At 31.4% G+C, this 115343-nt stretch carries 113 protein-coding genes and 2 pseudogenes (1 of these 115 only partly in view); 57 read left to right on the plus strand and 58 right to left on the minus strand.

The genetic code is table 11. The features are described 5' to 3' along the window. Positions 1-11: 11 nt before the first annotated feature. From QM746_RS02085 to QM746_RS02115, 7 genes are all read right to left on the minus strand, one after another. A complete protein-coding gene (locus QM746_RS02085) occupies positions 12-536 on the minus strand; it encodes a hypothetical protein (RefSeq protein WP_414982695.1) in 525 nt (174 codons plus the stop codon). Between the two features lie 5 nt (positions 537-541). Next, positions 542-1066 carry a hypothetical protein gene (locus tag QM746_RS02090; RefSeq protein WP_414982696.1) on the minus strand — a complete coding sequence of 175 codons (525 nt, stop codon included), beginning with the start codon at positions 1064-1066 and terminating at the stop codon, positions 542-544. Between the two features lie 18 nt (positions 1067-1084). Further along, the gene (locus QM746_RS02095) at positions 1085-1636 is read right to left on the minus strand and encodes an RNA polymerase sigma factor (RefSeq protein WP_374364061.1); all 552 of its coding nucleotides are present in this window, start codon (positions 1634-1636) and stop codon (positions 1085-1087) included. A 125-nt stretch (positions 1637-1761) separates the two neighbouring features. Beyond that, positions 1762-2397 (minus strand): 50S ribosomal protein L25/general stress protein Ctc, encoded by a 636-nt coding sequence (locus tag QM746_RS02100; RefSeq protein WP_374364062.1) that lies wholly within the window; start codon positions 2395-2397, stop codon positions 1762-1764. Positions 2398-2452: 55 nt separating this feature from the next. Further along, positions 2453-3391, minus strand: coding sequence for a ribose-phosphate pyrophosphokinase (locus tag QM746_RS02105; protein WP_414982697.1), 939 nt, complete (start codon positions 3389-3391; stop codon positions 2453-2455). Positions 3392-3478: 87 nt separating this feature from the next. Then, the gene (locus tag QM746_RS02110) at positions 3479-5044 is read right to left on the minus strand and encodes an SGNH/GDSL hydrolase family protein (RefSeq protein ID WP_414982698.1); all 1566 of its coding nucleotides are present in this window, start codon (positions 5042-5044) and stop codon (positions 3479-3481) included. 12 nt (positions 5045-5056) lie between these two features. Next, a complete protein-coding gene (locus QM746_RS02115) occupies positions 5057-6289 on the minus strand; it encodes an OmpP1/FadL family transporter (RefSeq protein ID WP_414982699.1) in 1233 nt (410 codons plus the stop codon). A gap of 410 nt (positions 6290-6699) precedes the next feature. On the opposite strand from QM746_RS02115, the gene QM746_RS02120 reads away from it, so the two are divergent. The 5 genes from QM746_RS02120 (at position 6700) to QM746_RS02140 (ending at position 13866) form a co-directional block, all read left to right on the plus strand. Then, positions 6700-8001 (plus strand): PSP1 domain-containing protein, encoded by a 1302-nt coding sequence (locus QM746_RS02120; protein WP_414982700.1) that lies wholly within the window; start codon positions 6700-6702, stop codon positions 7999-8001. Further along, positions 8001-8468 (plus strand): gliding motility lipoprotein GldH, encoded by a 468-nt coding sequence (locus tag QM746_RS02125; RefSeq protein WP_414982701.1) that lies wholly within the window; start codon positions 8001-8003, stop codon positions 8466-8468. The genes QM746_RS02120 and QM746_RS02125 overlap by 1 nt, the downstream gene beginning before the upstream one ends. A 6-nt stretch (positions 8469-8474) precedes the next feature. Beyond that, positions 8475-10844: a penicillin-binding protein 1A gene (locus QM746_RS02130; RefSeq protein WP_414982702.1), complete on the plus strand. Its 2370-nt coding sequence runs from the start codon at positions 8475-8477 to the stop codon at positions 10842-10844. A 64-nt stretch (positions 10845-10908) separates the two neighbouring features. Further along, positions 10909-12453 (plus strand): protein adenylyltransferase SelO, encoded by a 1545-nt coding sequence (locus QM746_RS02135; RefSeq protein WP_414982703.1) that lies wholly within the window; start codon positions 10909-10911, stop codon positions 12451-12453. A 147-nt stretch (positions 12454-12600) separates the two neighbouring features. Then, a complete protein-coding gene (locus QM746_RS02140) occupies positions 12601-13866 on the plus strand; it encodes a DUF6080 domain-containing protein (RefSeq protein ID WP_414982704.1) in 1266 nt (421 codons plus the stop codon). 28 nt (positions 13867-13894) lie between these two features. Here QM746_RS02140 and QM746_RS02145 read toward each other — a convergent pair whose 3' ends face one another. From QM746_RS02145 to QM746_RS02155, 3 genes are all read right to left on the minus strand, one after another. After that, the gene (locus QM746_RS02145; protein ID WP_414982705.1) at positions 13895-15265 is read right to left on the minus strand and encodes a tetratricopeptide repeat protein; all 1371 of its coding nucleotides are present in this window, start codon (positions 15263-15265) and stop codon (positions 13895-13897) included. A 77-nt stretch (positions 15266-15342) separates the two neighbouring features. Beyond that, positions 15343-16725: a phosphoglucosamine mutase gene (glmM, locus tag QM746_RS02150; RefSeq protein WP_414982706.1), complete on the minus strand. Its 1383-nt coding sequence runs from the start codon at positions 16723-16725 to the stop codon at positions 15343-15345. Positions 16726-16878: 153 nt separating this feature from the next. Beyond that, positions 16879-17028 carry a hypothetical protein gene (locus QM746_RS02155; RefSeq protein ID WP_374364621.1) on the minus strand — a complete coding sequence of 50 codons (150 nt, stop codon included), beginning with the start codon at positions 17026-17028 and terminating at the stop codon, positions 16879-16881. A 68-nt stretch (positions 17029-17096) separates the two neighbouring features. Between QM746_RS02155 and QM746_RS02160 the strand changes: the two genes are divergently transcribed. Together QM746_RS02160 and QM746_RS02165 are read left to right on the plus strand one after the other, a co-directional pair. Further along, on the plus strand, positions 17097-17252 hold the full coding sequence (locus QM746_RS02160; protein WP_374364619.1) for a hypothetical protein: 156 nt from the start codon (positions 17097-17099) through the stop codon (positions 17250-17252). 44 nt (positions 17253-17296) lie between these two features. After that, positions 17297-17797: a ferritin gene (locus QM746_RS02165; RefSeq protein ID WP_374364617.1), complete on the plus strand. Its 501-nt coding sequence runs from the start codon at positions 17297-17299 to the stop codon at positions 17795-17797. Positions 17798-17857: 60 nt separating this feature from the next. On the opposite strand, the gene feoB is transcribed toward QM746_RS02165, so the two are convergent. Together feoB and QM746_RS02175 are read right to left on the minus strand one after the other, a co-directional pair. Next, complete coding sequence (gene feoB / locus QM746_RS02170; protein WP_414982707.1) at positions 17858-19900, minus strand: ferrous iron transport protein B; 2043 nt, start codon at positions 19898-19900, stop codon at positions 17858-17860. A gap of 32 nt (positions 19901-19932) precedes the next feature. Then, a complete protein-coding gene (locus QM746_RS02175) occupies positions 19933-20142 on the minus strand; it encodes a FeoA family protein (protein WP_374364615.1) in 210 nt (69 codons plus the stop codon). Between the two features lie 223 nt (positions 20143-20365). Between QM746_RS02175 and QM746_RS02180 the strand changes: the two genes are divergently transcribed. Next, on the plus strand, positions 20366-20881 hold the full coding sequence (locus tag QM746_RS02180; RefSeq protein WP_414982708.1) for a methylated-DNA--[protein]-cysteine S-methyltransferase: 516 nt from the start codon (positions 20366-20368) through the stop codon (positions 20879-20881). 139 nt (positions 20882-21020) lie between these two features. Then, on the plus strand, positions 21021-21956 hold the full coding sequence (locus QM746_RS02185) for a DUF5995 family protein (RefSeq protein WP_414982709.1): 936 nt from the start codon (positions 21021-21023) through the stop codon (positions 21954-21956). Here QM746_RS02185 and QM746_RS02190 read toward each other — a convergent pair. The 3 genes from QM746_RS02190 to QM746_RS02200 all read right to left on the minus strand — a co-directional run bounded on the left by QM746_RS02190 (position 21928) and on the right by QM746_RS02200 (position 27432). Further along, positions 21928-22812 (minus strand): mechanosensitive ion channel family protein, encoded by an 885-nt coding sequence (locus QM746_RS02190; RefSeq protein ID WP_414982710.1) that lies wholly within the window; start codon positions 22810-22812, stop codon positions 21928-21930. The genes QM746_RS02185 and QM746_RS02190 overlap by 29 nt on opposite strands. Before the next feature lie 73 nt (positions 22813-22885). Then, positions 22886-25000 carry a carboxy terminal-processing peptidase gene (locus QM746_RS02195; protein WP_414982711.1) on the minus strand — a complete coding sequence of 705 codons (2115 nt, stop codon included), beginning with the start codon at positions 24998-25000 and terminating at the stop codon, positions 22886-22888. Between the two features lie 152 nt (positions 25001-25152). Beyond that, entirely contained in the window at positions 25153-27432 is a 2280-nt protein-coding gene (locus QM746_RS02200) for a DUF5686 family protein (protein ID WP_414982712.1), read from the minus strand. Positions 27433-27600: 168 nt separating this feature from the next. Here QM746_RS02200 and surE point away from each other — a divergent pair, with 168 nt between their 5' ends. Then, on the plus strand, positions 27601-28383 hold the full coding sequence (gene surE / locus QM746_RS02205) for a 5'/3'-nucleotidase SurE (protein ID WP_414982713.1): 783 nt from the start codon (positions 27601-27603) through the stop codon (positions 28381-28383). 464 nt (positions 28384-28847) lie between these two features. On the opposite strand, the gene QM746_RS02210 is transcribed toward surE, so the two are convergent. Both QM746_RS02210 and QM746_RS02215 read right to left on the minus strand, forming a co-directional pair. Beyond that, entirely contained in the window at positions 28848-29855 is a 1008-nt protein-coding gene (locus tag QM746_RS02210; protein WP_414982714.1) for a TIR domain-containing protein, read from the minus strand. Between the two features lie 434 nt (positions 29856-30289). Then, complete coding sequence (locus tag QM746_RS02215; protein ID WP_414982715.1) at positions 30290-30769, minus strand: hypothetical protein; 480 nt, start codon at positions 30767-30769, stop codon at positions 30290-30292. Positions 30770-30979: 210 nt separating this feature from the next. Here QM746_RS02215 and QM746_RS02220 point away from each other — a divergent pair, with 210 nt between their 5' ends. Continuing rightward, the gene (locus QM746_RS02220; RefSeq protein ID WP_414982716.1) at positions 30980-31495 is read left to right on the plus strand and encodes a transposase; all 516 of its coding nucleotides are present in this window, start codon (positions 30980-30982) and stop codon (positions 31493-31495) included. After that, a complete protein-coding gene (locus QM746_RS02225; protein ID WP_414982717.1) occupies positions 31434-32507 on the plus strand; it encodes a transposase in 1074 nt (357 codons plus the stop codon). Before QM746_RS02220 ends, QM746_RS02225 begins: the two co-directional genes overlap by 62 nt. A gap of 146 nt (positions 32508-32653) precedes the next feature. Here the strand turns inward: QM746_RS02225 and QM746_RS02230 are convergent, their stop codons facing one another. Continuing rightward, entirely contained in the window at positions 32654-33610 is a 957-nt protein-coding gene (locus QM746_RS02230; protein WP_414982718.1) for a hypothetical protein, read from the minus strand. A gap of 745 nt (positions 33611-34355) precedes the next feature. On the opposite strand from QM746_RS02230, the gene QM746_RS02235 reads away from it, so the two are divergent. Beyond that, on the plus strand, positions 34356-35399 hold the full coding sequence (locus QM746_RS02235) for a GMP reductase (RefSeq protein WP_414982719.1): 1044 nt from the start codon (positions 34356-34358) through the stop codon (positions 35397-35399). A 356-nt stretch (positions 35400-35755) separates the two neighbouring features. Here QM746_RS02235 and QM746_RS02240 read toward each other — a convergent pair whose 3' ends face one another. From QM746_RS02240 to QM746_RS02270, 7 genes are all read right to left on the minus strand, one after another. Next, positions 35756-36337: a nucleosidase gene (locus QM746_RS02240; RefSeq protein WP_414982720.1), complete on the minus strand. Its 582-nt coding sequence runs from the start codon at positions 36335-36337 to the stop codon at positions 35756-35758. Between the two features lie 60 nt (positions 36338-36397). Further along, entirely contained in the window at positions 36398-37141 is a 744-nt protein-coding gene (gene fabG / locus QM746_RS02245; protein WP_414982721.1) for a 3-oxoacyl-[acyl-carrier-protein] reductase, read from the minus strand. A 96-nt stretch (positions 37142-37237) separates the two neighbouring features. Further along, on the minus strand, positions 37238-37912 hold the full coding sequence (gene rsmI, locus QM746_RS02250) for a 16S rRNA (cytidine(1402)-2'-O)-methyltransferase (protein WP_414982722.1): 675 nt from the start codon (positions 37910-37912) through the stop codon (positions 37238-37240). After that, positions 37913-38473 (minus strand): hypothetical protein, encoded by a 561-nt coding sequence (locus QM746_RS02255; RefSeq protein ID WP_414982723.1) that lies wholly within the window; start codon positions 38471-38473, stop codon positions 37913-37915. It lies immediately after the preceding gene. Positions 38474-38524: 51 nt separating this feature from the next. Beyond that, on the minus strand, positions 38525-39115 hold the full coding sequence (locus QM746_RS02260) for a DapH/DapD/GlmU-related protein (RefSeq protein WP_414982724.1): 591 nt from the start codon (positions 39113-39115) through the stop codon (positions 38525-38527). Between the two features lies 1 nt (position 39116). Next, entirely contained in the window at positions 39117-40493 is a 1377-nt protein-coding gene (locus QM746_RS02265; RefSeq protein WP_414982725.1) for a UDP-N-acetylmuramate--L-alanine ligase, read from the minus strand. Between the two features lie 74 nt (positions 40494-40567). Next, a complete protein-coding gene (locus QM746_RS02270; RefSeq protein WP_414982726.1) occupies positions 40568-41551 on the minus strand; it encodes a hypothetical protein in 984 nt (327 codons plus the stop codon). Between the two features lie 56 nt (positions 41552-41607). Here QM746_RS02270 and QM746_RS02275 point away from each other — a divergent pair, with 56 nt between their 5' ends. The 8 genes from QM746_RS02275 to QM746_RS02310 all read left to right on the plus strand — a co-directional run bounded on the left by QM746_RS02275 (position 41608) and on the right by QM746_RS02310 (position 50855). Continuing rightward, positions 41608-42192: a thymidine kinase gene (locus QM746_RS02275; protein ID WP_414982727.1), complete on the plus strand. Its 585-nt coding sequence runs from the start codon at positions 41608-41610 to the stop codon at positions 42190-42192. A gap of 57 nt (positions 42193-42249) precedes the next feature. Further along, positions 42250-42561 carry a hypothetical protein gene (locus tag QM746_RS02280; protein WP_414982728.1) on the plus strand — a complete coding sequence of 104 codons (312 nt, stop codon included), beginning with the start codon at positions 42250-42252 and terminating at the stop codon, positions 42559-42561. Next, positions 42551-42856 carry a type II toxin-antitoxin system RelE/ParE family toxin gene (locus QM746_RS02285; RefSeq protein WP_414982729.1) on the plus strand — a complete coding sequence of 102 codons (306 nt, stop codon included), beginning with the start codon at positions 42551-42553 and terminating at the stop codon, positions 42854-42856. The genes QM746_RS02280 and QM746_RS02285 overlap by 11 nt, the downstream gene beginning before the upstream one ends. Then, positions 42857-45307, plus strand: coding sequence for a bifunctional UDP-N-acetylmuramoyl-tripeptide:D-alanyl-D-alanine ligase/alanine racemase (locus QM746_RS02290; RefSeq protein WP_414982730.1), 2451 nt, complete (start codon positions 42857-42859; stop codon positions 45305-45307). It begins immediately after the preceding gene. A gap of 18 nt (positions 45308-45325) precedes the next feature. Next, positions 45326-47479 (plus strand): patatin-like phospholipase family protein, encoded by a 2154-nt coding sequence (locus QM746_RS02295; RefSeq protein ID WP_414982731.1) that lies wholly within the window; start codon positions 45326-45328, stop codon positions 47477-47479. A gap of 12 nt (positions 47480-47491) precedes the next feature. After that, a complete protein-coding gene (gene ybeY / locus QM746_RS02300) occupies positions 47492-47896 on the plus strand; it encodes an rRNA maturation RNase YbeY (RefSeq protein ID WP_414982732.1) in 405 nt (134 codons plus the stop codon). A gap of 193 nt (positions 47897-48089) precedes the next feature. Further along, positions 48090-49952 (plus strand): tRNA uridine-5-carboxymethylaminomethyl(34) synthesis enzyme MnmG, encoded by a 1863-nt coding sequence (gene mnmG / locus QM746_RS02305; protein ID WP_414982733.1) that lies wholly within the window; start codon positions 48090-48092, stop codon positions 49950-49952. A gap of 84 nt (positions 49953-50036) precedes the next feature. Further along, complete coding sequence (locus tag QM746_RS02310; RefSeq protein WP_414982734.1) at positions 50037-50855, plus strand: class I SAM-dependent methyltransferase; 819 nt, start codon at positions 50037-50039, stop codon at positions 50853-50855. Between the two features lie 175 nt (positions 50856-51030). Here the strand turns inward: QM746_RS02310 and QM746_RS02315 are convergent, their stop codons facing one another. Next, positions 51031-52221, minus strand: a complete 1191-nt coding sequence (locus tag QM746_RS02315) for a phosphoglycerate kinase (protein WP_414982735.1) — start codon at positions 52219-52221, stop codon at positions 51031-51033. Positions 52222-52892: 671 nt separating this feature from the next. On the opposite strand from QM746_RS02315, the gene rpiB reads away from it, so the two are divergent. From rpiB to tsaB, 14 genes and pseudogenes are all read left to right on the plus strand, one after another. Next, positions 52893-53324 carry a ribose 5-phosphate isomerase B gene (gene rpiB, locus QM746_RS02320; protein ID WP_414982736.1) on the plus strand — a complete coding sequence of 144 codons (432 nt, stop codon included), beginning with the start codon at positions 52893-52895 and terminating at the stop codon, positions 53322-53324. Positions 53325-53387: 63 nt separating this feature from the next. Further along, the gene (gene rnr / locus QM746_RS02325) at positions 53388-55535 is read left to right on the plus strand and encodes a ribonuclease R (RefSeq protein WP_414982737.1); all 2148 of its coding nucleotides are present in this window, start codon (positions 53388-53390) and stop codon (positions 55533-55535) included. A gap of 79 nt (positions 55536-55614) precedes the next feature. Beyond that, on the plus strand, positions 55615-56304 hold the full coding sequence (locus QM746_RS02330) for a LysE family translocator (RefSeq protein ID WP_374360962.1): 690 nt from the start codon (positions 55615-55617) through the stop codon (positions 56302-56304). A gap of 31 nt (positions 56305-56335) precedes the next feature. Beyond that, the gene (locus QM746_RS02335; protein WP_414982738.1) at positions 56336-57265 is read left to right on the plus strand and encodes a S66 peptidase family protein; all 930 of its coding nucleotides are present in this window, start codon (positions 56336-56338) and stop codon (positions 57263-57265) included. 2 nt (positions 57266-57267) lie between these two features. After that, a complete protein-coding gene (locus QM746_RS02340; protein WP_414982739.1) occupies positions 57268-57630 on the plus strand; it encodes a hypothetical protein in 363 nt (120 codons plus the stop codon). Next, on the plus strand, positions 57631-58002 hold the full coding sequence (locus QM746_RS02345; protein WP_414982740.1) for a YraN family protein: 372 nt from the start codon (positions 57631-57633) through the stop codon (positions 58000-58002). It begins immediately after the preceding gene. Next, positions 58002-58742, plus strand: a complete 741-nt coding sequence (locus tag QM746_RS02350) for a prolipoprotein diacylglyceryl transferase family protein (protein ID WP_414982741.1) — start codon at positions 58002-58004, stop codon at positions 58740-58742. The genes QM746_RS02345 and QM746_RS02350 overlap by 1 nt, the downstream gene beginning before the upstream one ends. Beyond that, positions 58739-59575, plus strand: coding sequence for a DUF3800 domain-containing protein (locus QM746_RS02355; protein ID WP_414982742.1), 837 nt, complete (start codon positions 58739-58741; stop codon positions 59573-59575). The genes QM746_RS02350 and QM746_RS02355 overlap by 4 nt, the downstream gene beginning before the upstream one ends. A gap of 152 nt (positions 59576-59727) precedes the next feature. Continuing rightward, positions 59728-61138, plus strand: a pseudogene (locus QM746_RS02360) (radical SAM protein). Beyond that, a complete protein-coding gene (locus QM746_RS02365) occupies positions 61126-61326 on the plus strand; it encodes a hypothetical protein (RefSeq protein ID WP_414982743.1) in 201 nt (66 codons plus the stop codon). Before QM746_RS02360 ends, QM746_RS02365 begins: the two are co-directional and overlap by 13 nt. Before the next feature lie 58 nt (positions 61327-61384). Next, the gene (locus tag QM746_RS02370; RefSeq protein ID WP_414982744.1) at positions 61385-61585 is read left to right on the plus strand and encodes a hypothetical protein; all 201 of its coding nucleotides are present in this window, start codon (positions 61385-61387) and stop codon (positions 61583-61585) included. A 66-nt stretch (positions 61586-61651) separates the two neighbouring features. Further along, positions 61652-62404, plus strand: coding sequence for an SDR family NAD(P)-dependent oxidoreductase (locus tag QM746_RS02375; RefSeq protein WP_414982745.1), 753 nt, complete (start codon positions 61652-61654; stop codon positions 62402-62404). Positions 62405-62423: 19 nt separating this feature from the next. Next, positions 62424-62984 (plus strand): hypothetical protein, encoded by a 561-nt coding sequence (locus QM746_RS02380; RefSeq protein WP_414982746.1) that lies wholly within the window; start codon positions 62424-62426, stop codon positions 62982-62984. Next, positions 62981-63664 (plus strand): tRNA (adenosine(37)-N6)-threonylcarbamoyltransferase complex dimerization subunit type 1 TsaB, encoded by a 684-nt coding sequence (gene tsaB, locus QM746_RS02385; protein ID WP_414982747.1) that lies wholly within the window; start codon positions 62981-62983, stop codon positions 63662-63664. Before QM746_RS02380 ends, tsaB begins: the two co-directional genes overlap by 4 nt. Positions 63665-63704: 40 nt before the next feature. On the opposite strand, the gene QM746_RS02390 is transcribed toward tsaB, so the two are convergent. From QM746_RS02390 to QM746_RS02430, 9 genes are all read right to left on the minus strand, one after another. Further along, entirely contained in the window at positions 63705-66176 is a 2472-nt protein-coding gene (locus QM746_RS02390; protein ID WP_414982748.1) for a tetratricopeptide repeat protein, read from the minus strand. A 90-nt stretch (positions 66177-66266) separates the two neighbouring features. Then, positions 66267-66827: a Maf family nucleotide pyrophosphatase gene (locus tag QM746_RS02395; protein WP_414982749.1), complete on the minus strand. Its 561-nt coding sequence runs from the start codon at positions 66825-66827 to the stop codon at positions 66267-66269. Positions 66828-66924: 97 nt separating this feature from the next. Further along, positions 66925-67443, minus strand: coding sequence for a KdsC family phosphatase (locus QM746_RS02400; protein WP_414982750.1), 519 nt, complete (start codon positions 67441-67443; stop codon positions 66925-66927). Positions 67444-67523: 80 nt separating this feature from the next. Next, on the minus strand, positions 67524-68279 hold the full coding sequence (locus QM746_RS02405; RefSeq protein ID WP_414982751.1) for a Rossmann-like and DUF2520 domain-containing protein: 756 nt from the start codon (positions 68277-68279) through the stop codon (positions 67524-67526). Between the two features lie 24 nt (positions 68280-68303). After that, the gene (locus QM746_RS02410) at positions 68304-69200 is read right to left on the minus strand and encodes a glycosyltransferase family 2 protein (protein WP_414982752.1); all 897 of its coding nucleotides are present in this window, start codon (positions 69198-69200) and stop codon (positions 68304-68306) included. Between the two features lie 5 nt (positions 69201-69205). Beyond that, positions 69206-70123 (minus strand): glycosyltransferase family 9 protein, encoded by a 918-nt coding sequence (locus QM746_RS02415; protein WP_414985112.1) that lies wholly within the window; start codon positions 70121-70123, stop codon positions 69206-69208. 44 nt (positions 70124-70167) lie between these two features. Beyond that, entirely contained in the window at positions 70168-70587 is a 420-nt protein-coding gene (locus QM746_RS02420; RefSeq protein ID WP_414982753.1) for a SufE family protein, read from the minus strand. Positions 70588-70634: 47 nt separating this feature from the next. Beyond that, on the minus strand, positions 70635-71762 hold the full coding sequence (locus tag QM746_RS02425) for a glycosyltransferase (protein WP_414982754.1): 1128 nt from the start codon (positions 71760-71762) through the stop codon (positions 70635-70637). Between the two features lie 3 nt (positions 71763-71765). Then, positions 71766-71984 carry a uroporphyrinogen decarboxylase gene (locus QM746_RS02430; protein WP_374361418.1) on the minus strand — a complete coding sequence of 73 codons (219 nt, stop codon included), beginning with the start codon at positions 71982-71984 and terminating at the stop codon, positions 71766-71768. A 148-nt stretch (positions 71985-72132) separates the two neighbouring features. On the opposite strand from QM746_RS02430, the gene QM746_RS02435 reads away from it, so the two are divergent. Then, on the plus strand, positions 72133-74649 hold the full coding sequence (locus QM746_RS02435) for an ATP-dependent Clp protease ATP-binding subunit (protein ID WP_414982755.1): 2517 nt from the start codon (positions 72133-72135) through the stop codon (positions 74647-74649). A gap of 33 nt (positions 74650-74682) precedes the next feature. Here the strand turns inward: QM746_RS02435 and QM746_RS02440 are convergent, their stop codons facing one another. Both QM746_RS02440 and QM746_RS02445 read right to left on the minus strand, forming a co-directional pair. Next, positions 74683-75255, minus strand: coding sequence for a hypothetical protein (locus QM746_RS02440; RefSeq protein ID WP_414982756.1), 573 nt, complete (start codon positions 75253-75255; stop codon positions 74683-74685). Positions 75256-75266: 11 nt separating this feature from the next. Then, positions 75267-75797 carry a hypothetical protein gene (locus QM746_RS02445; RefSeq protein WP_414982757.1) on the minus strand — a complete coding sequence of 177 codons (531 nt, stop codon included), beginning with the start codon at positions 75795-75797 and terminating at the stop codon, positions 75267-75269. 300 nt (positions 75798-76097) lie between these two features. On the opposite strand from QM746_RS02445, the gene mnmA reads away from it, so the two are divergent. The 3 genes from mnmA to QM746_RS02460 all read left to right on the plus strand — a co-directional run bounded on the left by mnmA (position 76098) and on the right by QM746_RS02460 (position 79057). Further along, a complete protein-coding gene (mnmA, locus tag QM746_RS02450) occupies positions 76098-77294 on the plus strand; it encodes a tRNA 2-thiouridine(34) synthase MnmA (protein WP_414982758.1) in 1197 nt (398 codons plus the stop codon). A gap of 26 nt (positions 77295-77320) precedes the next feature. After that, positions 77321-77683, plus strand: coding sequence for a hypothetical protein (locus tag QM746_RS02455; protein ID WP_414982759.1), 363 nt, complete (start codon positions 77321-77323; stop codon positions 77681-77683). A 144-nt stretch (positions 77684-77827) separates the two neighbouring features. After that, a complete protein-coding gene (locus QM746_RS02460) occupies positions 77828-79057 on the plus strand; it encodes a DUF6051 family protein (protein WP_414982760.1) in 1230 nt (409 codons plus the stop codon). Between the two features lie 10 nt (positions 79058-79067). Here QM746_RS02460 and QM746_RS02465 read toward each other — a convergent pair whose 3' ends face one another. The 10 genes from QM746_RS02465 to QM746_RS02510 all read right to left on the minus strand — a co-directional run bounded on the left by QM746_RS02465 (position 79068) and on the right by QM746_RS02510 (position 87815). After that, positions 79068-79811, minus strand: a complete 744-nt coding sequence (locus tag QM746_RS02465) for a LytR/AlgR family response regulator transcription factor (protein WP_414982761.1) — start codon at positions 79809-79811, stop codon at positions 79068-79070. 113 nt (positions 79812-79924) lie between these two features. Next, positions 79925-80224 (minus strand): 2TM domain-containing protein, encoded by a 300-nt coding sequence (locus tag QM746_RS02470; protein ID WP_414982762.1) that lies wholly within the window; start codon positions 80222-80224, stop codon positions 79925-79927. After that, complete coding sequence (locus QM746_RS02475; protein WP_414982763.1) at positions 80211-80507, minus strand: 2TM domain-containing protein; 297 nt, start codon at positions 80505-80507, stop codon at positions 80211-80213. Before QM746_RS02475 ends, QM746_RS02470 begins: the two co-directional genes overlap by 14 nt. 2 nt (positions 80508-80509) lie before the next feature. After that, on the minus strand, positions 80510-80818 hold the full coding sequence (locus tag QM746_RS02480; RefSeq protein WP_414982764.1) for a 2TM domain-containing protein: 309 nt from the start codon (positions 80816-80818) through the stop codon (positions 80510-80512). Then, entirely contained in the window at positions 80809-82152 is a 1344-nt protein-coding gene (locus QM746_RS02485) for a 2TM domain-containing protein (RefSeq protein ID WP_414982765.1), read from the minus strand. The genes QM746_RS02480 and QM746_RS02485 overlap by 10 nt, the downstream gene beginning before the upstream one ends. 28 nt (positions 82153-82180) lie before the next feature. Further along, on the minus strand, positions 82181-82471 hold the full coding sequence (locus tag QM746_RS02490; protein ID WP_414982766.1) for a 2TM domain-containing protein: 291 nt from the start codon (positions 82469-82471) through the stop codon (positions 82181-82183). 189 nt (positions 82472-82660) lie between these two features. Further along, positions 82661-83446, minus strand: a complete 786-nt coding sequence (locus tag QM746_RS02495) for an alpha/beta hydrolase (RefSeq protein WP_414982767.1) — start codon at positions 83444-83446, stop codon at positions 82661-82663. 265 nt (positions 83447-83711) lie between these two features. Then, positions 83712-84368 (minus strand): hypothetical protein, encoded by a 657-nt coding sequence (locus tag QM746_RS02500; RefSeq protein WP_414982768.1) that lies wholly within the window; start codon positions 84366-84368, stop codon positions 83712-83714. Positions 84369-84597: 229 nt separating this feature from the next. Continuing rightward, positions 84598-86811, minus strand: coding sequence for a TonB-dependent receptor domain-containing protein (locus QM746_RS02505; protein WP_414982769.1), 2214 nt, complete (start codon positions 86809-86811; stop codon positions 84598-84600). A 98-nt stretch (positions 86812-86909) separates the two neighbouring features. Then, positions 86910-87815, minus strand: coding sequence for an AraC family transcriptional regulator (locus QM746_RS02510; protein WP_414982770.1), 906 nt, complete (start codon positions 87813-87815; stop codon positions 86910-86912). A gap of 156 nt (positions 87816-87971) precedes the next feature. On the opposite strand from QM746_RS02510, the gene QM746_RS02515 reads away from it, so the two are divergent. After that, entirely contained in the window at positions 87972-88292 is a 321-nt protein-coding gene (locus QM746_RS02515) for an SdpI family protein (protein ID WP_414982771.1), read from the plus strand. Positions 88293-88430: 138 nt separating this feature from the next. On the opposite strand, the gene QM746_RS02520 is transcribed toward QM746_RS02515, so the two are convergent. Continuing rightward, positions 88431-89309 (minus strand): GLPGLI family protein, encoded by an 879-nt coding sequence (locus QM746_RS02520; RefSeq protein ID WP_414982772.1) that lies wholly within the window; start codon positions 89307-89309, stop codon positions 88431-88433. 124 nt (positions 89310-89433) lie between these two features. Between QM746_RS02520 and QM746_RS02525 the strand changes: the two genes are divergently transcribed. Continuing rightward, on the plus strand, positions 89434-91224 hold the full coding sequence (locus QM746_RS02525) for a DUF885 domain-containing protein (RefSeq protein WP_414982773.1): 1791 nt from the start codon (positions 89434-89436) through the stop codon (positions 91222-91224). A gap of 11 nt (positions 91225-91235) precedes the next feature. Here QM746_RS02525 and nth read toward each other — a convergent pair. Then, positions 91236-91857 (minus strand): annotated as a pseudogene (gene nth / locus QM746_RS02530) (endonuclease III). 80 nt (positions 91858-91937) lie between these two features. Here nth and bcp point away from each other — a divergent pair. Beyond that, positions 91938-92384, plus strand: a complete 447-nt coding sequence (gene bcp / locus QM746_RS02535; protein ID WP_414982774.1) for a thioredoxin-dependent thiol peroxidase — start codon at positions 91938-91940, stop codon at positions 92382-92384. A gap of 21 nt (positions 92385-92405) precedes the next feature. Here bcp and QM746_RS02540 read toward each other — a convergent pair whose 3' ends face one another. After that, positions 92406-92915, minus strand: a complete 510-nt coding sequence (locus QM746_RS02540; RefSeq protein WP_414982775.1) for a GNAT family N-acetyltransferase — start codon at positions 92913-92915, stop codon at positions 92406-92408. 62 nt (positions 92916-92977) lie between these two features. Then, positions 92978-95110 carry a S46 family peptidase gene (locus QM746_RS02545; RefSeq protein ID WP_414982776.1) on the minus strand — a complete coding sequence of 711 codons (2133 nt, stop codon included), beginning with the start codon at positions 95108-95110 and terminating at the stop codon, positions 92978-92980. Positions 95111-95234: 124 nt separating this feature from the next. Between QM746_RS02545 and QM746_RS02550 the strand changes: the two genes are divergently transcribed. The 6 genes from QM746_RS02550 (at position 95235) to QM746_RS02575 (ending at position 99188) form a co-directional block, all read left to right on the plus strand. Further along, complete coding sequence (locus QM746_RS02550) at positions 95235-95501, plus strand: SemiSWEET family sugar transporter (protein ID WP_414982777.1); 267 nt, start codon at positions 95235-95237, stop codon at positions 95499-95501. 79 nt (positions 95502-95580) lie between these two features. Next, positions 95581-96789 carry a GTPase HflX gene (gene hflX, locus QM746_RS02555; RefSeq protein WP_414982778.1) on the plus strand — a complete coding sequence of 403 codons (1209 nt, stop codon included), beginning with the start codon at positions 95581-95583 and terminating at the stop codon, positions 96787-96789. Between the two features lie 84 nt (positions 96790-96873). Next, on the plus strand, positions 96874-97338 hold the full coding sequence (locus QM746_RS02560; RefSeq protein WP_414982779.1) for a nucleoside deaminase: 465 nt from the start codon (positions 96874-96876) through the stop codon (positions 97336-97338). 137 nt (positions 97339-97475) lie between these two features. Beyond that, positions 97476-98123 carry a DUF4919 domain-containing protein gene (locus QM746_RS02565; RefSeq protein WP_414982780.1) on the plus strand — a complete coding sequence of 216 codons (648 nt, stop codon included), beginning with the start codon at positions 97476-97478 and terminating at the stop codon, positions 98121-98123. Positions 98124-98125: 2 nt separating this feature from the next. Further along, a complete protein-coding gene (locus QM746_RS02570; RefSeq protein WP_414982781.1) occupies positions 98126-98845 on the plus strand; it encodes a DNA alkylation repair protein in 720 nt (239 codons plus the stop codon). A 13-nt stretch (positions 98846-98858) separates the two neighbouring features. Next, positions 98859-99188: a DUF6122 family protein gene (locus QM746_RS02575; protein WP_414982782.1), complete on the plus strand. Its 330-nt coding sequence runs from the start codon at positions 98859-98861 to the stop codon at positions 99186-99188. A gap of 3 nt (positions 99189-99191) precedes the next feature. Here the strand turns inward: QM746_RS02575 and QM746_RS02580 are convergent, their stop codons facing one another. Next, a complete protein-coding gene (locus QM746_RS02580; RefSeq protein ID WP_414982783.1) occupies positions 99192-99578 on the minus strand; it encodes a group III truncated hemoglobin in 387 nt (128 codons plus the stop codon). Between the two features lie 89 nt (positions 99579-99667). On the opposite strand from QM746_RS02580, the gene QM746_RS02585 reads away from it, so the two are divergent. Then, positions 99668-100612: an ion channel gene (locus QM746_RS02585; RefSeq protein ID WP_414982784.1), complete on the plus strand. Its 945-nt coding sequence runs from the start codon at positions 99668-99670 to the stop codon at positions 100610-100612. Positions 100613-100629: 17 nt separating this feature from the next. Beyond that, the gene (locus tag QM746_RS02590; RefSeq protein WP_414982785.1) at positions 100630-101118 is read left to right on the plus strand and encodes a YkgJ family cysteine cluster protein; all 489 of its coding nucleotides are present in this window, start codon (positions 100630-100632) and stop codon (positions 101116-101118) included. Between the two features lie 90 nt (positions 101119-101208). Here the strand turns inward: QM746_RS02590 and gdhA are convergent, their stop codons facing one another. The 3 genes from gdhA to QM746_RS02605 all read right to left on the minus strand — a co-directional run bounded on the left by gdhA (position 101209) and on the right by QM746_RS02605 (position 104644). Then, positions 101209-102567, minus strand: a complete 1359-nt coding sequence (gene gdhA, locus QM746_RS02595; RefSeq protein ID WP_414982786.1) for an NADP-specific glutamate dehydrogenase — start codon at positions 102565-102567, stop codon at positions 101209-101211. A gap of 188 nt (positions 102568-102755) precedes the next feature. Further along, the gene (dprA, locus tag QM746_RS02600) at positions 102756-103856 is read right to left on the minus strand and encodes a DNA-processing protein DprA (protein ID WP_414982787.1); all 1101 of its coding nucleotides are present in this window, start codon (positions 103854-103856) and stop codon (positions 102756-102758) included. Between the two features lie 17 nt (positions 103857-103873). Then, on the minus strand, positions 103874-104644 hold the full coding sequence (locus QM746_RS02605) for a rhomboid family intramembrane serine protease (protein ID WP_374361826.1): 771 nt from the start codon (positions 104642-104644) through the stop codon (positions 103874-103876). 189 nt (positions 104645-104833) lie between these two features. On the opposite strand from QM746_RS02605, the gene QM746_RS02610 reads away from it, so the two are divergent. The 7 genes from QM746_RS02610 (at position 104834) to QM746_RS02640 (ending at position 113672) form a co-directional block, all read left to right on the plus strand. Further along, positions 104834-105940, plus strand: a complete 1107-nt coding sequence (locus QM746_RS02610; RefSeq protein WP_414982788.1) for a DUF3078 domain-containing protein — start codon at positions 104834-104836, stop codon at positions 105938-105940. A gap of 196 nt (positions 105941-106136) precedes the next feature. After that, the gene (locus QM746_RS02615) at positions 106137-107678 is read left to right on the plus strand and encodes a glycine--tRNA ligase (protein WP_414982789.1); all 1542 of its coding nucleotides are present in this window, start codon (positions 106137-106139) and stop codon (positions 107676-107678) included. A 214-nt stretch (positions 107679-107892) separates the two neighbouring features. Next, positions 107893-109041, plus strand: coding sequence for a serine hydrolase domain-containing protein (locus tag QM746_RS02620; RefSeq protein WP_414982790.1), 1149 nt, complete (start codon positions 107893-107895; stop codon positions 109039-109041). 44 nt (positions 109042-109085) lie between these two features. Beyond that, positions 109086-110207: a DNA cytosine methyltransferase gene (locus QM746_RS02625; RefSeq protein WP_414982791.1), complete on the plus strand. Its 1122-nt coding sequence runs from the start codon at positions 109086-109088 to the stop codon at positions 110205-110207. Positions 110208-110209: 2 nt separating this feature from the next. After that, the gene (gene dcm, locus QM746_RS02630) at positions 110210-111289 is read left to right on the plus strand and encodes a DNA (cytosine-5-)-methyltransferase (protein ID WP_414982792.1); all 1080 of its coding nucleotides are present in this window, start codon (positions 110210-110212) and stop codon (positions 111287-111289) included. Next, positions 111279-112364 carry a protein NO VEIN domain-containing protein gene (locus QM746_RS02635; protein WP_414982793.1) on the plus strand — a complete coding sequence of 362 codons (1086 nt, stop codon included), beginning with the start codon at positions 111279-111281 and terminating at the stop codon, positions 112362-112364. The genes dcm and QM746_RS02635 overlap by 11 nt, the downstream gene beginning before the upstream one ends. 81 nt (positions 112365-112445) lie before the next feature. Beyond that, positions 112446-113672, plus strand: a complete 1227-nt coding sequence (locus QM746_RS02640) for an aminotransferase class V-fold PLP-dependent enzyme (RefSeq protein WP_414982794.1) — start codon at positions 112446-112448, stop codon at positions 113670-113672. A 35-nt stretch (positions 113673-113707) separates the two neighbouring features. On the opposite strand, the gene QM746_RS02645 is transcribed toward QM746_RS02640, so the two are convergent. The 3 genes in view from QM746_RS02645 to QM746_RS02655 are tightly spaced (at most 13 nt apart) and all read right to left on the minus strand, a layout consistent with a single transcriptional unit that may run on beyond the window. After that, the gene (locus QM746_RS02645; RefSeq protein WP_414982795.1) at positions 113708-114076 is read right to left on the minus strand and encodes a hypothetical protein; all 369 of its coding nucleotides are present in this window, start codon (positions 114074-114076) and stop codon (positions 113708-113710) included. A 13-nt stretch (positions 114077-114089) separates the two neighbouring features. Continuing rightward, on the minus strand, positions 114090-115082 hold the full coding sequence (locus QM746_RS02650; RefSeq protein WP_414982796.1) for an endonuclease/exonuclease/phosphatase family protein: 993 nt from the start codon (positions 115080-115082) through the stop codon (positions 114090-114092). A gap of 2 nt (positions 115083-115084) precedes the next feature. Continuing rightward, positions 115085-115343 carry the end of a rhomboid family intramembrane serine protease gene (locus tag QM746_RS02655; RefSeq protein ID WP_414982797.1) on the minus strand. 476 nt of this gene lie beyond the right edge of the window, so only the last 259 of its 735 coding nucleotides appear in the window; its start codon lies beyond the right edge, outside the window; the stop codon is at positions 115085-115087.

Below are 115343 nucleotides of genomic sequence, written 5' to 3' on the forward strand. Positions count from 1 at the left end.
ATTCTTATTTATCATTCTCTTTTTTCTGCTTGTCCGTTTCCTTGTCCGTTTCCCATTTTTTCTCTCCTTTCCATCAGTTTTTCTCTCATCTGTCCTTCGTGGTTGAAGAGTTTCAGGACTTGTTGCGGAGTAAGAATTTTCAAAAATTTTTCGGTGTAAAGTTTTCTATTGTTTAGAAGCTGAAGTCCTAAATCAAAACTTTGGTCTAGCATTTTTTTTGCTTCAGCGTCAGAAAGTTCTTGTTCTGTTGCTTTTGCTGGTTTGAATTTATCTTTAATCGCTTTCTGACTTTGAGCATATTCGCTTAATAATTTCTTGAAAGTTTCTTGTTTTTCTTCAGGAATTTGAAGTTTTCTAATTGCCATAATTGCGGCTGCATCTTCCATTAATTTTCGCCTTTGCTCTGGAGACAAGCTTCTTATATATTCTCTTCTTTGTTCTTGCGACATGGTTTTAAGGTCTGGTCTTGGAGATTCTTGTGCACTGATAGATACTATCGAAAAATAGAACAAGAATAGGTATATCAACTTTTTCATTATTTTTAATTATAGAGTTCTAAATAAATGTCTTTGTCTGTATTTTTAGTAAGTTCTTTTAGCTCGTCGTCTGATAATGAATTGATGAGTTGGTCATAATTCATATCACTGCTTTTAGGTTCTACTTTTTTTGTGGAAATTGCGTTAGAAGCACTTGTTTGCTTTACAGATTCTGTATTATTTTGAATTTCTTTGGCAATTTTATGCACTTCTGTTATTGTAACAATATCTTGATTTTCTAAAACACTTGTAGTAGTTTGTTGCTTTTTGATATTTTCGGCGCTGTCTTTTGTTTCAACTGTGGTAATTTCTGCTTGGTCTGTTTTCCAAAGAAAAGTAAAACCAAATACCAAAGCCAAAGCAGCTGCCATAGAAGTAACCGCAGAAAAATTTAGTTTAAAAATTTTAGTTTTTTTTACTTCTTTTTTAGTGGTTTGCTTCAAAACATTTTCTTGCATTTCCTCGAAAAAATTTTCAGGAACTTTATATGGATTTTTTCTTTCTAATTTATCTAAATCAAATTCTTTCATTGCTTTAAATTTGTTTATTTATAATTCGTGGTTTTCTTTTATATAATTTTCAATCTTTTCTTTGGCGTAATGGTAATTGGTTTTGCAAGTACTTACGCTCATATCCAAAATTTTACTTATTTCTTCGAAAGGCAATTCGTCATAATATCTTATATTAAAGACCAATTTTTGCTTCTCTGGCAATGTTTGTATGGCTTTTTGTAATAAAATTTGAATTTCCTCTGCATCATGTTCCACATTATCTGCCACTAATTTTTGCAACTGCTGTTCTGCATCTTCGTCTGCTTTTTGCATTTTTTTCATTTTCGCAAGCTGTTGCAAAGCTTCATTTGTAGCAATTCTGTAAAGCCAAGTATATAATTTGCTATCATTTTTAAATTGTGCAAAATTTTGATAAGCCTTAATAAAAGTATCTTGCAATACATCTTGAGCCACATCGTGTTGCACAATAAGCCTTCGGATATGCCAATAAAGTCTGCTTTGGTAAATATCCATCATGGCACGCAAACCTTTTTCGGAAGTTTGCGATTGAGACATCAGCACAATTATTTCGTTATCTGTGAGCTTCATTTATCGGCATTCGTTAGTTTGATAATTATTTTACTGAAAAGTTAAATTTAAAATTAAAAAAAATTACAATAACAAAAAAACCACCGAAAATTCGGTGGTTTCTATTTTAGAAAAATTTCTACAAATTATTCTGCTGATGTTGCTTCTGCTTCTGGAGCTTCTCCTTCTGCTTCTTCATCGTCGTCATCTTCTACAACAGCACCTGCATTTTTCATTGCATTTCTAGACATCTTAACAGCTGCTACAACTGCATTGTCTGGATGTAAGAATGTATATGCTTCGTTTTTAATGCTACCAACATAAAGTTTGTTACCAATTCTTAATGGTGTAACATCTACAACGATTTCGTCTGGTAAGTTAGCAGGAAGAGCTTTAATTTTCAATTTTCTGAAAGATTGTCTTAAAACACCACCAGCAACAACACCTTTAGCACGACCAGTAATTCTTACAGGAACTTCCATAACAACAGGCTTATCAGCGCTTAATTGATAGAAGTCAACATGTAAAATTTTGTCTGTAATTGGGTGAAATTGGATGTCTTGTAATACAGCATCAATTTTTTTACCCTCTAGCTCAATTACTACCGTGTGTGCATCAGGAGTGTAAACCAAATTTTTGAAAGATTTCTCTGGTGTAGAGAAATTGATTGGTTGCTCACCTCCATAAACAACACAAGGAACTAATTCAGCATCACGTAGAGCTTGAGTAGACTTTTTGCCCACGCTTTCTCTTTTCTGTCCTTGAATTGTAATAGATTTCATTTTATAAATATTTAAAGTATCTTAAATTTTCAGGGTGCAAATATACAACTTTTTTTTAAATGATAAATTTGTTACTGATTGATTTGTGCTCATGTACCATTTTCATAACATCTGCAAAAAGAGACGCACAACTTAGAACTTTAATTTTTGAAGATAGTTCTGTTTTAACGGGGATGGTATCTGTAACAATAACTTCGCTTATCAAAGATTTTTCTATATTTTCGTAAGCTTTGCCAGATAATACTGCGTGAGTTGCCATTGCTCTTACAGATTTTGCTCCGCTTTTCATTAAGATTTCTGCGGCTTTGCAAAGGGTTCCTGCGGTGTCTATCATGTCATCTATTAAGATTACATTTCTGTCTTTTACATCACCAATCAAGAACATTTCTTCTACAACATTTGCTTTTTTTCTTTCTTTGTAAGCAATTACTACTTCTGCTCCCAGATAACCTGCATAATTTTTTGCTCTTTTAGCTCCTCCCATATCCGGCGAAGCAATAGTAAGGTTATCTAAATTTAAAGATTTAATGTAATCTACAAAAATACTCGATGCATAAAGATGATCTACAGGGATTTCAAAGAAACCTTGAATTTGGTCTGCATGCAAATCCATTGTCATTACTCTAGTTGCACCAGCTGCCGTTAAAAGGTTTGCTACTAATTTAGCACCAATAGGAGCTCTAGGCTTGTCTTTTCTATCTTGTCTTGCAAGCCCGTAATACGGCACCACTACCGTTATGTTTTTTGCAGAAGCTCTTTTAGCAGCGTCTGTCATTAACAAAAGCTCTAATAAATTATCTGCTGGCGGAAAGGTAGAGCCTATTAAAAAAACTCTTCCTCCTCTTACCGATTGGTCTAAAACCGGTTCGAATTCTCCATCACTGAATTGTTGAAAATTAATTTTCCCTAATTCTTGACCATAATGCGCTGCTATTTTTTCTGCCAAAGTAGCGCTGGTTCTGGTACTGAATAAATAGGTAGCTTGATCTGCCATTTTTACTTTTTTTTACTTCTGCAAATTTAAAAAAATAAAACCACCTGAAAAATATCAAGTGGTTTTTATGTTCATTTTAAAAAATTATTATGGAAATTTCACTCCAGAATAGCTATTAGGATTTACATTAGGCAATGTAGAACCGTACTTGCCATTAATTGCTTTTATAAATTCATTCGCAATAATAGCATAACCTCTTCCTGTAAGGTGAACTCCGTCTAAAGAAAACGCTCCACCTGTTACAAATTTAGCAGTGTATTTCACCCCATCAAATTGAATTCCAGAATTTTGAGATAATTCTTTCATTTTTGTATTAGCATCTACAAATGCTAATCCTTTAGAATCTGCTATAGATTTTATTGTTGCATTATAAGAATCTATTGCAGAATTTATTTCCGTAGCTTCAGACTGAAGCAGTATATATCTGTCTGCAAAAGGGTAACTAATGCCATTTGCCGCAAGGGTTGAAGGCACTCCTGCAGGTAAAGTAACCGAAACACCTATTGCACTCTGTGTGGAGAGCAATACATAGTCTGTAGATTTTGCCTGTCTTGCCTTGCCGTAAGTCGCACCCAAATACGCAGCCAGCGGAGCCAAAGAAGGTATGGTACCAGCCACAGCTTTAATCTGAGCAGATAGATCTGGCAATGTTTCATCTGTTATCAACAGAGGGTTTCCTGAGTTTTTAGATAGCGGTTTAATTCTATCTCCAGCGCCAAGTGCAGTAAGTATTTGGTTTAATGGACTATAAAGTCCTGCATTAAGGTCGTCAATTGTTTTTTCTCCTAAAGCAACATTTCCTTTTCCTAAAACCGAGCTTGTAAGTGGGTTATAAGGAACTGTGGTAAAGAAAGGGATACTGGTAACATAAGGTAAGTTTGCTACTACTCCTTTTGCTCCTTTAGAAACCATTGTATTGACGATAGTAGAATAATATGCCGAAAAATTTGTTGCGGGTGTTATTTGATCTAATGTTGCATCTCCTCCACTTGTAGCATAGCCTAGAGTGTCGTTATTACCAATCCATAACGAGAAAAATGTAGGATTTTGAGCCAACGCATCTCCAACTACTGTAGCGGTAGGCGAACTTGCAAATCTTACAAAGTAAGGATTAGCTGTTTTTGTGGCTAAATTTGCAATATTCCCGTAACCATTATACAATAAATGAAAAGATTTTGCACCAGGCACACCAAGATTTTGATAAGGACCGCCAGAAGTAATATTACCAAGAGGTGTAGCTGGGATGCTTTGTACTGGTTTCAGTTCTTTCCCTATTACGTTACCATTGGCATCTTTTACATCTACCAATTTCAGTTCATATTTACCTCCAAAATCACCAGTTGTTGCATTGAATAAATTTGAAAACCCACCTAAATTATCCGACATTAAAGGCTGGTTAAAAACAGAAGCTCCACCTGCTAGTTTCATCTGTGCAGCAATCATAGAAGGATAAGATTCGTTTTGTCCATCTAAATATAGCGCACCATCTCTATAACCAGAGGTAAGAGAGTTTCCTAAAGATACATATCTCGTGAAATCTGCTGTTCCGCTTGTAACTTTTACATCTTTTACATCAGTATCGAAATCTGTATTACAACTTACTGTAAAAAGAAGCCCGGTTAATGCTAAAGAAGATATTAATATTTTTTTCATAGTTTTTTTAAATTAAAATGCATTATAAGATAAGCCTAGACCAAAGTATAAAGACTTAGCTTTTGCTTGTCCATAAAAATTATAATATGCGTTTCTCACGTCTCTTGATTCTGGAAAAGAAAGAGCAGCAGCTAAATCAACTCCAAATTTTCCAAATTTGTAACCAATCCCTCCTGTAAATACGCTCGCATTGAAAGAAGGAGTTTCTGGGATGAAATTTTCATCTTTATAAGGAGATTCGTCATAATAATATCCTAATCTACCCGCAAATTTCTCAGTAAACATATATTGTGTTCCGAATCTGAAAGTTTTAGAATTTTTGAAATTTTTAGGAGTTGTTTGTACAGTAAGATCTGTTTGGTTACCAACTGGCGCATTAGCGAAATCTAAAGTCAGTTTATTATATCTTTCCCATCCATGATAATTGAAATCTGCTGAAACCAACCATTTTGGAGTAACCTTATAAGTAAAGCCTAAAGTGTATTCTTCAACTAAAGGTAAATTTGCAGTAAACGCATCTTGACCTTGTGCATTAAGTCCTAAATTTGGATATAAAGCAGACGAAATATTAAACGTAGCTGTTCCATTTTTTGCTTTCATAATTACAGGAGAACGATAAGCGATACTTACATCCAATTTATCTGATGGTCTAAAATAAAATCCTAAACCAAAACCAGTTCCTGAAGCTTTTTCATCATTAATATTTAAGGTTCCGCCTAATTGATTAACTGCCTTGTCCCAATCTACACTTCCTTTAGCGTATATAAAACTACCTCCTATAGAAGCCCAATCGTTAAATTTGAATGATACCATTGGTTGAAAATAGAAACTCTTAAGTTCCATTTTTTGTACCATTTCATTTCCTGCCCAATTATCGTCCCATTTTACTGTACTTCCAAAAGGAGTAGTAACACTAACACCTACAGAAATAGTATTGTTAACTTTATAAGCAATAGCAGCATACAAAGGTGTTCCCAAAGGATTATCAGTTTTATAAGACTGTAGAGTAGATAAATTTTGGTATTCTACTTCAGACTTAGCACCAAATGCTCCTACTGCCACACTCAGTTTATTGGGTATAAACGATATCCCTGCAGGGTTGAAAAAAGCAACACTTGCGTCTTCCGCATGGGCACTTGTGTGCGCCATCGCAAGTTGCTTCACTCCTTGCAAAGAAACTCTAAAACCTCCAGCATAAGTCATAACGCCGGCTAATAGAGCTGTAGTTATTAAAATTCTTTTCATGTTGATAAATTATTAATGCGCCAAATATAAAATTATTTTATATATAAATGTTAATATTAAATTAAAAATATTAAACATTTTAACACATACACTTCATGTTTATATAAATATTTCGTAAATAAAAACACCTAAAACATTGATTTTCAAATTATTAAATTAATAAAATACTAGATAATTTAAACAAGCGTTTAATGTAAATTTTATTAAACAATCGTTATGTAATACATTTTAAAGAGCATAAATATATTATGATATTCATAATAAAATAATGTTTTATTTATCAAATAATATAAATTATAGCAAATAAATTAAAAATAATAAAATTTAAATTTCTCCAAAATTCTAAAAGAATATAATTATCTTTCCAAATTAAAAAATATGCTAAATTTGCAAGAATTAAAAAATAAAATATGAGTTGTGGATGTAATTCATCCGGAGATTCTACACATTCTTGTGCTACAAAAAGCACCACAGGCTGTTCTAACGTAGACTCTTGTGGGAATAGTTATAAATTAAGTGTTTTTGATTGGCTTTCTACTATCAAAGCTCCTCAGCAGAATAAATGCAGCTTTGTGGAAGTAAGATTCAAAAATGATAGAAAAAGTTATTATAACAATGCTAATAATCTTCCTTTGCACATAGGAAGCGTAGTAACAGTAGAATCTAACCCGGGACACGATATAGGCGTGGTAAGCCTAACAGGAGAATTGGTAAAAATTCAAATGAAGAAAAAAAACTTCAACGAAGAGCTTTCTCCAAAAATTTATAGAGTTTCTACACAAAAAGATGTAGAAATATGGCAAGATGTAAGAAAAAAAGAAGAATCTGTAAAAATTACAGCAAGAAAAATTGCTAAAAGTCTTGGTCTTGAAATGAAAATTACAGATGTAGAATATCAAGGAGACGGCGCCAAAGCTACTTTCTACTACACAGCAGAAGGAAGAGTAGATTTTCGTCAATTAATTAAAGAATATGCTTCCAATTTTAAAACAAAGATTGACATGAAGCAAATTGGCTACAGACAAGAATCTGCTAAAGTTGGCGGAATTGGTTCTTGTGGTAGAGAATTGTGCTGTTCTACTTGGCTCACAGATTTCCGTTCTGTAAATACTAATGCGGCAAGATATCAGCAGTTAAGCATTAATCCTCTAAAACTTGCAGGACAGTGTGGCAAATTGAAATGTTGTCTTAATTTCGAATTAGATAGTTATGTAGATGCATTGAACGATTTCCCTTCGTCTAGTACCGTTTTAGATACCGAAAAAGGAAAAGCTTTTTGCATCAAAATTGATGTATTTAAAAGAAAAATGTGGTTTGCGTATGTAGAAAACTCTATGGCTTGGTATGACATTGACGTAGCTGATGTTAAAAAAATGATTTCTACCAACAGAAAAGGCAATAAAGCTGCACCTCTAGAAGATTTAAAAAGCTATTCTGCGGATGATAAAGTAGAAACAGTAGATTTAATTCAAGAGAATAATTTAGACCGTTTCGAGAAAAAAAATAAAAGTAGAAACAGAAATAGAGGAAACAACAACCAGCAACAACCTAACAACAGACCTCAAAATAACAATTCTGAAAAAAGAGTTGAAAACAAGGTTGATAACAGAGTTGAAAGAACCAATAAAGAAGAAAAAAACAATTCTGAACAAAAACATCAGAAAAAATTCTTCAAAAACAAAAAGAAATTTCCTCCAAAAAAGAAAGAATAATGAATAAATATTTTTCAGTATTTTTCGTTTTAATGGCATTGGTTGGTTGCACCAAAGAAGGAGAATCTATTCAAATGAATGAGATTAATAACCTTTGGAACAAAAGTCAAGAGCAAAAGTTCGTTTTGAATATTAAAGATATTCAGAATCCTAAAAACATCATTTTTGTAGTTAGAAATAACAACAATTATCCTTATAGTAACTTATTTTTAATTACTTATTTAAAAAACGAAACGGATAAGAATGCGAAAATAGATACTCTTAATTATATCTTGGCAAAACCTACCGGAGAATGGATTGGTACAGGATTTGGTGAAACCAAGGAAATTATGTTTCAATATCGTAACAACTACAAATTTCCTAAAAAAGGAAAATATATTATTGGCATAAAACAAGGCATGAGAACCAATAATTTAGTTGGGATTGAAGATATTGGAGTAAAAATTGAAAATTCAAAACAACCATAATAATATATGGAAAAAACAATAAAACAAGGAAGTACACATACGTTTCCGCTTCCTCCTAAAAAAAATAACAATATGCAAGGTTTCAAAAAGTGGATAAAATACATTTGGATGAGCCTAGCAGCTGTAGTTCTAGGAGTTGCATTTTTATTTTTTGCAGTTTCTCAAGGATTTTTAGGCGATATGCCAGATGTACAAGAACTAGAAAATCCAGATATTTATGTTGCCTCTCAGATTATCTCTTCAGATGGTGTAGAATTAGGTAAATTCGAGAAAGAAAAAACAATTCCTATCACTTACAAAGATTTACCTCCTCATCTTGTTTATGCATTAATGGCAAAAGAAGACGAAAGATTTAGAGAACATTCTGGTATTGATTTACAAGCTTTTTTAAGAGCTGTAGCATTTCGTGGAAAAAGAGGTGGTGGTTCTACCATTTCTCAGCAATTGGCAAAATTATTATTTACAAAAGAACCCGCTACAAACCCTGTAATGAGAGCCATTCAAAAATTAAAAGAATGGTCTGTTGCAATAAGCCTTGAGAAAAGATATACCAAAGAAGAAATTATTACTTTGTATTTCAATAAGATGGATTTCAATTACAATGCAAAAGGAATTGAATTGGCATCCCGAATTTATTTTAACAAAAACACAAAAGATTTAACACTATCTGAAGCAGCAACTTTTGTAGCAATGTTAGAAGCTCCCATCAGAAACAATCCTATTAGAAATCCAGACAGAGCTAAACAAAGAAGAAACGTGGTTCTAGAGCAAATGCTTAAAACCAATTATATAGACCAAGCAACCTTTGATAGAGCTTCTTCCGAAGGAATTGTTACAGATTATCATCCAATAAAAGAAGTAAACGAAGGATATTCAGCATATTATAAATTTTTCTTAAGAAAAGAAATTCAAAAATATCTTGAAGAATACGAAAAAGAAACAGGTAAAGATGTAAACCTTTTCCGAGATGGTTTAAAAATTTATGTTACCCTAGATTCTAAAATGCAAAAATATGCCGAAGAAGCCATTAAAGAACATTTAACAAACCTTCAAAAAGGCTTTGACGCAGAACAAAGAAGAAATCCTACCAGACCGTTCTATTTCCTTAAGAAAAATGAGATAGACAAAATTATGCTTCAAGCAATGAAACGTACAGGACGATATAAGCAATTAGTTGCCGAAGGCGTTTCTGAAGATTCTATAATGATAGATTTCAAAAAGCCAACCAAAACATCAATATTTACTTGGGAAGGCGAAAAAGAAACAGAAATGTCTCCTTACGATTCTATCAGATATCATAAACAAATTGCACAAGCTGGCTTAATGTCTATGAATCCTGGCACCGGAGAAATTAAAGCTTGGGTGGGAGGTATCAACTGGCAACACTTCCAGTACGACCACGTAAAACAAGGAAAAAGACAAGTAGGTTCTACTTTCAAACCATTTGTTTACGCTACCGCAATTATGAATCTTAGCATGACGCCTTGTTCTACTGTTTCTAACGCAACATTCAGCGAAAGAGGTTACACCGTTCCAGGTAGAGGAGGAAATCCAACTCTTAAACAAGCTCTGGCACAATCTCTTAACCCTGTTGCAGTAAGATTAATGGATATGGCGGGTTCTGATAATGTAATTAAATTAGCCAGAGATCTCGGCGTAACAGAAGATATTCCTCGTGGGCAATTAGCAGTTGCCTTAGGTTCATCAGACATTACCATCTACGAAATGCTTGGTGCTTACAGTACTTTCGGAAATTATGGAAATTACGTAAAACCAGAAATGATTTGGCGTATCGAAGATGCAAATAGTAGAGTGATAAAAGAAGTGAAAAACGAAACCAGAGAAGTAATGAACGAAAAATATGCCTATACCATGGTAGATCTTATGATGGGCGTTACTAAATTTGGTACAGCTTCTGGACAATTGAGAAGTCTTGGCATCCCTGCTGAAGTTGAAATTGCAGGTAAAACGGGTACTACTCAAAATAATTCAGATGGTTGGTTTATGGGAATTACTCCAAACTTAGCAACGGGCGTTTGGGTCGGTTGGGAAGATAGAGCAACCCACTTCTACAGTACTGGTGAAGGACAAGGAGCGAGAATGGCGTTACCAATTTGGGGAATCTTCATGAAGAAAGTTTGGGCAGATAGATCTCTCGGAATTTTGCCTCAAGATAAATTTATAAAACCTTCTGACTGGAGTGGCGGTTGCGACGATTTAAGAGGGCTTGGCTCTGGTTATGGTGACGAAGGTGGTTTACAAACTTTAGAACAAATTAAAAACCCTAAACCTAAAGAAGAGAAACCAAAAACTCAACAAAAAGAAGAAAACATCAATGATAAACTCAACAAAGATGAAATAAACTTCAATCAATAAAATAAATAAACCGTTTCAATATTTTTGAAGCGGTTTTTTGTTTTAAATCATTTAGTTTTGCAAAATGAATTTAGATAAAATTACTCAACGATATTTTAATTTGTTTCCTGGAGATTTTTCTGGAAATCCTATGCAAAGACAAACTCCTAATTTCCTTTTTGCACAAACAGAAATCTATGGTTACAAAAAAGCACAATTGCTCCATTTCAACCAAAATTTATCAGAAGAAATTGGTTTAGGAAAAATCGAAAATCAAGAAGATACTGATTTTGTAAATGCTACAAATCTTCCTGAAAACATCAAAACCTACTCTACTGCTTACGCCGGTCATCAATTTGGACAATGGGCTTGTCAATTAGGAGATGGAAGAGCAATTTACGCTGGAGAAATTAAAAATTCTGAAGGAAAATTTACTGAAATTCAATGGAAAGGAGCCGGTGCAACGCCCTACTCTCGTCATGCAGACGGAAGAGCAGTTCTTCGTTCTTCAATTAGAGAATATCTGATGAGCGAAGCCCTATTTCATTTGGGCGTTCCTTCTACCAGAGCACTTTCTTTATCGCTTTCTGGCGAAAAAGTAGCAAGAGACATGATGTACAACGGAAATGTAGATTTCGAACAAGGCGCAGTAGTAATCAGAACTTCTGAAACCTTTCTTAGATTCGGGCATTTTGAACTGTTGGCTGCGAGAAACGAAATTGACACTTTACAAAAATTAACCGATTTTACCATTGAGAATTATTATCCTGAAATTGATAAAAATTCAGAAAATAAATACATAGAATTCTACAAAAAAGTAAGCGAAAAAACTGCCGAAATGATTGTAGAATGGCTAAGAGTAGGTTTTACACACGGTGTAATGAATACCGACAACATGAGCATTATCGGCAATACGATAGATTATGGTCCGTTTTCAATGTTAGATGAATACGATTTGAATTTCACTTCCAACACCACAGATTTGCCCAACAAAAGATACGCTTTCGGGAAACAAGCACACATTGCACATTGGAATATGATTCAGCTAGCGAATGCACTTTTTCCTTTAATTAAAGACGAAGCTGCACTAGAAAATGTCTTGGTAGATTATAGCGAAATGTTCTGGAAAAAGCACGATGAAATGATGGCGAAAAAATTCGGTTTTGAAAAATTAGAAAGATATGATGCCGATTTTTTTACTTCATGGCAAAAATTAATGGAAGAAATTTCTACAGACTACACGCTGTTTTTCAATCAGTTAGAAACACTAAAAGAAGACACAAACATTCCTGAACATTTCAAAAAATGTTTTTATCAAAATATCAATTCAAATCAAGAAACTTTATTGATAGAATTTGTTGAAAATTATAAACAAAGACTTTCTTACAATCAAATTTCCAAAGATGAAAGCAGAAAAATAATGCAAAAAGCAAATCCTAAATTTGTACTAAGAAACTACCTTTTGTTTGAATGCATCGCCGAAATGGAAGAAGGAAAAACAGACCTTTTTGACAAACTTTGGTTGGCTTTACAAAATCCTTACGAAGAAATTTATCCGGAATTTTCGGTAAAAAGGCCAGAGAAATATGAAGGCGTTGTAGGTTGTAGCTCGCTTTCTTGTTCTTCTTAGTTTTTTCCGGGAACGCAGATTTTATAGATAATTGATTTTGACAAAATAGAGGAGGCAAAATGTAAAAAATCTGCTTTAATCAGTAAAATCCGCATTATCGGTGTTCGATACTTATAGATAAATCCTATTTTTGCAAAAAATTTAGCATTGAAAAAGCTTTTAGACACTTTAAAACTAGTTTTCCCTAGCAACTTGGTAGAATGGATTTTGTTGGCGATTTTCTTAATTTCTTATGGTATTTTAGGAACTTATATCGCACTGAATTACAGAATTATTTTTGATGACAGAATTCCTTGGGATGCCTATTTTAGTTTTGACAATCGTTCTATTGTAATGACGGGTGGCGGTTTTGAAAGACATCCGCTTTCTAATTATTTTTTTGATTACATCAGGCAATTTGCTCTTTGCATTTCGGATGGTAAAAAAGATGAAACCTTCAGATTGGTATTGGCTTGGTGCAGTAATTTTGCCGTGAGTTTAGCTTTAGTTCAGCTTTTCAAATATTTAAGAAATATTGTAAAAATTCCATTGAAAATCAATTTGTTAATTACATTTTTCTTTGCGTTTTTCACGACTCCAATTTTGCTTTCGTTTACGCCTGAAACTTATACTTATACCTTGCTTTTTTTAGTAGCATTTAATTATTACGCTGCTGCAAAACTCAAAAAAGAAAAGAAAATTTCTATTTTCCCATTAACATTTGCTTCGGTTTTGGTTGGCGGTTTAACGATTACTAACGTTGTAAAAGTTTACATTCCAATACTTTTTGAAAAAGATTTATTTAAAAGTTTCAAAAATTTATTGAATGCGGCAATTAGAGTAATTATTTCTGCTGCGGTTTTCGTGCTTTTGTTTTTGTACCGTTTAGATTGGGATTACATGAGGATTTTCAACAAAACTGGCGAACAATACGAGAAATTTTCTAAGCCAAAATTTACACCCATTTGGGACATGATTTCGTCTTGGTTTTTTGGCGGAAATATGATTTTTTCCAACTTTGTCGTGAGAGATTATCACAACAAAAAAGGTTTTCATTACAACGCCATTTTTATGGATGTTTTCACATCTGTAGTTCCTTATATTTTTGTTGCAGCGGTTCTTATTCTCGTTTTCTGGAGTTATTTTAAAAATTTCAAGAATAAATTTGTACAAATTTTGATGCTTTCCTTTTTCGTAGATATCATTATTCACTGTGTGTTGAAATTCGGTTTGCACACCTCTTATATCTACGGTGGACATTTCATTTTTGTAGTTCCGATGATGCTCGGTTGGTTGTTTTTCGGATATAAAAATTCTCCAAAAATGCTTTCTTTTCTGACGGTTTTCGTAGGTATTTTATTCGTTTATTTAGTGGCGAATAATATTTACAGAATGGAAGAATTCTTTTGGTTTTTAGATAAAAATTATAGATAAAAAAATCCCGAGAAATTCTCGGGATTCACTATTTTTTTTTACTCTTCACCTTCTTTACTTGGTCTTTTATGTAAGGATATTTTTGTTGCATATCATCAGACAGAGAAGAATCTAATTCTAAAGCCATTTTCAAGGCATTTTGTCCGTGTTCTTCTTCTCCAACGTTTAAGAACGAATTGCTTAATTGATAATACAATTCTGCCCTTTTATGAAACTTTACCGCTTTTTCTAAAACAGTTATAGCGTCTTCAAATTCTCCTATCAACATTAAAACTTCGGTGTAGGCATACCAATTATAAAATCTTTTGGGCTCTGCTTCTACCAGTTTTTTGAGACAAGTAAGAGATTCTTCAAACTTACCAGAATCGATGTATAAAAACGCCAATTTCTTTTGAAAATCGAGGTTATTTTCATTCAAAGCAACTGCTTCTTTAGCAAAATGAAGCGCTTCTTTGGCACTTCCTAGTTCAAGGTAAATGTCGCTCTGTTCCATCATTGCTAAGTAAAACTGAGGGTCTTCTTTCAATGATTTTTGAAAAGCTCTCAATGCTTCCAGATTTTTTTTATCCGCTTTGTAGCACAATCCTATTTTATAAAAAGTAAATGCTTTGGTATATTCTAATTCCAATTGTTCTTCATATACTTCAATCGCCTTTTGCCATTGTTCTAAAGCTTCATAACAAGCAGCTTTGTTGGCGTAAACACCAGTAGATTCCGAATTAATCGCTAAAAGATAATCAAAGGATAAAATGGCTTTTTCGTAATTTTTTCTATTGAAATAAAACTGTCCCATTTCGAACCAAGCTGTTTCAGAAAAAGGAAACTGATTGATATAATTCTGAGCAAATTCTTCCGCTTCTTCAAAACGATTGAGCTGCTGATAGCACATCATGGCACATTCTAGAGAATAATCGTCCTGAGGGTCAAAAGTAAGCGCAAGTTTATAATGTTTTAGCGCATTGAAAGGGTCGTCTAAATTATGATATTCGTCTGCAATAAAATTGTGAAGAAAATTTTCTTCTTCTTCTAATTCTAAAGCTTTAAGACAATATTCTATAGATTTTCTAGGATTTCCGTTGTTAGAGAAATATTTGGCACAACACACCAAATAATCTGTACTTTCGGAGCAAGAAGGTTCTAACTCGTCTATTAACTGACGAGCTTGCACATATCTTTCTAAGTCTAAAAGAACTTCTAATTGTTTTACTTTTAGCTCGATAGAATTAGGGTGAAGTTTCAAACCATAATTAATGGCCATTTCGGCGAAATGAACATCTCCCATTTCCAAATAGAAAATAACCAATTCTTCAATTTCTTCTGAATCAAAGTAGAAATTGTCGTTATTTTCAATCATTTCTTCGAACTTTTTAGAAAGTTCATTTTCAAAAAATTCTTCCAAATTATTTTTAGATTTTTAAACTCGAGATTCAAGAACCAAGATATTTTACAATTTGTCTTGATTCTTGGCTCTTGATTCTAAATTAAACTTTTAATTTTTTCTATCATTTTGTCTGCCAATTCATCTGCTTCTTGCTGAGAAAAGGCTTCTGTATAAATTCTAATAATTGGTTCGGTGTTCGATTTTCTGAGGTGAACCCAATTTTCTGGGAAATCTATTTTCACACCGTCAATTGTAGAAATTTCTTCGTCTTTATACTCTTCTTGCATTTTCACAAGAAGCGCATCTACATCAATTTCCGGAGTAAGTTCTATCTTCTTTTTACCCATGTAATATGCTGGATATGTTGCTCTAAGCTCCGAAACGGTTTTATTTTCTTTTGCCAAATGCGTCAAAAATAATGCAACACCAACTAAAGAATCTCTTCCGTAATGCAAATCTGGATAGATAATTCCTCCGTTTCCTTCTCCGCCAATTACTGCATTTTTTTCTTTCATTAAAGTTACTACATTCACTTCTCCTACTGCGCTTGCAAAATATTCTGAATCTAAATTTCTGGCAACATCTCTCAAAGCTCGGCTTGATGAAAGATTAGAAACTGCAACTCCTTTCTTATGTCTCAGCAAATAATCTGCCACTGCCACCAAAGTGTATTCTTCGCCGAACATTTCGCCATTTTCGTCAATTAATGCCAATCTGTCAACATCTGGGTCCACTACAATTCCTAAATCTGCATTTTCTTTTTTAACGAGTTCGCAAATATCTGTAAGATGCTCTTTCAAAGGTTCTGGATTGTGCGGAAATTGTCCGTTTGGTTCGCAATATAATTTCACTACTTCGCAACCTAATTTTTCTAAAAGTGGCGGGATTGAAATTCCTCCTGTAGAATTTACAGCATCTAAAACCACTTTAATTTTTTTAGATTTTACCGCTTCTGCATCTACCATTGGTAAATTTAAAATCTTCTCAATATGAATATCAAAAGCATCTGTTTTGGTTTCATATTTTCCTAAATCATCTACCTCAGCAAAATTAAAATCTTCTTTTTCTGCAATTTCTAGAACTTCTGCACCGTCTTTTCCCGTGATAAACTCTCCTTTTTCGTTCAAAAGTTTCAAAGCGTTCCATTGTTTTGGATTGTGAGAAGCCGTTAAAATTATTCCTCCATCAGCATTAAGTTCTGTAACCATCACTTCTACGGTTGGCGTGGTAGAAAGTTCTAAATCTATTACATTAATTCCTAAACCTTGTAAAGTAGCGGTAACCAAAGAGTTAACCATTGCGCCAGAAATTCTAGCATCTCTACCAATAACCAGAGTTAAATCTTTTTTATTTTTATTTTTTTGAAGCCAAGTTCCGAAAGCTGCCGTAAATTTTACTACATCTACTGGCGTAAGATTATCATCTACTTTACCCCCAATTGTTCCTCGGATTCCTGAAATACTTTTGATTAAAGACATTTTATTGAATTTTTAAGCCTTAGAAAACCTTTTGCATTTATTAAAAAAGGCATCTAAACCTATATTAATATAATTTGAGTTTTAAATTTCTGCAAAATTACGGAAATAAGCAAGAGAAAACCGTTTACTGTGGAAAAATAATAGCTGAGAAAACTAACTGCAACCGCAATCTTTGTCGCAATGTGTTCTTTTACTGTCGAATTTTTTGGGAGTAAAGTTTTTCCTAAACACTTTGTACAAAGAATATCCTGCAGCCAAAAGCATTGCAAAAATGATAATATATTGAATAACAACTGAATTCATGATGCAAAAATAAGAACAAAATTACAATTTTATTTTGAATTATTCTAAATAAATATTATTTTTGTTGCATGAATGAATTTAGAATCAATCCTTATTTCAATTTGATTGTACCAACACTCGAAAGCAACAACCACGAACAATACTGTGGCAAAAAGAAATGTTGTAAAAAATTCAAAAAAGGAAAAAGATGCAAAAAATGTCCTGGAAGAGAGAAAATTTCTTAATTCTTAAACATCTTTTTTCTTAAATTTGAATAAAACATTTCAATATGAATAGAGATATTATATACAATTTGCTAAATCTACAGATAGCAAAAGAACAATATGCCGCTCAATTGTACCTTTCTATGAGCGCTTGGTTTTATGAAAAAGATTTGGACGGAATTGCCAATTATTTCAGAATTCAATCGAAAGAAGAATTAATGCACGCCGAAAAGTTTTTTGATTTTCTAAATGACATTGGTGGTAAAATTGTTCTTCAAAATATAGAGCAACCTCCTTATGAATTTTCTGATGCGCAAGAAATTTTCGAAAAAGCTTTAGAACACGAAAAAATAGTTACACAAAGTATTTTTGCCATCGTGAAAGCAGCCAACGAAATTGGCGATTATTCTACAGCCGCATTTTTACAATGGTTTGTTAACGAACAAGTAGAAGAAGAAGCATCTGCTTCTCAACTCATTACAAAAATTAAATTGGTAAAAGACAATCCATCAGCTTTGTATCTTTTCGACCAAGAACTTGGGCAAAGAGTTTTAACTGCTGAGTAATAAATTAAAAAGAGCTGCTTTCAGATTTGAAAGCAGCTCTTTTTTTAATATCTTTTTTTCTTATTTCAAAAACTGATAGACAATCATAGAAGCAAAATATGCTAATCCAGACATGAAAACCAATTGAATTCCTGTCCATTTCCAAGATTTTGTTTCTCTATAAACTACTGCAATGGTAGAGATACATTGCATAGCAAAAGCATAGAAAATTAGGATTGAAATTCCCGTTGCAAAATTGAAAACTTTTTCTCCATCTGGTCTTACATCTGTCCTCATTTTTTCGATTACCGTTTTCTCTGGTGCATCGTCTTCTAAACTATATAAAGTTGACATAGTTCCTACGAAAACCTCTCTTGCCGCAAAACTAGATAAAATACCTACTCCCATTTTCCAATCATAACCCAGTGGAGAAATAGCGGGTTCCATCTTTTTACCAATTTTTGCCAAATAAGAATTTTCTAACTTTACATTGCTTTCATGTTGAAATAAATGAAAATCGTCTTTCGGTCCAAAATAACTTAAAAACCAAAGAATTACACTTACAGCAAGGATAATTTTACCAGCTCCTGTAATAAACTCCCAAACTTTTCTCAATACTAATTTGAAATCGTAAGCCCAAAGTGGCATTTTATAAGTAGGTAAATCCATTACTAAGAATGTTTTCCCTTTATTTTTGATAAAATATTTCAATATAAATGCTGCAACCAAAGCCATTACAAATCCCAAGAAATACATTGCTAAAAGTGCAATTGCTTTATATTTAAATCCTAAAAAAGTTCCGTTTGTAAAAATAAGTGCAATAATAATACTATAAACTGGAAGCCTTGCAGAACAAGTCATAAAAGGCGTTATCAAAATAGTAATGAGTCTTTCTTTTACGTTTTCAATATTTCTGGTACTCATAATTGCGGGAATTGCACAAGCTGTACCCGAAACCAGAGGAACTATACTTTTACCATTTAAGCCAAAAGGCCGTAAAAACCTATCCATCAAGAAGATAACTCTTGCCATATAACCAGAATCTTCTAGCAAATACAAAAAATATAAAAGAATACCAATCTGAGGTGCAAAAATTACAATACCGCCAACTCCAGGAATAATTCCGTCTGAAATAAGTGAATTGAGCGGGCCATCTGGAAGATGCGTTTTTGAAAAATCTGAAAGCCAAGAAAAACTAGAATCTATCCAATTCATAGGATATTCTGCAATAAAAAACACACTTTGAAAAATAGTTAACAAAATAATTGCAAAAACCAAATACCCTAAAACTGGGTGAACCAAAACCTTGTCTAATTTTTCTGTTAAAAGTTCTTTAAACTGAGGCTTTTTAGAGATAACCTGAGAAATAATTTTATCAATATTTTGGTATCTTCTAATGGTTTCTTGCACTTGCAACCTTTTGGGAACCATGCATTTTTTATCCTCTTGATTCAAAAGCACTTTTACACTTTTCAATTTTCCAAGATAAGTATCTGCTGCAATAAGCGTCCAAACTTTATAGAAATTTTTCTCGTTAATTTGTCTTGAAATTTTGAAAACTAAACCTAAATTTTCTGAAGGAATATCAAAAAAAGGAGTCTCGGAAACCGAAAATTCATTGTTTCTAATAGAACTTTTAATTTCATCAATTCCAATATTTGCTTTGGCGTTCGTTTCTAGAATTTTATTTCCAGTTAATTCTGCAAGTTTCTCACAATCAATATTTAAACCTCTTTTTCGAGCCAAATCTATTTGATTTACCACCATAAGAACAGGAATTCCTAAATCCCGAATTTGCTGAAAAAGCAACAAACTTCTTTTAAGATTAAGTGCATCAGCAACGTAAATTACACCACTGTATTTTTCTTGTTCTTCAATTAAATATTTGGTAAAAATAGCTTCGTCTTCAGAAGTAGGATAAATGCTGTAAGAGCCTGGTAAATCTACAATTTCTACTTCTTCGTCTTCGAAATTATAAGTTCCTTGATGAGATGCTACAGTAACACCAGCGTAATTACCAGTTTTTTGATTTTTGTTACAAAGCAAATTGAAAATGGTAGATTTTCCTACATTAGGATTACCTACCAATAATATATGTTTTACTTTCTGTGGTACAGTTTGCATTTTGTATTCCAAAATTATATGAGAAATTTTGGTTATTTTTCGGGTTCTACGAAAATGAATCTTGCTTCTTCTTCTCGAAGTGCTACTCTGGTTTTTTCTTCACCATATTCTATGTAAAGCGGTCCTTTGAAAGGCGCCTGATGAAGGATAACGAAAGAAGTATCTGGCAACAATCCCATTTCAATAATTTTGTTGGGCATGTGTAGATTTTCGTTATCATAACCGCTAATTTTCCCTTTCATTTTTCTAGGGAAACAGCACATTTTGTTTGAATTTATATTTTTCAAGATTCTTCAAAAAAATTATGAGTTGCAAATATACTTTATTTATTTTAATTCTAAATAAGTTCTAAGCTTTTTTTCTCAAATATTACGAAAAGTGAGCTAATAAAAACTTTTATGCATTTCATGGTATATATTAAAAAGAAATGAATTTTTGATGTAAATTTGTCTCAAACAATAACTTATGAAATTCTTATACACCAAATTCTACGAAACACCCCTTGGTAAAATGGTGGCATTTGCTAATCATGATGCATTGTTGATGTTAGACTTCGAAGACAGCAAATACGCTGACAAGCATTTAGAAGAAATTTCTGCTCAATATGGTGTCATCAAAAAAACAGGAAATAAAGTTCTTACATTGCTAGAAAAAGAATTAGAACTTTATTTTGAAGGTAAATTAACTCAATTTACTGTTCCTGTAGAATTTTCTGGCACTGAATTTCAAAGAAAAAAAGTTTGGCAAGAATTACTCAATATTAACTTCGGCGAATTCAGAAGTTATCAAGCTCAAGCCGATGCCTTAAAAAGTCCAAAATCTGTTCGTGCAGTAGCCAACGCAAATTCTAGAAACAAAATTTGTTTGGTAGTTCCTTGCCATAGAGTTATTGGGAAAAATCTCTCTCTAACTGGTTACGCTGGTGGAATTGAAAGAAAAGCTGCTCTTCTGAAATTAGAAGGAATAGAATTAAAATTTTAATAAAAAACACAAAGGATATGAATATAACAAACCTATTTATAAAGAAAATTTATTTTTTCAATTGGAAAACTAGAACTCGGTTTAAAGATATATGACAAACAAGAATTCTCTTTGCAGAGATTGGTAAAAAACGAATAAAATGTACAATAAAAAAACTAATACTCATTCTATAGAAGAATATACTTCCACAGATAAAAACAGCCATTGGAAATCTCTTCTATTATACTATGATTTCATAGAAACTTACTCTAAAAATAACGACAAAGATATTCTGGAAGAGCACTTTCATATCTTGTTGGGAATAACATTAGAATTAGAAAAAAAGAGAAACTATTTCTTAGAAACTGGAAACTTGAAAGAACTTTTCCCAACTGCATATTTCCACACTACAGTTTGTAAAATGGAACAAATTCTAAACGGAGTTTATCTTTATCCTATTGAGAAAATTAAACAAATTTCTTATTTCTACCAAGCCTATCTTTGGAATCGAAATCAATGGGAAGAAAATCAAAAAAATCTTGTAGAAGAACACTGGACTTGTCATTTTGAAAAGACCGAAAAAACATTCCCTATTTTTAATCTTAAGAAATACTTAGGTCATATTTTGGCAACAGGAATAGAAGCTCATATTGATTATGACTTGCCAAGAGCTCTAAACTTTGCTGTGAAAAACAGACACCTTCAAAATGTAGAAGAAAATACCTACATTGAAGCTATAAAAGAAGAATTTATAAAAACAGAAGAAATCTTCCGTACCGTTACCGACAAAACCAATGCTGACATAGAAAAAGCCGGACTTTGCAATAAAATTTGGTTAGATATTTTTTCTAAATCTTACGGAAAATTCCTTACAAAAACAATAATTAATCCTTTTACCAAAGAAAGAGTTTATACAGACAGTGATGTAATTTCTAAAAGAATTACCGCTTGGAAAAAAGCAATTTCAAACCAACATTTTATCGGTAAAAACGGAAAAAAATTACAAGACCAACCACAAATAGACGTTCTTCATTTAAAGCAAAAAGGCAAATTATTTTTAGAAAAATCTATGAGACGTCCTTGTTTTGCTTCATAAAAAATTCTTTTGGAATATCTAAAGTTCTTACAGGATAAGGAATTACAATGCCAGCATTTCTGAATTTTTCTAAAATGCTCTTTCTAATATCTGCCAAAATCTGTGTAGAACGCATAAGATTATCTGAAGAAAAAATAAGTTTTAAATCTAAAGAAGACTCTCCAAAGTTCTCTAACCTAGCAATAATTGGATGATTATTGAGTACAAATTCGTTTTCTAAAGCAGCTTCTTTCAGCAATTGAAATGCCTTATCCAAATCGGTATCATAATGAACGCCAACAGTTACAGAAAACCCAACCACAGAGTTATAGTGAGAGTAATTTACCAGTTTTTCTTTGGTTAAAAACGAATTTGGGAAAATTAAACTTTTATCGTCTCTTGTAAGTACGGTAGTAGTTCTCATTCTTATTTCCATTACTTTTCCTACATTCCCGTCAAATTCTACAATATCTCCTACTTTTATACTTCTGTCTAAAAGAATAATAATCCCAGAAATAAAGTCTAAAAATAAATTCTGAAGCCCAAGACCAATTCCCACCAAAATAGCTCCAGAACCTAACAATAATGGCGAAACATTAACGCCTAGAGATTTTAATGCAAACGAAATGGTTATAAAAACAATAATATAATGGAAAATCTGGCTGATAGCATATTTCTTTCCTTCGTCTATTTTTTTTGATTTATAAATTAATCTTTTCAAGATGAGAGAAACTATAAACCCAATTACCAAAGCTAAAATTGCTCCAATAATTTCGTAAACGCTAATGTGATGTTTCCCGAAAGAAATAATATCATACTCTAAAAATTCTTTCAAGGTATATTGAGCATCTTCTTTTATATTAGATATATCTTTCATAATAATATTGTATTGTACAAAAATAAAAAAACCGAGAGATTCTCGGTTTATATAAATAGTAAGAATTGTTCTATTATTTCATATCAGAAATGATGTTTACCGTTTCTTGAAGATAAATATCTCTTTTTAAGTTTTTCAACCAATTTTCAGATTTTTTGGCAAAAACCTCATCGGTTTTTCCTCTTTTTACCTCGTCTGCATGAAGCGAAAAATTTAATCCATTGCTAAATTTAGCCAAAGATTTAAATTTCTCAATTTGAGCTTTTCTCACTTTCATCAATTCTTCAAATTCTTTCAAGTTAAGCGTTACTTTTTCTTCTTTGTCTAATTTTTCTTTCCATTGTGCAGATTCTAAAAGAAGTTGATAGTTTTTGTTCTGAGCCAATCTTTTTGCACTATTGCTTACTAAATTTGCTTTATTCAAATTATTAAGCGGAGAAAAACTAGAAGTTGAAACTTGGTCCCAAGGCAAAGCATAATTATCGTAACGTTCGCCTATTTCTTCATAAGTGAATAAATCTTTCATTGGAATGTCAGACTCTACACCTTTCAATTGAGTAGATTTTCCATTAACTCTATAAAACTTCTGAATGGTAAGTTTCAAAGCTCCAAAATCGTCATTGGTATTCAAAAATCTATTCAATTCTACAAAAGTTTGAACGGTACCTTTACCAAAAGATTGAGGAGAACCTACAATTACCGCTCTACCGTAATCTTGCATTGCACCAGCCAAAATCTCTGAAGCCGAAGCCGAAAGTTCGTTTTGCATAATCACAAGCGGACCTGTCCAAATTGGGTCGTTTTGTTTGTTGCTAAGAACTTGAATTTTTCCATTTCCGTCTTTTACTTGAACTACAGGGCCATTTTTCATAAATAATCCCATAATATCTACCACTTCGGTAAGAGAACCTCCACCGTTGTTTCTAAGGTCTAAGATAATTCCTTCTACATTCTGAGCTTTCAGTTTTATCAATTCTGCTTTTATATCGTCTGAAGCATTTCTTCCTTTTGCGTTTTCAAAATCTGCATTGAAACTTGGCAAATTAATAAATCCGTATTTTTTTCCGTTTGGTGTATTTACAATAATGCTTCTTGCAAAAGTATCTTCTATAGCTACTTCCTCACGAATCATTTTTACTTCTTTTATGCTTCCGTCTTTTTTTCTAAGCGTAAGAACTACTTCTGTGCCTTTTTCTCCTCTAATAAAACGCACCGCTTCATCTACCAACATTCCAGATACGTTTACAGGTTCTTCGTCTTTTTTAGATTTTACTTTTAAGATTTCGTCTCCTTCGGAGATTTGTTTAGATTTCCAAGCAGGCGCTCCTACTACCAAAGTTCCTACTAAAATTTTACCTTTTTTCTCTTGAATGGTTGCTCCAATTCCTATTACAGAACCTTTGAAACTTACATCAAAATCTTCTTTGTCTTGAGGTGAAAAATAATTGGTATGAGGATCAAAAACTTCTGTATAAGCATTCATATAAACAGAAAACCAATCCATTTTTTTTCTTTTATCGTATCTCTTAAACATAGAAGTTAGCAAATCTTTTACTTCTTCTGTCGCTCTAATTTGCTTCTCTTGAGGAGAAAGAATTTGTAATTTGATAGTATCTTTCAGTTTGAAACGGGTTACGCTGTCTTTTTTCTCTTTTTGAGTTTCTTCTTTAGCGTTAAGTGTTTCTATTTCTTGCAAAATATTATACTTGATGAATTTTTTCCATTCAGCTCTTAATTCTTCCTGATTTTTCGGGTAAGATTTCAATTTTGGCTCTAAGATTAACTCTTCTTTTTCGTCAAAATTAATAGGTTTGCTCAGAATATCCTGAGAAAGTTTTTCTACTTCTTTGGTTCTGGCACTTAATCTGTCAACGGTAAGATTAAAGAAAGAAAGGTCTCCTTTATTTAGGCAATCGTCTAATTTTGTTTTGTATTTAGAAAATTCATCTACATCAGATTGAAGTAAGAATTTTTTAGCCGGATCCATCATTTCCAGATATTTATCAAAAACATCAGCAGAATAGGCATCATTAATAGGCTTAGGAGAATAGTGAAGATATGATAAGGTGTTTTTTACACTAATCATAATTGTTTGCATCTTTTCCTCGTCATTTTGAGGAGAGTTGAAACAAAACATCAGCGTCATTAAAGGCGCAAAAAACAACAGTTTTTTAAGGTTAAATTTCATATTGATTTATAAATATTTTTTATAATTAGTTTTAAATAAGATAAGATTTGTTACAAGTTTAAGAAAACTTCGTCAAAGTTAAGGTCTTATTCTCTTTCAAAGTGGAAATTTTTAAATTTTTAAGATAAAAACTATAATTTTAGGATATAGAATTAGAAATTATATTGAAAACCTACTTTTACCCCAAATTTTCTGGCATCTGTATTTTCTAGATAATTTCCTCTCCAGTTGAAATCTATCCTGAGAAGTCTAAGGTTACCAAAACCAATATTTTCGATACCAAAACCATATTCGTAATAAGGTTTATTAGGCGCAGAAAGGGTAAGATTGGTAGCATTTATATTTTTAGAAGCATCGCTAAGGCTACCAACAGCAGTTCTATAAAAAACAAGTTCTCTTAATTTCAGCTTTTTAATTAAAGGGATGTAAGACAACAGTTTACCATTAAAATGATGCTCGGCATGAAAAGTTGCATATTCGTCTGCTACAAATTCGTAGTAATTTAACAACGCAAAAGTATTCGGGATTAAACTGTAAGATTGGTTTCCTGGCAATACATTTTGTAATGCTAGAGGAACTGTACTAAAGTTTTTGCCTGCTTCTACATTCAATAATAATCTACCAAAACTTTTCAATAAAATAGGTTGAAAGTAATAAAACTGAAGTTTGCTGTAATTAAAATCTGAGTTGAAAACGCCTTTTAGACCTTGTGTATATTTCAAAACCAAAGTAGGTGCTAAAGTACTGTGTTCGTATCGATCAACTCCGTATTGAGAAAACTTAGCTCCCGGTCTTGCAGTAACACTAAACGCCAATTTAGAATCTGTAATTTCAGAGAAAAGTTCTCCATTTTTATAATAATCTAAAGAAAATTTATCAGGATTTGCAGATTTTATGGTTTGATAAGTTGCATCTAATCTCAGTGTGAAATTTTTAAAAGGGTCTATTGCTGTAAAAGCACTGGTTTGATTAACTGAACTCAAATTAAAATTATTCCCACTGTTCAAAACTCCCGAAGAAGCAAAAGAACGCGTCATAATGCCTTCGTCTGTTGTAAGTTGCGCTCCCAATTGTATTACGTCTCTTCTTGTGCCAGCTCCTATGGTAAATCTATTGGTTCTATCAAACATTTTCCTCGCTTCAAAACCGTACTTTAACTGCTTGTCTTTGAAACCATAAGCCGTATAAAACGCAGCTCGCCACATATCGTTTGGAGAGAAATAAGTACGTGCTCCAAGTCTAAGTCTAAATCCTTCCACATCATTAAAACCTACTGTAGAATATACATCTCCAATATCTATTGCATCAAAAACATTAAAATATCCCGAAGCCAAAGTTTCGTAAACTTTCACTGCTTTTTTAAATTTAGGAACTTTATTAAGTTCATCAATCATTTTATAGATATTCTGTTCAGATTTAGAAAGAGGTTCTTTTCTTTCTAGCTCCCAATAATCATCACTTTTTTGTACAGATTCGTCACTTAGAGATTGAGTTTCTCTTTCAAAAATATCATCATTAAGATTCTGGTCGAAAGAATATTTAGAGAAAAAAGTTGACCTTTTTGCGAGGATGCTTTTAGATTTGTCATTTTTACCAAAAATAGACATCTGTATTTCTTGGTAATTTTTTCTTGGCAAGAAAATGCTATCGTTAGGGTTATAAAATTCTAACTCGTTGTAAAAACCATTAACAAAATTTACATTAATGTTTCTGCTAGATTTAATGGTAGCTCTCACCACCGCATAATTTTGTTTAGAAATATAAACCATACCATAAAGAGACAAAACATCTTTTCTTTTCGGGGTATATCTAATTTTATAACAATCTGTTCCAGAAACATTTTCGTCGTTTAGAAGTTGATATTCGTAACTCCCAAAACCGTCTTTTGCAATAGGACTTGTAAAACCTATATTAAAGAAATTCAATATATTATCATAAATATTAATTTCTTTATAAAGATTTTTTGCAGTGTTGGCAACTACTTCGTTGCTAGAAAACCCAGAAGATTTATTGGCAATAATATCTCTTTTTTGTTTTTTGGGGTCGCTTTTCCCAAAGTTTTTATAAATAGACTCGTTAAAATAAAGCGGAAGCGTAAGATTTTTGCCATTTTCTGTAGAATCTGCATATTGAAAAACAAAATCTAAATCTTTAAAAATCTTTTTCTTGGTAAAAGCACTATCAATATTGGTAACATCTACTTCAATTTTTTCGTATTCATCAAATTGATAATCTTTAAATTGAGATAAGCCATTGCTTTTTTTGCGTTTCCATACTTCCTGCAAAATTTCGTAAGCAGGATTTTCTTTTTTCTTGAGTTTCTTTTTGGTAGATTTTAGGTCTATCTCTTCAATAGATTTTTCCTTAATCTGCGATGTAAAAACTGCTGGAAACAGCACAATAGATAGAAATATTATTCTAATAAAATTCATTTTCTTCAACATTTTCATGGCGAAATTAGCCCAACAAAAACAAGCTTGCAATATACCACAAAAAACGTTCCATTAATGTAACTTTTGCTATATATAGCATCTTAAATCTTTGTTAATATAACGTATAAAAGACTTTATTCTTATTAAAAAGGAGTAATTTTGTGTAAAATGAAAATTAAAATGACGAACAGACCCTTGATTTTGGTTACCAATGACGACGGAATTACCGCACCAGGAATTAGAAACCTGGTAAATTTTATGAACGAAATAGGCGATGTAGTGGTAGTAGCTCCCAACTCACCACAATCTGGAAAAGGACACGCCATCACCATTAATTCTACTTTAACTATTGAAGAAATACAACTAGAAGGTCCTCAAAAAGACTTTTCTTTGAGCGGAACTCCTGTAGATTGTGTGAAATTTGCTCTTGATAAAGTTCTAGACAGAAAACCAGATTTGGTAGTCTCTGGTATTAATCACGGCGCTAATTCTTCTATCAACGTTATCTATTCTGGCACCATGAGTGCTGCTGTAGAAGCAGGCGTAGAAGGTTTACAAGCCATAGGTTTTTCTTTGCTAGATTTTGCTTGGGATGCAGATTTTTCTCAAAGCAAAGAATTTATACAAACTCTTGTAAAAAAAGTTCTGGAAAACCCTCTTCCAAAAGGTATTGTATTGAATGTGAACATCCCAAAACTAAAAAAAGAAGAAATAAAAGGTATAAAAGTATGCCGACAAGCTCACGCAAAATGGGAAGAAAGTTTTGACGAACGAGTAAATCCTCACGGAAAAAAATACTACTGGCTAACAGGATATTTCAACAATATAGACCAAGACGAAAACGCAGACGAAAACGCTCTTGCCGATGGTTACATTTCTGTTGTCCCAGTAAAATTTGATTTAACCGCCCACGAATATTTACAAGAATTGGGAGAGGTTTTGAATGGATAGAACGTTTTGTGCTTTTTATAAAAAAATACAAGAGACTTTGTGAAGAGTCTCTTTTTTTTGTGAAAACAGATTTATTTTTTTTTAACTTTACAAAGCAACCAATAAATGAACGTTAATCTAGCCAAAAAGCATTTTCTTCTGCTGGCGCGAGCGTCTCGCTCGTGCTTATAATAACTAAAAGATGAGCAGTAATACAAATTTTGAAAATTAATGAAAATTGTTAATGTGGACACGAGCATGATGCTCGCGCCAGCAAAGGGAATTCAAATTATACTACGAACGAAAAAAAGGAGAAGGCAAACACAGTTTATTAGCCTTAAATAATGTAAAATGCAAACTGGTAAGCCGCATTTTTGCAGTCATCAAACGAGAAACGCCCTATGTAAAAACCCATCAATTTGCCAATTGAAAATATTTAAAATCTTTCTTGTTTTTTGACATAGAATATGTTAGCGGTAGTTATTTTAATCTTTATTATATTCAATATATTTTAAGTATGATTCCGAGCTTATTTCATCCAAATCTATTTCAATGTAAAAATTCCTGATATATTCAATAAATTTTGGGAAAATTTCTCTCAATTTTATTGTTTCATTGGTTAATTTTTTAAAATCCTCTTCATCTTTCTGATTTGCAAAAACATCAAAAGGTAAGCTTAAATTATAATCTCCTGAATTATTAGCAGTAAATAAATGTCCATATTTCAAAGTGTTATCCCAACAATGGTAAAACTCGGTAATTTTTTCTTTTAATTCTTGATTATATATATAGAAAGAATTACTTTCATATATTCCTTGCATTGTATACCAAAAATAAAATATTCTGTCTATAATTCTATTTGGCAACCGAAATAAAAAAGTATCAAAAGTTGGAATATGAACAGAGAATAATATTTTTTTTAAATTGTTTATGTCTTTTTCTCGTTTTATTTGCTCTAAATTCTTGGTTTCTTTTTCTTTTGGCTTATTAGGGTTTGATTCTATTATATTTGTAATTCCTATTAATAATTTACTTTTCAAATCACCTTTTCCATTTTTATCGTTTTTATCATTAATCCTAAATTTTGTTACCCTTCTTTTCTCTAAATCGAAAGGCAATTCAGTTTTGAAATCTCCGTAATTTTCATTAAAAAGTAAAATTATTCTTTCCCATCCTATTTGAGAAACTGCAAATCCTAATTCGAATATTACATTAGGATTAGGTGTTTTCCGTCCAACTTTTTCTGTATAATTTATCGTAGTTATGTCGCATACGAAAACGTCACAATTTGTTATTTTTTTTAATATTGAGTGGGGGATTTCTGGGCTTCCTGATTCGTTTCGAGTAGCTTCATCAATATTTAAGTTCAAAGAATCAAATTTTTCCTCAATTTCAGGAATGATTTTTTTTAATTCAATTCTGATAGCTTTTTCGTTTGTTTCTTTTTCTAAATCAGACTGCCATGAATAGAAAATAAATTTGTCATCTTTCATAAAAACTTATGGGAAACTTTGTGGTTATAATTACCGCTAACGACTCGGCGGCTTTGCGAAGTTTTCACAGGAAGCCTTGTTTCCGTGGGAAAATTTTCAAAAATACTTTTTGAGTTAGCTCAGCGTTCGTTTTTTTTTGTAAATTTAATAAAAAAATCAATCTGTTTTCACAAAAAAAAGAGACCTTTCTAGAAGTCTCTCAATATCTTTAAAAACTTTTTACGATAAACCCATAATGCTTAAAAAGGCTCCCGAAGTTTCTCCCCCTACCACAAGCGTCTTGCTCGTGCTTACACTAAATAAAAGATGAGCAGTAATACAAATTTTACAGATTAATGAAAATAGGTTATGCAGACAAGGGCATGATACTAGCGAATTTTATCTTTTTTAATGATTATTTTCTAAAAAGAGGAGTTGTGTTAGCAAAAGTACAACTATCTATTTTTGTATATTTTGAAATTGCCATATTTTTTCTCGTATTCTTTATTTAGGTTTAAAAAAATTAATGAATCTTTTTTAATTATAAATTTAGAATTCAAAAATTCAACGAAATATTTATTTTCAATTTTTGGTTTACAATTTTTCAGTGTTGTTTCAGGTAAATTAATTTCTCCAGGTTTTGATTCTTTCAGTTTTTTATTCAATGAAAAATCAGTTATATAATAACATTCATTTGGCTTTTCAGAATTTAAAATTAATGTGTCATTTATGTTATTCCATAAACCATTTGAAAATGAATTAGATAAATGTTCCGATTCTTTATATTCAAATTTATGATTTTTCAATAAAGTTAACGTTCCATTTGAATAAGGAAATCTTTTAACTTTCCATTCAGTTATAAAATCATTATTTTCATTTTTACAACTGAATAAAAAAAGAATGGAAATTATTAAAAGAATTTTCTCTAAACGCATTGCTGAATGTATTTCTGCTAACGTTCCGGCGCTTGGCGAGGTTGCGAGCTTCGGAACCTATTATTTTCTGTTAAAGATAAAATTTCTTGCGAAATGTAAACGTGAATTTACTACAAAATTCGCAATCTTGCCAAACGCCTGTGCCTGTTGCACAACTCAAATATAGTTAAAAACTGTTATTTATGATATAAAATTTTCGTAAATTTAAATATGCAAGGACGAAAACACTTTACACCACAACTGTTCTACGAACTCAGTCTAGATATGCTAGTTCCGGAGGATAATTATTATAGAAAATTGTTAACGGAACTCGATTTACATTTCATTTATAAATCTACTCAAAAATATTACGGTAAAGAAGGTCAAGAGAGTATAGATCCAGTAGTATTCTTCAAGATTTTGTTGGTAGGATATTTAAACAATATCAACTCAGATAGACAGTTGATAGCCTTTTGTAGCGATAGTTTGTCTATACGCTTGTATTTAGGATACGATATTCACGAACAATTACCTTGGCACAGCACCATCAGTAGAACACGAGGTTTGTATGGCGAAGAAGTCTTTTTAAATTTATTTAAACAAGTACTAAAAATGTGTGTAGATAAAGGCATGGTTCGTGGAAAACGCCAAGCTGTGGACAGCGTTTTTATTAAAGCCAACGCCAGTGTTAGAGAAGGAAGTTTTGGAAGATGCAAGTGCATTTGTCAACGAATTAGAAGAAAATAGCGAATTTAAAACCACCAGTACCAGAAAGAAACTCGTAGAACAGCACCACGCATGGAAAAAAGAAACCTACAAAGGAATGCCCGGCAATAGCAATGGTAAAAAGCTAGACGAAAACGGGAATCTAATCCGCCCGAAATATCTGTCCAATCACACCCATTATTCTCCCACAGATAGCGATGCCAGAGTGAGCGTAAAACCATGTAAAGCGAGACAACTCAACTATTTTGGACAAATTGCAGTAGATGATGCACATCATGTCATCACCGGCGCATGTTCAGATTTTGCAGATAAACGCGATAGCCAATGTTTAGAACAAATAGTAGAACTTACCGAAGAAAACTTAAACGAAAACGGAATAGAATTAGAAGAACTCTTAGCAGACGGCGGTTACAGCAGTGGCGAAGCATTGGCATATTTACACAAAAAAAACATCAATGCTTATATTCCAAATTTCGGACAATACAAAGCAGAGCGAGAGGGTTTTACCTACCACAAAGAAGAAAACTATTACCAATGTACAAAACCCGAAGGTAAGCAAGCCAAACTCCTTTTCAAAGGCGAGAAAATGGATAGTAAGGGTTACACCAAACGAACGTACCGAAGCAGCGAGAGTGATTGCAAAAACTGCCCACTAAGAGAGCCTTGTTGTGGCAAAAGTACCAAGTTTAAAAAAATAGACGACAGCATCCACAAAGAACATTACGATAGGATGCATCAAAAGCTTACCCATAATGCAAATTATGCCAAGAAAATGGTAAGAGTACGCAGTAAAACCGTGGAACCCGTTATTGGAACGTTGGTCAACTTCACCAACATGAAAAGAGTAAATACAAGAGGCATCAAAAATGCGAACAAACATGTACTCATGGCAAGTTTAACTTACAACTTGAAAAAATACTTGCGCTTTATCACCAAAAAATCGAGTATTTTAGCTCAAGTACTATCTCTAAAACAAGGGAAGAACTTTGCTTTTACAAATCAGTCATTCCAAGTATTAATAACTCAATTTTAAGCACTCCAATTTTACGCATTTTGAATCTTAATTAAAAATAAACCTCTCTAAAATTGCTTCTAAAGAGGTTGAATTTTATCTTTTTTAATGATTATTTTCTAAAAAGTGGAGTTGTGCAACAGCTACCATTGTTTCCTGCAGTAAAATTACCAATACACATATTCATATTTATATTCACTTTCTCCATCATCTCGGTTTGTAGTTTTTAAACTCAACTTTTCCCTTTCATTATATTCATATTTATCTACGTATTTTGAGCCACTTTGAACATCCTCATATATTTCTTGAATTAATAAGTTGTCTTTGTAAATATAAGTAGTTCTAGAGATAACCTTTCCTTTTTCAGATATTAGTTTTTCAGTAAGTTTTTTATTTTGATAGCTATATTTTGTCGAATTATCACCAGAGATTTCTGAAATTAAATTCCCTTCGCTATCGATTTCCTTTATTGTTGAATTCTTAATTCCAAAAGTGTTGTTTGAATAATCTACAATAATTTTGTTGTCCTGATACTTTGTAGATGAAGTACTTTCAACTTTCTTTTTAAAATTATATGTTTTAGAGCTAATTTCTTTTTGTTTGTCATTTAAGAAGGTTTCTGCAAGTAAATATTTTTTTCTTTTTAATAAATCTGTATAGCTTTTGCTTTTCAATAGACTTATTGTATCATTTATCTGTTTGATTTCGTCTAAATAGCTGAATTCGTTAAATTCTAAATCGTCAACGTTATTTACAAAATTTTCTGTTTCTTTAGTAAGATAAGTGTACGTTTTATTTGTTTTTTTATCACTAGAATAAATTTCAATCTCAACTCCAACATTTGAATGAGCAAAAGTTAAACTTTTCATGTTATTTTCATTATCCCATTGAAAATACCAAACGGCAAAAACTTTATCACCGTTAAATTCTGAATTTTTAATAAAATATGGTTTGCCATTTCTGTTGAAGTTTTGAATAATTCCAATTTTATCATTTTTAGAAATAGTTATTTGTTTAACTCCGTCATTGTTGTCACTTAACCACATGAAGTCTTTATCTATGTTTTGTGCTTTAACATAGAATGAAGTTAAAAATAAAATTATAGCGATTTTTGTTTTTAGCATGATGTTTATTTATTGCCTACAACGACTCGGCGGATTTGCGAAGTTTTCACAAGAAGTAAGGCTTCCGTGGGAAAATTTTGTAAAATACTTTTGAGTTAGCTCAGCGTTCGTTTTTTTTGTTTTGTAAATTTAATAAAAAATCAATCTGTTTTCACAAAAAAAGAGACCTTTCTAGAAGTTTCTTCAATATCTTTAAAAACTTTCTACGATAAACACATAATGCTTAAAAAGGCTACCAAAGTTTCTCCCCCTACTGCGAGCGTCTCACTCGTGCTTACAATAAATAAAAAAGATGAGCAGTAATACAAATTTTGAAAATTAATGAAATTTGGTAATGCAGACACGGGCAAGACGCTTGCGCCAACAACGGAAACCCTACAACTTCTAGAAAATTTATAAAACCTCACTCTTGAAAATTTCTAACGTTAGTCCCCAAAATAAACCCAAAAAATCCGCAAAATGCGGATTTTTTATAGGCATCAATTGGAGTTTTCTAAAGCTAAAATAGGAGTTTTGCTTTGGGTTTGTTCGTGGTTTGTTCGCGTTTCCTTCGAGTCACGTTCGGAAAAGTACCCTTTTTTACGAACAAACCACGAACAAACCTAAAACCTGAGTAAAACAAGACCCTAATAAAACTGCAGAGAATTGCGCCGTTACCTAAATTGTTTTGAATGATAAATTAGTCGTATTTTTCTGCTCAACAAATCCAAAATTTCCTTATTTTTAACAAAATTTTTTAATCAAAATGCGCATAGAATACGATATAAAATTGGGTTTCAAAGACGTAATGTTTCGCCCAAAACGTTCTACACTTAAATCTCGTTCTCAAGTAAGTTTAGACAGAGAATTTACCTTTAGAAATTCTAAAAAAACTTGGACTGGCGTTCCTATTATTGCTGCCAATATGGATACTGTAGGAACTTTTGAAATGGCTACAGCTTTGGCTTCAGAAAAAATAATGACGGCAATTCACAAACATTATTCTATAGAAGAGTGGACAGAATTTCTAGAAAATTCGCCAGAAAGTATTTATCAATACATCGCCATAAGCTCTGGAACTGGCAGTGCAGACGAAGAAAAAATTAAACAAATTATTGGCAAATTCCCAAAAATAGATTTTATCTGCATTGATGTAGCCAATGGTTATTCGGAGCATTTTGTAAATTTTGTAAAAAAAGTAAGAGCAACTTTTCCAGATAAAACCATTATTGCAGGCAACGTGGTAACCGGAGAAATGGTAGAAGAACTTATTTTGGCTGGTGCAGACATTATAAAAGTAGGAATTGGCCCTGGTTCTGTGTGTACAACTAGAGTAAAAACTGGCGTTGGATATCCTCAACTTTCGGCAATTATAGAATGTGCAGATGCAGCGCATGGATTGGGCGGACACATCATTGGTGATGGTGGTTGCAAAGTTCCTGGTGATGTAGCAAAAGCTTTCGGTGGCGGTGCAGATTTTGTAATGCTAGGCGGAATGCTTGCTGGCCATGACGAAAATGGTGGAGAATTAATTGAAGAAAATGGTAAAAAATTTAGACTTTTCTACGGAATGAGTTCTAAAACCGCAATGGACAAACACAGTGGCGGCGTTGCAGAATACAGAGCTTCTGAAGGAAAAACTGTAAAAGTAAAATACAAAGGTTCGGTTTCTGAAACTACTAAAGATATTTTGGGGGGAGTTCGCTCTACTTGTACTTATGTTGGCGCTTCTCAATTAAAAGAACTTTCTAAAAGAACTACTTTTATACGAGTGCAAGAGCAACACAACGAAGTATTTGGAAATGAATAAATTAAATTTTAAAAAGCCTTATAAATAGGCTTTTTTATCTTAATAAAGAATAGTAAAATTCTATGGTGTAAGATGCATAATTAAAAAATGTTGATTTTCAATAAAATAATTAAATTTATTCTTGCGTAATTAATTTATTATTTATATTTTTGCATCCACAAAACACACATGCTAACATATATTATAACTTACTGAGTTATACTATTTTAAATCCTCGCCTCGGGGATTTTTTTTTGCGCTTTTTTCAGCAAACTCGCTTTCATAAATGAAACAAATTTATTCATAAATTTTTATATTTAAATTATTAATAAAAATATACATTTATTTTGCGAATTTGATAAAAAACCAAGAAAGTACTATTTATCAAATAATATTTTCTTAAAAGCCGAAGCCGCATACTTTACTTGTTCTACCCAATCTTCTGCTGCACCACCATCTGCACCATCAGAAATGAATTTAAGGCTTAAAAACGGTATATTTTCTTCCTTAGAAACTTTTGCCAATGCAAACGCTTCCATTTCTATAATGTTGTATTCTGGGTTTTTGTGCTCCATTTCAAATTGGTCTCCGCTACCACAAATTCCTTTGGGTAAACCTTCTAATTCAATTCCATATTCTAAAATAACGGCATCTGTAGAAAATGGTGTTTCAAATTTTTGAAAGCCTAATGCCATTACATCCATATCTCGTTGTATAAACTCGGTACAACACACTACTTCTCCTTTATTAAATTTGGTGCTTCCAGCAGTTCCAAGATTGATGATAATATCTGGATTATGCTTTTGAATAGCTTTTAAAAGGTTATACGTTGCATTAATTTTCCCAACGCCTACAAAGGCTACATTTTCTCCAGAAAACGCTGTTCCTGCTTCTTTTTCTAAAGCGAAAACAAAAAGCGGATTTTGATAAATTTTATTGTTTATTTTAATATTTTCCATTGTAAAAATGAAAAGACTTCCGAAGAAGTCTTTTATGTTTATTTATTGATTTTCATTTCATTAAGTAAGCATTCCGCCGTCAACATTCAAAACTTGACCCGTAATATAACCAGACATTTCTGAACCTAAGAAAACACAAGCATTAGCAACATCTTCCGGAGTTCCACCTCTTTTCAATGGGATAGCATCTCTCCAACCTTGTACTGTTTTTTCGTCTAAAACTGCTGTCATTTCGGTTTCTATAAAACCTGGAGCAATGGCGTTACATCTAATATTTCTAGAACCCAATTCTAAAGCTACAGATTTTGTAAAACCAATAACTCCTGCTTTAGAAGCTGCATAATTGGCTTGTCCGGCATTTCCTTTTACACCAACTACAGAAGTCATGTTGATAATAGAACCGTTTCTAGCCTTCATCATTGGTTTAATTACCGCCTTAGTAAGGTTGAATACAGAATCTAAATTTACTTTGATAATGGTATCCCAATCTTCTTTAGACATTCTCAGCATCAAATTATCTCTGGTAATCCCAGCATTATTGATAAGAATATCAATTTTTCCGAATTCTGCCATCACATCATCTACTAATTTCTGTGCAGCTTCGTGGTCTGAAGCATCAGATTGATATGCTTTTATTTGAGTAACAGAACTTAAAGAATTTTCTAATTCTTGCGCTTTTTCTACAGAACCAGCATACGTAAAAGCTACTTTTGCACCTTGAGCCGCAAAAACTTCTACAATTCCTCTGCCAATTCCACGTGTTCCTCCTGTAATAAGAGCCACTTTTCCTTCGAGTAATTTCATTATGTATATATTATTTTTTTACTTTGAATTTTTGCAAATTTAATAGAAAATATTTACTCTTCATTCAAAGCTTTGCTTTCAAATTATTTTAACCAATTAAATAGCATTATTTATTATCAAAACAATCTCCCCTTTCAAAGTTTTGCTTTTAGAAAAAGTAATCAATTCATCTATCGTTCCTCGTTTTGTTTCTTCGAATTTTTTAGAGATTTCTCTACTTAAACTCACTTTGGTATTTTCACCAAAAACCTCTTTAATTTGTTCTAAAGTAGTATTAATTTTATGTGGACTTTCGTACAAAATGATGGTTTTTTTCTCTTCGGCGAGTTGTTTTAGTTTGGTTTGTCTGCCTTTTTTCTGAGGAAGAAATCCTGCGAAATAAAAATCGTGATTGGGCAAACCCGAAACCACCAAAGCCGGGACAAAAGCCGTAGCTCCCGGCAAACAAATCATCTCCAATTCTTCATCTGCACACGCTTTTCCGAGCAAATAACCCGGATCTGAAATCCCTGGAGTTCCTGCATCGGTAATGATGGCAATGTTTTGTCCGGATTTTAAATCGTCAATTACTTTTTCGGTTGCAGTATGTTCGTTATGAAGATGATACGATTTAAGAGGTTTTGAAATTTCGTAATGTTTCAACAAAATCCCCGAAGTTCTAGTGTCTTCGCAAAGGATATAATCTACTTCTTTCAGCACTTTTATCGCTCTGAAAGTCATATCTTCTAGATTTCCAATCGGTGTTGGAACAAAATATAAAATTCCTGACATTTATTTTAAATATTTAAAACCAAAAATTCCTTTGTTGAAAATAACATTTATGGTATCTCTATTTTTAGTATTTTCTAAAGAATTAAAATGATTTCTTTTTCTAATTTCATCAATTTTTTGCAGATGCTTTCCATCATCAATATAACCTTTATCCCCCATAAGTGAAATATAAGTTTCTTCTTTAAGAATTGTATAAACAACTTTTTCCTTTTCTTTAGTATATAATTGATTAATAAACAAAGAGTTATTTGTAATAAATTTTGTAATAAAAATAAATCCAAAAACAATTGAAAAAAGCAAAATCATAACTAAATCGAAAATTTTTTCTTTAACTTTCTCAATCTTAAATAAAACAAAAAGTATAAATATTAACCATAATGCTAGGTATATTTTCCAAGAATAATTGTCTTCAAATTTTTCAATTTCAGTGTCGAGATATACTAAATTAATGAATGGTTTCAGTACAAAACTATAAATAGAAAATATTAAAATAAAAATACCATAATATAAAATATCATTTAGTTTTATCTGCTTTCCAAAAATGTTAATACTTTTTTTCATTTATTTTAGATTCCTAATTTGTTGTGGAACAAAATATAAAATTCCTGACATTTATTTAATTTGTTCAATTAATTCTAGTCTTTTCACAACTGTATTTTTCATCAAAATAGTTCCTGGCGTAAGAACTGCATTAGCTCCTATTTTAGAAAAATCTCCTACCAAAGCACCAAATTTTTCTACTTTAGTATTGATAATTTCTTCATTAATCTTCACAAAAATTTCTTTATCTTTTCTTTCATTAAAATGATTTGCCGTAATAGAACCTGCTTCAAAATTAACATTACTCCCAATAATACTATCACCTATAAAATTAAAATGAGCTACAGAAGAATTATCAAAAATGATTGAAGATTTTACTTCTACACCCATTCCTATTTTAACATTTTCTGAAAGAAAAACCCCATTCCTCAAACAAGCATTAGAACCTACAAAACAATTTTTTCCAATTACAATTGGGGCTTTTAAAATTGCATTTTCCTCTACAATTGCTGTTTTATGTATGGCAATTCCATCTTTACTTTCAAAATCTTCAGAAAGTATTTTAATTTTTTCTAAAATAATAGATTCTAAATTTTTGATAATTAACCAAGGTAGATCTTCATCAAATTTATCTTGAAAATTAGAAATATAATTTCCTATCATTTTACAAACTATTGAAAAGTTCCTTACAAAATTCTTCCAAACTAGGATCTCTCGCTCCCATCAAAAGAAGCACAGAACTGCTTGATAAAGAAGACTTAACCTCATTTAAAAAATCATTTCTATCTTCTACAAAAAACGCTTTTTTGCCTTTTGCTTGTATATCTTTAATTAAATCGTTGGCAGAAATATCTTTAACAGCAGTTCCGCCAGCATAAAATATTTCGCTCATCCAAATTTCATCATTTTCTCTAAGAACATTTGAAATTTCTTCTACAAAATCTTTTCTCAAAAACCTTGTTGGTCCATAACCATGCGGTTGAAACCAAGCCACCACTTTCTCGGCTAGCGGTTGACAAGCCTTAATACTTGCGGCACATTTTACAGGATTGTGCGCATAATCATCAATTACCCAAACTCCGTTTTTCTGTCCCAAAATTTGATGACGACGGTAAATTCCTTCATACTTTGATAAACTTTCGGCACAAATTTTTAAATCTACACCAATTTGATTGGCAACAGCAATTGCAGCCGTTGCATTTTCCACAGAATGTTGACCAATGGCGTTCATTTCAAAAGATTGACCATTTAATTCAAAACTCAAATGAAAACCTTCTTGTTTGAAGTTTTTGGCATTAAAACCTGCTTCATTATTCTCAAAACCAAAATCAACTTTAGCATTCGCCGACAAAGATTTAGCTAATATATTTGATTGATTTACAATGAATAAACTCTTAGAATTATTTTTAAAAATCGTAAATAAATGGATAAGTTCTTCTATTTCTTGATGGTCTTTGTCTATATTAAGAAGAAGCCCTATTTCTGGTTCGTATTGAACCACAGAACCATCACTTTCGTCTGCTTCTATAATAAGCCAATCTCCTTTTCCTACGGCTGCATTTCCAATTTTTCCTTGTTTGATAATAGAAGTTAAACCCGCTCCAGAAATTATGGAAGGCTCTAAACCAGCATCTAACAAAATTTGAAAAAGCATGGCAGAAGTGGTAGATTTACCAGAAGTTCCGGCAACTGCAATTGTTTTTTTGCTTTTGGCAATCATCGCCAAAAGTTGACTTCTTTTGATAATCGGAATTCCTAATTCTTTGGCTTTTTTTACTTCGTAAACCGTATCTTCAATTGCAGTAGAAACTACAATTAAATCTGTTTCAGAAGTAATTCCGCTTCCGTCTTGTAAGAAACATTTTATTCCTTCATTTTCTAGTTGTTCCTTGGTTTTATTGTATTCGTTTGGGTGAAAATAACGATCACTTCCCGAAACATTTTTACCAATTCCTTGTAAATATTGAGCAATTGCGCTCATCCCAACTCCGGCAACTCCTATGAAAAAGGGATTTTTAAAATCTGAAATATTTTGAATCATAATTATTTGTTGGGTGATGGATGTTTGATGATGGATGTTTTTTCTTACATCCAGCTTCCCGCATCCAGCAAATTTTATAAAAATTTATTCTCTACCAAACCCCACAATCTTTGGGCATATTCGTCTACTTTTTGCCAATTTCTTTCGTAGTAAACATCGCTTAGATAATCTTTGGCTTGGTCTAAAGTTTTGTAAGAATTTAATCTAGAAACTACTTCATTCAATTCTACTTGGCTACCCCCGAAAAGCACTTTTGTAAATGCAATTTTATCATTAATATCCAACTTGAAATCTGGCAAAGTTTTTTCTGCTTCCATATATTCTTTTGGCATATTATTTTTTACCAAACTAGGATTATGAGCAGGCACTTCCTCTTTCGGTTCTTCCTTTATTTCTTCGGGAATATTCATTAAATGGTCATCATCAAAAAGACTTTGCACAATTTGCAAACCTTTGATGTGAGAAAGTTTAAATTTTTTAGAATGATGTGGAGATTCGTGTATTTCAGTAGGTTCTACAGTTTTTTCAGGATGAATTGGTTTCTCTATTTCAACAATTTTTCGGCGTTCTTCGTGCAATCTTTCTTCTTCGTCTTTCTTTTCAATTTCATCTTTTGCACTAGAAATTTCTTGCAATTCTTCGTTTTCCTCATTTTGAAGATTCTCAGACAAAATATTTTGTTCTATCTCTTTTTCTAAGAAATATTCTTCGTCTAAATGCTCTATAACATTAGACTCTTCATCTACAACTTCCTCATTATCAACAGTTTGTTCTTGTTCCGCAATTTCTTCTTCAACCTCTTGAATTTCAATAATTTGCTTAGTCTCGATTTCAAAATTTATCACATTTCTTTCCACAAGCTCTTCTTCTTTCTGTTCTTCAAAAAGAAAATCGCTCACGTTGTTGTAAATTTTCAATTCAGAAACTTTTTCAGAAAAGTTTTTAATTTTTTCTAAATTATTAATGAAATCTTCTTGAGAAGAAAAACCAGAAAACTCTTGCAAGAGTGCCTTAACCTCTTGATATACTTTATCTTGAGTTTCTTTTAAAATTTGCATATTAAATCTTTTAAAATTGCTTAATTTTGAAACTAATTTATCTGCTAATTTAGAGAATGTTTTTAGAAAATACAATAAACCACGCAAAACAAAGTGGTTGGATGGAAGTAATCTGTGGATCAATGTTTTCTGGTAAAACCGAAGAATTGATACGCAGATTGCGTCGTGCTGAAATGGCAGGACAAAAAGTGGAAATTTTTAAACCAAAAGTGGACACTAGGTATGACGATGTGGAAGTGGTTTCGCACAATCACAACAAAATTATGAGTACACCTGTAGAAAGTTCTAACGAGATTTTACTCCTTGGTTCTACTTGTGATGTAATTGGAATTGATGAAGCTCAATTTTTTGACGAAGGAATTGTAGAAGTAGCTAATCAATTGGCAAACAATGGCATAAGAATTGTTATTGCTGGCTTGGATATGGATTTTTTGGGGCGACCTTTCGGGCCAATGCCTTATCTAATGGCAACGGCAGAATATGTAACCAAAGTGCATGCTATTTGTAAAAAAACAGGAAATCTTGCCAATTATTCTATGAGAATTTCTCAAAACCAAGATTTGGTACAACTCGGAGAAACAGACAGTTACGAAGCGGTAAGCCGAAGAGTTTTTGTAGATGATGTTTTGAATAAAAAATAAAACTTTCATATTTTTATTATATTTGTAATTAATTATAATATTAAAAACTATTGAAAAATGATAGTAGAAATTCAAAATTACATTAAGATAAGCAATTCAATAGACGAAATATTGAAGAACTCACCGTTTAAACTTAAGTTTATTATAGAAAAAACTGGCATTTCTGAACCTTCTTTTTTCAGAAAAATGAGAGAGAAAAAATTCTCTGCCGAAGAACTTTTAAAAATAGCTGAAGTAATAGCGCCTGAAGAAGCTTTATTAAATTCTTTGCAAGAAGCAGAAGAAGATTTTGAAAAAGGCAATTATTATACTCACCAAGATGTATTAGAAAATTCTAAAAATAGATTTTTAAGCAAATATGGAAATTAAATGGTCTAAGTTTGCGTTAAATGATCTTGAACAGATTGAAGATTATATTGGAAAAAATTTTTCTTTCAAAGAATATGAAAAATTTATAAACTTACTAAACCATAAGATTTCAATCATTATAAATAGAAATGTAAAATTTCAAAAATTAGAAAAATTTCCAAATTATAATAAACTGTTATTAACAGAACAAACCACCTTGATTTATCGTTTAGAAGAAGATTGTTTGAAAATTTTTAGACTTTACAATAATTATCAAGATGATGACAAAAAATTCATCATAGATGATTTAAAATAAATGAACTACACCACAAAACAAATCGCAGAAATTACTCAATCTCAACTGATTGGTAATAAAGATTTGAAAATTCAGCACATTGCTTTTGATAGCAGAAGCATCTATTCGGTAATAAAAACTGCATTTATTGCCATCAATACTCCTACCAATTCTGGAGAAAAATACATTTCTCAAGCCATTGAAAAAGGAATAAAAATTATTATATCAGAAAATTTTCATCCAGAATTTGACGGAATTACGTGGATAATTGTAGAAAATTCTGTGAAATTTTTACAAGATTTAGCAAAATATCAGGTTGAAAAAAATCCTCAACTCAAAACAATAGGAATTACAGGAAGTAACGGAAAAACCATCGTTAAAGAATGGCTCTACCAGTGTCTTTGGAACGAAATGCCAACGGTAAAATCTCCAAAAAGTTTCAATTCTCAGATTGGTTTGCCACTTTCTTTGCTTCAAATTTCTGAAAAACATCAATTAGGAATTTTTGAAGTAGGAATTTCTAAACCTTCGGAAATGCAAGTTTTAGAAGACATTTTTTCTCCCAAAATAGGCGTTCTTACGCATATTGGAACTGCGCATTCTTCAAATTTTAAAAATGAAGAAGAATTGATTAGTGAAAAAATCTTGCTTTTTAAAAACTCCGAAACTATTATTTTCAACGGAGATAACGTATTGGTTTACAATAAAATAAAAGACATTTATACTGAGAAAAAGTTGATAAGTTTTGGTTTGGAAAATAGAAATGATGTAAAAATTATTTCCGACCCAGAAAATCTAAACGAAGAAATAAAAGTTCAGTATTTTAACGAAGAATTCTCTTTCCCAGCCAATCAAAGAGACGAAGCTACGCTTACCAATGCTTTGGCTCTAGTGTGTGTGATGAAAGAACTCCACTTTTCTAACGAAAAAATTATTGAAAAAATTAATGCTTTAAAGGCTGTAGAAATGCGTCTTGAGAGTGTAAACGGAGTTCGTAACAATTTGATAATCAATGATTCTTTTAATCTTGATTTGGATTCTCTTATTATTGCTTATCAGTTTATAAAACAATACAATAAAGCCGAAAAAACACTAATTCTTACCGACATTATAGATGTAAAAGAAGACGAATTTTCTCTTTACAATAAAGTTGCAGACCTCACCAACGAACAAAATTTTTCTCAAGTTTTCTTAATTGGTACTCAAATTACCAGATTTAAAGAAAAATTCAAAGCTAAAACTTTCACTTTTAGAAAAACAAAGAAATTAATTGAAAGTCAACAACTTGAACAATTAGAAAATCAATTGATTTTATTAAAAGGTGCCAGAATTTTCGAAATTGATCAAATAAAAAAACATTTAGAACTTCAGAAACACGATACGGTTTTAGAAATAAATCTGAATTCTATTATTCATAACATCAACGTTCACAAAGCCTTATTGAAACCAGAAACTAAAGTTTGTGCAATGGTAAAAGCATATTCTTATGGTTTGGGAGGCTACGAAATTGCAGAATTTCTACAACATCATCATATTGATTATCTGGGAGTTGCGTTTGCAGATGAAGGAGTAGATTTGCGAAAAAATGGTATTACTACTCCAATTTTGGTAATGAATCCAGAGCAAGGCAGTTATGATACTATTATAGATTATAATCTGGAACCCGAGATTTACAGTTTACGAGTTTTAGAATTATTTACCCATCAACTTCAACTGAAAGGAATCCAAAGAAAATATCCTATTCATTTAAAAATTGAAACAGGGATGCACCGTCTTGGCTTTAAAGAATATGAAATTGATGAACTTTTGGCTCAACTCAAAAAATACAATGTAAAAGTTGCCAGTATTTTTAGTCATCTTTCTTCGTCTGATATTCCTGAAGAAAAAGAATATACACTTTCTCAAATAGAAATTTTTAAAAGAGTTTCGGATAAAATTATTAAAGAACTAGATTACAAACCAATAAGACATATTCTTAATTCTTCTGGCATTACTAATTACACTGATTATCAATTTGATATGGTAAGAATTGGCATCGGGATGATTGGTATTTCTCCAACACCAGAGATTAAAGAACAATTACAAAATGCAGTAACTTTTAAAACAGTAATTTCTCAAATTTCTGAAGTTAAAAAAGGAGATTCTATTGGATATAGCAGAAAATATAAAGCAGAAAAAGATACCAGAGTTGCCACAATACCAGTAGGTTATGCAGACGGAATACCAAGATTAATTGGTAATAAAATCGGTTTTGTAGGTATTCACAAAGAAAAAGTTCCTATTATTGGGAATATTTGTATGGATATGCTAATGGCAGATATAGGAAATATTGCTGCAAAAGATGGTGATGAAGTAATTATTTTTAACGGAAATCCTACTTTAGAAGAATTTTCAGAATACTGTAAAACAATACCTTACGAAGTTTTAACTTCAATTTCTAGAAGGGTAAAAAGAATATATATCAAAAATTAAAAACCTCAATTCTACAATATGAAAAAAATTATCTCTGTCTTTTTTGTACTCTGTTTCATATTGAGTTTTTCTCAGGTTAAAGAGAATTTAGTAATCCCGAAAAATCCTAAAATTGGACTTTCTTTAGCTGGAGGAGGTGCAAAAGGTTTTGCACATGTGGGTGTTTTAAAAATTTTAGATTCTCTGGGTGTAAAGGTAGATTATATCTCCGGAACAAGCATGGGAGCTATTGTTGGAGGTTTGTACGCTTCTGGATACACTGGAAAAGATATAGAAAAAATTGTAATGGAAACAGATTTCTATAATCTTCTCAGTAATTCCGACAATAGAGCAGAATCTTCTTTTTTTAATAAATCTGTAGATAAATATCTCTTAAAAGTACCCATAAAAAATGGAAAAGTAACTTTGCCATCTTCTATTTCTTCTGGACAAAAGAATATATATTTATTAAAAGAACTTTTTAAAAATGTATCCAATATTCAAGATTTTAGTAAACTTCCAATCCCTTTTTTGTGTGTAGCAACGAATCTCGAAAGTGGAAAAACAAAGGTTTTTGAAAATGGAGATTTACCAGAAGCTATACTTGCAAGCTCAGCTTTTCCATCATTAATGGATCCTGTAAAAATTGGAGATAGCATCTATGTAGATGGTGCAATGACGGTAAATTATCCTTCGGAATTTCTAAAGAAGAAAGGAATTGATATTGTAATTGGTGTAGACTTAAACCAAGGACTTAGCAAAAGAGATAAAATAAATAGTATTGTTGACATTCTAAATCAAGTAATTGATTTTGGGATTGTAAAAGAAACAAAAAACCAATTAAAATATACTGATGTAAATATTAAACCTAATCTTGAAGGTTTAAACAGTACGAGCTTCGACGAAAAAAATAAAATTCTGAAATCTGGTTATGACGAAGCCATGAAATATCTGGAAATTCTAGATAAACTCCCTAAAAAGAATTTTGATAATCTTAGGATGCCCATTAATCCTATTTACTCTAATATCTATAAAATAGACGACGTAGAAGTAGAAAACAATAAAATATATGACAAAGACTATATTATTGGAAAAATGATGCTAAAACTGCCCTCATCTCAAACGTATGGTTCCATCAATAAAATGATTGATAAACTATATGCTACCAATAATTATAAAATAATTAATTACGAAATTATCCAAAAAGATAATAAAAATGTTTTAAAACTTATTGTAACCGAAGATAACAACAGATTATTCTTAAAATTTGGTTTGCATTACGATGATATTTTTAAATCTGGATTACTTGCAAATATTACAGTAAAAAGACTTTTTTTCAAAAATTCGAGTATTTCTATTGACGGAGTTTTTGGTGATAAATCTAGATATTATGTAAACTATTTTATAGATAATGGGTATATTCCTGGTATTGGGCTTAATGCTTCCGGAATGAGTTTTGACCTTAAATCACAAGATAAATTAGCTTATGAAACCTGGAATTGGTACAGAACAGAGCTTTTTATACAATCTACTTGGAGAAATAAATTTGCTATTGGAGGCGGTATAAGCTATGATGTTTTCAATGGTAAGAATCTTTTTACAGGAGATAGAAGAAAAACAGATTACTTAAACCCTTATGTTTTTCTAAAAGGAGATACACAAGATAGTAAAACTTTTCCAAAAAGAGGTTATTACACCAATATAGAAGCGAAATCTTATGATTTCATAGAAAGTGGCACAAAAGAAAAATCTTTTCAAATAAAGGCAGATATTAGAGGTAATTTTCCTATTACAAAATTCCTCACGTATAGATTAAGAACTTTTTATGGAGTTTCATTTAATACAGTTGACGATTTTTATCAATATCACCTCGGAGGTATATTTGAGCAAAATTTGGTAAACTTTGTTAAATTTAACGGTTACGAATTTGGAGAAGCCAGCAACAATAATGTTTTCACCGTTGGAAATGATTTTCAATTTAATTTTATGAAAAATTATTATGTAACGGCAAGTCTTAGTGTAGGAAATTTATTTGATAATTTTAATGATGCAAATTTCATCAAAATTAATTATTCTTCTTTTGGAATTACAGCAGGATATGATTCACCGTTCGGACAAATCAAAATAAATTATAGCAATGCCTTTAAAGATAAACCAGGAATTATAGCAGTAGTTCTTGGTCATTGGTTTTAAATTATATTAAAAATGATACATTTTTTTTACGAAAACACTTCAGAAATAATAGAAGAAAATATCAAACCTTGGATTGAAAAAATCATCATAACAGAAGAAAAAAGATTAGGAGAAATTAATTACATATTCTGTGACGACGAATATTTACTCAAAATTAACCAAGATTATCTGCAACACGATTATTATACAGACATCATAACTTTTGATAACGTACGTGGAAAAACCATTTCAGGAGAGATTTTTGTATCTTTGCAAAGAATTAAGGATAATGCTAGTCTTATTTCAAAAAACTATGAAGAAGAAACCAGAAGAGTAATTGCTCACGGCATTCTTCACCTTTGTGGTTATAAAGATAAAACTGATGAACAACAAAAAGAAATGAGAGCTAAAGAAGATTTTTATTTAAATATTTTTTAAAGACAAAACTTCAAATTAATTACTTTAAACTTCTTATTACAACCTTTAATTTAACTTTTATAATTCAAAAAAAATAAGAATTATTGGGTATTTTAAAAAGGTTTAAATAATTAATTTTTATTACTAAAAAACCAAAATGTTTCACGTGAAACATTACCATAAAAAAAAGGAATTTATATTTAAAAAATTATAGATGTTATTTAACGAAACATATGATGTAATAGTAGTTGGAGCAGGCCATGCAGGATGCGAAGCAGCAGCAGCAGCAGCTAATTTAGGCTCTAAAACTATTCTTATTACCATGAATATGCAAACTATTGGACAAATGTCTTGCAACCCAGCAATGGGAGGTATTGCAAAAGGACAAATTGTAAGAGAAATAGATGCAATGGGAGGATATAGTGGAATAATTGCTGATAAATCTGCTATTCAATTTAAAATGCTAAATCTATCAAAAGGACCTGCAATGTGGTCTCCTAGAACTCAAAATGATAGAATGAAATTTGCTGAAGAATGGAGATTAGCATTAGAAAATACAGAAAATCTTGATTTTTTTCAAGATATGGTAAAGTCTTTAATCATTAAAAATGGTAAAATAGAAGGCGTTATCACCTCTTTAGGAATCGAAATAAAAGGAAAATCTGTAGTTCTAACCAACGGAACTTTCTTAAATGGACTCATTCACGTAGGTGATAAACAACTTGGAGGAGGAAGAATGGGAGAACCAAAAGCGTATGGAATTACAGAACAATTAGTAGATATAGGTTTCGAAGCTGGTAGAATGAAAACAGGAACTCCTGTAAGAGTTGACGGTAGAAGCTTAGATTATTCTAAAATGGAAGAACAAGCTGGAGACACAAATCCACAGAAATTTAGTTATCTAGATACACCAAAATTAACTAAACAACGCAGCTGTTACATTACTTACACCAACGAAACTGTACACGAAATTTTAAGAACAGGATTTGATAAATCTCCTATGTTTAATGGCACTATTCAAAGTATAGGACCAAGATATTGCCCTAGTATTGAAGATAAAATCAACAGATTTGCAGAGAGAAATCGCCATCAATTATTTGCAGAACCAGAAGGCTGGAACACGGTAGAAGTTTACGTAAATGGTTTCAGTTCTTCCCTTCCAGAAGATGTACAATTAAAAGCACTTCATCATGTTCCTGGATTTGAAAAAGCTAAAATTTTCAGACCTGGTTACGCAATTGAATACGACTACTTCCCTCCTACTCAATTAAAACACACTCTTGAAACAAAATTAGTAGAAAACCTTTATTTTGCTGGTCAAATTAACGGAACTACTGGTTACGAAGAAGCAGCAGGACAAGGTTTAATGGCAGGAATTAACGCACACAATAAAATACACGAAAAAGAAGAATATATCCTTAGTAGAGACGAAGCATACATCGGTGTTTTAATAGATGATTTAATTACAAAAGGCACAGAAGAACCTTACAGAATGTTTACATCTAGAGCCGAATATAGACTGCTTTTAAGACAAGATAATGCGGATATAAGACTTACCGAAAAAGCCTATAAACTAGGTTTAGCACGTGAAGAAAGGCTTAAAAAAATGGAAGAAAAAGTAGAAAAATCTACAGAATTAGAAGAATTTCTAAGAGAAACTTCCTTAAAACCAGGTATTATCAATCCAATTCTTGAAGAAAACGAAAGCTCACCTGTAGACCAAGCATACAGAGCAGCTCAAATATTAACAAGACCTAATATTACTTTAAATAAACTTTCTGGTATTGATTTCATCAAAGAAAAAGTAGAAAATTACAACGAAGAACAGAAAGAACAAGCAGAAATTAATATCAAGTACAAAGGATATATAGAAAAAGAAAAGGAAAATGTTGCTAAATTATTAAGACTAGAAACTATCAAAATTCCAGAAGATTTTGATTATTCTAAACTTTCTTCTCTATCTACAGAAGCTAAACAAAAATTAAATAAAGTAAAACCTGCAACTATTGCACAAGCTGGTAGAATTAGCGGAGTTTCTCCATCAGATATTAATGTTTTATTAATCTATTTAAAATAATGTTTCACGTGAAACAATTTTTGTACAATGTAAAAAGTTTTCATGTACATTGTACTTTTTACATAAATACTTTTTACAATTAAAATGAAAATCAAAGACCATTTTCTTTCAAAAGAAGAATTCGAAATTAAAGAAACAGAAATAAAGGGTATTTTTAAAACCTACCCTATTCCAGAAAATATAGGTAAATATTATGAGAGCAAAGATTACATTTCTCACCATCAAGATTCTAATTCTTTAAAAGAGAAAATATATAAATTTGCTCAATCTTTTAACTTAAATTACAAAAGAAATATACTTTCTGAAGTTACTTTCGAAAACGCTAAAGTTTTAGATTACGGTTGTGGAGCTGGCGAATTTCTTAAACATATAGAAAATGATGTAGAAACTTTTGGATTTGAACCAAGCAACGATGCTAGAAATTTTGCAAAACAAAAAACTTCAAAAACAATTTTTATTGAAAATTTGAATGAACTTCAAAATGAGAGTTTAGATGTCATAACACTTTGGCATGTCTTTGAACACATAGAAAATCAGACAGAAATACTCTCTTTATTTAGACAAAAATTAAAACCAAATGGTTCTTTAATTATAGCAGTTCCAAATTGTACTTCTTTCGATGCAAAATATTATAAAGAATTCTGGGCAGCTTATGATGTACCTCGTCATCTATTTCATTTCTCAAAAAATGGAATGAAAAAATTATTCAATACAGAAAATTGGAAATTAGAAAAAATAAAACCTCTCTTACTCGATTCTTATTATATTTCAATTTTGAGTGAAAAATATAAGAAAAATCCTCTTTTTTTCATTTTTGGAGGAATTCTTGGAGCAATTTCAAACATAAAAGCATTAAAAACAGGTGAATTTTCAAGTTTGATATATATTATCAGAAAAATATAGAAAATCGATTTTTAAACCATTTCTGAAAGCCGATTTTTAAGAATTTTCTCTATTTTTTTTTAAATTTAAAAAACTATAACAATAAAAATTAAAATCTATTTCAAAAATATAGTCACAAAAAAATCTTCAGAAAATTTCTGAAGATTTTTTTTATAAAATTTATATTTTTAAAATTTTAATTATTGATAGCAGCAACTCCTGGAAGTTCTAAACCTTCTAAAGATTCTAACATTGCTCCACCTCCTGTTGAAACATAAGAAACTTTATCACCATATCCGTTTTGTTTTACAAATGCTACAGAATCTCCACCTCCTACTAAAGAGAATGCTCCTAATTTTGTTGCTTCATAAATACTATCACCTAAAGCTTTAGTACCATTTGCAAAATTTGGCATTTCAAAAACCCCAACAGGTCCATTCCAAAGGATTGTTCTAGAATTTAATAAAACATCATTATTAATTTCTCTTGTTTTACTACCAGCATCCATTCCTTGCCATCCTTCCGGAATTTCATAAATATCAACTTCTTTTCTATCAGCATCATTACTGAAATCATCAGCTACTACTACATCTACTGGTAAGAAAACTTTTACATTATGTAATTTAGCTTTTTCTAAAATTTCTAGAGCCAAATCCATTTTATCTGCTTCTAACAAAGAATTACCAATATTACCACCAAGAGCTTTAACAAAAGTGAAAGACATACCTCCACCAATAATTAAATTATCTACAGCTGGTAAAATATTTTCAATAATAGTAATTTTTGTAGAAACTTTAGAACCACCTAAAATAGCAGTAATAGGTTTTTCTCCGCTTCTTAATACTTTATCAATAGCTTCTAATTCTTTAGCCATTAGTAAACCGAAAAATTTAGTTGAAGGAAAGAATTTAGCAATTACAGCTGTAGAAGCATGAGCTCTGTGTGCAGTTCCGAAAGCATCATTTACATATACATCACCTAATTTTGCTAATTTACCAGCAAATTCTTCATCACCAGCTTCTTCTTCATTGTAAAATCTAAGATTTTCTAACAAAAGAACTTCTCCTGCTTGTAATTCAGCTGCTGCTTTTTCAGCTACTTCACCAATGCAATCTGAAGCAAATTTTACTTCTTTTCCTAAAACTTTAGAAACTTCTGCAACGATGTGAGAAAGAGAAAAATCTGGATTTACTTTTCCTTTTGGTCTTCCAAGGTGAGTCATAATAATTACAGCTCCTCCTTCATTCAAAATCTTATCAATAGTAGGTTTTGCGGCTACTATTCTGGTATTATCAGTTACGTTTTTATTTTCGTCTTGAGGAACATTAAAATCAACTCTGATAAGAGCTTTTTTCCCTGCGAAATTAAAATCATTAATTGTTTTCATAAATTCTATTATTATTAAAATTATTTTTTCATTAGGATTACAAATTTAAGATTTCTAAAATGGCAAAAAGAAAATAACTGAGAAAAATTTCCACAAACTGACGAAAAACATTTTCTAACAACTTTTTCTTAATTTAAAAAAAAAGAAATAGTGTATTGTTGTTGTAGTTGTGAATGATGTGGAAAAAAAACAATTAATTTTTTCGTAACAATTAGTTGAACTTCAATTCATATATAATTAACATTGCAACTGGTTGATTTTTAGTTTAAATTAACACTTATTAACAATTGTTAATATCTATTGAATTGATAGATTATTCATAAAAATGATGCGGAAAACTTCATGATTGGCACACGGAAAACTCTAATAAAAAAATTATTCTTTTTTAAAATTAAATTCTCATTACACATTTTATTTGAAAGTAAAAAGAAATAGTTAATAGGAGTTTTCCACACGTTTATTTAAAGTTGTTAACATTTGTTTTTCATTATTAACATTATCAATATAAATTAATGAAAATGAACTAATTATAAAGAAAATATTTATGTTAAGAATTTCTTAAAATTCTGAATATCAAACCTATCAATTTTATTAATCTATTATTATTAATCCACAATTCAAATTAAAAGCCGTAATTTTGTGTATAATAAAAAGAATAAGCTGAAAATAAAATGAAAAAAATAGCAATAGCAGCAGATCACGCTGGTTTCGAATACAAAGAATTTGTAAAAAAACATTTAGAAGCAACGTATGAAGTAAAAGATTTTGGTACTTATTCTCCAGATTCTGTAGATTATCCAGACTTTGTACATCCGGCAGCTAAAGCAGTAGAAAATGGAGAATGTGAATTAGGAATTCTTTTTTGTGGAAGTGGACAAGGTGTGCAACTTACCGCCAACAAACATCAAGGGATAAGATGCGCATTGGCTTGGATGCCAGAAATTGCAGAATTGTCTAGACAGCATAATAATTGCAATATGGTAGCAATACCAGCCAGATTTATTGCTAAAGAATTTGCAATACAAATAATTGAGAAATTTCTCACCACAGATTTTGAAGGAGGAAGACACCAAAACAGAGTAAATAAAATAACTTGTATATAAACTAATCTCCGACGAAAGTTGGAGATTTTTTAAATTCATATATTTCTAATAATTTTAAAAAATATGAAACAACAACATAAATCACAAAAACAAGACCAGAAACTTCGTGATATAGGAAGGTTAATTCTGCGTTTTATGAATAAAAAAACATCTAAAATCTACAATTATAAGCAGATTGCAGATGGTATTGAATATAAAAACCCAAGACAAAGAGAATTGGTCATTCAGGCGCTTCATAAATTAAAAGCCGAAGACAAAATAAAAGAAACAGATAAAAATAAATACATCTTAAACCTTCAAATTACTGATACTTTAACGGGAGTTATCGATTTTGCAGCTAACGGAAATGCTTATGTAAAAGTAGAAGGTTTAGAAGAAGATATTTTTATTCATCAAAAAAATGTAAAAGATGCTCTACAAGGAGACACCGTTCTTATTGTAACTTATCATTTCAAAGGCAAGAAGCTAGAAGGCTCTGTTTTAGAAGTTTTAGAAAGAGCAAGTGATACTTTTGTAGGAACTTTTCAGTATGTACAGCACAAAGATTTTGGCTTTGTAGTGGTAGATAAAAAACAAATAAACAATGATTTTTTCATTCCAAAAAATAAAATAAATGGAGCCAAAGATGGAGAAAAAGTTGTAGTAAAAATGCTGAATTGGGATGCTAATTCTAAAAATCCAGAAGGAGAAATTATTCAAATTTTAGGATTATCTGGCGAACACGAAACCGAAATTCATTCTATTTTAGCCGAATACGGTTTGCCTTATGATTTCCCAACAGAAGTAGAAGCAGATGCAGGAAAAATTGATAGAACAATAACACCTGAAGAAGTGAAAAAACGTCGTGATATGCGTAAAATTCTCACTTTTACCATAGACCCAAAAGATGCAAAAGATTTTGATGATGCCATTTCTTTACAAAAACTAGATAACGGAAATTGGGAAATTGGTGTTCACATTGCAGACGTTTCTCATTATGTAAGACCAGGAACAATTTTGGACGATGAAGCTTATAAACGTGCTACTTCGGTGTATTTGGTAGATAGAGTGGTTCCAATGCTGCCAGAAGTTTTGAGTAATGATGTTTGTAGCCTTCGTCCTAATGAAGATAAATTTACTTTTTCGGCAGTTTTTGAACTCAATGAAAATGCAGAATTGGTAAATCAATGGTTTGGCAGAACGATCATTCATTCAGACAGAAGATTTGCTTATGAAGAAGCGCAAGAACGTATAGAAACAGGGAAAGGAGATTTAGCCGAAGAAATTTTATTGTTAGATAAACTCGCAAAAATCTTAAGAAAAGAACGTCTAAAACACGGTGCTATTGCTTTCGATAGGATGGAAGTAAAATTCAATTTGAATGAAAATAATGATCCTATTGGTGTTTATTTTAAAATTTCTAAAGATGCCAATCATTTAATTGAAGAATTTATGCTTTTGGCGAATAAAAAAGTATCAGAATATGTTTCTTTAACCAGAAAAGGCGAAGAAACCGGCAATACATTTGTTTATAGAATTCACGATGACCCAGACCCAACTAAATTATTAGCTCTTAAAGACTTTGTTTCTACTTTTGGATATAGAATGAATTTGGCTAATTCTAAAAAAGTTGCCGAATCTATGAACAAACTTTTAAAAGATGTAAAAGGAAAAGGCGAAGAGAATATGGTGGAAACACTAGCCATGAGAACCATGAGTAAAGCGGTATATTCTACCGAAAATATAGGACATTACGGTTTAGCTTTTTCTCACTATTCGCATTTTACATCGCCCATTAGAAGATATCCGGATTTGGTAGCTCATAGGCTTTTGCAGCATTATTTAGACGGAGGGAAATCTCCAAATGCAGCAGAATACGAAGAAATGATGAAACATTGTAGTGCACAAGAACGTTTGGCAGCAGATGCAGAAAGAGATTCTATAAAATATATGCAGGTTAAATTTATGGAAAAACACGTAGGAGAATTTTTCGAAGGCGTGGTTTCTGGTACAGCAGATTTCGGTTTTTGGGTAGAAATTCCAGAAAATGGCGCAGAAGGACTCATCAAATTGAGAGATTTAATAGATGATTCTTATTTCCACGAACCAAAATCTCACTCTATTGTTGGGATGAGAACAGGAAGAACTTTCCAATTAGGTGATACTGTGAAAATTAAGGTTATAAAAGCAAATTTGGTAGCCAAACAATTAGATTTTAAAATTGTAGATTGATTTAGAATAATATACCTGATTATTTTTTTAATCTTTAATTTCTTAAATCTTTAAATTCATATTTTCTTATCTTTGTTAAATGCTTGAACTTATAATTTCGGCAATCGGGTTAGGATTTATGTTGAGTCTGGTTTTTATCGGACCAATATTTTTTCTTTTGATTGAAACCAGCTTTTCTAGAGGGCATAAACATGCTTTAGCCTTAGATATTGGAGTAATTTCTGCGGATATTCTTTGTATTGTAGCTTCCTATTTTGCGAGTGGAGATATTGTTACGATAATAGATGATCATCCTGGTTTTTATAGAATTACGGCTCTTATTATCTTTGTTTATGGTATTTTTATGATGGTTTCTAAAACCAAAATGCACCTTCCGGATGAAGCTAAATTTATAAGCCAAAATTATTTTAAAACCTTTATCAACGGTTTTTTGTTTAATCTTCTAAATGTTGGAGTTATTCTTTTTTGGTTGGTTACTGTAATTTCGGTAAGAAATCAATATCCTGATACACAGAATTTTATAATTTATATTTGTCTGGTTATTGCTACTTATCTTAGCATAGATTTAATCAAAATTCTATTAGCAAAGCAGTTTCACTACAAACTCACCGAAAAGTTAGCAAATAACATCCGAAAGACAGTAGGTATTATTTTAATGGCTTTTAGTTTTTTTGTTTTTCTTCAAAGTTTTAAAAAATTCAATCAGTTTGATAAACGTTTGGAAGAAGCAGAACGCACCGAAGTAAAATACCGAAAAAGTACAAATTAATAAGTTTTAAAATTTAATCAATTTAATTAAAATGAAATCTGTTGTTTTTCCTAAATCTTTAAAAAAAGGAGATAAAATTGCTATTATTTCTCCAGCTGGTGCTGTAGAAGAATCTCATCTAACGCAGACTTTAGATTTAATTAAAAATAAAGGTTACGAACCTGTAATTGGAAAACATACTTTTGGTAAATTTTCTAATGGCTATAACTATTCAGGAACGGAGGAAGAAAGAATTCAAGATATAAATTGGGCTCTAAACAACTCAGAAATTTCTGCAGTTTGGGCTTCAAGAGGAGGTTATGGTTGTCAGCATCTTTTAAAACATTTAACGTTAAAAGAATTTAAAAAAAATCCGAAATGGTATATTGGTTATTCGGATAATACAGTGATACAAAGCTATTTATTGAAAAACGATTTTGCTTCTATCCACGGACAAACCATTAAAACTCCAAGTTTTGGAGTTTCCGAAGAAAGTTATACCGAAATTTTTGATATTTTAGAAGGTAAAAAGCTTAAATATTCTGTAGAAAAACATCAATTCAACAAAAAAGGAAAAGCAGAAGGCGAATTAATTGGAGGTAATTTGGCGCTAGTTTATGCACTTCTCGGCACTAAGTTTTCTTTTGATTTTAAAGACAAAATTCTTTTTTTAGAAGATATAGGAGAAAATTTTTACTCTTTAGATAGAATGTTAATGAGCCTAGATTTAGCGGGTGTTTTCAAGAAAATTACTGGTTTAATTATCGGAGGAATGACCAATATGGGAAGCGAAAACGAAAATAAAAACTATGAAGAAAGTTTTGATGAATTTGCTTACGAAATTATTGCTCATCGTCTAAAAAAATACCACTTTCCTACTCTATTTGCATTTCCAAACGGACATATTTTTGATAACCGTCCGCTTATTATTGGTGCAAAAGTCAAAATGGAAGTTGGCGAAAAAGTAAATTTAAATTTTTAAAAATGCCTAATTTTATCAAAATACTTCTCGCAATTCTTATTGTTTCTGTTTTAGGATTTTTTATAGCCACTCATTTTATAGAAAAATCTTTCGAAGAAAACAATAAAAATGCTTTTCAAAAATGGGAAAAGCAAACTTTTTTACCAGATGATTTTCAAGGAATTGTAAAGAATTCTGATGATAAATTTGGAGCTTATAGAATCGAAATAAAAACGTTCAATAAACAAGATAAACAATTGGTTTTGTGCGAATTATTTCCAGAGTTGAAAGCTGGAGATACCATTATAAAAAAGAAATCTGATAAAAATATTTACTATTTAAGAAATGGTAAAAATCTAATTTTGGAGTATAAATTTTGTTATTAAATGGCAGACCACAACGATTTTGGCAAATTGGCAGAAGAATTAGCAGAAAGTTTTTTAGTAGAAAAAAACTATAAAATTTTGGTTAAAAATTACCGTTATCTAAAAGCGGAAATAGATATTATTGCCCAATTCGAAAATCAAATTGTAGTTGTGGAAGTAAAAGCCAGAGCTACAGATGCTTTTATGTTGCCTCAAGAAGCGATTAACAAAAAGAAAATCAGATTAATAGTATCTGCTGCCAACGAATTTTTAGAAACCAATAATATTGAATTAGAAACCAGATTTGATGTAATTTCTGTACTTCCGAACGAAAAGGGTAAACTAGAAATTACACATATCGAAAATGCTTTTTACGCATTTGATGCAAATTGATGAATTTCCCATTATTTTTTGAAATACAAGGACATAGATATTATCTGCACATCATTTTTGAAGTGTTAGCTTTTTTTATTGGGGTACGTTATTATTATTTTTTAAAAAGAAATTATAAGGATAACATTAGTAATATCAATAGATTATGGATTATGTTGGGCGCAATGATTGGTGCTTTAATAGGTTCGAGATTAATAGCAGCTTTTGAGATTAAAGATTTTTTACAGAGTGTTAGTTTTTTAGAATTTTACAATAATAAAACCGTTTTAGGAGGTTTTTTGGGTGGACTTTTCGGAGTGGAAGGAATCAAAAAATTGATTGGCGAAAAAGAATCTTCTGGAGATTTATATGTTTTACCCATTATTTTAGCTCTCTTTATTGGCAGAATAGGTTGTTTTTCTATGGGAATTGCAGAACCAACATTTGGTGTAGAAACCGATTTTTTCCTTGGAATAAATTTAGGAGATGGAAAGTTGCGCCATCCAATTATGCTCTATGAAATGGGATTTTTGGCGGTTTTATTTGTCTTTTTCAAAAAATTGCTTCAAAAAGAATTCCGAAATTATAAAAACGGAGACGCTTTTATCATCTTTATGCTCTTCTACTTCACTTTCAGATTTTTAATGGAATTTTTAAAACCGAGATACGAAATATTTTTAGGCTTAACCATTATCCAATGGTGCGGAATTTTTATTTATATTTATTATTGGAAGTTTTTTAGAAGAATTTGTAATAAATGAGACAATCAAAAGAATATTTTATTTGGTGTGATGAAAGTGTGAAAAAAGGAAAATTTTTTTCTAATTTTTATGGTGGTGTCTTAATTCAGTCTAAACATTTACAAGAGGTTACTCAAAAACTTAATGAAATAGTTTCTGAAATAAAAATTACAGAGGAAATAAAATGGCAAAAAGTTGATGCATACAAATTACCAGCTTTTAAAAAACTAATGGATGTTTTTTTTGATTTAGTTAAGGAAAACAAAATTAAAGTAAGGATAATGTTTAAACAAAATGCACTAGTTCCAAATAAACTTCTTGATGAGCATTTTCAAAATGAATATTTTTTATTGTATTATCAGTTTTTCAAACATCATTTTGGACTTCAATATTCAAACGAAACAGGAGAAGATGTTTTTATTCGTGCTTACTTTGATTATTTACCAGATACTTTATCTAAACGACAACAATTTAAAGAGTACATTAAAGGATTAGAAAGTTTAAAATCATTTAAAGAAGCCAAGATTAGATTAAGGAAAAATGACATTACTGAGGTTAACAGCAAAGAACATCTTCCTCTTCAATTTCTAGATGTAGTTTTAGGGGCAATGCAATTTAGACTAAATAATCTTCATAAAGAGAAGCCTTTAGGAAAAAGAATTAGAGGTAAAAGAACAATTGCCAAAGAAGAATTATACAAGTATATCCTCCAAAAAATAAGAACTATAAAACCAAATTTTAATATTGGAATAAGTACTGGAAAAAATGAGATTTCTGATAAATGGAACCACGAATATCGCCACTGGAGCTTTAAACCAAAAGATTTTGAGATAGATAAAACAAAATACAAATAAAAAAAACTCCGTTCTACCTACATAAAAATTTCAAGCAAGCTTGAACGTTCGGTTAGCTACAGAGTTTGATGCAAATTTAAAAAAAAATTTAAAACAAATAAAAAAAATATAATAATTTTATAAAATTAGCTTATCAATCAAAACTAATACAAATGCACAAACAAAGAGATTACATTTACTACGATTATACCAAAAGTCTTTGCCCAGAATGTTTGGAGACGATAGATGCAAAGATTGTTTTTAGAGACAGCAAAGTTTGGATGCTCAAAAATTGTAAAACTCACGGCGAATCTGAAGTAATTATTGCCGATGATGTAGAATATTACAAACAAATCAGAAACTATAATAAACAATCGGAAATGCCACAAAAATTCAATACAAAAGTGCATTTGTTGTCCATACGATTGTGGTTTGTGTATAGACCACGAACAACATTCTTGCCTTTCGATTGTGGAAGTTACGGATAGATGCAACCTTACTTGTCCAACTTGCTATGCCAATTCTGCATCAAATTACGGTAGGCATAGAACTTTGGAAGAAATCAACAGAATGTTTGATACTATTGTAGAAAACGAAGGAGAACCAGATGTGGTGCAAATTTCTGGTGGCGAACCAACCGTTCATCCGCAGTTTTTTGAAATTCTTGATTTAGCAAAATCAAAACCTATAAAGCACTTAATGCTCAATACCAACGGAATACGTATCGCTAAAGACAAAAATTTTGTAGAAAAGTTGGCGACTTATATGCCAGATTTTGAGATTTATTTGCAGTTTGATAGTTTTAAGCCAGAAGTTTTAAAAGAATTGCGTGGCGAAGATTTAACAGAAGTTCGTAAAAGAGCTATAGAAAACCTCAATGAATTTAATCTTTCTACAACCCTAGTAATTACTTTACAAAAAGGTTTGAATGATGATGAAATAGGCGAAATTTTAGATTATGCTTTGAAACAAAAAGCAGTGAGAGGTGTTACTTTTCAGCCAACGCAATTTGCAGGTAGAACAGAAAATGAAGGTTCAAAATCTCAAAAAATGACACTTACAGAAGTTCGTAGAAAAATTGTAGAACAATCTAATGTTTTCACCAAAGAAGATTTAATACCAGTTCCGTGTAATCCTGATGCGCTTTGTATGGCGTATGCTTTGAAACTAGATAATGGCGAAGAAACCGACGTTTTCCCAATGACGAGGTACATTAATCCTGAAGATATTCTCAATAATTCTAGAAGTACCATAGTTTACGAACACGACGAAAGAATAAAGGAACACATGACTAATCTTTTCAGTACGGGAATTTCTGTAGATTGTGCAGGTAGCGAAGGTGGAGAATTTGAGCAGTTAATGTGTTGTTTACCAACCGTAAAATCAGATACTTTGGATTATTCTAATCTTTTTAGAATTATTATTATGAATTTTATGGATGCAAATGATTTTGACGTAAGAGCAGTAAAAAAATCTTGCGTTCATATTGTGAGTGATCATTATAAAATGATTCCTTTCGAGACGATGAATTTACTTTACAGAGATGGAAAAATTAAAGAAATAAGAGAACAATGGAAGGTTTAATAGCGTTAATCATTATTATATCAATTATTTATTGGGGAGCTGCAATTTTTTTAACAATTAGCGGAACAATAATTCTTGTTAAAAATAAAGATGAATCAAGGAAAACAGAAGGAATTTCTAAACTGATTGTAGGAATAATTATGTTGATTATTGGAGGAAGTTTTTGTGGTCCTTTCATTAATGTTTGAAGGAATAAAATAATTCAATTGCCATTTCAGCCTTAGGAATATGAACTAACAATAAATAATGGATAAAGATACTTTAGTAACCTTAGGAATAATCATGGAAATAGCTTCTGTTGCTATTTTTACTGTCGCATTTTTTGTCGCTATTTTTTGTAAATTTTATAGAAAAAAAGCATTAATTACAATGATAGTTTGTGTAATCACTTGTATTATTGGATTTGGAATTTGTGCCAATAATTTTTCTCTTGGTAGAATGAACTAATTAAAGCAAAAAACTAACTTTGCAATCAAAATATTGTACATATAACTTGTGCAAAATACATTTAAAATGAAAAAAACAATATTCATTACAGGAGCAACTTCGGGAATTGGAAAAGCAACTGCCGAAATTTTTGCAAAACAAGGTCATAGATTAATTATTTGTGGCAGAAAAAAACAAGTTTTAGAAGATTTGCAAATTCAATTGAGCAATATTACGGAAGTCTATAGTTTAATTTTTGATGTTAGAAATCAAAAAGAAGTAGAAAATGCAATTAACTCACTTCCCGAAGAATGGAAAAACATAGATGTTCTCATCAATAATGCCGGAAATGCTCATGGTTTAGAACCAATTTCCGATGGAAATATTGCAGATTGGGATGCGATGATGGACGGAAATGTGAAAGGACTACTCTACGTTTCTCAACCCATTATTAAATTAATGAAAGCTAGAAATTCTGGACAAATAGTTAATATTTCTTCCGTTGCTGCCAGACAAACGTATGCCAATGGTGTAGTTTATTGTGCTTCAAAACGAGCTGTGGATGTAATTTCCGAAGGAATGCGTCTAGAACTTACCGAATTCGGTATAAAAGTTACCAATATACAACCGGGAGCTGTAGAAACAGATTTTTCTGTGGTAAGATTTAAAGGTGATGATGAACGTGCAGCAACTGTTTATGCAGGTTACGAGCCACTAATTGCAGAAGATATTGCTGATGCTATTTCGTATTGTGTAAATGCACCAGACAGAGTTTCTATTGCAGAATTGTGCATCTATCCAAAAGCGCAAGCAGAACCTAGAACGATTTTTAGGAAATAATATTAAAAACTAATAATGTATGAATTTAGAAAATTTATATTTGAAACTAAAACATTGGCAATTGTTCTTAATCTTTTTTTTATCAATGTTTATATTGCAAATAGGAATGATTCCGACACTTATTTTAAGTAAAGAATATAATTATTTAGGGATAATTATAGGACTATTTACAGGATTAGGTGTTTTATTATTCTTAGGATGGTTCTATTTTATTATTAAAGGATTAGATAAAAAAATTGAAAATCAGAATTTAAGAATTTATAAAAAATACTTTCTTTATTTATTGTTATTTCCTGTATTATATTTAACAATAGTACTAAGTGTTTTACCTCAGGGCTTTACAATTTCTACAGAAGGAAGTACTGTAAAAACAATTTGGCAGATTTTTATTATTCCAGCTCATTTATTTTCAATGTTTTGTATTTTTTTCATGCTTTATAAGGCTGCTAAAACAATTAAAACAGTTGAATTGCAAAAAAAAGTTACATTCTCTGATTTTGCAGGAGAATTTTTTCTTTTATGGTTTTCTCCTATTGGAATTTGGATTTTACAGCCAAAAATTAACAAATTTGTAGCATGAAAATTTTACACATAGAAACATCCTCAAAAAACTGTTCTGTTGCCATTTCTGATGGCGAAAAACTATTATGTCTTTGCGAAGAAGTTTCAGAAAATTATAAACAATCAGAATCGTTACACACTTTTGTAGAATGGGCTCTGGAAGGCGCAGAAATTTCTTTAAAAGATTTAGATGCCGTTTCTTTAGGAAAAGGGCCGGGTTCTTATACAGGTCTTAGAATTGGCGCAGCTTCGGCAAAAGGGTTTTGCTACGGATTGAAAGTTCCATTAATCGCAACAAATTCTTTAGAAACGATGATAGAGCCTTTTTTAGGCAAAAACTATGATATTGTCGTTCCATTAATCGATGCGAGAAGAATGGAGGTTTATTGTGCTGTTTTTGATGGAAATTCGGGAGAAATGATTACAGAAACGGAAGCTAAAATTCTAGACGAACAATCTTTTACAGAATTAGAAGGTAAAAAAGTTCTTTTTGTAGGAGATGGCGCTGCTAAAGCCAAAGATATTTTACAAATTTCTAATGCAGAATTTGATGCAAATATTTATCCTTCGGCAAAATATTTAATTAAAAAATCAGTGGAAAAATTCAACCAAAAAGATTTTGAAGATGTGGCATATTTTGAGCCATTTTATTTGAAAGATTTTCATGGTGTGAAGAAAAAATCTTCTGAAAATTCATAAAAAATAAAGCGAAATTGAAGTTCTCAATTTCGCTTTTTAATTATTTATCTTTTTTAAGTTCTACAGGTCTCAGAGGTTGTGGGTCATCTTCTTGTTGCATTTCCTGCAAACTTTTTATTCTGTTATCCTTTTGCATTGGCTTTGCCGGAATATTATTTTGTGGTTGAGTAGCAGTTGGCGCTGGAACCTGAGGATTTATAGGATTTCCATTGGCGTCAAATTGTTCCACTTTTAAATCGCTTTTCAAATATTCTAGCATTTGTTTCGCTTTTATACCTTCAGAAGTTTTAGGATAATTCAGCATTAATTGTTCTAACTGAAGAATCATAATCTCTTTTCCAGCAGTTTTTCCGGTGTTAAATGCTTGTAATAAAGTGAATTTAGGGATTAAAACATCTTTAGGATATTTTTGTAAAGCTTCATCAATTAGTTTTTTAGAATCTTCATATTTTCCTTCTTCGAAAAGTTGATAAGCCTCAGCATATTTATTAAGAACTTCTGTATCCGAACTTGTAAATTCTGCTTTTTTAGGATTTTTCACAAATTCTGCGTAAGAAGTATAAGGATATTTCTGCAAAATAAGTTGTTTGGCACGTTCTGCAGCATTTGGATTTTTCTCATAATTCATAGAAAAAATCTGGTAAAGTGCTTGTAATTCTGTTTCTTCGTCTGTATTAGAATCTACCAAATCATAGAGCGTTTTGGTAGCTAAAGGTGTGTTAGAAAAGAAGTTTTCGTACATTCTGCCTATTCCCAAAGTTGCTGTGTCTCTGTCTTTTTTAAGAACAGCGAGTTCCTCTGTTTTAGTAGGAATTTTTTCGATATAAAAATCTGGTTCAAATCTTCTAGGATTGGGAGCGGAGTTAATTCCAAGAGCTTCATTTTTAAGGTCTTCTATAGAATTTTGTTTGGTAGAAGTTCTCCAGTTGTCTGTTAAAGCTCTGTTTCCCCAAATTTGTTTAAAATCTGAATTCCCTTTAGAAACGGTAGATAGATTTGCAAAGTAAAAAGTCTTGCTTCCACCGCTGAAATCCATAAAAGAACTGGTATTATTTGTACTATTTAATAAAGCAAAATCTGTAGTTTCGAATTTGTTATTTTTATTTTTTTCTGCTTTTTTCTTAGCCATTTCGTCTTTGGCTTCTTTGGCTTTTATCGTTTCTATATGTTTGGTAAAATAAGCAATTTTTTCATCGTTAGACATTTTGGTAAGCTTCAAAATACTATCATTTTTCTTGATGAGATAATAGTTTTTAGAAACTTGTTTTATGTTTTCGGTAAGAGATTTTAGACTTTCTTTTGCAGGAGGATAATTCATAGCAGCATAGGCAGAATCGTAATAAACACCAGCACTTAAGTAATCATTTTCTTCAAAATGTTTTTTTCCAATTTCGTAATAAGCAAAACCTCTAATTTGAGAATCCGAAATTTTTTCTTTTACAGATTTTTTAAAATAATCTTGCGCTTCGTCTTTTTTGCCCGCTTTATTCGCCATCAAACCAAGAGCGTAATAAAATTCGTTCTTTCTGGAGGCGTAAGTTCCTTTTTTACTGATGTTTTCTAAATATTTTTTTGCACCTTCGTATTCATCATCTTTACCGTTGAAGGTTTTTGCAATTTCGATTTGAGATTTCACTTCAAATTCAAAATTCCTAGCATTTTTATAGGCGGTAACGAAACTTTCTCTTGCTTTTTCGTTTTCTCCCAAACTCGCCAGAATTTGACCTCTTAAAAACGCAATTCTGCTTCGTAATTTTTTGTTTTTGTTGAATTTATAAGCTTCTTCTAATTCGGAGATAGCATCTTCTTTTTTGCCAGATTCTAAGAGCATTTCTGAGTAGAAAACACTCAATAGTTTTTTATCAGATTTTTTTAATTTTTCTTTTTTTAAATCTCTAAAACTTTCATCAGATTGATAAAAATCTCCCATTTTTCCATAAGCGTAAGCTTCATATATTTTGGCAAGATTTAACCTTTTATCTTTAGGAAAATTTTTCTTCAAAGTATTGATGGCGTCTAATGCTTCTAAATTTTTCCCTTGAAATAATCTAGCTTTTGTTAAGAGAATATAAGCATCAAAAATCTGTTTGTTTTTTTCTTTTCCACCAAAAATCATAGAGTGTTTTTCGATGGCTTTTAAAGCTTTAATTTCTGCAATTTGAAGCGTTCCAGCGCTATTTCCACCTGCAGAAATGCTATTGTCTGGAGCATCGTCTCTATAAAAATCTGCGGGAGGAACTCCTTCATCATTACCAGAAACACCCAAATTTTCCATTGAAGAAGCAGAAACTTGTTCTTCGTAGGTTAGCAATTTAATGTAAGGTGCATAAAAATTGTCTTTGTAAGACTTTTCTCTTTGTGTAAGTTCAGATTTTAAGGCTTCTTTTCCGTTAAAAAGAACGTTGTATTGAGTAGTAAAACCTTGGTATTTTCTATTCACAAAACCATTTTTCCTTGGCGAACATGCCAAGATAACGGTGAGAGCTAATAGAAAAGGTATATTTTTTTTCATTCAGGTGTTTTAATAACAAAATTTGCTCACTTTTATTGTGATAAGCAATAAATAACACGTAAAAATACTAAAATTTTATGTTAGAATTTCTTAGAGATTTAATTCTTTAAAAGTTTTATAAACCAAATGTGTTGGCAAACCCATAATGGTGTAAAAACTGCCATTAATTCTAGAAATTTTTGCCATCCCTAGCCATTCTTGTATTCCGTAGCTTCCCGCTTTGTCGAAAGGTTGATAATTTTTGATGTAAAAATCTATTTCTTCATTAGAAATTTCATCAAATTCTACTTCTGCAACATCTGTTTTGGTGATGATGTTTTCTGATGTTTTAAAAGAAATTCCGGTGTAAACCTGATGTGTTTTTCCAGATAAATGTTGCAACATTTCTACCGCTTCTTCCCTATTTTTTGGTTTTCCTAGAACTTTATTTTCAAAAGTGACTACAGTGTCTGCGGTGACTAAAATTTCGTAATTTTCAATTTTTCTAAAGGCATTTGCTTTAAGTTCAGACAAAAAAGAGGCAATTTTTTCTACTTCTAAATTTTCTGGATAAATTTCGTCACAATTGATAGAAACTAATTCAAAAGCGAAGCCTAAATTTTGTAAAAGCTCTTTTCTTCTTGGTGAATTAGAACCGAGTAATATTTTCATTTTTCTTTGTAAAGTTGTTAATTTGTAAAGTCGTGAAATTGTAATAATAAATTTATTTAAGACGATTTTGCAACTTTACGATTCAGCGATTTTACATTTAGATACTTTGCGTATCGTCTTCTTCCCAATTTCCTTGCACTTTCAGCACTTGTTCTATCACATCTCTTACAGCGCCTTTCCCACCAAAAATAGGTGAAATATAATCTGAAATTGCTTTCACTTCTGCAACAGAATTGGGTGGACAAGCAGAAATCCCAGAAACTTTCATCATTTTAATATCCGGAATATCATCTCCCATGGTTAGAATTTCTTCGTTTTGTAGGTTGTATTTAGCTTTGAAATCTTCAAATTTTTCTAACTTTTGATGAACTTTAGCATAATAATCTGTAATTCCTAAATAATGAATTCTGTGGCGAACCATTGCATCATCTCCACCAGTAATTACTCCAATTTTATAGCCTTTTTTAAGCGCTTTTACTACGGCATAACCGTCTAAAACGTTCATTACTCGGCACATATTTCCTTCGGGTAAAAGGTAAACACTTCCGTCTGTGAAAATGCCGTCCACATCAAAAACAAAGGCTTTTATATTTTTTAATTTTTCTAAATAACTCATATTTTCTAAGTTGTAAATTTGTAAAACTGCAAAATTGTAAAGTGAAAAATTACGATTTACGACTTTACAAATAAGCGATTTTACTCAAAATGATACATTTTTTTTATCGATTCGTTTAAGGTTTTATAGATTTTTAGTTTTTCTTCGTCGGTAATCAATTGTTCGTGGAGTTCTAGAATTCTGTTGTCTCCTCTTACTGCTGGTCCTGTTTGCGCTAATTTTGGTTCTAATTCGTGAATTTTCTGCGTAGTTTCATCAATTAATGGTAAAAAATATTCAAACGGAATATTTTGGCTATCAGAAATTTCCTTGGCTCTTGCAAATAAATGATTGACAAAATTACATGCAAAAACTGCTGTTAAATGAATGTATTTTCGTTTTTCATCATTGGCAAACATTACATTTTTAGAAATTTTTAAAGCTAAATTTTTTAGAATTTCGGCATCTTTTTCGTTTTCGGAATCAATGAAAAAAGGAATTTTTTTGTACTCTAATTTTTTAGATTTTGAAAAAGTTTGAAGAGGATAAAAGACAGATTTTCTGTAATTTCCAACCAATGCTTCACGTGAAACAGAACCAGAAGTATGCGCTACCAAACAATTTTCTTTCTTGATGAATTGAGAAACCTCTGCAATGGAAGAATCACTTACCGAAATAAGATACAAATCTGCATCTGCAATGTTTTCTGTAGAAAAAGGGATGCTAAGTTCTTCGGAAATTTTAGAAAGTTCGGCTTTGTTTCTTCCAAAAATTTGAGACACTTCTACTCCACTTTCTTTGAAAGCTTTTGCAAGGTGATAAGCTACATTTCCGGAACCAATAATTACGATTTGCATATCACAAAGGTAAGATTTTTGTCTTTAAATGTTTTCTACAAAAATCCCTAATTTGTAAATATCTAAAAACTTGAGAGAAACATTTTTATGAATAAGAATGTATTTTAAAAAGAATTTGTTGATTTTGAAGAATAAAGAAAATATTTTATCTAAACGATATTTTTTTAGTGTTATATAAAATTTTATGAGCTTTATTTCTGAAATTAAATCTTTGTAATTTGTAGATTTATATAAGAATGATAAGTTTTTTGCTGCTTCTTCGGATTTAGTTAAATAATTTAGATTTGTTTCTAAATCTACATTTGTAATAACATTTTCAATATGATTGATATGTATGTTTTTTTCTTTGAGTTGCAAAGAAAAAATAAGGTCTTCATAGCCATATTGTTTTAAGTCTTCATTAAATTTTTGGGTTTCAAAAAGTTGTCTTTCAATTAAAAAATTATTGGATTGAAAACTTAGATATGGATTTTTTTTTCTTGTTTCTACATGTTGTGACTCTCTAAATTTAGAATAATTCCATCTTAAAATATATTTTCGATGAGGAACGGAATCATTAGGAATTCTTCCTCCATAGATTACTGTAGAATTGGCATTTTCAGTTATAAAATCGATGTAATTTTTAATGAAATTTTCTGAAATTATTTTAGCATCACAATCCAAAAAAAGCAAAAAATCTCCTGATGCGTAGTTCAAAAAAAGATTTCTAATTGCAGAACGCCCGATGTTTTTTTCGAGGAAAATAAATTGAGTTACATTATTTTTTAAGGGTTCGTTAATAGTTACAAATTCTTTTGTTGAAGCATCGTCTATTAAGATAATTTCTGCATTAAGTTTCTGATTTTCAATTTCTTTACTTAAATAAAAAACCAATTCTCTAACATCAAAATTATAAACCGGAATGCAAACAGAAATTTTCATTTTTTCTAAATTTTATTCATAATTTCTGAAATTTCTATTTGGTTAAGACAAGCATAATCTCCTCTATAACAAGGTTTATTGCCAAAAACAGAACAAGGTCTGCATTCTAAATCAGAGATTTCTACAATATCTTTTTCAGATTGTCCGTAGCCGAGAAATCCCGCAAAATAGTGTGTTGTTCCCCAAACCGACACTACTCTAGTTCCTACCAGACTAGCCAAATGCATATTTGCCGAATCCATAGAAATCATCACTTCTAATTCTGAAATTTTTTTGAGTTCTTCTTTAAGCGAAAGTTTACCAGCGAGAGAAGTTGTATTTTCAATTTCACTTTCCCATTGTTTTAGAATTTCCACTTCTTTTTTTCCTCCTCCAAAAAGAAAAACTTCATTCTTTTGAGATAAAATTTTCACCAATTCTAAAGATTTTTCAATAGGAAGCATTTTACCAAAATGTTGCGCAAAAGGAGCAAATCCAATTCCTGATTTTTGATGAGAATTTTCTGTTAATTGATGAGAAAGTTTCAGCGAGAAACCTAATTTTCTAAAAACATCTGCATATCGTTCTGGTGTAGATTTCAGAGTTTTTTTTATTTTGTTTTCTTTGCGAGTAAGTTCGTTTTTTTCTTTTCGTCCTTTGTCTATTGTAGCGGTTTTTTTTCTTCTCAACTTGAAAAGAATCGTCATTATTTTGGTACGAAGAACATAGTGTAAATCTGCTACAAAAGTTGGTTGGTGTTCTTTATTAAGTTTTTTTACCAATTTTCTTAAACCAAAAACACCTTTGTAATCGTCTAAATTTACGCCACAAAAAGTTAGTCTTTCGATGTTTAAAAATAAATCTGAGAAATTTTTTCTGGATACGAATACAATTTCTACTTGAGGATTCTGTGCCAAAAATTCCTTTAAAACTGGAACAATCATGGCGACATCTCCGAATGCGGAAAAGCGATATGCTAGAATTTTGGTCACGATTTTAATTGAAAAGCTACTGCGTAGAATTTAATTTGCTTAGTCATTGCCATTAATCCATTGGCTCTGGATGGTGATAAAAACTCTTGTAAACCAATTTTTGCAATAAAATCAAAATCAGAATCCAAGATTTCTTTTGTAGTATGTCCGCTGTAAATTCTCACCAAAAGAGATACAATTCCTTTGGGAAGAATGCCGTCTGAATCTGCATTAAAAAACAATTTACCATCTTTGAATTCGGCATCTAACCATACTTTAGACTGACAACCTTTTATAAGATTTTCCTCCGTTTTTTTATCTTCGGCTAAACCTTTCAGTTCTTTTCCAAGGTCTATAATGTATTCGTATTTTTGTTCCCAATCGTCTAGAAATTCGAATTCATCTATTAATTCTTGTTGTTTTTCTTGTATTGTCATGGTACAAAGTTAATGATTTTGGAAAAATTGTGTATAAAATAAAAATATTATGACAAACTACTTTTTGTAAATTTGAATTGCTTGTGCTGAGGTGCTACTCTATCAAAAAGTTCTAATAATTTTGGTTCTTCGTTTTCCCAACAAAGATCTTTTGCAGCAGTTTCTAACAGAGGAACATAAGAACCTTTCCCCTTTTCTAAAACAATTTTTATTTTCTCTGCCAAATGTTTTGGTTCGTGAGAAGAAATAAATTCGCCCACATTGTATTTTTCTACAATTTTTTGCATTTCGGGGAATTTAGAAACCACCACAGGAACTCTGGCTTGTATATAATCTGAAATTTTATTCGGAAGAGAATAGTAATAGCTTAAACCTTTATTTTCTTCGATGCTTAATCCTACATCAGCTTTTTCGGTTATTTTTCTAAGTTCAATAGGACTTAGATTTCCTAAGAATTTAACTTTATTTTCTAGATTTAATTTTCTTACTAAATCTTTGTATTCATCGGTCATTGGTCCTCTTCCTGCAATGTGAAATTCTGCTCCTTCAATCAGTTGCATAGCTTCAATCATTTTATCAATTCCTCTAGAAAAATTGATGGCACCTTGGTATAAAATAATTTTAGGATTGTTATCCGTTAATTTTGGCGAAGGAAGTTTTTTGGGTAAATTTCTTACGACAACAGGTCTCTTAATTCCATAATTTTTTACAAACCAATCTGCATAACTGTCATTAGCAATCATGGTATATTTCAATTTCGGAACGATAGATTTTTCTAATAATCTCCAAATGTGCTGAACCCAACGATTGGTAACAGAAGGCATTTCTGTAAAAATCTCGTGACTATCCCAAATCATAGGGATTTTTTTTCTTTTGGAAACCAAATAATTGGGTAATAAAGCGTCTAAATCATTCGAAAGCAAAATAGAATTTTCATTTGCTCTCTTCATTAGTTCTTTATACAATTTCCATTGAAATTCTAAGTAAGCAAAACGAAGAATTTTAGATTTTAAAGAGATTCTTTTAAAAAAATAAGGACGAGACATTTCTGGTTCGCCGCCCCAATTATTGCCAATTAATTCAATTTGGTATGCGTTTTCGTGCAAAGATTTGCACACTTTTTCTACACGTTGGTCGGTATATAAATTATTAAAAACACTTACCAGAATTTTCATAATTTAGTTTCGTTTTATAAGATGATATATTTGTACAATACAAAGAATTCCGTTGGGGATAATAACAGGCCAAAGCATTCCGCTGAAAATACCATAAATAACGAATGCAATACATCCCAAAAGATTTATTACACGTATTTTCTTAATATCTTTCAGCATAAAACTAAGGATAATAAAAACAGATGCAGCATAACCTACATAATCTGACCAGTTTTCGCTCATATTTAAAAAAATTGGACGACAAATTTACTTTAAATTTTATAAAATAATGTCATTAAGTCATAATAATAGTTTGGTAAAGTATTTGTAACTTTGATATGTAAATAAGATTTTGGTCTTATTTATACAATTTATTAATGAGAAAATCGCTATGGAAAATAAATTCTCAGAAGGCTTAAACAAAGTCTTCAAACAAAGTAAAAGTGAGGCAAAGAGACTGCAAAGCGAGTTCCTTTCTACAGAGCATTTTTTGCTAGGAATTATTAAAACTGATAATTCTGCAAAAGATATTCTAGAAAATCTACAAGCAGACCTTACTCAAATTAGAAGAAAAATAGAAAACATGAATGTTAATACCAATCCTTTTGCTGAAGAAAAGGATAGTATTTCGTTAACTAAACTTGCAGATTATGCCTTGAAAAGAGCAGATTTAGAAAGCAGACAATATAAATCTTCCGAAATTAATACCGTGCACCTTCTTTTAGGTATTTTATACAAAATTGAAGACCCTTCAACCAGTATTTTAGGTTCTTATGATATTGATTATGAAAGTGTTGTGAAAGAATATAGAGCAATGCTTAAAAATTCTGGCCAGTTGCCAAAAAGTTCTGCGTACGATGACGATGAAGAGCGTGAAGAATATGGACAAATGAAAAAGCCAACTGGAAATATTGCTGCCGGAAAAAGCAAAACTCCAACGCTGGATAATTTTGGTAGAGACCTTACAGCTCTGGCTTCCGAAGGAAAACTAGACCCCGTAATTGGTAGAGAAAAAGAAATTGAAAGAGTTTCTCAGATCCTGTCAAGACGTAAGAAAAATAATCCGCTTTTAATTGGTGAACCTGGTGTTGGTAAATCTGCAATTGCTGAAGGTTTGGCACTTAGAATTCATCAGAAAAAAGTTTCTAGAGTGCTTTTTGGTAAAAGAGTAATCACTTTAGACTTGGCAAGTTTAGTTGCTGGCACAAAATATAGAGGTCAGTTCGAAGAAAGAATGAAAGCTATCATGACGGAATTAGAAAAAAATCGTGATGTAATTCTTTTCATAGACGAACTTCATACCATTGTTGGTGCTGGTAGTTCTACAGGTAGTTTAGATGCTTCTAATATGTTTAAACCAGCATTGGCAAGAGGCGAAATTCAATGCATTGGAGCTACAACTTTAGACGAATATCGTCAATACATAGAAAAAGATGGTGCTTTAGAACGTCGTTTCCAAAAAGTAATGGTAGAACCAACCTCTATTGAAGAAACGATTTTGATTTTGAATCAAATTAAAGACAAATACGAAGACCATCACAATGTAACTTATACGCAAGAAGCTATTGCCGCTTGTGTAAATTTAACAGCAAGATATATTACAGACCGTTTTTTACCAGACAAAGCGATTGATGCAATGGACGAAGCGGGCTCTAGAGTGTATATCAAAAATATGAAAGTTCCTACCGAAATTATTGAGCACGAAGCTAAAATTGAGGAAATTAAAGAACTAAAACAAAAAGCTGTAAAAGCCCAAGATTATCTGGAAGCTAGAAAATTGAAAGACGAAGAAGAACGTCTTCAAATGGAATTAGCTGCCGCTCAAGATAAATGGGATAAAGAAGTTAAAGAGAAAAAAGAAGAAGTTACCGAAGAAAATGTAGCAGAGGTAGTTTCTATGATGTCTGGCGTTCCTGTTACCAAAGTAGGCAAAAACGAAATGGATAAATTGGCAGGAATGGATAATATGCTGAACGGAAAAGTAATCGGTCAAGAAGATGCAGTAAAAAAAGTGGTCAAAGCCATTCAAAGAAACAGAGCAGGTCTTAAAGACCCAAACAGACCAATTGGTACATTTATTTTCCTTGGAACAACAGGGGTTGGTAAAACTGAGTTGGCAAAAGTAATGGCTCGCGAATTATTTGATTCTGATGAAGCTTTAATCAGAATTGATATGAGCGAATATATGGAAAAATTTGCAGTTTCCAGATTGGTGGGTGCGCCTCCAGGATACGTTGGTTACGAAGAAGGAGGACAATTAACCGAAGCTGTTCGTAGAAAACCTTATGCTGTAGTTTTGTTAGACGAAATAGAAAAAGCGCATCCAGATGTTTTTAATATTTTGTTACAAATTTTAGACGAAGGTCATGTTACCGATTCTTTGGGCAGAAAAGTAGATTTCCGCAATACCATTATTATATTAACGTCTAACATCGGAACCAGAGATTTAAAAGATTTCGGTGATGGAGTAGGATTTGGTACCAATGCTAAAAAATCTTCTTCTGATGCCAGAGCGAGAGCTACGATAGAAAATGCTCTTAAAAAAGCTTTTGCACCAGAGTTTTTAAACAGAATAGACGATATTATTATCTTTAATTCTCTTGAAAAAGAAGATATTAAGAAAATTATAGACCTAGAACTTGGTAAATTATACAAACGTTTAGAAAAACTAAACTACAAAGTTCAGTTAACGGATGAAGCCAAAGATTTTATCGCAGAAAAAGGTTGGGACAAAGATTTTGGAGCGAGACCTCTAAAACGAGCTATCCAAAAATATATAGAAGACCTTTTAGCAGAAATGCTCGTAAACAAACAGTTTACAGAAGGCGAAGAAGTTGTTTTAAAACTGAATGATGCCAAAGATGCTTTAGAAGGTGAAACGCCAAAGAAGTCTAAAGAAAAAGCATAAAAATAGAAGCCTTCGAAATTTTCGGAGGCTTTTTTAGTTTATTTCTATTGAATTAATAACTTTTTGAAAATCTTCTTCACATGAATCAATATTTGTATCATTTAAAGTTATTTGATAAAAAGTATCATCATTTGGAATTGCAATTAAAGTACTCCTGAAAAATACCTTTTCCCCATTATTTGTTTTAAGGTATCCTTCAAATTTAGTAATAAGACCATCTTTACCACCAATTTTTATCTCTTTAAGGGAATCAGTAATTTGAAAATCTTCAATAGAATTTGAAAATCCTTTTAAGCTAATTTCTAAAGATTTTTTAAAATCTATAATAGATTTAGTAGCGTTAGGTCTTAAAAGAACTTGGATATTAGGAGTATAAGTTCCTTTTTTATAAGGAGCACCAAATCTTGAAATTTGAACAGATTGATTGTTCTTTATTATTTCTTGTTTTGTTTTTTCGGGAAAAATATATTTGTTGTTTAAACTATTAATGATATCCGATTTTTGAAATTCTTTCCAGCCTTTAGGTGGAATGATTTTAAAATTATTCTGAGAGTATGCTAAATTCATACTAAAGCTCAAAAAAAATAAAAAGAATATATTTTTCATGTTATTATTTTTTACAACCCAAAAACCACTCCAACTTGTGGTGTAAATCCACTACTGAAAATACTGCCGTTTTGTTTCCAAAGTACGTTATACATGGCGCCAATTTGCATATAAATGTTGTTTCCAACCTTCGTTATGTAACCTCCTCCAAAGTATAATGCAGCTTCATCTCTTCCTGTTCTATCTTTTGTTCCTTTAAGTTTTTGAGTAATAATATATTCTTGAAATTGTGCAGTAGCATAAAAATTTCTCGCAAAATAATAGTTTGCATAAGGGCCAATACCGAAAAGAGTAGTAGAGTAGAGGTCAGAATCTAATAAACTGAAACTTGCAATTCCGCCAAATTCTAAATTCTCCGAAATTTTGTAACCCACTCTTGGCGCAACAGAAACTCCGAAGGTAGAATAAGTGCCAAAAGTACCGTTAATACTTGCAGAACCACCAAAAGTCCATTTTCCTGAGTTTATAGAGGAAGATTCGTTAATTTGGGCAAAAGCAAACGTTGACGAAAGGAATATTAAAGTGAGAATTAGTTTTTTCATTATTTGAATTGATTTTCTTTGTAAAAATATAAAAATTAGACGATGTGATGAGACGTAAAATTGATAATTCGGTAATTTTAATCGAAATGTAGGTTGAAAAGAATTCGAAAAAAGTGATTTATAGCCCCGATGTAGCATTGTTTGAGCTCTCCCGAAGAAATTTTTTTTCGGGAAGCGAGTGCGTACAGCGGGACTGAGCGTGATAGAATTTCTAAATGTCTTGCTTCTGAAAATTTGTAAAAATATTGTTGTATTTTTGTGGCATCAAACCTAAGGACTCCCGTTAAGAGTCTCGTAAAATTGAATAAAATGAAAATAGTAGTAGGCCTTTCTGGAGGCGTAGATTCTAGCGTTGCAGCGTATCTTTTGCAGCAACAAGGGCACGAAGTAATCGGGCTTTTTATGAGAAATTGGAACGATGCTTCCGTAACTTTAGAAGACGAATGTCCGTGGATTGAGGACAGTAATGATGCACTTCTCGTCGCAAAAAAACTAGGAATTCCGTTTCAAGTGATCGATATGAGCGAACTCTACAAAGAACGTATTGTAGATTATATGTTTGCCGAATACGAAAAGGGAAGAACCCCAAATCCTGATGTTCTCTGTAACCGAGAAGTGAAATTTGATGTTTTTCTGGAAACCGCACTTTCGCTAGGCGCAGATAAAGTAGCAACGGGACATTATGCCAGATTAGATTCTTTTTCTAACGAAAATGGGGAAGACGTATATCAACTTTTGGCAGGGAAGGATAATAATAAAGACCAAAGTTATTTCTTGTGTCAGCTTAATCAAAAACAGCTTTCTAAAGCACTTTTCCCGATTGGTGAGCTTACCAAACCTCAAGTAAGAGAAATTGCCAGAGAAATGGAATTGGCAACGGCAGATAAAAAAGATTCTCAAGGTCTTTGTTTCATTGGGAAAGTAAGTTTGCCCACTTTTCTTCAGCAACAATTAAAAGCTAAAGAAGGCGAAATTGTAGAAATTTTCAGTGATTTTGCTGAATATCACAAAGAAAAACCTGAATTTACTTCAAAATTAGAAGAATTGGAATTTCTCTCCGCAAAAATCAATTATAAAAAATCTGACGGAAAAGTAATTGGCAAACATCAAGGTGCACAATTCTATACGATTGGTCAAAGTAAAGGTTTGGGAATTGGCGGTCATAAAGAGTCTTGTTTTCTCATTTCCAGAGATATGGAAAATAATTTGGTTTATGTTGGAGAAGGAAGAAATTTCCCTGGATTGTATAGAAAAGCTCTTAAAATTGACAATTCTGAAGTTCATTGGATAAGAGAAGATTTACGCCTTAAAAATGGAGAATCTAAGGAAGTTTTAGCGAGAATTAGATACAGACAACCGCTAGAAAAAGCTACGCTTTATCAGTTTGAAGAAGGATTTTTTATAGAATTTGAAAATCCACAATCTGCAATTGCAGAAGGACAATTTGCAGCTTGGTACGTTGGCGAAGAATTGTTGGGAAGCGGCGTTATTAGTTGAGAATGGAGAATTGAAAATTTAAAACTATGATAAAAAAACAAATAGATTTAAAAGATTTACATTCTATTATTTTCCTAGAAAAAGGGAATTATGATATATGGTTTCTTGGAGGTTTTGGATTACAATTGAAAGATTTTCACATTAAAATACTTGATTCTGAAAATAGGACTATTCAAATAAAAGAAAATCTGCTTAAAAAGCAAGATTTTAAGAATGGTAAAAGGGCAAAAAAAGTATTTACTTTTCAAATCCAAAAATCGAATGATTTTCAATTAATTATCAGTAAATCCGAAAGTGTAATTGTATATAAATCAAATTTAGTTTTAGCAAATTTTTTTTCAAAAAGAGTTGAGAATAAAGAATTAAAAATTTTAATTGAAAAAGATTAATGTTGAAACTTATTTTTAAAAAATTAAGGAAAAGCAGTCCAATTCGGGCTGCTTTTTCTATGTTTAGAATACAAAAAAACCTTATAAATAAAGGCTTTGAAGCAATAAAACACTCAACTTTAAAGTTATATTTAAAACAAGCCTATGAATTACAATAAATTATATGACATTTTGAAGGAAAACTTCGAAAAAGAAGGCGATTTTAAAGTAATTAAGGATTTGAATTTAACCATTGAAACCATTCCTTTTCAATCTAAAAAAGCAGATTTGTTAAATGGTTCTTTCTGTGAAACTTCATGCGAAAAACATCATGCAAATTTCAAAGAAAATAACGAAAAATACACACTTTACGGTTTTCCTGCGATTGATGCAAAAGACTTTGACATCGAAAGAAACAAACATTTTGATTACTATATTCTAAAAAGAGCAGATGTAGAAATTGCAGAAGGAACGATTATTTTTTTCCATGGATTGAATGAGAAAAAGTGGGATAAATATTTACCTTGGGCTTATGAATTGGCTCAAAAAACCAAAAAAGCAATTATCCTTTTCCCGATTGCATTTCACATGAACAGAGCCGAAGAAATTTGGAGCGATAGACATGCAATGCTAGAAATAGCACAATTCCGACAAAAAAAATATCCCGAAAATACCAATTGTTCTTTTGTAAATGCGGCAATTAGTTCTCGATTAGAATCTCATCCTCAAAGAATTTTTTGGTCTGGTTTTCAGACGTATTCTGATGTAATACAAGTAGTTAAAAATATTAGAAATTATCAGGTTAAAAGTATTTCGCCAGAAACTTCTATTGATTTATTTGGCTATTCTATTGGCTCGTTTTTATCGATGATTTTAAAAATGGCTGATCCGGAAGGAATTTTTGAAAACTCAAAATTATTCTGTTTTTGTGGTGGAATGACAATTGACAGAATGTTCCCGATTTCGAAATACATTATGGATGCAAGAGCTGCCATCAAAATGCAATCTGTTTTTGCAGAATTATTGAGTTCTGATTTTCAACAAGATGAAAGATTAGGACATTTTCAGGACGAGAAATTACATCCGCAGGAAAGTTGGTTCAAAATGATGTTGAGGTACAATTATTTTCAAAAAGAAAGAGAAGAAAGAATTAAAAAACTGCATCACCAAATAAAGCTCTATGTTCTTGAAAAAGATGAAGTTGCGCCTCCAATTGAAGCGCTCAACACTTTGCAAGGTGGTTACAGAAATATAAAAACTGAGGTGGAAATTCAGGATTTTCCGTTTGAATATTCTCACATGGTTCCGTTTCCTTTAACGAACAAAATTCAGAAAGAAGTTACAGAAGCTTTTCATCATTTTATCAATTCTGCGAGTGAGTTTTATAATTCTTGAAAATTGAAATTTACTTTACCAACCAATCCTTAAAATCTTTCACACGCTCTCTGCTTACCGTAATTTCTTCAGCAGGTTGCGCCTGTAATTCTACTTTATAATACGGAGAAGTGTGGATGTTTTTAATACAATCTGAACTAATGATAAATTGTCTGTTCACTCGGAAAAAAGTCTTTTTGTCTAGCACTTCTTCCAGTTCGTCTAGCGTAAAATCTGTGGGAAAACTGCGTTCTAAAGTTTGCGCATATACAATCTTATTTTCGGAGTAAAAACAACAAATTTCTTCGGTTTTTATCACTTTCAAATTATATCCAATTTTTACCAAAATTCTGGAAAGTTTTGGTTGTTCTTCTTTAATTAAAGATTTCATTTCCAAAGCGTTGTGCGTTTCTTCGGAAGGTAAAAAATTTTTAAATTTTTCTATAGATTGAGCTAAATCTTCCTCCGAAATGGGCTTCAAAAGATAATCTATAGAATTGAGTTTGAAGGCTTTTAAAGTGTATTGATCAAAAGCTGTGGTGTAAATGATGAAACTTTTGGTTGGAATTTTTTCAAAAATATCAAAAGACAAACCATCTCCCAAAACAATATCTGAAAAAATTAACGTAGGATGTTCGTTTTTAGAAAACCAATCAATTGCTTCTTCTACAGAATTGAGCGTTGCAACTAATTGTAAATCAGAAAAATTGCTCAAAAGTCTTTCTAGTTTTCTGGCAGCTGGTTTTTCGTCTTCTATAATAATTGTTTTAATCATCTTTTAATTTTCAAAATGTTTATATTTTTACTACCCCGTCAAAATTTTCTTTCTAAATTTTTTTTGTCTGAGAGAAAGAAAATTTTGCCACCCCTTCTGAGAGAAGGGGAATTTTAGGATTGGTTTTTGTCTTTGTCCATCAATTCTCTAATTTTTTTTTCTTCCCAGTTTTTCCCGAGGATGAAATTAGGCAAAAAAACCGATAAACCGTGTGCTGTAAGTCCGATTCCCCAGAAAAATGTTCCCCAAAAATTTTTGAATTCAAAGTTTCCTGTTTTTTGAAAATTCAAAGCAACTATAAGAATGTTTACCAATACAAAAACCAGTGCATGAATGTAAAAACCTTTTACTTGTTTTACTCTTTTTTTTGCATTTAAGTATTTGATATTGTTTTCGTTATTAATTATTTCCATTTTCTTCGTTTTTGATGTATTTTTCTATTGTTTTTCTTTCCCAATCATAGTCTAAAACAAAAAGTTTTACGGCTTTCACGGCTAATATAATTCCCCAAATCCAAAAAATTATTGAAATTCTTCCGAAACCAAAATTGAATTTATCAAAAGAAAATAAATCTGAACCGTAAAATAATAAAAATAATATGCAGAAAATGAGCAAACTAACTACAAATTTTCTAATTCTGGCAACATGTTCTTTTGCTGCTTCGTATTTCATTTTTTCTATATCGTTATTTTCCATAATTATTTGTTTTTGAGTTGTTTATTCATTAATTCTTTGGTTTTTCTTTCTTCCCAATTGTTAAAAAAAGGAACGAAAAGGTAAATGCCATAACCAGCAAGGAAAATTCCCCATAAAATAACCATCCAAACGGTATAATTTTTCGCAATATCAGCTAAATTTCCGTTGTAATTTTTGTTGATAAGAAAATATCCAACAATTAGAAATCCGATAACCAAGTAATAATAAGTTTTAATCTCTTTCACTCTTTTTTCTGCTTTTTTATAAGCGATATTCTTGTTAAATTCTTTATTTTCCATCGTTATTTCCATTTTTTATCGTTTTCATCTTCTTTTTCCATGTATTTTTTTATCTGTCTTTCTTCCCAATCTCTTCCAATACCAAATGTTTTGAAAGCATGAGAAATTACTCCAATTCCCCAACCTAGCATTGGCCAAAAAGCCCACCAATATGACGGATTAGTTCTCCAATTGATGAAGAAAAGAAACGGAATGAAAACACAGTATGAGATTAAATTTCCGTAGAAACCTTTCAGTTCTTCTACTCTTTTTGCTGCTTTTTCGTAAGCAGATTGTTCTTGTGATGGCGAAAATGTATTCATCGCTTTTATTTTTTCTTTTAAAATCGGCAGTTTTACTCTGAAAAAAGCTTCAGATTTTTCTATAAAAACATTTCTATCTGTTAGCAAATTATATCTGGAAACAATGTTTGCCAAACCAACTCCTGTAGATTTATGAGGAAGTTCTCTTTGTTGTAAATTGTTTTCAATAATAAGATTTCCGTTTTCTACAAAAATTTTGATATTCAAAGGTTTAGAAGAAGTTGCAAAATTATGTTTGATGGCATTTTCTAATAAAAGTTGCAAAGAAAGAGGCACTACAAAACCTTTTTTGTCTTCTTCGGAGATGGTAAATTCAAAAGTTACAGCGTCTTCGAATCTTGTTTGTAGCAATTCACAATAGGTTTTAGCAAAGTTTATTTCTTCTTCTACCGTCACCATTTCTTTGTCTTTTTGTTCGAGAACATATCTATAAATTTTAGACATAGAATTTGTAAAACGTTGCGCCAAAGCAGGATTTTCCTCAATTAAAGAATCTAAAACATTCAAAGAATTGAACAGAAAATGTGGGTCTAATTGATTTTTGAGACTTTCGAATTGTGCATTGGCAGATTTGGCAATAAGTTTTTGTTCTACTATTTCTTGCTTTGCATTTTTTTTCATGGCAAGCATAAAGCCTTTCGCATGTCCAATTGCCGCAATGAGAAGAGAAAAATTAATAAAAAACCAATTGATAAAATTCAAATCTCCGTTGAAAAATTTTTCATGACTTTTACCTTGTATCAAAACGAAATTGATGTAATTGCAAGCATAAACAAGGATAATATTTAGGAGCAAAGTTCCTATAACGGCGGCAATGGTTCTTTCTTTGGTTTGTTCGGTCCAAGAGAATTTAGAATCCAGATAATCATTTAGATAGCTGTTTCCCAAACCGATGCAAAAAGTGTACATTGCCGAGATTAAAAAATACAACAAATATCTTTGTATGGTTTTATCTCCTCCATCAATCATAAAGATAAAAACACTTATAATTAAGTTGATATACAGAAGATTAAGTGCGTTTTTTTTAATTTTCTCAAGATTCATTTTTCCTAAAATTATAGTTTTTGAAAGCTTATTTATTCATGTATTCTTGAATTTTTCTCTCTTCCCAGTTTCTTCCCAAAATAAAACTTGGTGCAAAAACAGAAACTCCGTGAGCTAATAATCCAAATCCCCAGAAAAGGGCTGTCATATATCCATCAGCATTTGCAAAACCTTGGTTAGATTCTATACTGTTTGATATAATAATAAAAAGGTTTACACAAATATAAACAATAGCGTGAATGTAAAAGCCTTTAATTTTTTTAACCGCTCTTTTTGCTTCTTCTAATTTTGTGTTTGGTGTGTTGTTGTACGTTTTCATAAGTATATTTTTAATTGTTTTTCATTTGCCTTATGCAATCCTTCGGATTTCATAATGTTTTGTTTTTTTAATTAATATTTTGTGATTGTTTTTAAATTTCTTGATGTAAAGGTATTCTAAGAAAGGCGTTTTTAAAATTTTATATAACCGAACCGTAATTTTTAAAGTCCGAATCGTAAAAATTAGTTTCTACTTTAAATTTTCGTTGACTTTAGTGATAATTACATCCGGATTAATGATTAAAGCCTTGATGTGGTCTCCACTGTATTCGATGAAATTTTTTGGTTCTGAAGCAGTCTCGAAAAGTTCTTTTCCTAAAGCAAAAGGAATGTCTTTGTCTTCCTTGCTATGAATTAAAATCTTGGGAACAGAAACCAATTTTATATCTTCTTTTGCAGAATAAGGCGAAACAAGATATTTTTTGATAACATCTTTAGCTTCAGGTTTATAACTGCAAGCCAAATCTGTGAAAGAAGTAAAAGCTCCATCTAAAATAAGCATAGAAATGTCTTTAGAATTTTCTTTAGCCAAATGTGTAGCAATTTGAGTTCCCAAAGATTGTCCATAAAGGATAATTTTAGTGTTTTTAATCTCTTTTCTATTTTTTAAATAATCAAAAAATTGTTGTCCGTCTTTTGCAACATTTAAGTGAGTTGGCGTTCCAGATGATTTACCATAACCTCTAAAATCTATCATAATTACTTGATAATTAGCATTAAGAAAAGGAATGGCCATTTTTTGAAAGTAAGTAACGTTTCCGCCAGCGCCATGAAAAAATACCAAAGTAGCTTTTGGGTTTTCTTTTTTGAAGAAAATTCCGGTTATAGAATCCTGTTCTACCTTTAAACTAAATTCTTCGTGAGGAAGTGTAATTGGATTAATCACTTTATTTGGATAATAGAACTTGTCGTCCATTTGTGCGTTTGCGAATTGTAAGAAGAAAGTCGTAATTAGGAGTAATAATTTTGTTTTCATAATTTTTAAATTTTAAAGATTGTTTTATTGATTTTTTGTAACTGTTTAAATTTCTTGATGTAAAGATATTGTGACAAACTACGGTTTCAAATTTTATAAAACTGAACCGTAATTTTCTTGTACTGAACTGTAAAAAATTTCATTTTTTCTATTTTAGAATGCTAAAGAAGCATAGAAAATTCGGAGAGTTAATAAATTTTCGACATAAAAAAACCTTTCTGCGCTCTAAGCGCAAAAAGGGTAGAAAAAAAATTAATTCGAATGATTATTTAGCTTGAGAAATCATGTAATTGGCTTCTTCTTGTCCCCAATTTGGATCAATTGAAGTTTTTGTTTTGTATGTTTTAAACTGTTCTAGTGCTTTTTTGAAAAGTTCAATTCCTTTTTGTTTGTTACCGCCAAATTGTTCTGGTGTAAAATACAAATCTTCGGCTTCCATTATGGTAATTCTAGGATTTTCCGGGTCTAATTTTTGAGCTTCATTTAAAGCAACTTGAGCAGCCTGACCTTCGGTTTGCCATCTTTCCATTGGGTTTACTATCATTTTTAAACCGTGATTCATTTTTTTCAGAATAAATATTTCAGCATTGTTGGGAGATAGCGCTTCTGCTTTGTCAATATAATTTTGAGCTTCTTTTGCTACATCATCCAATTGTGAGAGTTGATTTTGTTGCATTAAAGTTCTTCCTTTTTTAATGATAGAAAAAGCAGCATAATAATAAGGTTGCCAAAGTGTTTTTTCTTTATCGCCAATTCTGGCAAAATCGTTGGCTTGTGCAGTGTATTCGTCTAAATTGGCTTTTGGCATTTCTATAGTTTGAACTTTTGGCAACATTGCCTTTTCGTAAGCGGTTTGAGCAAAGCTGTAAGTAGTTGTAAATGTGATTGCAAGCGCTAAAATTGTTTTTTGTAAAGTTTTCATGTTAAATATTTTTTATTTGTTTAAATTTTATGGTTCAAAGATATATTTACTTCTCAATTTTTTAAATTTTACTTCACCGAACGGTAGATTTTCTTGTCTGAATGGTTTTACTACCCCGTCAAAATTTTCAGAAAAAATTTTGCCACCCTAGATTGCTTCCTTCGTCGCAATGACAGGGGTATTTTACGCACCCAAAACTTCCGACTTCCAACTTCCGACTTCTGACTTCCTACAAGTTTCCATTAATAGCTTCTTGTGTTTTATCGGTACCAAAACTAATGAACCAACCTACAAAAACGAAGGTGTTAACTGGAGGTTTTATGGCAGCAGAACGCATTCCGTCGCTCGAAAAATTATAGCCATATATATTTTTAGAACCCAAAACATTGTTGACTGACAATACAAAAACAGAGAAAGATTTTGCATCTTTTTTGCCAACACTCGGCACGTAATTTAGGCTGAAATTCAATACGTTATAATCTTTGGTTTGTCCTTGGTTTTTCAAAATAGTATTTCCGTTTTCAGTTACAAAATTATAATAAGGTCTTCCGGAATTGTAATTGTAAGAAAAATTAAAACCAGTTTTCCAAGCGGTAATAAATTTTTTAGCAACGATAGAAATTGTGTGTTTTGCTGCAAAATTTGGGAAAAGTTGTTGGTTGTAATTCACATAATTTCTTTTAGAATCGAGATAAGAATAAGAAATCCAATAATCTATGTTTTTTAAAGTTTTTTTGTCTCTCCAAAAAAGTTCAATTCCCTTTGCATAGCCACTTCCGTTGTTATTGATGGCAATTGGTTTGTAGAAATTATTAGAAGTTTTTACCAAATCTTCGTATTTTTTGTAATAGGTTTCAAATCTCAAACTTCTACCATCCACAGTTCTTTGGAGTTGAAAAATATAATGTTCTGCTCTTTGATAATTGGGGTTGTAATTGGCATCAAAATATTTACTTTCTGGGTTTTGATAGAAAATTCCGTAAGCAAGAGAACTTGTCCAATCTTTTGAAATTCTGTAACCTAATGCAAATCTCGGTGAGAAATTCCATTGTTTTATAGCAGCAGAATTTTCTGCTCTTGCTCCTATTTGAACCGATAAATTATTGCTAATTCCTAAATTGGTTTCGGCGAAAAGCGAAGTGATTTTATCTTTGAAAATATAGTTGTCATTGGCTACAGAAACCCAAGTTTTCTCGTTAGAATCATTAAATTCAATACCCGCTTTTATGTTAGAAATTTTATATAATTTTCTCTCGATTACCGCTTTTGCATTGAAGTAATTTCCTTTAGAATCAATGTCATAATTGAAAACTTCTGCATCGTTTTTATAGTTTTTGAAATTTAAAATATTTTGGTTGAAGGTGTAAGAAGTTCCCAAACTCAAAGTATATTTTCCAAATTTTTCTCTGTAAGAAAGCGAGTGAAAGGTATTTTTCCCTTTTTGATTGATTTTGTTATCATCGGCATAATCTTCTAAACTTGGCATGTTGAGTTTCATAGAATTGTTATCATAACTTCCGTAATATTTTATAAAACCGCCGCCTTTTGTTTTGATTCTAAAATTTCCATTTCCCGAAAAACTATTAGGAGCTTTTTCAAAATCTGTATTGAAATTAAGAACTTTTTGCATCAATTCTAAGTTAGAATATCCTAAAGAAATGCCGTAAGAATGGGTTCTTTCGTTATTTACACGTTGAATTCCGGCACTTGCGAAAATTGGAGAAATACCAAAATCTGCTGAATTTCTTTCGGGTAAATCGATGCTTTCTAAAGCCAAAATTGCAGATAAAGCTTGTCCGTAAAGAGCAGAATAACCACCGCTAGAAAATACATTTCCTTTGAAGAGGGAAGTGTTTAATCTATCCATAGATTTTATTCCGGGCACAGAATTTCCAAAATAATTATTAACCAAATTCCCATCCATAAAGAATTTTGCTTCGGTTCCGGTTCCTCCTCTCACAAATAATCCTTCAGATTCTCCCACTTTTTGAACTCCAGGCTGAGTTTCTAAAAATGAAGTAATTTGTGCATTAGCTCCAGCAGTTGTAAGCACATCTAAAGTGTTAAAAAGTGCCGAAGCTCTTTTTTTATCGCCAGCTTCCATGCTTCCTGCGGAAATTACCACAGCGTCTATTTCGTTAACAGATTCTTTTAATTCGGTATTAATGATGAGGTTTTTATTGTCAACAACTATATTTTTTTCAATTTCTATAAATTTTGGATTGGAGAAAACTAACGTTAAATTTCCTTTTTCAGAAGTTTCAAATTTGTAATTTCCAGATTCGTCTGTTGTTGCACCATCGTAAGTGTCTTTCAAAGTAACAGAAACGTCTTTTAAAGGTTTCCCGTGCTTTCCTAAAACTTTTCCAGAAATGGTAATTTGTGAGAATATAGTTAAGGTAAAAGCAAAGGTTAAAACGAAGGATAAAATTCGAGTTTGCATAATTTTTTGTTTTTGATGAAGCAAAGGTATTTTGGCTCATTCCTAAAAAGAAATAAGTTTTACTGAATGGTAAAAAAGTTATGCTGAGTGGTAAAAAACTAAAGTATTGGAATGCAAAAATCTACAATACATTTTTTTTGTGGATGTTCTTTGAAATTATTGTGGTAAATTTCATAGGGATTGCTTCGTCTGAATTCGTAGCCATTTTCTTTCATCCAAAGGAAAAGTCCGTTCCAAGCTTTTTCAAATTCGTTGATTTCGATACAAAAACTTCCCACAATATATTTTCCTTTTGGTAACGTTTCTGGGGAAATTTCGCCATCCGTTTTTATGGGTTCGTTTAGCAACATACACGCATGAATTCTCACTTTATCAGGAGCAGTAACTTTGAAACTATCGTGATAAACGGTAATCATTTTTACATTTTCTCTTGGAAAAAGATTTTTAGAAATTGCCCAATTTATAAGTTTGTTATAAGAATTTTCTATATTTTGAACGCCAATACTTAATACTGATGCCAAATGAATTTCGGGCATTTCTTTTACTTCAATTTTTGCGTTTTCTTCCATAAAATTTTCTATTAGATTGAGGTTGTAAAGATATTGCTCAAAAACCACTTCTTTTTGTCCAATCTTGCTAACATTTTGGGTAATCTTGCTAAATTTTTCAGGTGAATTTTTTCTAAATTCGGTTGGAGAAATACCATAATATTTTTTGAAAGTTTTACTGAAATTTGCGTTGCTTTTAAAACCAAATTGAGTGTAAATTTCTTCTAAACTTGTATTTTTTTTGAGGGCAAGCATCATCGCAGACTTTTCTAAACGCTTTCTGGTAATGTATTCTTGCAATGTTTCGGAAGTAACAGCGCGAAAAATTCTATGAAAATGAAATGGAGAATAAGTGGCAATTTCTGCTAGCTTTTCCAGAGAAAGTTCTTCGTTGATGTTCTCGTCAATATAGATTAAAACCTTCCTTATTCTTTTAAAATGTTCTTCGGCTGTCATTTTACAAAAATAAAAGTTCTCTTGTTTTTTGAGTTGTCTAATCTTGCTAAAATTAAAAAATAAAAGCCAAATCTTTCAAAAAAATAACTAGATTTATAAATGTTTTTTTTTGAATCAATTCATAATGTGTAATTTATTTTAAAAAATAGAGTATTTATGACAAGTTTAAAACCATTATTAGATCCCAGCTTTTTATTGATTATAAGTATTGTTTTTTATATTTTCAAACCGAAAAATATTAATTCATTTTTTGGATATAGAACTCAAAAATCCACAAAAAATGTAAACAATTGGAATTTAGCAAATAACATTTCATCAAAATTATTATTGATTTATTCTATTTGCATATTTGTTGTGAGTGCTGTTTTATTAATAGCGAATCAAGAAAAATATATTTACTCAACATTCATAATTAGTTTTCTCTGTTTTGTTGCTTTTTTAATTTTTTATGTTGAAAAAAAACTCAGCAAATTATAATAGGATATTAGGCAAATATATTTAAAGTCTTCACCGATTGAAATTTGTTTGATTAAAATTTAAAATAAAAGCCCGAGAAAAATATTCTCGAGCTTTCAGAAAAAATTTAATTTGATATGAAGAAAATGAATGTGTTTCTTATTTTGTTTTTGGCAATTCTATAGTATTGTCTGAAGCACTGTAGTAATCTTTCAGTGTTTTTTCTTGTTCTTTCAGCATTTCTCCAACCGTCTTATCACTTCCCGGCATTTTCATGTTCATTCTATCTTGAGGAATTTGACCTCTTATTGATGCTAAAGGATCTTTTTTATAGGTTTCGAAAGAAGATTCAAATTTATCTCTGGAAATTATATTTACATCATTGCTGCCACCAAATTGCGCTTGAAGTTTTTCGCTGTAAGAAAATTCTTCAAATTCTTTCAATTTTTTGTTTGCAGTAAGAGTCCAAGAGTAGTTTTTGTCTGCATCTTCTATTTTTACAATTAAGCCAGGCAAACCAGAGAATTTATATGGCCCATCAGGAAAAGGAATTGCTTCTGTAAACCAAGCCGTCCATTTTCTGCCTCCAAATTCTGTAGTAGCTTTTTGCGCTTCATAATCACCAATTTTTTGTTTATCGTTGGTAATTTGCCAGTTAAATTTAGGTTCTTCTGTGTATCCAAAAACAGAATTTAGCATTCTTTCGCTAAAAGTTAACTTCATGTTTGGATATTCTTTTATTATTTTGAATGCAAATTTTGGCTGTTGAAAAGACTTGGAAATATCTTTAAACATACCTGCTTTCATCATTTTATCTACTTCAATTTTAATTAAAGAATCCTGAGAAACAGTAAGATAATCTTTGTAAATAGATTTTTTATCGGTAATATCTAGAATGGCTACAGCTTTTTGTAGAGAATCTACTTTTTGTTTTGGCTTATACGTTAATTCGTAGAAAAACCTGTTGGCAGAAGTCTGTGCGCTTACAAAAGCAACTAAAAACAGCAAAGCAAAGCTTAAAGATTTATACATTTTCATTTTTTTAAGTTTTAACAATTAGTAAGAGATTTGTAAGAATGTTACAAAAAAATAGAAAGATTTTTTTTAAATGAACATTCTCAGAGAATTAAATTTATAATTTTGTTGTAAATAGAAATTTAATATGAAAATATTACGTACAGCAGTTTTAGGAATTTTTATAGGTTTAGGATTATTAGTAGGTTGTAAAAAATCTGATATTGCCTTACCAAAATCTGAAGCCAATATAGACAGCATTGCTTCTAAATATTATGAAGGTTACCTCAAAATGTATCCTTTAGAAGCAACTATGCAAGGAGATTCTAGGTATAACGATGTGTTAACCAATAATATAAGCAGCGAATTTATTTCTAAAGAAATTGCATACTATAACGAAACTCAAAAAAAACTTCAAACGTTAGATTATGACGCTTTATCTGATGAACAAAAAACAGTTTATGATGTTTTAGATTATACATTAAAAGACAAAATTGAGCGTTATGCCTATCATCCAGAATTGATGCCTTTTAGTCAGTTTGAAGGATTGCCTTTGGATTTTCCGCTTTTGGGAAGTGCAGAAGGAAATCAGCCTTTCAAAACTACCCAAGATTATGACAATTGGCTAAAAAGAATTGATGCTTTTGTGATTTGGATGACTACAGCAGAGAAAAATTTCAGAGAAGGAATGAAACAAAATGTTGTTCTTCCAAAAAAATTAGTAGTAAAAATGATTCCTCAAATGCATAGTGAGGAAATAATTACCGAAGATTTTGATAAAAATATTTTTTATGGCCCAATAAAAAAAATGCCAAAAAATTTCTCAGCAAAAGACAAAGAAAAGTACAAAATTCTATACCAAGAAGCTATTTCTTCGAAAATAATTCCAGCTTACCAAAAAATGGGAGATTTCTTCGAAAAAGAATATTTGCCAAAAGCCAGAAATACAGATGGAATTAACGCTCTTCCGAACGGGAAAAATATCTACGAATATTATGCAAAATCTTGGACTACTACCAATAAAACTCCAGAAGAAATTAATAAAATTGGCTTACAACAAGTTGCTATGCTAAGAGCAGAAATGGAGAAAGTGAAAACTCAACTCGGTTTCAAAGGAAGTTTAGAAGAATTTTTAACCAGTCTTAAAACCGATAAAAAAGCAATGCCTTTCAAAACACCAGAAGAAGTAATTGCTGCTTTTAATGGAATTTTGAAAAAAATAGAACCAAAATTGCCAACAATGTTCACAAAATTTCCGAAAACTCCTTTCGAAATTAGAAGAACCGAAAAATTTAGAGAAGCCAGCGCAAGTGCAGAATACAGACAAGGTTCGGCAGACGGAAAGCGCCCCGGAATTTTCTATACACCAATTCCAGATGCTACCAAATACAATGTTACCAATGGTTTTGAATCTTTGTTTTTGCATGAAGCAATTCCAGGGCATCATTATCAAATTTCTCTTCAACAAGAAAATATGGAAATTCCAAAATTTATGAGATTTGGTTGGTTTGGAGCTTATGGTGAAGGTTGGGCGCATTATTGCGAAACATTAGGCCCAGAATTTGGACTTTATACCGATCCTTATCAAAAAATGGGATATTTGAGCGACCAAATGTTAAGAGCCGTTCGTTTGGTGGTAGATACAGAAATTCACACCGGAAAAATGACCAGAGAACAAGCGATAAAATATTATTTGAGCAATATTTCTGATTCCGAAGAAGGCGCAACTGCTGCTATAGAACGTTATATGGCGGTTCCCGGACAAGCATTGGGTTACAAAATAGGTTCACTCAAATTTTTAGAATTAAGAGCAAAATATCGAAAACAACTCGGAAAAAAATTCAGTTTAGCTAAATTTCATGACGAAGTTCTCAACCAAGGTTGCCTTCCGTTATCTGTTCTTGATAGAAAAATGGAACTTTGGGCAAAGAAACAGTAAAAAATATAACCTTAACCCTCAAAAAGCATTTTAGTAATATAATCTCGCTCTTGGCTTCCACGAGCGGGAGAATATTCTCTTCCATAGAAAATGATTTGAAGGTGAAGTTTGTTCCAAGCTTCTTTTGGAAATAGTTTTTTGGCGTCGTTTTCGGTTTGAACTACGTTTTTTCCTTCCGTCAATTTCCATTGTTTCATCAATCTATGAATGTGAGTATCTACAGGAAAAGCAGGAAACCCAAAAGCTTGGCTCATTACTACAGAAGCAGTTTTATGACCAACACCAGCTAGATTTTCTAGTTCTTCAAAAGTTGCAGGAACTTCACCATTGTGATTTTCTAAAAGTTGATTTGCCATTAATTTTAGATTTTTGGCTTTGGTAGTAGAAAGTCCTATTTTCTTAATTAATTCTTTAATTTCAGGTTCTTCCAAGGCTGCCATTTTTTCAGGATTTGGAGCAATGGAAAATAGTTTTGGAGTTACTTCATTTACTTTTTTATCGGTAGTTTGTGCAGAAAGAGCTACAGCAACTAACAATTCATAAGCGTTTTTATGATTCAGAAGGAATCGGAACTTCTGGATAGATTTTTTCTAACTCCGTCATTACAATTTTAGCACGCTCTTTCTTAGTCATTTTCTGTAAATTTGAACAAAAATACTAAAAAGTCTGAAGTCAGAAGACAGAAGATGAAACTTGAAATAAAAAATATAATTATGCTAAAAATAGGTGAAAAACTTCCAGAATTTCAAGTAGAAAATCAGGATGGAAATTTGGTAAAATCTTCGGATTTTAAAGATAAAAAATTAGTAATTTTCTTTTATCCAAAAGCCAATACGCCCGGTTGTACTGCAGAAGCGTGCAATCTAAACGAGAATATTGAGTATCTTACCAAGCAAGGTTTTACCATAATAGGAATTTCTGCAGACCCTGTGAAAAATCAAAAGAAATTTCACACTAAATTTGGGTTTAAATATGATTTGTTGGCAGACGAAAACCACGAAATTTGTGAAAAATTCGGGGTTTGGCAACTCAAAAAATTTATGGGAAGAGAGTTTATGGGAATTGTGAGAACTACTTTTTTGTTTGATGAAAATTCTGTGTGTACAGAAGTTATCAAAAAAGTAGAAACCAAAAACCACGCAGCTCAGATTTTGAAATAAAATTTTTTAATAGATAAAATTCTAAAGTTCTGTTTCATAATACATTAATTCTTCTGGATCGCCTTCTAAGAAGAATTTTTTTTGAAATTTGAGTCCCAGTTTTTCTAATAATTTTCTGGAAGAATGGTTGTTTTCTAATGTTATTCCGCTAAGTTTTTGCAATCCAAATTCGGTTTTTGCCAATTTTTTTAATTCAGAAGCTGCTTCGAAAGCATAACCTTTTCCTTCGAATTTTTCGAAAAAAGCAAAACCAATATCTGGAATATCTAAACCATCCCGAAGGTAAATTCCACAAAAACCAATCTTAGAATCATCAGATTTTAGAATGATGGTAAAGTTGCCAAAACCCACTTTTTCATATTGTAAAAGCATTCTGTTTTTAATGTAATTTTCGGCGTCTTCTATAGATTTAATGTTTCTATCACCAATATATTTGTGGTATTTTGGTGTATTCATTATTTCGAAAATAAACTCAGCATCTTCGGTATTCGTAGGTTTTATAATAAGTCTTTCGGTTTCGTATTTTTTCATGAGTTAAAAATAAAAAAAAACGCCACCAAAAGATGACGTTTTTAATAAATATTTTTGAGAAATTATTTTCTAATATCCATTTCTTTTAATAGATAACCAGCACCGTGGTATTTGTCCATTACCCAAAGTAAGAATCTTACATCTAAGTTGATGGTTTTTTGCCATTGTTTTTCGAAAACGATATCTCCAGAAAGAGCTTCGGAATTTCCATCGAAAGCAAGCCCAATTAATTCTCCGTTTCCATTCATAATTGGAGAACCAGAGTTTCCACCAGTAATATCGTTATCGCTTAAGAAATTTACAGGCATATACCCTTTTTTGTCTTTGTATTGTCCGAAATCTTTCTTTTTGTAAAGGTCTAGCAATCTTTGAGGTAAATCAAATTCTGCGTCTCCTTTTTTGTATTTAGCAACCATGCCTTTCATATCTGTGTAGAAATTATCTTTCACACCGTAGTATTGTCTGTCTTTTCTAATAGGCAATCTATCTACTTTTCCGAAAGTAACTCTCATGGTAGAGTTGGCATCTGGATAGAAGAATTCGTTTGGTCTAGATTTTCTAAGTCCGTCTAAGAAAAGTCTGGTGTTTTTTGCAAAATTATCATCAGCTTTAGCATATTTGTCTCCAAACATCATCGCTTCTGAAACCATTACGCCAGAAAATCTGTAAAGAGGGTCGTTTTCTAGAGTTTCTTTGCTTGGATTTTCTAAAAATTTAAGTACAGAATCTTTGTTCGCAAAAATTGAAACATCTGTTTGATTTGCTAATTCTGAAGGTACAGCGTATTTAAGAACTGGCAATTGGTAATCAAATGGAACTTTTGATTTGTAAAGACTAAGCATTGTTTGCAACATATCTTTTTCAACTTCTGGATGAAAACCATCGTAAGAAGCTTCAATTCCTGCTATAATTTTAGCTTTCATTGCGGTTCTAGCAGCAGCGTCTTGTTCTGTATAAGATTTAAGAGCAGCGCCAATTCTATAAGGAATTATAGCATATTTAGCATTTCTTTGGAACTGAGAAGCATAGTTTCTTTCTAAGTTTCTATCAGCAATTTGTTTGTAATAAGCTTCAATTTCAGAAAGCACGTTTCCGTAAGTTGCTTTGTTATCTGCTAAATTTGCCCATTCTTGAAATTTAGCTTCTACTTTTTGTTTGTCTGCAATGGTTCCGTTTTTGTTAACAGATTCTATGGTTCCGGCTCTGTTTTTCCAATAATTAGCAACAGAAGCGTATTGAGAAGCATAGTCTAATCTTGTACCAGTATCTTTGTCCATATACTTCTTCATTACATCCATAGCAGTTTTAGAAGCATCTACCCAACCTACGTAATCTTTGGTTACCAATTGATTGATTCCGAAAGAAGTTAAATATCTGTTTGTTCTACCAGGGTAACCCACAATCATAGCAAAATCGCCAGGTTTTACACCTTTTACAGAAACAGGAAGGTGATATTTTGGTTTTAAAGGAACGTTATTTAAAGAATATTCAGCAGGATTTCCGTTGGCATCTGCATAAATTCTAAAAACGGAAAAATCTCCGGTATGTCTTGGCCATTCCCAGTTGTCTGTATCGCCACCAAATTTACCAATAGATTCTGTAGGTGTACCAACCAATCTTACATCTTTATAGTCTTGATATACAAAGTAATAGAATTCGTTTCCGTTGAAGAAATCTCTTACGATTACGGTATATTTACCATTTTCAGAATTTTCTTTTTGAATGGCTTTGTACTCAGCAGCAATAATGGCATTTCTTTCGTCAGCAGACATTATATTATTGAGTTTAGCATTAATTCTGGCAGTTACATCGTCCATTCTTACCAAAAATCTTACCGAAAGACCTTTTGCAGGAAGTTCTTCTTTGTTGTTCATGGCAAAGAAACCGTCTTTCAAATAATTTTTTTCAGGAGTAGAAAGAGAAGCAATAGCATCATAACCACAGTGATGATTGGTAAAAACCAAACCTTCTTTAGAAACTACTTCGGCAGTACATCCACCACCAAATTGAACGATGCCATCTTTAAGGCTAGAGTTGTTAACAGAATAAATTTCTTCTGGTGTAAGGTGCAATCCTTTTTTCTGCAAATCAACACCATTTAACCTTTTAACAAGCATCATTAGCCACATTCCTTCATCTGCTTTCATCTGAAGGAAACTTAGCATAAACGTAAGTAATAAAAATACTTTTTTCATTGAATTTAAAATTAATATTGGCGTAAATTTAAGAATTAAATATTGGTTCAGAAAATTGGAAACAGGCAATGCTTTCTAAATGATAATTGATTTGTAGATTTGTAATCGTTAATATTAATTTTAAATGATGAATTTTAATCCGGAAATTTTAGGTTTAATAGGAGGTACATTATCTTGTATTACATTTGTTCCACAGATTTTTAAAACTTGGAAATCAAAATCGGTAAAAGATATTTCGGTTTCTTCTTTTCTAATAGTGGTTTGCAGTACAATTGTTTGGATTGGCTACGGAATTTTGAAAGACAGTATTTCTGTACTTCTCACCAATATTATTGTATTTTTTACAGCAGTAATAATGCTTTGGATGAAGTGGAAGTTTACGGAGAAGTAAAATTTAATACTTTTTTATTCCTTAAATTTGCAAAAAATAAAGATTGCTTTGCTTTGTGCCTCGCAATGACATACAACCTATGGTAGAAAAAAAAGAACACATATACGAAAGAGCCGTTTTGGTTGGCTTAATTACTCAACATCAAGACGAAGAAAAACTTACAGAATATCTGGATGAGCTAGAATTTCTTGCTTATACAGCTGGTGCAACGGTAGATAAAAGGTTTACTCAAAAACTATCTATGCCAGATTCTAAAACTTTTGTTGGAAGTGGTAAAGCTGAAGAAATTAAAAATTATGTAAAGGAAAACGAAATAGGAACTGTAATTTTTGACGACGAACTTTCTCCTTCTCAATTGAAAAATTTGGAGAAAGAAATGGAAGTCAAAATCTTAGACAGAACCAATCTTATTCTTGATATTTTTGCACAAAGAGCGCAAACTTCTTACGCAAGAACTCAGGTAGAACTTGCTCAATATCAGTATCTTTTGCCAAGATTAACTAGAATGTGGACGCACTTGGAAAGACAAAAAGGAGGAATCGGGATGCGTGGTCCTGGTGAAACGGAAATTGAAACCGATAGACGTATTATTAGAGACAGAATTACGCTTCTGAAAGACAAGCTGAAAACCATTGATAAACAAATGGCTACTCAACGAAACAACCGTGGGAAAGTGGTTCGTGTGGCACTGGTTGGTTACACCAATGTTGGGAAATCTACGTTAATGAATGCGCTTTCTAAATCGGAAGTTTTTGCAGAAAATAAATTGTTTGCAACACTAGATACTACGGTAAGAAAAGTGGTCATCGGGAATCTTCCGTTTTTGTTGACCGATACGGTTGGTTTTATCAGAAAATTGCCAACGCAGTTGGTAGAAAGTTTCAAATCTACTTTGGATGAAGTTCGCGAGGCAGATTTATTGGTTCACGTGGTAGATATTTCACACGAAAGTTTCGAAGACCATATTGATTCTGTAAACCAAATTTTGCAAGAAATTGATGCGCATCAAAAACCTATGGTGATGGTTTTCAATAAAATAGATGCTTTCGCATACGAGAAAAAAGACGAAGACGATCTTACACCTTCTACCAAAAAAAATATTTCTCTGGATGAATGGAAAAAAACTTGGATGGCAAAATCTAAATTTCCAACGGTTTTTATCTCGGCTTTAACGAAAGAAAATTTCCCGGAAATGAAGAGACTTATCTATGATGAAGTGCACAAAATTCATATTTCCAGATTCCCTTACAACGATTTCTTGTTCGAATATTATGACGACGAGGAATAAAAATTTAATTTAAAGTGAAAATGAAGTTAATTATTTAACCTTTTATGGGTGTTTTTTATTAATTTTATTTAAAAATGAAGAAATATGATTGAAGATTATATGAAAAGAGCAATAAAATGCTCGTGTGATAATGTAAAAAATGGAGGAGGACCTTTTGGTGCTGTGATTGTAAAAGAGGGAAAAATAATTGCCGAAGGAACTAATTTGGTGACGATTAATAACGATCCTACAGCTCATGCAGAAGTGGTGGCAATAAGAAATGCTGCGGCTTATCTTAATGATTTTAACCTTTCGGGTTGCGAAATTTATACTTCTTGCGAACCGTGTCCTATGTGTCTTAGTGCAATTTATTGGGCTAGAATAGACAAAATTTGGTTTGCAAATACCAAAACAGATGCTAAAAATATTGGCTTTGATGATTCGTTTATTTATGATGAGGTTTCAAAACCTTTAGAAGAAAGAAAAATCCCGATAAAACAGTTTTTGAGAAATGAAGGTCTGGAAGCTTTTAAACTCTGGACAGAAAAAACCGATAAAACAGAATACTAAATTTTGAAAATTATAACCACGAAAATCTTTAACTTTGTTTAAAGATTTTCTTTTTTTAATATGTGAGCTCCGTAGGAGCGAAAGGTTTGTAATTTATTAGTAACCATTAAATAAGCTCCGAAATAGCGGAAGAAATTATGAAAAATTTATCGAAATTATTATTAGTTTTATTTTCATTCAACTTTTGTTTTTCCCAAATCAATGTTGAGCAAATTAAAAAAAATGTTGCTGATAATCCTCAAGAATATTATTATGAATATTTAGAAATTTTTAAAAAATCTCCAGAAAAACTTTCTCAAGAACAATTGAATCAACTTTATTATGGAAGTAGATTCATTAAAACTGAATATGCACTAGTGAATTATAATAATGACTATGAAAAAATTTGGAAGTTTGCAAAAAAAGGAATGTCTAAAGGAAAAGCTCAAAAAATTGTATCTTTTGCAGAAGAAAAATATTTGAAAAATCCTTTAGAAAAAGAAATCCTTTTAAATATGACTGTTATTTATTCAGCATTAGATGAAACAATGAAAAAAGAAATCTGTGATGCTCAATATAAAGCTATAATTAATACAATTGAAAATAGTGGAACAGGATTGTCAGAAGATTCTCCAGTTTGCGTAATACGAGCAGGAGATATGATTTCAATGTTAAAAAGAGTTATGGTAGGATTTGGCGATTTTAAACAAAAAGACAAAGAATTGCCAGATGGAAGTTTATTAACTGAATATTCTGTTGGTGAAAATAAAATTTTTGTAAAACTAGTAGGTGGAATTCAATTTTAATTATGACTCTCCATAACCAAATCCTTGAAGCTTTAGAATTTCTTTCTTCTCCAGAAAAGAGAGAGTTTTTGCCCTATTTTTTTAAAACAGGAAAAGGACAATATGCCGAAGGTGATAAATTTATCGGAGTAGTAGTGCCCGATTCTAGAAAAATTGTAAAAGAATATTGGCAAAAAGCTACTTTAGAAGAAGTTCGGGAAATTTTAAAATCAGAATTTCACGAAATGAGATTGGTTGCGCTTCTTATTTTAGTTGCCAAATTTGAGAAATCTAAAGATTTAAAGGAGCAAAAAAAATTAGCAGATTTTTACCTTAAAAATACAAAATACATCAACAATTGGGATTTGGTAGATTTGTCTTGCTATAAACTTTTGGGTAGATATTGTTTTGAAAATCATCAAGATGAAGTTTTGAGAGAACTTTCAAATTCTGAAAACATGTGGGAAAAACGTATTGCCATTGTCGCAACAATGCATTACATTAAAAAAGGAAAAACCTTTGATTTAACTCAAGAATTGGTTCTTAATAATCTCAATCATCTTCACGATTTAATGCACAAAGCAAACGGTTGGCTTTTAAGGGAAATTGGCAATAAAGACGAAGAAGTTTTGTTGAATTTTTTGAAAATTCATTATCAAAATATGCCTAGAACGTGTTTGAGGTATGCAATAGAAAAGCTTGATGAAGATTTAAGACAAGATTTTTTGAAAGGTAGAATTTAAAAAATATCATTTTTTGGAAATAACAAAAACATTTGTCCATTACTTTTTACACCTCATTTTTCCGGTGTTTATTGCGCTTGTTTTTTATAAAGAAAATTGGAAAAAAGCTTATCTCATTATGCTCGCAACCCTATTGGTAGATGCAGACCATCTTTTGGCAACTCCGGTTTTTGACCAAAACAGAGCAAGTATAGGTTTCCATCCTTTGCACTCGTATTACGCAATTGCCATTTATTTTTTAGGTACCATCTTCTTGAAAGGAAATTACAGAATTGTAGCCATAGGATTGCTATTTCACATGTTTACAGATTTTCAAGATTACTATTTCTGGAGGTTATTTTAAGGGTTATTTTGCTTTTAATTTTGTTTCTGTTTCCATTTTAAAAGACATTAGTTTGGCAATATTTTCGGCTTTATTTTTTGCAGATTCTGCCATTTCTCCAGAGAAATTTTCATCCACCGTTTCTTTCCAAAGTTGTAACCAAGCATCAAAATGTTTTTTTTCCATAGGAATAATTTCATTTATTGGGAAATGCACTCCCATAGGATTTCCGTCAAATTTTACGGTGGCAAACAATACAGATTCCCAGAAAATATACATTTTGGGCAAGTGTTTTTCCCAATTTACTTTTGCAATTTCTTCGAAGAAAAAACCAATTTCAGAAGTTTTTACTTTGTCATAAAATGAATTCACTAATTGTTGAATATCATCTTGAGAAACAATATCTTTCATTTCGTTAAATTTACAGAAATTTTTATTTTGCTAAAATAAGAGAAATTAATCTTGTTTTTAGAAATTTTAACTTTTTCTACATTTGTGCTATGAGAAAACTCAACCTAAAAATAAAAGAAGAAAACGATAGCGGTTTTTCTGCTGTAGCTTCCGGAAGATTTACCAACAAAGACGGAAGATATAATGTGAAGAAAAAAGGCATCAATGTTTTTGATAAATACAGTTGGTATCACACTTTTTTGCTTTTGCCAAGATTTAAATTTATTGGTGTTTTGGTAATTGCTTATATTATTGCCAATTTGGTTTTCGCATCTATTTATTATGCTATTGGAATAGAGCATCTTACAGGGATTGATAAAAGTTCGCCAATTCAAGAGTTTATAGACGTTTTTTTCTTTAGTGCGCAAACTTTTACCACCGTTGGTTATGGCAGAATTGCTCCTGTTGGTGCTTTGGCAAGTTTTGTGGCAACTTTTGAAGCGTTTTTGGGATTACTCGGTTTTGCCATTGCGACAGGTTTGTTTTATGGGAGATTTTCTAGACCAAGAGCTTTTCTTAAATTTAGCGATATAGCTGTTATAGCTCCTTTTGAAGATGGTAAAGCATTGATGTTTCGAGTGGCTCCTTTTAAAAATAATTTGCTTTCTGAGGCAGAAGTAACCATTTCTGCAGCTTTGGAAGAAGAAATAAATGGTAAATTAGAAAGTAAATTTTATTTATTAGAACCGAAACTCAAAAAAATTAATACTTTTAGTTTGAATTGGACAATTGTGCATAAAATTGATAGCAATTCTCCTTTTTATGAATATACGGAAGAAGATTTCAAAAATTCTGATATTGAATTGATTATTATGATTAAAGCATTCGATGAAGTTTTTGCAAATACTGTGGTGCAAAGAACTTCTTATATTTCTCCCGAAATTATTTATGGAGCTAAATTTTTACCGATGTATCACTCTTCCGAAGATCAGAAAACTACAATTTTAGATTTGGATAAAATTAATTTCCACCAAAAAGTTTCAATTGATAATTAGTGAATGTTGTATTTAAAATGGATTTAGAATATTATAAAAGTCAGGCTTTACAAAAGCAGAAGGAACACAAAAAATTTCTGGAAAACTTAAAAAAGAAACCTCCAAAAAATTTAGATTATGTTGTTCAAGATACTCATGATGAGGTTTTTGAGGAGATTGATTGTTTAGATTGCGCCAATTGTTGCAAAACTACAGGCCCTCTTTATACCGAAAAAGACATCGAAAGGATTTCTAAGCATCTCAGAATGAAATCTGCTGATTTTGAAGCTAAATTTTTGAAAACAGATGAAGATAATGATAAGGTTTTGCAGAATTTGCCTTGCTGGTTTCTTAATGAGGATAATACTTGTAGCATCTACGAAGTAAGACCGAAAGCGTGCAGAGAATATCCGCATACAGACCGAAAAAAGATTTATCAAATCAATAATCTTACCTTAAAAAATACTGTTATTTGTCCGGCTGCATTCGTTTTTGTGGAGAAAATGATTTCTAAAATTCAAAAATAAAAAGCCTCGAATTTCTTCGAGACTTTCTACCTTTTCAAGTTTACTTTTTTTAAAGTACAAGGGTTTATTATGAAAAATCAATAATTATTTTTAAACTACACCTTGTGCAAGCATTGCTTCAGCTACTTTTACGAAACCAGCAATGTTAGCACCTTTTACGTAATTTACGTATCCATTTTCTTCTTTTCCGTACTTCATACAAGCGTTGTGGATGCCAATCATAATTTCTTTTAATCTAGCATCTACTTCTTCTGAAGTCCAGTTTAATCTAATGGCATTTTGTGTCATTTCTAAACCAGAAGTTGCAACACCTCCAGCGTTAGAAGCTTTACCAGGAGAGAAAAGAACGTGATTGTCTAAGAAATAATTGATGGCGTCTAACGTAGAAGGCATATTTGCAGCTTCTACAACACATTTACAACCGTTTTCTACTAATTTTTTAGCATCTTCTAAATCCAACTCGTTTTGAGTAGCAGAAGGAATTGCAACATCACATTTTACTTCCCAAGGTCTTTTCCCAGCATGGAATTCTGCATTTGGATATTTTTTTACATAATCTTCGGCTCTGTTGTTTCCAGAAGCTCTAAGCTCTAATAAATAATCTACTTTTTCTCCGGTAATTCCGTCTTTGTCGTAGATGTAACCGTCAGGTCCTGATATTGTTACGGCTTTTCCGCCTAATTGTTCAATTTTTTTAACAACTCCCCAAGCTACATTTCCAAAACCAGAAACTGTAACTACTTTGTCTTTGAAATCTTCTCCTTTAGATTTAAGCATTTGCTCACCAAAATAAACTACACCATAACCTGTAGCCTCTGGTCTAATAAGAGAACCTCCATAAGCTAAACCTTTACCAGTAAGAACTCCAGTAAATTCGTTTCTAATTCTTTTATATTGTCCGAAAAGATAACCAATTTCTCTAGCCCCAACTCCAATGTCACCCGCAGGAACGTCTGTTTCTGGGCCAATATGTTTGCACATTTCTGTCATAAAAGATTGGCAGAAACTCATTACTTCTCTGTCCGATTTTCCACTTGGGTCAAAATCAGAACCTCCTTTTCCTCCGCCCATTGGCAAAGTTGTAAGAGAATTTTTGAAAACTTGTTCAAAAGCTAAGAATTTTAATACAGAAAGGTTCACAGTAGGATGGAATCTGATGCCTCCTTTATATGGACCGATTGCAGAATTCATTTGGATTCTGAAACCTCTGTTTACTTGTATTTCTCCTTTGTCGTCTACCCAAGGAACACGGAAGATAATTACTCTTTCCGGCTCAGCCATTCTCTCCAGAAGTTTCATTCCTCGGTATTCTTTTTTAGTTACAATAAAAGGAATTACCGTTACCGCTACTTCTTTTACTGCTTGAAGAAATTCTGGTTCGTTTGGGTTTTTTGCTTCTATTTTAGCAATAAATTCTTGGATTTTTTGTTCGACATTATAATGTTCCATAGATGTTATGAATTAATACAGACAAATTTAATTTTTTTTTCTATCCTTGCAAGGGATTTTTTATCTTTATTGATAATTTTATAATTAATGTTAAAATTTTTGTTAATTTCATAATTATAAAATTTAATTTGAATTTTTATTGATGTTATGTAAGAAATAATGAATTTTTATAAAATCGTTAATTTTTGTTAAATGCAATATTGCTTCCCCGAAAGTGCTTTTATGTAAGATTTTAATTCTAAATCTAACAAAATTGGCAACAATTTGAATGGCGGAATTTGCAGTTTTTCGCTCAAATCATCCAAAGAAATTTGTTTATTTTCGGCAATACAGTCGTAAATTGGTTGTACCTCTTTATTGAGTTTTATTGTTTTTGGTTCAAAAAGATTTGGGATGTTATTTTTTTCTTCATTTAATCCTAATTCATCTAAAATATCTTGTGGTTTATTAATTATTTTGGCTTTGTTTTGAGAGATAATTAAGTTGCAGCCTTGGCTGTATTTATCCGTAATTTTTCCTGGCAAAGCAAAAACCTCTCTGTTGTATTGATTGGCATAGCTTACGGTACTCATAGAGCCGCCTCCATAAGCCGTTTCTACAACAATTGTAACTCCCGAAAAACCTGCTACAACTCTATTTCTTTGTAGAAAATGTTCTCTGTCTGGCTTGTTGGTAGAATTAAATTCGGTGATAAGAGCACCTCCTTTTTCTATCATTTCTTGCGAAAGTTTTTTGTGTTGAGAAGGGTATAAAATATGCAGACCATGAGCCAAAACGCCTACTGTTGCAATATTATTTTTTAGGGCTTCAGTATGTGCACATCCATCAGTTCCCAATGCTAAACCGCTTACTACCAAAACGTTTTTGCTTTTTAGAAGTGCTAATAGTTCTTCAATAAAATTTTTACCGTAAAGTGTGCTATTTCTTGTCCCAACAATGGAAATAGGAATTAGATTTTCGTTAAACTCTCCTTTTTGATAAATAATTGCGGGAGCGTCTTCGCATTGAGAAAGCAATTTCGGAAGTTGATTCTGATGTTTTAGCTTTATTTTTATATTATTTTTTTCGCAAAAAATCATTTCTTTTTCTGCGAATTTTAAAAAATCGTCGTTTCCGATGTCTTTAATAATTTTGGGACCAAACCCGCGGATTTCTTTTAAGACTTTTTTAGAAAGATGCCAAGCTTCTTTTGCAGAGCCAGCAGCTTCTATTAGCTTCATAAAATATACATCTCCAATGTTAGGAGTAGCACGAAGTGCGATGGAATATAATATTTCGTCTTGAAGCATGCTCAAAAATAAGAAAATTATTTCTTTCTAATCTCATCCAGATGTTCCCAAATGTCATCTTTTTTTAATTTTGGCTCTTCTAAAAAATGTTCAGGATGATTTTGGGTATAATCTTGCCAAAGTTTGTCGTCTTTTTCGCTATAATAATTGGGAAATTCCCAGATGAATTTTTTGTTTTTTTCTCGGTGTTTATTTTTAAAAATAAATGCTAAAGACAATCCTACAACTGCTCCAGAGAGATGCGCTTGCCAAGAAATTTTGCTTGGTTGGTCTAATTTGTAGAAAAGTTCTTCTGGAAAAATCCCCCAAATTAAACTTCCGTAATATAATGCTACAAGAAGAGCAACGGTAAGAAGAACTTTGTTTTTTCTAACAATTCCGCTAAAAAATAGGAAAAAAGCAAGCATGTAAACAATTCCGCTTGCGCCAATAATGCAAGTATAAACAGGTTCTTGACCAAGAAAATTCATCGGAGGAAGTAACCATACAATTAGTCCAGAGGCAATCCAGCCCCAAAAAAGTACGCTGTTGGCTAATTTTGGATAAAATTGATAAAGTAGAAATAATAAAACAGCTATTGGAATAGAGTTTCCAGCTATATGTTCTAAATTTCCATGTAGAAGAGGTGAGAAGATAACTCCTTTTAATCCTTCAGGGACAAGAGGAATAAGTGAGCCGTCGCAGTTTTCTATTAATCCCAAATTTTGAAATAAAAAACCAATCCACATTGCTGTAAGCATTAGCAATGGAGCTAAAATAGCTTTTGTATTGATGAATTTTTTAATCATAATTGAAATAGAAAAGTCAAATTCGTTGCCAAAACAATTTTAAGGAAAAAATGGCTACTATTGTTAAAAAAATATAAAATTACAGACAAAAAGTAATATTTATGCTTTAATAAGTAGGTAAAAAACAAATACATATTGTAATTTTGGAGCGGATATGAATTTTATAAACGGAAAAAATTGAATTGAATAATGAAGAAATTTTGGATTTGTTTTCTATTTTTCGCGGGAGTTGGTAATTATTTTTCGCAATCTACAGAGACTAAAAAAATTATTGATTCTTTAAGTGCTCAAAAATGGAAACAGAGTTTACCAGATTTGGATAGTCTTACAGAGCCTACTTTTGTTGGGATAAAAGTGAAACCAAAGGATACGATCATTTTAAAAAGTACCAGAGTTTTTCCCGAACAAGGTTATGAAGTGCCTATTACACCGTTTCAGCTCTTGAAATATAAAGAAGACAAAACATGGTTTTTCTTTGGGCAAAATAATTTGGTTTTTAACCAAGCAAGTTTTAGCAATTGGAATTCTGGAGGAAATAATAATGTTGGTGTTATAGGGAAATTTAACTATAATTTGAGTTTCAAAAAAGGGAAACATTTCCTAGAAAATACCTTTCAGTTGGGATATGGCTTTGTAGCAAATAAAGGGCAATCTTCTAGAAAAACAGAAGATTATATCAATATAATGTCCAATTATGGATATGATTTGGGAAGTAATTATTATCTTTCTACGGGGCTTCAGTTTATTTCTCAGTTTGCGCCAGGATTTGATTACACAGCAACTCCCAATCCAAATTATGATAATAGAATTTCAAAATTTTTAGCTCCAGCTTATGTTAACCTTGGTATTGGGGTTTCTTACAATCCAAGCGAAAATTTTCAAGTGATTGTAAGACCAGTCAACGGAAAATTTACCATTGTGGAAGATAAACTTTTACAGAAAAAAGGTCTTTTTGGTTTAGAAAGTGACGGACAAAGCATAAGAAAAGAGCTTGGTACGATGGTAAACGTCCTTTATCGTCTTAAAATTTATAAAGACATTAATCTGGTTAATAAGTTGAATTTGTTTACCAACTATCTTTATCATACAGAGAGAGTAGATGTTGGCTACAGCGGTTCATTAGACTTTAGGCTTAATAAGCTTATTTCTACCAATATTACAGCAGATTTGTTGTATGACCACGATCAGATTAAAACACTTCAAGTAAAACAAACTTTGGGAATTGGCTTTACATATAACTTAGGAATCGAAGACAAAGAAAAACCTAAAAAAAATTTGAAACCTTTTGCTAATTAATATTTTACGCAAAATAAATTCAAAAAAAAATATATAAATGAACTGCTGAAATTTCGGCAGTTTTTTTATTTGATTGTGAAAAGTCTATCAAATTAAATATTAAAATGTGATAAATTGCTTCTAATGAGTGTTTCTGCTAAAATTCAATGAAAATCTTTGCCCGAAATTCCCTATTTTTGCATAAAATTTATAAAAAATGGCAAAGCAGGAAGATCTTTTTAAAAACGTGGTTTCTCACGCTAAAGAATATGGTTTTATTTTCCCAAGTTCCGAAATTTATGACGGGCTTTCGGCAGTTTACGATTACGGACAAAACGGCGCAGAACTTAAAAATAACATCAAACAATACTGGTGGAAAGCAATGGTTCAGCTTAACGAAAACATTGTTGGGATAGACGCTGCCATTTTAATGCATCCTACTACTTGGAAGGCTTCTGGGCACGTAGATGCTTTCAACGACCCATTAATCGATAATAAAGATTCTAAAAAAAGATTTAGAGCAGACGTTTTAATTGAAGACTATTGTGCTAAATTAGAAGATAAAGCTCAAAAAGAAATTGATAAAGCTGCCAAAAGATTTGGTGATGCTTTTGATAAAGAACAATTTGTAGCAACCAATCCAAAAGTAAAAGAATATTACGAAAAGAAAGAAGCCATCCTTTCTAGAATGGCAAAATCTCTGGAAACCGAGAATCTTGCAGACGTAAAAGCGCTAATTGAAGAATTAGAAATTGCAGACCCAGATACAGGTTCTAAAAACTGGACAGACGTTAGACAATTTAACCTAATGTTTGGAACTAAATTGGGTGCTTCGGCAGAAAATGCAATGGATTTGTATCTTCGCCCAGAAACAGCACAAGGTATTTTTGTGAATTTCTTAAATGTACAAAAAACATCAAGACATAAACTTCCGTTTGGTATTGCTCAAATTGGTAAAGCTTTTAGAAACGAGATTGTTGCAAGACAATTTATTTTCAGAATGAGAGAATTCGAACAAATGGAAATGCAATTTTTTGTACCTCCAGGCACAGAATTAGATTTCTACCAAAAATGGAAAGAAAAACGTCTAAACTGGCATTTAGCTCTAGGTTTGGGTTCTGAAAATTACCGTTTCCACGACCACGAAAAATTGGCACATTATGCTAATGCAGCTGCAGATATAGAATTTAAATTTCCTTTCGGTTTTAAAGAATTAGAAGGAATTCACTCTAGAACAAATTTTGACCTTTCTGCTCACGAAAAATTTTCAGGAAGAAAACTTCAATATTTCGACCCAGAGAGAAACGAAACTTACGTTCCTTATGTAGTAGAAACTTCAATTGGTTTAGACAGAATGTTTTTGGCATTATTTTCATATTGCTTGAAAAACGAAGTTTTAGAAGATGGTTCAGAAAGAGTAGTTTTGGCACTTCCGCCAGCATTAGCTCCAGTAAAAGCTGCAATTCTTCCTTTGGTTAAAAAAGATGGATTGCCAGAATTAGCAAGTAAAATTTATGATGAATTGAAATACGATTTCAATGTATATTATGAAGAAAAAGATGCTATTGGGAAACGTTACAGAAGACAAGATGCCATTGGTACTCCGTTTTGTATCACTGTAGATCACGATTCTCTTGCAGACGGAACGGTTACGCTAAGAGAAAGAGATAGCATGAAGCAAGAAAGAGTAAAAATTGAAGATTTAAGAAAAATTATCGACGATAAAGTGAATTTTAGAACATTACTTTCTAAAATCTAAAAAAGCAAAATCCCGCAAATTTATTTTTGCGGGATTTTTTAAAAAACTTAGTTTAAGGAGGAATTGGATTTTTAAAATTTTATTTTCTTAATAATGCCAAGATATGTTTTTAAAACCGATTTTCCAACATGATTTAATTCAATGATTTTTGTCAGTTTTTATTGAAAATATAAACAAAAGAAAAAAGTAGTATTTTTGATGAAAATCAACTCAAATGAAAGTTTTCAAGAAAATAGTAAAAGGATTTTTTATTTTCCTTGCATTGCTTATAGCATTGGCTTATGCCTTTAATTATCAACATTTATTCAACGCCATTAGGCTCACTTATCTTAAAGGAGAGAGTAGTGCTACAATAGATGATGGAAAAGATTTTCCAGCGCATTATATTGATAAAGGAACGCCTCAACCTTGGCAAAAAGATTCTTTGTACAACAAGGTTAATTTACCTAAAAATATCCTCGAAAATCTGAAATCTACTCATTCTGCATCTTTTTTGGTTATAAAAAATGGCAAATTATTGCACGAAGAGTATTTTGAAGGATATAACGCCAATAGCAAAACTAATTCTTTTTCTATGGCGAAAGCATTTACCGTTATGTTGATGGGAGCGGCCATTAAAGATGGAAAAATAAAAAGCGAAAACCAATTGTATTCAGATTTTTATCCTCAATTTGCAAAAGATAGTTTGGGCAAATTTCTTACTCTTAGAGATTTAGCATCTATGGAAGCAGGTTATTATTGGAACGAAGATTATAGAAATCCTTTTCTGCAAAATCCTAGAATTTATTATGGTAAAAATATGGCTGAAGCTTTGTTGTATCCAAAATTTGAAGCCAAACCAGGAACCAGATTTGAATATCAAAGTGGTGCTACTCAATTATTGGGTTTTGCCATCAGAAAAGCAGTGAATGTACCACTTGCTTATTACGCTTCGGAGAAATTTTGGAAACCTCTAGGGATGGAATCTGAAGCTTATTGGAATACAGACGAAAAAGGAATGGAAAAAACTTTTTGTTGTGTAAATGCCATTGCGAGAGATTATGCCAAATTGGGACAATTGCTTTTACAAAAAGGAAATTGGAACGGGAAACAACTTTTAGATTCTACATATATTCAAAAAATGATTACGCCAACTCAACTTTCTGGAGGAATTTACGGCTTAGGAATTTGGGTAAATAACGATGCAAAGTATAAATATTATCAATTTTGGGGATTTACCAGTCAGTTGATTATCATTATTCCTGAAAAAAATATGGTAATTGTAAGAACGGGTAAATTTAAAAACGAAGCAAAAGACGAAAAAGGAAGGTCTGCGCAAGCTGCTTTTTTAGTAGAACATGCTGTGAAAACTTTTGCCAATTAAAGAAAAATTTTTATATTAATCATAATAATCATATTTTTGTATTTATGATTAAAATGGTTGATTTATTTGCAGGGTGTGGAGGGCTTAGTTTGGGAATGGAACAAGCTGGGTTTACGACTATTTTTGCTAATGAAATCAACGAATCTCTTTTTGAAACATATTTATATAATAGAAATTTATCCGAAAATTCCTATTTTACAGGAGATATAAATGAACTAAATCAAAATATAAAACAATACAAATCAAAGTTTACTGATGTTGATTTAGTTTGTGGTGGACCACCTTGCCAAGGTTTCTCTATGGCAAATAGACAAAGAATTTTAGACGACCCAAGAAATACACTTTATAAAGCATTTTTGGAGTTTTTGAAAGAAGTAAAACCAAAGTTTTTTGTAATGGAGAACGTTAAAGGTATGTCTAAAAAAATAGATGAAATCACAAATGACTTTAAAGAATATTTGGGAGAAGAATATTCTTTCTCTCATTCATTATTCAATGCTAAAGATTTTGGATTACCTCAAAACAGAGAACGTTTTTTTATTATTGGAAATAGATTAGGAGTTGATAATAATATTGTTTTTGAGCAAATCAAAAATAATAAACTTAAAAATCCTTTTGTTTTGAAAGACGCAATAAGCGACTTGCCAAAACTTGAACCAAATCGAACAAAAAATAATACTCAAATAGAAAATAAAGAAATTGGTTTTTTTGAAACAGAGTATTCTTTTCCAAAATCTGCGTACGCAGATTTTGTAAACAATGGTAAAAAAGTAAATAAACTATACAATCACAAAAATCGTTACAACAACGATAGGGATATTGAGATTTTCTCATTACTTCCTCAAGGACAAAACTCGCTACACAAAAGTATTGAGCATATAATGCCATACAAAAGTAGAAATCACATTTTTAAAGATAAATATTTCAAACTTGATGAAAATGAAGTCTGCAAAACAATCACTTCGCATATGAAGCACGATTGCAATATGTACATTCATCCAAATCAAGCAAGAGGTTTATCACCAAGAGAAGCCGCAAGAATTCAAACATTCCCAGATTATTATATTTTTAAAGGAACACCAAATTATTGGTATGCACAGATAGGAAATGCTGTTCCCGTAAAACTTGCAGAATTTATTGGTAAAGAAATCATCAAATATTTGTAATTATGAAACACTTAGAATTATTCGCAGGTATTGGAGGATTTAGAAAGGCTTTCGACATTTTTGGAGAAGACCTTAAAATGCCTATGCAATGTATCGGTTATTCAGAATTAGATATTTACGCTAATAAAACATACACAGCAAATTATAAAACCGAAAACGAAACTGTTTTAGGCGATATAGTTGAGTTTACATCAAATAAAAGAAATATTGAAAATCTTGTAGATTTTGATGTTCTGACAGGTGGATTTCCTTGTCAATCATTTAGTATGATGGGAAAACAAAAAGGATTTGAAGACGTTAGAGGAAATGTGTTTTTTAATATCATTGAAATTTTAAAAGTCAAAAAACCTAAATTCATTTTACTTGAAAATGTGAAAAATATTGTTACTCACGACAATGGAAATACAATTAAAGTTATTGAAGAAGAAATCAGAAAAGTAGGATACAAAAATGTATTTTACAATATTTTTAATACTCAAAATTTTGGATTAGCACAAAAGAGAAATCGTGTTTTTATCTTTGCAACGACAGAATCTTTGCCGAAAGATTTTATTTTCAATGAAAAAGTAGTTATTGACAATTTTAAAGGCATCAAAAAGAGTAGCTTACTAAAACAAAAAACGACACTGGATGTACTTGCAAAAGAAGTAGAAGAAAAATATTATCTTTCTGAAACATTAAAACCTACCATTTTATCAAATGGTTCTAAAAATTTTAAGTCAAAATCTGAAATAAACCAACTTGTTGCAAGACCATTAACAGCAACTATGGTAAAAATGCATAGAGCTTGTCAAGATAATTATTTTTCTCACGAATTTTTAAATTCTGAAAAACCTTTAGAATATTTAAAAAACGAATATTCAAAGGATGAACTAGCTAAACACAGAATACGAAAACTAACACCTCATGAAGCATTTTTATTACAAGGTTTTAATGGAAATTTTGTCTCAAATGCTATTAATGCTGGAGTTAGTAATCATCAACTTTATAAACAGGCAGGAAATGCAGTAAGTGTAAACACTGTTTATGCTGTTTTACATTATCTTTTCATAAAAAACGACCTTATTAAATATGTTCTTTAAACTACATTCTGAAGGAAAAATTGGATATAAACAACTTACGGAAGCCGATTTAGGTAGAACCTCAGGAAATACGACTCATATTGGATTGTTTGGAAATGTATTAACATTTTTACCCGATCATGACTTTGAGGACGAAGCGTTATTTCTATATAATAATACAAGTCAAAGTGTTCCTTATTTTTTTGACCGTATTACAAGAGAAAATGGAGATATAAATTCTCCTAAAATAAAAAAAGGTGGAAAAAACATAGTTTCTGTTACAACATTGATTCAAGGGATTACCAATGAACTAATTGATGACAGAAAGTGGTTTCTTTTATGGTTTGGTTTAGAAAGTGGAAAAGTTGTATTTTATTTGTTCAACAATAAATCAATTGACTTTAGTAAACTTTCTCAAATTATTGATTTGCAAACGAACCTAGTGAAAAAGCAGATAAACAAAGGTGATATAAACTATAACAATTTATTAGAGGAATTAGAAAAGTATGTAAATGAAAATACAGAAGAAGTTTTACAAGAGTTAGAAATCCAATCTCAAATTGGAAACTCAGTTTCTGAAATAAAAAAGTATAAACCATTTGACATTATTAATGCAAATAAAATTTTTCAAGAAACAGGCAAAAAAGGAGAAGAACTAATTGCTGAATATTTGGAAATTTTAAAAGCAAGAAAGCAAATATTTGCATACAATTGGTACAACAGGAATATGGAAACTGGTTTACCATATGATTTCCACATCCAAGCAAATAATCAAAGTTTAACTTATGTTGATGTAAAATCAACTAAATATAAATTCGAGCAATCAATCATTTTCAGTAATCAAGAGATTGACTTTATATCTACTGAACATACTTATAATATCTTTAGAGTTTATGATTTATTAGAAGAAATTGGATCACCAAAACTTAAGATTTGTAAAAATATTAAAAATTTGGCTCAACAAATAAACCCTCATTTTGAAATTCTTAAAAACTCTTTGGAAGCTCAAAGTATAAAATTGCAATCAGCAAATATGGCAATAAACCCCAATAATAATTTATTGAGTTTTGGCAATGAAATAAATTTAGATTTTTAAAAAAAATAGATTATAATTCCGTAATTTTGAACCGTTCTAAACAAGTTTTAGAATGGTTTTTAATTTTAAGAAAGAAAATATATGTTTGATATAAAAGAAATTCGCAGTCAGTTTCCTATTTTAAAACAAGAAGTAAATGGCAAACCTTTGGTTTATTTTGACAATGCTGCTTCTTCGCAAAAACCAATTTCGGTATTAGAAACTTGGCAAAAATACTACGAAGAAATAAATGCAAATGTACACCGCGGAATCCATACTTTGTCTCAGTTGGCAACAGAAGAAATGGAGAACTCTAGGAAAAAAGTTCAACATTTTATCAATGCTAAACATGATTATGAAGTTATTTTTACCAAAGGAACCACCGAAGGAATTAACCTAATTGCTTATGCTCTTGGGAATTCGAATTTCATTAAAAAAGACGACGAAATTATAATTTCTTATCTAGAACATCACTCTAATATTGTGCCTTGGCAAATGCTTTGCGAAAGAACTGGCGCAAAATTGAAAGTAATTCCTATAGACGAAAATGGGATTCTTCAACTTGATTTTTTAGACCAAAATCTTTCAGAAAAAACGAAAATAGTTTCTGTAAATCAGGTTTCTAATGCGTTGGGAATTATTAATCCTATCGAAGAAATAATTGCAAAAGTAAGAGCTAAATCTTCTGCTTTAATGGTAATAGACGGTGCGCAATCTACACCTCATTTTAAGATTGATGTACAAAAAATAGATTGTGATTTTTTTGTCTTTTCTGGGCATAAAATGTACGCTCCAATGGGCGTAGGAATTCTCTACGGAAAAGAAGAAATTCTAGAAAAAATGCAACCTTTCCACGGAGGTGGCGAGATGATTGCAACTTGTAGCTTCGAGAAAACTACTTATGCAGGCTTACCTTTTAAATTTGAAGCAGGTACGCCAAATGTTGGTGGCAATATCGCTTTAGGAGCTGCAATAGATTTTATGAATAGTATAGGAATTGAGAATATCCAAAACCACGAAAATACGCTTTTAGAATATGCTCAGAAAAAGCTTTTAGAAATAGATGGACTTAGAATTTATGGCGAAAAAGCAAAAAGAGCTGGTGTAGTTTCTTTTAATTTAGAAGGCGTTGGAATTGCTTCTGACGTTGGAATGATTCTAGACAAACTAGGATTTGCTGTAAGAACTGGGCATCATTGTACACAGCCAATTATGGAATTTTTCAATATTGCAGGAACGGTGAGAGCTAGTTTTGCGGTTTTCAATACTTTAGAAGAAGTAGATAAACTGGCAGAAGGTGTTAAAAAAGCACAAAGAATGCTGATGTAAATTTATCTAAAATTCAAATAAATAACCCCTGAAATTTAATTTTCGGGGGTTTGTTGTATAAGTTCATCAACCTTTTTTTGTTGCTGTAATTTTTCTTTTTCTTTCGCTAATTTTTCGTCTTGTTTAGACTTTTTGTTGGCTTCTTCCAGTTTCTTTTTGGTGTCTGCAATTTTTTGTTCGGTAGTTTTTGCAGAATCTTTTTTCTTCACAATTACCGTATCTTTTTTTGCATTTTCTATTTTAGAATTAATGGCATCAAAGGAAGCTTGTCCTACTACAGAATCTATTACTGTGGTATCAATTGGTGTATTGTCTTCTTTGTAATACATGGCTTCTTCTTGAGAAATTTCTTTTTTACAAGAAGCTAATGTTGCTAAAATGAATAAAAATAAAAACTTTTTCATTTGTTACAAATCTTTAATTAAAACTAAATTCTGCAAAAACAGGGTAGTGGTCTGAAGCATCTTTGGTTCGATTCACTTTATAGCTTTTGCATTTTATTTCTTTGGAAGTGAAAAGATAATCTATTCTGATAGGGAATTTATAATCGTGGAAACTAGTTGCACTGCCAGAACCGGCTTCTAAAAAAGCATCGCTCAAAACACTGTTGATGGTGTAATATTCGTAAGAATTAGGAACAGCATTAAAATCTCCGCCTACAACTACAGGATAAGGAGATTGCTGTATAAAATCCTTCATGGTATTTACTTCGTCTTGATGAAGTTTAAAAACCGGGATAAATCTTCTGATTAAACTTTTTGCTTTTTCTTCGTTTGCATCAATGCTAGAAGTAGGTTTTACCATGTCTTTTTTGAGCTGAAATGGTTCTAAATAAACATTAATAAATCTGATGATTTTTCCGTTAATTTCAATGTCTGCAAATCTTCCTTCGGCATTTTCTGTAAAATCTAAACTTCCCGTTTTCACTACTTTGTGCTTGGTATAGAAACTCACCACTTGAGGATGCTCGTCTCCCGTTAAATTTTTAAAAGAAGGTCTTTTGTCTTCATAGCCAATCTCCTGAATAAAAACTACATCAGCATTGGCAGAATTTACCAAATCTTGTATTTCCGTTAATGAATTTTCTTTAAAACTGCTTCCTTTTATGTTGTAAGTTACCATTTTGAAACTTGCAGAACCTTCATTTTTAGAAGAATAATTAATCCATCTTCTAATTGGAGTTAAGAAAAATATGGTGATTACGATAAAAACTAAAGCTCTTTTTTTGAAAAAAACAATCCAAAAAAGAATAAGGAAAACATTCACAATCATTAAGAAAGGAAATCCTAATGATAAAAAATTAAGAAGAGGAAAATCTCTGGGAGCAAAGTAAGCGTTGAGTATTGTACCTGCCAAAAGCGCTACAATTACCAAATGTGCTATTAAGACTACAAATCTTACTAATTTCATTCTTAATTAATTCTATATCTATTTCTTCCCCAATATTTCACCAACAGAAAACCTACCAAAGCACCTCCAATGTGCGCAAAATGTGCAATTCCTCCATAATTATTAAATCCTAAAAATATAGAACCAATAATTACAATTGGTAATAAAACCTTAGCTTTAATTGGAAAAGGAATAAACATAATCATCATTTCAGCGTTAGGATATAGAGTTGCAAATGCTGCAACCACACCAAAAATAGCTCCTGAAGCGCCAACCATCCTA

The organism is Cloacibacterium sp. (assembly GCF_047601505.1).
In the GTDB taxonomy this organism is placed as follows: domain Bacteria; phylum Bacteroidota; class Bacteroidia; order Flavobacteriales; family Weeksellaceae; genus Cloacibacterium.

What these genes read in the sequence shown, in the direction of transcription:
- QM746_RS02085 (WP_414982695.1), bottom strand. Translation starts at nt 536, where the DNA reads ATGAAAAAGTTGATATACCTATTCTTGTTCTATTTTTCGATAGTATCT.
- QM746_RS02090 (WP_414982696.1), bottom strand. Translation starts at nt 1,066, where the DNA reads ATGAAAGAATTTGATTTAGATAAATTAGAAAGAAAAAATCCATATAAA.
- QM746_RS02095 (WP_374364061.1), bottom strand. Translation starts at nt 1,636, where the DNA reads ATGAAGCTCACAGATAACGAAATAATTGTGCTGATGTCTCAATCGCAA.
- QM746_RS02100 (WP_374364062.1), bottom strand. Translation starts at nt 2,397, where the DNA reads ATGAAATCTATTACAATTCAAGGACAGAAAAGAGAAAGCGTGGGCAAA.
- QM746_RS02105 (WP_414982697.1), bottom strand. Translation starts at nt 3,391, where the DNA reads ATGGCAGATCAAGCTACCTATTTATTCAGTACCAGAACCAGCGCTACT.
- QM746_RS02110 (WP_414982698.1), bottom strand. Translation starts at nt 5,044, where the DNA reads ATGAAAAAAATATTAATATCTTCTTTAGCATTAACCGGGCTTCTTTTT.
- QM746_RS02115 (WP_414982699.1), bottom strand. Translation starts at nt 6,289, where the DNA reads ATGAAAAGAATTTTAATAACTACAGCTCTATTAGCCGGCGTTATGACT.
- QM746_RS02120 (WP_414982700.1), top strand. Translation starts at nt 6,700, where the DNA reads ATGAGTTGTGGATGTAATTCATCCGGAGATTCTACACATTCTTGTGCT.
- QM746_RS02125 (WP_414982701.1), top strand. Translation starts at nt 8,001, where the DNA reads ATGAATAAATATTTTTCAGTATTTTTCGTTTTAATGGCATTGGTTGGT.
- QM746_RS02130 (WP_414982702.1), top strand. Translation starts at nt 8,475, where the DNA reads ATGGAAAAAACAATAAAACAAGGAAGTACACATACGTTTCCGCTTCCT.
- QM746_RS02135 (WP_414982703.1), top strand. Translation starts at nt 10,909, where the DNA reads ATGAATTTAGATAAAATTACTCAACGATATTTTAATTTGTTTCCTGGA.
- glmM (WP_414982706.1), bottom strand. Translation starts at nt 16,725, where the DNA reads ATGTCTTTAATCAAAAGTATTTCAGGAATCCGAGGAACAATTGGGGGT.
- QM746_RS02155 (WP_374364621.1), bottom strand. Translation starts at nt 17,028, where the DNA reads ATGAATTCAGTTGTTATTCAATATATTATCATTTTTGCAATGCTTTTG.
- QM746_RS02160 (WP_374364619.1), top strand. Translation starts at nt 17,097, where the DNA reads ATGAATGAATTTAGAATCAATCCTTATTTCAATTTGATTGTACCAACA.
- QM746_RS02165 (WP_374364617.1), top strand. Translation starts at nt 17,297, where the DNA reads ATGAATAGAGATATTATATACAATTTGCTAAATCTACAGATAGCAAAA.
- feoB (WP_414982707.1), bottom strand. Translation starts at nt 19,900, where the DNA reads ATGCAAACTGTACCACAGAAAGTAAAACATATATTATTGGTAGGTAAT.
- QM746_RS02175 (WP_374364615.1), bottom strand. Translation starts at nt 20,142, where the DNA reads ATGAAAGGGAAAATTAGCGGTTATGATAACGAAAATCTACACATGCCC.
- QM746_RS02180 (WP_414982708.1), top strand. Translation starts at nt 20,366, where the DNA reads ATGAAATTCTTATACACCAAATTCTACGAAACACCCCTTGGTAAAATG.
- QM746_RS02185 (WP_414982709.1), top strand. Translation starts at nt 21,021, where the DNA reads ATGTACAATAAAAAAACTAATACTCATTCTATAGAAGAATATACTTCC.
- QM746_RS02190 (WP_414982710.1), bottom strand. Translation starts at nt 22,812, where the DNA reads ATGAAAGATATATCTAATATAAAAGAAGATGCTCAATATACCTTGAAA.
- QM746_RS02195 (WP_414982711.1), bottom strand. Translation starts at nt 25,000, where the DNA reads ATGAAATTTAACCTTAAAAAACTGTTGTTTTTTGCGCCTTTAATGACG.
- QM746_RS02200 (WP_414982712.1), bottom strand. Translation starts at nt 27,432, where the DNA reads ATGAATTTTATTAGAATAATATTTCTATCTATTGTGCTGTTTCCAGCA.
- surE (WP_414982713.1), top strand. Translation starts at nt 27,601, where the DNA reads ATGAAAATTAAAATGACGAACAGACCCTTGATTTTGGTTACCAATGAC.
- QM746_RS02210 (WP_414982714.1), bottom strand. Translation starts at nt 29,855, where the DNA reads ATGAAAGATGACAAATTTATTTTCTATTCATGGCAGTCTGATTTAGAA.
- QM746_RS02215 (WP_414982715.1), bottom strand. Translation starts at nt 30,769, where the DNA reads ATGCGTTTAGAGAAAATTCTTTTAATAATTTCCATTCTTTTTTTATTC.
- QM746_RS02220 (WP_414982716.1), top strand. Translation starts at nt 30,980, where the DNA reads ATGCAAGGACGAAAACACTTTACACCACAACTGTTCTACGAACTCAGT.
- QM746_RS02230 (WP_414982718.1), bottom strand. Translation starts at nt 33,610, where the DNA reads ATGCTAAAAACAAAAATCGCTATAATTTTATTTTTAACTTCATTCTAT.
- QM746_RS02235 (WP_414982719.1), top strand. Translation starts at nt 34,356, where the DNA reads ATGCGCATAGAATACGATATAAAATTGGGTTTCAAAGACGTAATGTTT.
- QM746_RS02240 (WP_414982720.1), bottom strand. Translation starts at nt 36,337, where the DNA reads ATGGAAAATATTAAAATAAACAATAAAATTTATCAAAATCCGCTTTTT.
- fabG (WP_414982721.1), bottom strand. Translation starts at nt 37,141, where the DNA reads ATGAAATTACTCGAAGGAAAAGTGGCTCTTATTACAGGAGGAACACGT.
- rsmI (WP_414982722.1), bottom strand. Translation starts at nt 37,912, where the DNA reads ATGTCAGGAATTTTATATTTTGTTCCAACACCGATTGGAAATCTAGAA.
- QM746_RS02255 (WP_414982723.1), bottom strand. Translation starts at nt 38,473, where the DNA reads ATGAAAAAAAGTATTAACATTTTTGGAAAGCAGATAAAACTAAATGAT.
- QM746_RS02260 (WP_414982724.1), bottom strand. Translation starts at nt 39,115, where the DNA reads ATGATAGGAAATTATATTTCTAATTTTCAAGATAAATTTGATGAAGAT.
- QM746_RS02265 (WP_414982725.1), bottom strand. Translation starts at nt 40,493, where the DNA reads ATGATTCAAAATATTTCAGATTTTAAAAATCCCTTTTTCATAGGAGTT.
- QM746_RS02270 (WP_414982726.1), bottom strand. Translation starts at nt 41,551, where the DNA reads ATGCAAATTTTAAAAGAAACTCAAGATAAAGTATATCAAGAGGTTAAG.
- QM746_RS02275 (WP_414982727.1), top strand. Translation starts at nt 41,608, where the DNA reads ATGTTTTTAGAAAATACAATAAACCACGCAAAACAAAGTGGTTGGATG.
- QM746_RS02280 (WP_414982728.1), top strand. Translation starts at nt 42,250, where the DNA reads ATGATAGTAGAAATTCAAAATTACATTAAGATAAGCAATTCAATAGAC.
- QM746_RS02285 (WP_414982729.1), top strand. Translation starts at nt 42,551, where the DNA reads ATGGAAATTAAATGGTCTAAGTTTGCGTTAAATGATCTTGAACAGATT.
- QM746_RS02290 (WP_414982730.1), top strand. Translation starts at nt 42,857, where the DNA reads ATGAACTACACCACAAAACAAATCGCAGAAATTACTCAATCTCAACTG.
- QM746_RS02295 (WP_414982731.1), top strand. Translation starts at nt 45,326, where the DNA reads ATGAAAAAAATTATCTCTGTCTTTTTTGTACTCTGTTTCATATTGAGT.
- ybeY (WP_414982732.1), top strand. Translation starts at nt 47,492, where the DNA reads ATGATACATTTTTTTTACGAAAACACTTCAGAAATAATAGAAGAAAAT.
- mnmG (WP_414982733.1), top strand. Translation starts at nt 48,090, where the DNA reads ATGTTATTTAACGAAACATATGATGTAATAGTAGTTGGAGCAGGCCAT.
- QM746_RS02310 (WP_414982734.1), top strand. Translation starts at nt 50,037, where the DNA reads ATGAAAATCAAAGACCATTTTCTTTCAAAAGAAGAATTCGAAATTAAA.
- QM746_RS02315 (WP_414982735.1), bottom strand. Translation starts at nt 52,221, where the DNA reads ATGAAAACAATTAATGATTTTAATTTCGCAGGGAAAAAAGCTCTTATC.
- rpiB (WP_414982736.1), top strand. Translation starts at nt 52,893, where the DNA reads ATGAAAAAAATAGCAATAGCAGCAGATCACGCTGGTTTCGAATACAAA.
- rnr (WP_414982737.1), top strand. Translation starts at nt 53,388, where the DNA reads ATGAAACAACAACATAAATCACAAAAACAAGACCAGAAACTTCGTGAT.
- QM746_RS02330 (WP_374360962.1), top strand. Translation starts at nt 55,615, where the DNA reads ATGCTTGAACTTATAATTTCGGCAATCGGGTTAGGATTTATGTTGAGT.
- QM746_RS02335 (WP_414982738.1), top strand. Translation starts at nt 56,336, where the DNA reads ATGAAATCTGTTGTTTTTCCTAAATCTTTAAAAAAAGGAGATAAAATT.
- QM746_RS02340 (WP_414982739.1), top strand. Translation starts at nt 57,268, where the DNA reads ATGCCTAATTTTATCAAAATACTTCTCGCAATTCTTATTGTTTCTGTT.
- QM746_RS02345 (WP_414982740.1), top strand. Translation starts at nt 57,631, where the DNA reads ATGGCAGACCACAACGATTTTGGCAAATTGGCAGAAGAATTAGCAGAA.
- QM746_RS02350 (WP_414982741.1), top strand. Translation starts at nt 58,002, where the DNA reads ATGAATTTCCCATTATTTTTTGAAATACAAGGACATAGATATTATCTG.
- QM746_RS02355 (WP_414982742.1), top strand. Translation starts at nt 58,739, where the DNA reads ATGAGACAATCAAAAGAATATTTTATTTGGTGTGATGAAAGTGTGAAA.
- QM746_RS02365 (WP_414982743.1), top strand. Translation starts at nt 61,126, where the DNA reads ATGGAAGGTTTAATAGCGTTAATCATTATTATATCAATTATTTATTGG.
- QM746_RS02370 (WP_414982744.1), top strand. Translation starts at nt 61,385, where the DNA reads ATGGATAAAGATACTTTAGTAACCTTAGGAATAATCATGGAAATAGCT.
- QM746_RS02375 (WP_414982745.1), top strand. Translation starts at nt 61,652, where the DNA reads ATGAAAAAAACAATATTCATTACAGGAGCAACTTCGGGAATTGGAAAA.
- QM746_RS02380 (WP_414982746.1), top strand. Translation starts at nt 62,424, where the DNA reads ATGAATTTAGAAAATTTATATTTGAAACTAAAACATTGGCAATTGTTC.
- tsaB (WP_414982747.1), top strand. Translation starts at nt 62,981, where the DNA reads ATGAAAATTTTACACATAGAAACATCCTCAAAAAACTGTTCTGTTGCC.
- QM746_RS02390 (WP_414982748.1), bottom strand. Translation starts at nt 66,176, where the DNA reads ATGAAAAAAAATATACCTTTTCTATTAGCTCTCACCGTTATCTTGGCA.
- QM746_RS02395 (WP_414982749.1), bottom strand. Translation starts at nt 66,827, where the DNA reads ATGAAAATATTACTCGGTTCTAATTCACCAAGAAGAAAAGAGCTTTTA.
- QM746_RS02400 (WP_414982750.1), bottom strand. Translation starts at nt 67,443, where the DNA reads ATGAGTTATTTAGAAAAATTAAAAAATATAAAAGCCTTTGTTTTTGAT.
- QM746_RS02405 (WP_414982751.1), bottom strand. Translation starts at nt 68,279, where the DNA reads ATGCAAATCGTAATTATTGGTTCCGGAAATGTAGCTTATCACCTTGCA.
- QM746_RS02410 (WP_414982752.1), bottom strand. Translation starts at nt 69,200, where the DNA reads ATGAAAATTTCTGTTTGCATTCCGGTTTATAATTTTGATGTTAGAGAA.
- QM746_RS02415 (WP_414985112.1), bottom strand. Translation starts at nt 70,123, where the DNA reads ATGATTGTTCCAGTTTTAAAGGAATTTTTGGCACAGAATCCTCAAGTA.
- QM746_RS02420 (WP_414982753.1), bottom strand. Translation starts at nt 70,587, where the DNA reads ATGACAATACAAGAAAAACAACAAGAATTAATAGATGAATTCGAATTT.
- QM746_RS02425 (WP_414982754.1), bottom strand. Translation starts at nt 71,762, where the DNA reads ATGAAAATTCTGGTAAGTGTTTTTAATAATTTATATACCGACCAACGT.
- QM746_RS02430 (WP_374361418.1), bottom strand. Translation starts at nt 71,984, where the DNA reads ATGAGCGAAAACTGGTCAGATTATGTAGGTTATGCTGCATCTGTTTTT.
- QM746_RS02435 (WP_414982755.1), top strand. Translation starts at nt 72,133, where the DNA reads ATGGAAAATAAATTCTCAGAAGGCTTAAACAAAGTCTTCAAACAAAGT.
- QM746_RS02440 (WP_414982756.1), bottom strand. Translation starts at nt 75,255, where the DNA reads ATGAAAAATATATTCTTTTTATTTTTTTTGAGCTTTAGTATGAATTTA.
- QM746_RS02445 (WP_414982757.1), bottom strand. Translation starts at nt 75,797, where the DNA reads ATGAAAAAACTAATTCTCACTTTAATATTCCTTTCGTCAACGTTTGCT.
- QM746_RS02455 (WP_414982759.1), top strand. Translation starts at nt 77,321, where the DNA reads ATGATAAAAAAACAAATAGATTTAAAAGATTTACATTCTATTATTTTC.
- QM746_RS02460 (WP_414982760.1), top strand. Translation starts at nt 77,828, where the DNA reads ATGAATTACAATAAATTATATGACATTTTGAAGGAAAACTTCGAAAAA.
- QM746_RS02465 (WP_414982761.1), bottom strand. Translation starts at nt 79,811, where the DNA reads ATGATTAAAACAATTATTATAGAAGACGAAAAACCAGCTGCCAGAAAA.
- QM746_RS02470 (WP_414982762.1), bottom strand. Translation starts at nt 80,224, where the DNA reads ATGGAAATAATTAATAACGAAAACAATATCAAATACTTAAATGCAAAA.
- QM746_RS02475 (WP_414982763.1), bottom strand. Translation starts at nt 80,507, where the DNA reads ATGGAAAATAACGATATAGAAAAAATGAAATACGAAGCAGCAAAAGAA.
- QM746_RS02480 (WP_414982764.1), bottom strand. Translation starts at nt 80,818, where the DNA reads ATGGAAATAACGATGGAAAATAAAGAATTTAACAAGAATATCGCTTAT.
- QM746_RS02485 (WP_414982765.1), bottom strand. Translation starts at nt 82,152, where the DNA reads ATGAATCTTGAGAAAATTAAAAAAAACGCACTTAATCTTCTGTATATC.
- QM746_RS02490 (WP_414982766.1), bottom strand. Translation starts at nt 82,471, where the DNA reads ATGAAAACGTACAACAACACACCAAACACAAAATTAGAAGAAGCAAAA.
- QM746_RS02495 (WP_414982767.1), bottom strand. Translation starts at nt 83,446, where the DNA reads ATGAAAACAAAATTATTACTCCTAATTACGACTTTCTTCTTACAATTC.
- QM746_RS02500 (WP_414982768.1), bottom strand. Translation starts at nt 84,368, where the DNA reads ATGAAAACTTTACAAAAAACAATTTTAGCGCTTGCAATCACATTTACA.
- QM746_RS02505 (WP_414982769.1), bottom strand. Translation starts at nt 86,811, where the DNA reads ATGCAAACTCGAATTTTATCCTTCGTTTTAACCTTTGCTTTTACCTTA.
- QM746_RS02510 (WP_414982770.1), bottom strand. Translation starts at nt 87,815, where the DNA reads ATGACAGCCGAAGAACATTTTAAAAGAATAAGGAAGGTTTTAATCTAT.
- QM746_RS02515 (WP_414982771.1), top strand. Translation starts at nt 87,972, where the DNA reads ATGACAAGTTTAAAACCATTATTAGATCCCAGCTTTTTATTGATTATA.
- QM746_RS02520 (WP_414982772.1), bottom strand. Translation starts at nt 89,309, where the DNA reads ATGAAAATGTATAAATCTTTAAGCTTTGCTTTGCTGTTTTTAGTTGCT.
- QM746_RS02525 (WP_414982773.1), top strand. Translation starts at nt 89,434, where the DNA reads ATGAAAATATTACGTACAGCAGTTTTAGGAATTTTTATAGGTTTAGGA.
- bcp (WP_414982774.1), top strand. Translation starts at nt 91,938, where the DNA reads ATGCTAAAAATAGGTGAAAAACTTCCAGAATTTCAAGTAGAAAATCAG.
- QM746_RS02540 (WP_414982775.1), bottom strand. Translation starts at nt 92,915, where the DNA reads ATGAAAAAATACGAAACCGAAAGACTTATTATAAAACCTACGAATACC.
- QM746_RS02545 (WP_414982776.1), bottom strand. Translation starts at nt 95,110, where the DNA reads ATGAAAAAAGTATTTTTATTACTTACGTTTATGCTAAGTTTCCTTCAG.
- QM746_RS02550 (WP_414982777.1), top strand. Translation starts at nt 95,235, where the DNA reads ATGATGAATTTTAATCCGGAAATTTTAGGTTTAATAGGAGGTACATTA.
- hflX (WP_414982778.1), top strand. Translation starts at nt 95,581, where the DNA reads ATGGTAGAAAAAAAAGAACACATATACGAAAGAGCCGTTTTGGTTGGC.
- QM746_RS02560 (WP_414982779.1), top strand. Translation starts at nt 96,874, where the DNA reads ATGATTGAAGATTATATGAAAAGAGCAATAAAATGCTCGTGTGATAAT.
- QM746_RS02565 (WP_414982780.1), top strand. Translation starts at nt 97,476, where the DNA reads ATGAAAAATTTATCGAAATTATTATTAGTTTTATTTTCATTCAACTTT.
- QM746_RS02570 (WP_414982781.1), top strand. Translation starts at nt 98,126, where the DNA reads ATGACTCTCCATAACCAAATCCTTGAAGCTTTAGAATTTCTTTCTTCT.
- QM746_RS02580 (WP_414982783.1), bottom strand. Translation starts at nt 99,578, where the DNA reads ATGAAAGATATTGTTTCTCAAGATGATATTCAACAATTAGTGAATTCA.
- QM746_RS02585 (WP_414982784.1), top strand. Translation starts at nt 99,668, where the DNA reads ATGAGAAAACTCAACCTAAAAATAAAAGAAGAAAACGATAGCGGTTTT.
- QM746_RS02590 (WP_414982785.1), top strand. Translation starts at nt 100,630, where the DNA reads ATGGATTTAGAATATTATAAAAGTCAGGCTTTACAAAAGCAGAAGGAA.
- gdhA (WP_414982786.1), bottom strand. Translation starts at nt 102,567, where the DNA reads ATGGAACATTATAATGTCGAACAAAAAATCCAAGAATTTATTGCTAAA.
- dprA (WP_414982787.1), bottom strand. Translation starts at nt 103,856, where the DNA reads ATGCTTCAAGACGAAATATTATATTCCATCGCACTTCGTGCTACTCCT.
- QM746_RS02605 (WP_374361826.1), bottom strand. Translation starts at nt 104,644, where the DNA reads ATGATTAAAAAATTCATCAATACAAAAGCTATTTTAGCTCCATTGCTA.
- QM746_RS02610 (WP_414982788.1), top strand. Translation starts at nt 104,834, where the DNA reads ATGAAGAAATTTTGGATTTGTTTTCTATTTTTCGCGGGAGTTGGTAAT.
- QM746_RS02615 (WP_414982789.1), top strand. Translation starts at nt 106,137, where the DNA reads ATGGCAAAGCAGGAAGATCTTTTTAAAAACGTGGTTTCTCACGCTAAA.
- QM746_RS02620 (WP_414982790.1), top strand. Translation starts at nt 107,893, where the DNA reads ATGAAAGTTTTCAAGAAAATAGTAAAAGGATTTTTTATTTTCCTTGCA.
- QM746_RS02625 (WP_414982791.1), top strand. Translation starts at nt 109,086, where the DNA reads ATGATTAAAATGGTTGATTTATTTGCAGGGTGTGGAGGGCTTAGTTTG.
- dcm (WP_414982792.1), top strand. Translation starts at nt 110,210, where the DNA reads ATGAAACACTTAGAATTATTCGCAGGTATTGGAGGATTTAGAAAGGCT.
- QM746_RS02635 (WP_414982793.1), top strand. Translation starts at nt 111,279, where the DNA reads ATGTTCTTTAAACTACATTCTGAAGGAAAAATTGGATATAAACAACTT.
- QM746_RS02640 (WP_414982794.1), top strand. Translation starts at nt 112,446, where the DNA reads ATGTTTGATATAAAAGAAATTCGCAGTCAGTTTCCTATTTTAAAACAA.
- QM746_RS02645 (WP_414982795.1), bottom strand. Translation starts at nt 114,076, where the DNA reads ATGAAAAAGTTTTTATTTTTATTCATTTTAGCAACATTAGCTTCTTGT.
- QM746_RS02650 (WP_414982796.1), bottom strand. Translation starts at nt 115,082, where the DNA reads ATGAAATTAGTAAGATTTGTAGTCTTAATAGCACATTTGGTAATTGTA.